96 protein-coding genes and 2 pseudogenes (1 of these 98 running past the window's edge) are annotated in these 115,343 nt (G+C 65.1%); 32 read left to right on the forward strand and 66 right to left on the reverse strand.

All coding sequences use genetic code 11. From position 1 onward, the window contains the following. Nucleotides 1-522 (forward strand): IS66 family transposase (locus XcuCFBP2542_RS04240; protein ID WP_146090295.1); only part of this gene is annotated, 522 nt, incomplete at its 5' end. Between the two features lie 72 nt (nt 523-594). Here XcuCFBP2542_RS04240 and XcuCFBP2542_RS20215 read toward each other — a convergent pair. The 7 genes from XcuCFBP2542_RS20215 to XcuCFBP2542_RS04270 all read right to left on the reverse strand — a co-directional run bounded on the left by XcuCFBP2542_RS20215 (nt 595) and on the right by XcuCFBP2542_RS04270 (nt 13,666). Continuing rightward, complete coding sequence (locus tag XcuCFBP2542_RS20215; protein WP_104602378.1) at nt 595-7,368, reverse strand: calcium-binding protein; 6,774 nt, start codon at nt 7,366-7,368, stop codon at nt 595-597. 30 nt (nt 7,369-7,398) lie between these two features. Further along, nucleotides 7,399-8,136 carry a hypothetical protein gene (locus tag XcuCFBP2542_RS04250; protein WP_249027606.1) on the reverse strand — a complete coding sequence of 246 codons (738 nt, stop codon included), beginning with the start codon at nt 8,134-8,136 and terminating at the stop codon, nt 7,399-7,401. A 268-nt stretch (nt 8,137-8,404) separates the two neighbouring features. Continuing rightward, nucleotides 8,405-8,953, reverse strand: a complete 549-nt coding sequence (locus XcuCFBP2542_RS04255) for a hypothetical protein (protein WP_249027607.1) — start codon at nt 8,951-8,953, stop codon at nt 8,405-8,407. A 62-nt stretch (nt 8,954-9,015) separates the two neighbouring features. Further along, a complete protein-coding gene (locus XcuCFBP2542_RS19295) occupies nt 9,016-9,480 on the reverse strand; it encodes a Tle-like phospholipase domain-containing protein (protein WP_146090296.1) in 465 nt (154 codons plus the stop codon). Between the two features lie 22 nt (nt 9,481-9,502). Further along, a complete protein-coding gene (locus XcuCFBP2542_RS04260) occupies nt 9,503-10,078 on the reverse strand; it encodes a hypothetical protein (protein ID WP_249027608.1) in 576 nt (191 codons plus the stop codon). 4 nt (nt 10,079-10,082) lie between these two features. Continuing rightward, nucleotides 10,083-11,504: an HlyD family type I secretion periplasmic adaptor subunit gene (locus XcuCFBP2542_RS04265; RefSeq protein ID WP_104602381.1), complete on the reverse strand. Its 1,422-nt coding sequence runs from the start codon at nt 11,502-11,504 to the stop codon at nt 10,083-10,085. Beyond that, nucleotides 11,501-13,666 (reverse strand): type I secretion system permease/ATPase, encoded by a 2,166-nt coding sequence (locus tag XcuCFBP2542_RS04270; protein ID WP_104602382.1) that lies wholly within the window; start codon nt 13,664-13,666, stop codon nt 11,501-11,503. The genes XcuCFBP2542_RS04265 and XcuCFBP2542_RS04270 overlap by 4 nt, the downstream gene beginning before the upstream one ends. A gap of 288 nt (nt 13,667-13,954) precedes the next feature. On the opposite strand from XcuCFBP2542_RS04270, the gene XcuCFBP2542_RS04275 reads away from it, so the two are divergent. The 4 genes from XcuCFBP2542_RS04275 (at nt 13,955) to XcuCFBP2542_RS04290 (ending at nt 17,096) form a co-directional block, all read left to right on the forward strand. Further along, a complete protein-coding gene (locus tag XcuCFBP2542_RS04275) occupies nt 13,955-15,226 on the forward strand; it encodes a pyridoxal phosphate-dependent aminotransferase (RefSeq protein ID WP_104602383.1) in 1,272 nt (423 codons plus the stop codon). Further along, nucleotides 15,226-15,876, forward strand: coding sequence for an SGNH/GDSL hydrolase family protein (locus XcuCFBP2542_RS04280; RefSeq protein ID WP_104602384.1), 651 nt, complete (start codon nt 15,226-15,228; stop codon nt 15,874-15,876). Before XcuCFBP2542_RS04275 ends, XcuCFBP2542_RS04280 begins: the two co-directional genes overlap by 1 nt. Nucleotides 15,877-15,882: 6 nt before the next feature. Then, nucleotides 15,883-16,284 (forward strand): hypothetical protein, encoded by a 402-nt coding sequence (locus XcuCFBP2542_RS19300; RefSeq protein ID WP_146090297.1) that lies wholly within the window; start codon nt 15,883-15,885, stop codon nt 16,282-16,284. A 140-nt stretch (nt 16,285-16,424) separates the two neighbouring features. Further along, nucleotides 16,425-17,096 (forward strand): methyltransferase, encoded by a 672-nt coding sequence (locus XcuCFBP2542_RS04290; RefSeq protein WP_104602386.1) that lies wholly within the window; start codon nt 16,425-16,427, stop codon nt 17,094-17,096. A gap of 199 nt (nt 17,097-17,295) precedes the next feature. On the opposite strand, the gene XcuCFBP2542_RS04295 is transcribed toward XcuCFBP2542_RS04290, so the two are convergent. Then, complete coding sequence (locus tag XcuCFBP2542_RS04295; RefSeq protein ID WP_208800396.1) at nt 17,296-18,087, reverse strand: polysaccharide deacetylase family protein; 792 nt, start codon at nt 18,085-18,087, stop codon at nt 17,296-17,298. A 45-nt stretch (nt 18,088-18,132) separates the two neighbouring features. Here XcuCFBP2542_RS04295 and grxD point away from each other — a divergent pair, with 45 nt between their 5' ends. The 3 genes from grxD (at nt 18,133) to darG (ending at nt 21,029) form a co-directional block, all read left to right on the forward strand. Then, a complete protein-coding gene (gene grxD, locus XcuCFBP2542_RS04300) occupies nt 18,133-19,059 on the forward strand; it encodes a Grx4 family monothiol glutaredoxin (protein WP_104602388.1) in 927 nt (308 codons plus the stop codon). 249 nt (nt 19,060-19,308) lie between these two features. Beyond that, nucleotides 19,309-19,959, forward strand: coding sequence for a type II toxin-antitoxin system toxin DNA ADP-ribosyl transferase DarT (gene darT, locus XcuCFBP2542_RS04305; RefSeq protein ID WP_104602389.1), 651 nt, complete (start codon nt 19,309-19,311; stop codon nt 19,957-19,959). Next, nucleotides 19,959-21,029, forward strand: a complete 1,071-nt coding sequence (gene darG, locus XcuCFBP2542_RS04310) for a type II toxin-antitoxin system antitoxin DNA ADP-ribosyl glycohydrolase DarG (RefSeq protein WP_104602390.1) — start codon at nt 19,959-19,961, stop codon at nt 21,027-21,029. The genes darT and darG overlap by 1 nt, the downstream gene beginning before the upstream one ends. Nucleotides 21,030-21,130: 101 nt before the next feature. On the opposite strand, the gene XcuCFBP2542_RS04315 is transcribed toward darG, so the two are convergent. After that, nucleotides 21,131-21,691 carry a DUF924 family protein gene (locus XcuCFBP2542_RS04315; protein WP_104602391.1) on the reverse strand — a complete coding sequence of 187 codons (561 nt, stop codon included), beginning with the start codon at nt 21,689-21,691 and terminating at the stop codon, nt 21,131-21,133. A 139-nt stretch (nt 21,692-21,830) separates the two neighbouring features. On the opposite strand from XcuCFBP2542_RS04315, the gene XcuCFBP2542_RS04320 reads away from it, so the two are divergent. Then, entirely contained in the window at nt 21,831-23,231 is a 1,401-nt protein-coding gene (locus tag XcuCFBP2542_RS04320) for an amidohydrolase (protein ID WP_104602392.1), read from the forward strand. Further along, on the forward strand, nt 23,228-24,508 hold the full coding sequence (locus XcuCFBP2542_RS04325; RefSeq protein WP_104602393.1) for an amidohydrolase family protein: 1,281 nt from the start codon (nt 23,228-23,230) through the stop codon (nt 24,506-24,508). The genes XcuCFBP2542_RS04320 and XcuCFBP2542_RS04325 overlap by 4 nt, the downstream gene beginning before the upstream one ends. Nucleotides 24,509-24,653: 145 nt before the next feature. Here the strand turns inward: XcuCFBP2542_RS04325 and XcuCFBP2542_RS04330 are convergent. Continuing rightward, nucleotides 24,654-25,470 (reverse strand): annotated as a pseudogene (locus XcuCFBP2542_RS04330) (GH12 family glycosyl hydrolase domain-containing protein). A 273-nt stretch (nt 25,471-25,743) separates the two neighbouring features. On the opposite strand from XcuCFBP2542_RS04330, the pseudogene XcuCFBP2542_RS04335 reads away from it, so the two are divergent. Then, nucleotides 25,744-26,079: pseudogene (locus XcuCFBP2542_RS04335) on the forward strand (DegV family protein); the annotation flags it as partial. Between the two features lie 85 nt (nt 26,080-26,164). After that, nucleotides 26,165-26,503, forward strand: coding sequence for a hypothetical protein (locus tag XcuCFBP2542_RS04340; RefSeq protein WP_170066946.1), 339 nt, complete (start codon nt 26,165-26,167; stop codon nt 26,501-26,503). Between the two features lie 50 nt (nt 26,504-26,553). On the opposite strand, the gene fghA is transcribed toward XcuCFBP2542_RS04340, so the two are convergent. The 4 genes from fghA to XcuCFBP2542_RS04360 form a co-directional block, all read right to left on the reverse strand. After that, a complete protein-coding gene (fghA, locus tag XcuCFBP2542_RS04345) occupies nt 26,554-27,384 on the reverse strand; it encodes an S-formylglutathione hydrolase (RefSeq protein WP_104602395.1) in 831 nt (276 codons plus the stop codon). Between the two features lie 85 nt (nt 27,385-27,469). Beyond that, entirely contained in the window at nt 27,470-28,579 is a 1,110-nt protein-coding gene (locus XcuCFBP2542_RS04350) for an S-(hydroxymethyl)glutathione dehydrogenase/class III alcohol dehydrogenase (RefSeq protein ID WP_104602396.1), read from the reverse strand. A 62-nt stretch (nt 28,580-28,641) separates the two neighbouring features. Further along, nucleotides 28,642-28,917 carry a metal/formaldehyde-sensitive transcriptional repressor gene (locus XcuCFBP2542_RS04355; protein ID WP_104602397.1) on the reverse strand — a complete coding sequence of 92 codons (276 nt, stop codon included), beginning with the start codon at nt 28,915-28,917 and terminating at the stop codon, nt 28,642-28,644. 87 nt (nt 28,918-29,004) lie between these two features. Then, nucleotides 29,005-30,018 carry a glycosyltransferase gene (locus XcuCFBP2542_RS04360; protein WP_104602491.1) on the reverse strand — a complete coding sequence of 338 codons (1,014 nt, stop codon included), beginning with the start codon at nt 30,016-30,018 and terminating at the stop codon, nt 29,005-29,007. A 215-nt stretch (nt 30,019-30,233) separates the two neighbouring features. On the opposite strand from XcuCFBP2542_RS04360, the gene XcuCFBP2542_RS04365 reads away from it, so the two are divergent. After that, nucleotides 30,234-30,947 carry a response regulator gene (locus tag XcuCFBP2542_RS04365; protein WP_104602398.1) on the forward strand — a complete coding sequence of 238 codons (714 nt, stop codon included), beginning with the start codon at nt 30,234-30,236 and terminating at the stop codon, nt 30,945-30,947. Continuing rightward, nucleotides 30,944-32,335 (forward strand): ATP-binding protein, encoded by a 1,392-nt coding sequence (locus XcuCFBP2542_RS04370; RefSeq protein ID WP_104602399.1) that lies wholly within the window; start codon nt 30,944-30,946, stop codon nt 32,333-32,335. Before XcuCFBP2542_RS04365 ends, XcuCFBP2542_RS04370 begins: the two co-directional genes overlap by 4 nt. A gap of 45 nt (nt 32,336-32,380) precedes the next feature. Here the strand turns inward: XcuCFBP2542_RS04370 and XcuCFBP2542_RS04375 are convergent, their stop codons facing one another. Together XcuCFBP2542_RS04375 and yihA are read right to left on the reverse strand one after the other, a co-directional pair. After that, on the reverse strand, nt 32,381-33,745 hold the full coding sequence (locus XcuCFBP2542_RS04375) for a glutamate--cysteine ligase (protein ID WP_104602400.1): 1,365 nt from the start codon (nt 33,743-33,745) through the stop codon (nt 32,381-32,383). A 195-nt stretch (nt 33,746-33,940) separates the two neighbouring features. After that, nucleotides 33,941-34,564, reverse strand: coding sequence for a ribosome biogenesis GTP-binding protein YihA/YsxC (gene yihA / locus XcuCFBP2542_RS04380; protein ID WP_104602401.1), 624 nt, complete (start codon nt 34,562-34,564; stop codon nt 33,941-33,943). Between the two features lie 143 nt (nt 34,565-34,707). On the opposite strand from yihA, the gene XcuCFBP2542_RS04385 reads away from it, so the two are divergent. The 9 genes from XcuCFBP2542_RS04385 to XcuCFBP2542_RS04425 all read left to right on the forward strand — a co-directional run bounded on the left by XcuCFBP2542_RS04385 (nt 34,708) and on the right by XcuCFBP2542_RS04425 (nt 45,294). After that, entirely contained in the window at nt 34,708-35,505 is a 798-nt protein-coding gene (locus XcuCFBP2542_RS04385; RefSeq protein ID WP_167526942.1) for a c-type cytochrome, read from the forward strand. Nucleotides 35,506-35,608: 103 nt separating this feature from the next. Beyond that, the gene (locus XcuCFBP2542_RS04390; RefSeq protein ID WP_104602402.1) at nt 35,609-36,259 is read left to right on the forward strand and encodes a thiol:disulfide interchange protein DsbA/DsbL; all 651 of its coding nucleotides are present in this window, start codon (nt 35,609-35,611) and stop codon (nt 36,257-36,259) included. A 91-nt stretch (nt 36,260-36,350) separates the two neighbouring features. After that, nucleotides 36,351-37,160 carry a thiol:disulfide interchange protein DsbA/DsbL gene (locus XcuCFBP2542_RS04395; protein WP_104602403.1) on the forward strand — a complete coding sequence of 270 codons (810 nt, stop codon included), beginning with the start codon at nt 36,351-36,353 and terminating at the stop codon, nt 37,158-37,160. A 49-nt stretch (nt 37,161-37,209) separates the two neighbouring features. Beyond that, nucleotides 37,210-37,947, forward strand: a complete 738-nt coding sequence (locus XcuCFBP2542_RS04400) for an endonuclease/exonuclease/phosphatase family protein (RefSeq protein WP_104602493.1) — start codon at nt 37,210-37,212, stop codon at nt 37,945-37,947. A gap of 134 nt (nt 37,948-38,081) precedes the next feature. Continuing rightward, a complete protein-coding gene (betT, locus tag XcuCFBP2542_RS04405; protein WP_104602404.1) occupies nt 38,082-40,061 on the forward strand; it encodes a choline BCCT transporter BetT in 1,980 nt (659 codons plus the stop codon). Between the two features lie 40 nt (nt 40,062-40,101). Next, nucleotides 40,102-41,574, forward strand: coding sequence for a betaine-aldehyde dehydrogenase (betB, locus tag XcuCFBP2542_RS04410; protein ID WP_104602405.1), 1,473 nt, complete (start codon nt 40,102-40,104; stop codon nt 41,572-41,574). 143 nt (nt 41,575-41,717) lie between these two features. Continuing rightward, complete coding sequence (gene betA / locus XcuCFBP2542_RS04415) at nt 41,718-43,388, forward strand: choline dehydrogenase (protein WP_104602494.1); 1,671 nt, start codon at nt 41,718-41,720, stop codon at nt 43,386-43,388. A 192-nt stretch (nt 43,389-43,580) separates the two neighbouring features. Continuing rightward, on the forward strand, nt 43,581-44,033 hold the full coding sequence (locus XcuCFBP2542_RS04420; protein WP_104602495.1) for a MarR family winged helix-turn-helix transcriptional regulator: 453 nt from the start codon (nt 43,581-43,583) through the stop codon (nt 44,031-44,033). 58 nt (nt 44,034-44,091) lie between these two features. Further along, entirely contained in the window at nt 44,092-45,294 is a 1,203-nt protein-coding gene (locus XcuCFBP2542_RS04425) for an FAD-dependent monooxygenase (protein ID WP_104602496.1), read from the forward strand. Nucleotides 45,295-45,471: 177 nt separating this feature from the next. Here XcuCFBP2542_RS04425 and XcuCFBP2542_RS04430 read toward each other — a convergent pair whose 3' ends face one another. Beyond that, nucleotides 45,472-48,351 (reverse strand): TonB-dependent receptor, encoded by a 2,880-nt coding sequence (locus tag XcuCFBP2542_RS04430; RefSeq protein WP_104602406.1) that lies wholly within the window; start codon nt 48,349-48,351, stop codon nt 45,472-45,474. A 273-nt stretch (nt 48,352-48,624) separates the two neighbouring features. On the opposite strand from XcuCFBP2542_RS04430, the gene XcuCFBP2542_RS04435 reads away from it, so the two are divergent. After that, nucleotides 48,625-50,598: a transglycosylase SLT domain-containing protein gene (locus XcuCFBP2542_RS04435; protein ID WP_104602407.1), complete on the forward strand. Its 1,974-nt coding sequence runs from the start codon at nt 48,625-48,627 to the stop codon at nt 50,596-50,598. A 414-nt stretch (nt 50,599-51,012) separates the two neighbouring features. Then, a complete protein-coding gene (locus XcuCFBP2542_RS04440; RefSeq protein ID WP_104602408.1) occupies nt 51,013-52,278 on the forward strand; it encodes a multifunctional CCA addition/repair protein in 1,266 nt (421 codons plus the stop codon). 44 nt (nt 52,279-52,322) lie between these two features. Here the strand turns inward: XcuCFBP2542_RS04440 and XcuCFBP2542_RS04445 are convergent, their stop codons facing one another. From XcuCFBP2542_RS04445 to XcuCFBP2542_RS04540, 20 genes are all read right to left on the reverse strand, one after another. Beyond that, nucleotides 52,323-55,004 (reverse strand): TonB-dependent receptor, encoded by a 2,682-nt coding sequence (locus XcuCFBP2542_RS04445; RefSeq protein WP_211292977.1) that lies wholly within the window; start codon nt 55,002-55,004, stop codon nt 52,323-52,325. Between the two features lie 593 nt (nt 55,005-55,597). Next, on the reverse strand, nt 55,598-56,752 hold the full coding sequence (gene nagA, locus XcuCFBP2542_RS04450) for an N-acetylglucosamine-6-phosphate deacetylase (RefSeq protein ID WP_104602409.1): 1,155 nt from the start codon (nt 56,750-56,752) through the stop codon (nt 55,598-55,600). Between the two features lie 2 nt (nt 56,753-56,754). Continuing rightward, nucleotides 56,755-57,783: an SIS domain-containing protein gene (locus tag XcuCFBP2542_RS04455; RefSeq protein ID WP_104602410.1), complete on the reverse strand. Its 1,029-nt coding sequence runs from the start codon at nt 57,781-57,783 to the stop codon at nt 56,755-56,757. Nucleotides 57,784-57,789: 6 nt separating this feature from the next. Then, nucleotides 57,790-58,857: a LacI family DNA-binding transcriptional regulator gene (locus tag XcuCFBP2542_RS04460; RefSeq protein ID WP_104602498.1), complete on the reverse strand. Its 1,068-nt coding sequence runs from the start codon at nt 58,855-58,857 to the stop codon at nt 57,790-57,792. Nucleotides 58,858-58,897: 40 nt separating this feature from the next. Then, a complete protein-coding gene (locus XcuCFBP2542_RS04465; RefSeq protein ID WP_104602411.1) occupies nt 58,898-60,175 on the reverse strand; it encodes a sugar MFS transporter in 1,278 nt (425 codons plus the stop codon). Nucleotides 60,176-60,219: 44 nt separating this feature from the next. Further along, nucleotides 60,220-60,942 carry a GntR family transcriptional regulator gene (locus XcuCFBP2542_RS04470; RefSeq protein ID WP_208800708.1) on the reverse strand — a complete coding sequence of 241 codons (723 nt, stop codon included), beginning with the start codon at nt 60,940-60,942 and terminating at the stop codon, nt 60,220-60,222. Between the two features lie 333 nt (nt 60,943-61,275). Further along, on the reverse strand, nt 61,276-61,992 hold the full coding sequence (gene gspN / locus XcuCFBP2542_RS04475; protein WP_104602413.1) for a type II secretion system protein N: 717 nt from the start codon (nt 61,990-61,992) through the stop codon (nt 61,276-61,278). Continuing rightward, the gene (gspM, locus tag XcuCFBP2542_RS04480) at nt 61,989-62,441 is read right to left on the reverse strand and encodes a type II secretion system protein GspM (RefSeq protein WP_104602414.1); all 453 of its coding nucleotides are present in this window, start codon (nt 62,439-62,441) and stop codon (nt 61,989-61,991) included. The genes gspN and gspM overlap by 4 nt, the downstream gene beginning before the upstream one ends. After that, nucleotides 62,438-63,532 (reverse strand): type II secretion system protein GspL, encoded by a 1,095-nt coding sequence (gene gspL, locus XcuCFBP2542_RS04485; protein WP_104602415.1) that lies wholly within the window; start codon nt 63,530-63,532, stop codon nt 62,438-62,440. Before gspL ends, gspM begins: the two co-directional genes overlap by 4 nt. After that, on the reverse strand, nt 63,529-64,521 hold the full coding sequence (gene gspK / locus XcuCFBP2542_RS04490) for a type II secretion system minor pseudopilin GspK (protein ID WP_104602416.1): 993 nt from the start codon (nt 64,519-64,521) through the stop codon (nt 63,529-63,531). The genes gspL and gspK overlap by 4 nt, the downstream gene beginning before the upstream one ends. Next, a complete protein-coding gene (gspJ, locus tag XcuCFBP2542_RS04495; protein WP_104602417.1) occupies nt 64,518-65,120 on the reverse strand; it encodes a type II secretion system minor pseudopilin GspJ in 603 nt (200 codons plus the stop codon). The genes gspK and gspJ overlap by 4 nt, the downstream gene beginning before the upstream one ends. After that, nucleotides 65,117-65,494 carry a type II secretion system minor pseudopilin GspI gene (gene gspI / locus XcuCFBP2542_RS04500; RefSeq protein WP_104602418.1) on the reverse strand — a complete coding sequence of 126 codons (378 nt, stop codon included), beginning with the start codon at nt 65,492-65,494 and terminating at the stop codon, nt 65,117-65,119. Before gspI ends, gspJ begins: the two co-directional genes overlap by 4 nt. Next, entirely contained in the window at nt 65,478-65,978 is a 501-nt protein-coding gene (locus tag XcuCFBP2542_RS04505) for a GspH/FimT family pseudopilin (RefSeq protein ID WP_104602419.1), read from the reverse strand. The genes gspI and XcuCFBP2542_RS04505 overlap by 17 nt, the downstream gene beginning before the upstream one ends. Before the next feature lie 8 nt (nt 65,979-65,986). Then, nucleotides 65,987-66,451 (reverse strand): type II secretion system major pseudopilin GspG, encoded by a 465-nt coding sequence (gene gspG / locus XcuCFBP2542_RS04510; RefSeq protein ID WP_104602420.1) that lies wholly within the window; start codon nt 66,449-66,451, stop codon nt 65,987-65,989. Nucleotides 66,452-66,477: 26 nt separating this feature from the next. Next, nucleotides 66,478-67,677, reverse strand: coding sequence for a type II secretion system inner membrane protein GspF (gene gspF / locus XcuCFBP2542_RS04515; protein WP_104602499.1), 1,200 nt, complete (start codon nt 67,675-67,677; stop codon nt 66,478-66,480). After that, nucleotides 67,664-69,157, reverse strand: a complete 1,494-nt coding sequence (gspE, locus tag XcuCFBP2542_RS04520) for a type II secretion system ATPase GspE (RefSeq protein ID WP_104602421.1) — start codon at nt 69,155-69,157, stop codon at nt 67,664-67,666. The genes gspF and gspE overlap by 14 nt, the downstream gene beginning before the upstream one ends. 4 nt (nt 69,158-69,161) lie before the next feature. Beyond that, complete coding sequence (gene gspD / locus XcuCFBP2542_RS04525; protein WP_104602422.1) at nt 69,162-71,240, reverse strand: type II secretion system secretin GspD; 2,079 nt, start codon at nt 71,238-71,240, stop codon at nt 69,162-69,164. Then, nucleotides 71,237-72,049, reverse strand: coding sequence for a type II secretion system protein N (locus XcuCFBP2542_RS04530; protein ID WP_167527018.1), 813 nt, complete (start codon nt 72,047-72,049; stop codon nt 71,237-71,239). The genes gspD and XcuCFBP2542_RS04530 overlap by 4 nt, the downstream gene beginning before the upstream one ends. Nucleotides 72,050-72,208: 159 nt before the next feature. Continuing rightward, nucleotides 72,209-74,857, reverse strand: a complete 2,649-nt coding sequence (locus XcuCFBP2542_RS04535) for a TonB-dependent receptor domain-containing protein (RefSeq protein ID WP_104602424.1) — start codon at nt 74,855-74,857, stop codon at nt 72,209-72,211. A 77-nt stretch (nt 74,858-74,934) separates the two neighbouring features. Further along, entirely contained in the window at nt 74,935-76,413 is a 1,479-nt protein-coding gene (locus XcuCFBP2542_RS04540) for a hypothetical protein (RefSeq protein WP_170066947.1), read from the reverse strand. A gap of 187 nt (nt 76,414-76,600) precedes the next feature. Between XcuCFBP2542_RS04540 and XcuCFBP2542_RS04545 the strand changes: the two genes are divergently transcribed. Continuing rightward, nucleotides 76,601-77,461: a 2OG-Fe(II) oxygenase gene (locus tag XcuCFBP2542_RS04545; RefSeq protein ID WP_104602426.1), complete on the forward strand. Its 861-nt coding sequence runs from the start codon at nt 76,601-76,603 to the stop codon at nt 77,459-77,461. Between the two features lie 487 nt (nt 77,462-77,948). On the opposite strand, the gene XcuCFBP2542_RS04550 is transcribed toward XcuCFBP2542_RS04545, so the two are convergent. Next, a complete protein-coding gene (locus XcuCFBP2542_RS04550) occupies nt 77,949-78,362 on the reverse strand; it encodes a VanZ family protein (RefSeq protein ID WP_104602427.1) in 414 nt (137 codons plus the stop codon). Further along, complete coding sequence (locus XcuCFBP2542_RS04555) at nt 78,350-79,603, reverse strand: class I SAM-dependent methyltransferase (RefSeq protein ID WP_208800398.1); 1,254 nt, start codon at nt 79,601-79,603, stop codon at nt 78,350-78,352. Before XcuCFBP2542_RS04555 ends, XcuCFBP2542_RS04550 begins: the two co-directional genes overlap by 13 nt. Here XcuCFBP2542_RS04555 and XcuCFBP2542_RS04560 point away from each other — a divergent pair. Further along, a complete protein-coding gene (locus XcuCFBP2542_RS04560; RefSeq protein WP_104602428.1) occupies nt 79,602-80,339 on the forward strand; it encodes a pteridine reductase in 738 nt (245 codons plus the stop codon). The two genes, XcuCFBP2542_RS04555 and XcuCFBP2542_RS04560, sit on opposite strands and share 2 nt — an antisense overlap. A gap of 54 nt (nt 80,340-80,393) precedes the next feature. On the opposite strand, the gene folK is transcribed toward XcuCFBP2542_RS04560, so the two are convergent. The 5 genes from folK to XcuCFBP2542_RS04585 form a co-directional block, all read right to left on the reverse strand. Then, complete coding sequence (gene folK, locus XcuCFBP2542_RS04565) at nt 80,394-80,909, reverse strand: 2-amino-4-hydroxy-6-hydroxymethyldihydropteridine diphosphokinase (protein ID WP_104602429.1); 516 nt, start codon at nt 80,907-80,909, stop codon at nt 80,394-80,396. An 80-nt stretch (nt 80,910-80,989) separates the two neighbouring features. Further along, a complete protein-coding gene (locus XcuCFBP2542_RS04570) occupies nt 80,990-82,492 on the reverse strand; it encodes an ATP-binding response regulator (RefSeq protein ID WP_104602430.1) in 1,503 nt (500 codons plus the stop codon). A gap of 3 nt (nt 82,493-82,495) precedes the next feature. After that, on the reverse strand, nt 82,496-82,936 hold the full coding sequence (locus XcuCFBP2542_RS04575; RefSeq protein WP_104602431.1) for a response regulator: 441 nt from the start codon (nt 82,934-82,936) through the stop codon (nt 82,496-82,498). Continuing rightward, the gene (locus XcuCFBP2542_RS04580; protein ID WP_104602501.1) at nt 82,933-84,744 is read right to left on the reverse strand and encodes a sensor histidine kinase; all 1,812 of its coding nucleotides are present in this window, start codon (nt 84,742-84,744) and stop codon (nt 82,933-82,935) included. The genes XcuCFBP2542_RS04575 and XcuCFBP2542_RS04580 overlap by 4 nt, the downstream gene beginning before the upstream one ends. 295 nt (nt 84,745-85,039) lie before the next feature. After that, nucleotides 85,040-85,408, reverse strand: coding sequence for a BON domain-containing protein (locus XcuCFBP2542_RS04585; RefSeq protein WP_170066948.1), 369 nt, complete (start codon nt 85,406-85,408; stop codon nt 85,040-85,042). Between the two features lie 150 nt (nt 85,409-85,558). Between XcuCFBP2542_RS04585 and XcuCFBP2542_RS04590 the strand changes: the two genes are divergently transcribed. Further along, a complete protein-coding gene (locus XcuCFBP2542_RS04590) occupies nt 85,559-86,623 on the forward strand; it encodes an oxidoreductase (RefSeq protein WP_104602432.1) in 1,065 nt (354 codons plus the stop codon). Between the two features lie 70 nt (nt 86,624-86,693). Here XcuCFBP2542_RS04590 and gnd read toward each other — a convergent pair whose 3' ends face one another. From gnd to XcuCFBP2542_RS19535, 5 genes are all read right to left on the reverse strand, one after another. Continuing rightward, nucleotides 86,694-87,632: a phosphogluconate dehydrogenase (NAD(+)-dependent, decarboxylating) gene (gene gnd, locus XcuCFBP2542_RS04595; protein WP_104602433.1), complete on the reverse strand. Its 939-nt coding sequence runs from the start codon at nt 87,630-87,632 to the stop codon at nt 86,694-86,696. Between the two features lie 20 nt (nt 87,633-87,652). Continuing rightward, nucleotides 87,653-88,975, reverse strand: coding sequence for a hypothetical protein (locus XcuCFBP2542_RS04600; RefSeq protein ID WP_104602503.1), 1,323 nt, complete (start codon nt 88,973-88,975; stop codon nt 87,653-87,655). 144 nt (nt 88,976-89,119) lie between these two features. Continuing rightward, nucleotides 89,120-89,500: a glycine zipper 2TM domain-containing protein gene (locus tag XcuCFBP2542_RS04605; protein WP_104602434.1), complete on the reverse strand. Its 381-nt coding sequence runs from the start codon at nt 89,498-89,500 to the stop codon at nt 89,120-89,122. Between the two features lie 125 nt (nt 89,501-89,625). Beyond that, a complete protein-coding gene (locus tag XcuCFBP2542_RS04610; RefSeq protein WP_104602435.1) occupies nt 89,626-90,408 on the reverse strand; it encodes a DUF2242 domain-containing protein in 783 nt (260 codons plus the stop codon). 199 nt (nt 90,409-90,607) lie between these two features. Beyond that, nucleotides 90,608-90,754, reverse strand: coding sequence for a hypothetical protein (locus XcuCFBP2542_RS19535; protein ID WP_158251431.1), 147 nt, complete (start codon nt 90,752-90,754; stop codon nt 90,608-90,610). Between the two features lie 235 nt (nt 90,755-90,989). Here XcuCFBP2542_RS19535 and XcuCFBP2542_RS04615 point away from each other — a divergent pair, with 235 nt between their 5' ends. Next, a complete protein-coding gene (locus tag XcuCFBP2542_RS04615) occupies nt 90,990-91,856 on the forward strand; it encodes an endonuclease/exonuclease/phosphatase family protein (protein WP_104602504.1) in 867 nt (288 codons plus the stop codon). Nucleotides 91,857-91,919: 63 nt separating this feature from the next. On the opposite strand, the gene XcuCFBP2542_RS04620 is transcribed toward XcuCFBP2542_RS04615, so the two are convergent. After that, the gene (locus XcuCFBP2542_RS04620) at nt 91,920-92,828 is read right to left on the reverse strand and encodes a LysR substrate-binding domain-containing protein (protein WP_104602436.1); all 909 of its coding nucleotides are present in this window, start codon (nt 92,826-92,828) and stop codon (nt 91,920-91,922) included. Between the two features lie 88 nt (nt 92,829-92,916). Between XcuCFBP2542_RS04620 and XcuCFBP2542_RS04625 the strand changes: the two genes are divergently transcribed. After that, complete coding sequence (locus tag XcuCFBP2542_RS04625) at nt 92,917-93,660, forward strand: sulfite exporter TauE/SafE family protein (protein WP_104602505.1); 744 nt, start codon at nt 92,917-92,919, stop codon at nt 93,658-93,660. A 108-nt stretch (nt 93,661-93,768) separates the two neighbouring features. Here XcuCFBP2542_RS04625 and XcuCFBP2542_RS04630 read toward each other — a convergent pair whose 3' ends face one another. The 4 genes from XcuCFBP2542_RS04630 to XcuCFBP2542_RS04645 all read right to left on the reverse strand — a co-directional run bounded on the left by XcuCFBP2542_RS04630 (nt 93,769) and on the right by XcuCFBP2542_RS04645 (nt 98,240). Beyond that, entirely contained in the window at nt 93,769-95,928 is a 2,160-nt protein-coding gene (locus XcuCFBP2542_RS04630; RefSeq protein WP_208800710.1) for a carboxy terminal-processing peptidase, read from the reverse strand. Nucleotides 95,929-96,268: 340 nt separating this feature from the next. Further along, on the reverse strand, nt 96,269-97,282 hold the full coding sequence (gene lipA, locus XcuCFBP2542_RS04635; RefSeq protein WP_104602438.1) for a lipoyl synthase: 1,014 nt from the start codon (nt 97,280-97,282) through the stop codon (nt 96,269-96,271). A 14-nt stretch (nt 97,283-97,296) separates the two neighbouring features. Continuing rightward, a complete protein-coding gene (gene lipB / locus XcuCFBP2542_RS04640; RefSeq protein WP_372372309.1) occupies nt 97,297-97,974 on the reverse strand; it encodes a lipoyl(octanoyl) transferase LipB in 678 nt (225 codons plus the stop codon). Next, nucleotides 97,962-98,240: a YbeD family protein gene (locus tag XcuCFBP2542_RS04645; protein ID WP_104602439.1), complete on the reverse strand. Its 279-nt coding sequence runs from the start codon at nt 98,238-98,240 to the stop codon at nt 97,962-97,964. Before XcuCFBP2542_RS04645 ends, lipB begins: the two co-directional genes overlap by 13 nt. 222 nt (nt 98,241-98,462) lie before the next feature. Between XcuCFBP2542_RS04645 and XcuCFBP2542_RS04650 the strand changes: the two genes are divergently transcribed. Further along, nucleotides 98,463-99,524, forward strand: coding sequence for a lipid A deacylase LpxR family protein (locus tag XcuCFBP2542_RS04650; RefSeq protein ID WP_104602440.1), 1,062 nt, complete (start codon nt 98,463-98,465; stop codon nt 99,522-99,524). Nucleotides 99,525-99,642: 118 nt separating this feature from the next. On the opposite strand, the gene XcuCFBP2542_RS04655 is transcribed toward XcuCFBP2542_RS04650, so the two are convergent. The 9 genes from XcuCFBP2542_RS04655 to XcuCFBP2542_RS04695 all read right to left on the reverse strand — a co-directional run bounded on the left by XcuCFBP2542_RS04655 (nt 99,643) and on the right by XcuCFBP2542_RS04695 (nt 111,679). After that, nucleotides 99,643-100,857 (reverse strand): D-alanyl-D-alanine carboxypeptidase family protein, encoded by a 1,215-nt coding sequence (locus XcuCFBP2542_RS04655; RefSeq protein ID WP_104602441.1) that lies wholly within the window; start codon nt 100,855-100,857, stop codon nt 99,643-99,645. Between the two features lie 288 nt (nt 100,858-101,145). Further along, nucleotides 101,146-102,477 (reverse strand): septal ring lytic transglycosylase RlpA family protein, encoded by a 1,332-nt coding sequence (locus XcuCFBP2542_RS04660; RefSeq protein WP_104602442.1) that lies wholly within the window; start codon nt 102,475-102,477, stop codon nt 101,146-101,148. After that, the gene (mltB, locus tag XcuCFBP2542_RS04665; RefSeq protein WP_104602443.1) at nt 102,474-103,622 is read right to left on the reverse strand and encodes a lytic murein transglycosylase B; all 1,149 of its coding nucleotides are present in this window, start codon (nt 103,620-103,622) and stop codon (nt 102,474-102,476) included. The genes XcuCFBP2542_RS04660 and mltB overlap by 4 nt, the downstream gene beginning before the upstream one ends. 261 nt (nt 103,623-103,883) lie before the next feature. Further along, on the reverse strand, nt 103,884-105,275 hold the full coding sequence (locus tag XcuCFBP2542_RS04670) for a glycoside hydrolase family 28 protein (RefSeq protein ID WP_104602444.1): 1,392 nt from the start codon (nt 105,273-105,275) through the stop codon (nt 103,884-103,886). Between the two features lie 312 nt (nt 105,276-105,587). Beyond that, complete coding sequence (gene rodA / locus XcuCFBP2542_RS04675) at nt 105,588-106,706, reverse strand: rod shape-determining protein RodA (protein ID WP_104602445.1); 1,119 nt, start codon at nt 106,704-106,706, stop codon at nt 105,588-105,590. Then, nucleotides 106,703-108,763 (reverse strand): penicillin-binding protein 2, encoded by a 2,061-nt coding sequence (mrdA, locus tag XcuCFBP2542_RS04680; RefSeq protein WP_104602446.1) that lies wholly within the window; start codon nt 108,761-108,763, stop codon nt 106,703-106,705. The genes rodA and mrdA overlap by 4 nt, the downstream gene beginning before the upstream one ends. A gap of 3 nt (nt 108,764-108,766) precedes the next feature. Beyond that, complete coding sequence (gene mreD / locus XcuCFBP2542_RS04685; RefSeq protein ID WP_104602447.1) at nt 108,767-109,252, reverse strand: rod shape-determining protein MreD; 486 nt, start codon at nt 109,250-109,252, stop codon at nt 108,767-108,769. Continuing rightward, a complete protein-coding gene (gene mreC / locus XcuCFBP2542_RS04690; protein WP_104602448.1) occupies nt 109,249-110,460 on the reverse strand; it encodes a rod shape-determining protein MreC in 1,212 nt (403 codons plus the stop codon). Before mreC ends, mreD begins: the two co-directional genes overlap by 4 nt. A gap of 172 nt (nt 110,461-110,632) precedes the next feature. Next, nucleotides 110,633-111,679, reverse strand: a complete 1,047-nt coding sequence (locus XcuCFBP2542_RS04695; RefSeq protein ID WP_010368259.1) for a rod shape-determining protein — start codon at nt 111,677-111,679, stop codon at nt 110,633-110,635. 277 nt (nt 111,680-111,956) lie between these two features. On the opposite strand from XcuCFBP2542_RS04695, the gene XcuCFBP2542_RS04700 reads away from it, so the two are divergent. Continuing rightward, the gene (locus tag XcuCFBP2542_RS04700) at nt 111,957-112,889 is read left to right on the forward strand and encodes a carbohydrate kinase family protein (RefSeq protein WP_104602449.1); all 933 of its coding nucleotides are present in this window, start codon (nt 111,957-111,959) and stop codon (nt 112,887-112,889) included. A 118-nt stretch (nt 112,890-113,007) separates the two neighbouring features. Here XcuCFBP2542_RS04700 and XcuCFBP2542_RS04705 read toward each other — a convergent pair whose 3' ends face one another. From XcuCFBP2542_RS04705 to XcuCFBP2542_RS04715, 3 genes are all read right to left on the reverse strand, one after another. After that, nucleotides 113,008-113,643 carry an HAD family hydrolase gene (locus XcuCFBP2542_RS04705; RefSeq protein WP_104602450.1) on the reverse strand — a complete coding sequence of 212 codons (636 nt, stop codon included), beginning with the start codon at nt 113,641-113,643 and terminating at the stop codon, nt 113,008-113,010. 143 nt (nt 113,644-113,786) lie between these two features. Beyond that, complete coding sequence (locus XcuCFBP2542_RS04710; RefSeq protein ID WP_104602451.1) at nt 113,787-114,506, reverse strand: hypothetical protein; 720 nt, start codon at nt 114,504-114,506, stop codon at nt 113,787-113,789. 596 nt (nt 114,507-115,102) lie between these two features. Continuing rightward, nucleotides 115,103-115,343, reverse strand: the end of a protein-coding gene (locus XcuCFBP2542_RS04715; protein WP_104602452.1) for a M1 family metallopeptidase. The gene runs 1,709 nt beyond the window's last position; the window shows 241 of its 1,950 coding nt (coding positions 1,710-1,950); its start codon lies beyond the right edge, outside the window — the gene reads right to left on this strand; the stop codon is at nt 115,103-115,105.

Here is a 115,343-nt window from a genome sequence, read left to right on the forward strand (position 1 = left end):
CGCAAGTGGCATGAGCAGCATGCGGCCAGCGGCAGCGCGATTGCGGCTGAAGCGATCGCGCGCATCGGCGTGCTTTACACCATCGAAGCGGCGGCCAGCGCGCTGACGCCCGATGAGCGTCTGGCTTACCGACAAGAACACGCCGTGCCGGTGCTGTCGCGGCTGAACTGCTGGTTGTTGGAGTTGCAGCAGACGGTGATGGGCAACAGCGGCACCGCGCGTGCACTGGCCTATACGCTCAAGCGATGGGACGCGCTGACGCGTTATGTCCAGGACGGACGTTACCCGATCGACAACAACCTGATCGAAAACGCGATTCGTCCGGTGGCGCTGGGACGCAAGAATTGGCTGTTTGCCGGCTCAGCGCAGGCGGGCAGGCGCGCGGCGGCGATCATGAGTCTGCTGGCCACCGCCAAGGCCAACGGTATCCAACCGCATGCCTGGCTACATGACACCCTGGCACGGCTGCCGACGACCCTGGATCGGGACATCGATCAATTGCTGCCGTTGCGCACGGAGTGAGGCTTCGGGGTAGGTGAGGTTGGCGGACGCTTACAAACTATTTGCGGAAGGGGTGCATCCACCCAGGGGAAATTAAAGTGCAGCGATCAATACATGCGGCTGATTTTCACGTTCGTTCCAAGACTGCGCAAAGACCTCCTGGCCTGCTTCGGCCTGGGACATTGCACCGACCAACTGACTCAGTTCCGCCCCACCAACCAAACTGTCTACCTGGTCTGCGGTAAGCTCCATCCAGTTCTGGTCGTACAGACGGTCGACACGATTGGCCGCTTCCGTATACCAGCCCTTGAACATCAAGCTTCCAGATTGGTCATTCAACGTTATGACCATGTCGTCGCCGCTTCGTGCAAAGCTGAATTGATCGAACCCGGCGCCGTTGACGCGCAACATATCTTCGCCATAGGCATCGACATTCACGATGGTGTCATCGCCTTGGCCAGCGGTGTAGACATAGAGGTCATCGCCATCGCCGCCAACCAGAGTGTCGTTTCCATCGTTGCCATCCAGCTCATCCCCACCATCCCCGCCGTACAAGAGATCACGCCCGCCCCCTCCATAGAGGGTGTCGTACTCACCCAATCCGCTTAGCACGTTGTCTTGCGCATTGCCGGTTAACTCATTGCGGAATTCATTCCCGGTGCCACTGACGGCGGTACCGATCAGAATCAGCGACTCCAGGCTACCTACCAACGTAAAATCGATACTGGCGGCTACCGTATCGCCGTTGCGATAAGGATGTTCGCCCATCGCGGGAATACCGGACCCTCCTGAGTCCGTCACAGATGATGTCACCGCATTGTTGGACGACTGCATCGCCATTGCCATGGGAAATGAGGGGGCATGTCCCTCGGTTTCTACAATTACATCACCGACACTGTCAACATAATAAAGATCGTCGCCACCACCACCCTCCATGCGATCATCACCCGCACCACCGATAAGCGTGTCGTCGCCCCATGCACCGATCAATGTGTCATTCCCTGCCCCACCGTCCATCCAGTCGGCCTCATAGGAATAATCCTCTGCAGCCGCCCCAGTCAGGACGTTGGCCCCGGCATTTCCCTTCAAACTATTCGAATTCCTGTTACCCGTCCCGTTGAGATCGGAAACTCCGTCGAGAATCAACTGCTGCACGTTCATTCCAAGTGCGTAATCAATACTGCTACGTACGGTGTTGATACTCTTGATTCTAGAATCGTCTGAATATCCATCATCATAAATCGAGTCGCCGCTATCGTCCACCACGTAAGTGTCGCTGCCTGCACCACCGCGCATCACATCTGCGCCCGTGCCGCCGTCGAGCAAATCGTCACCGCTATTTCCTTGCAGCTGGTCGTTGCCCGCCATTCCGAATAACTGATCATTCCCGATACCTCCGCTCAGGACATCGTTGTCTTCTGTCCCAGTCAAGTTCATATCCGGATTGATAGCAGTGGCGTGCAGCGTTGCTGAATCCCAGATGGTTCCATCCGCGAACACCATCGATTCGATCATTCCCTTTTCATCTATAGCAAAAAATCCGTCGATGGTGAGCATCACTTGACCATCGACTTGTACTTCCATGTTCTCGCCTAGCTTGTAGAGCGTAATGTCGCCTTGGGAAATGTCAGCATTGAACAGGATCCTGTCCATTCCACCACCATCACGGATGAACAGGCTTCCGTAACCCTTCCCAAACACGTAGGTGTCCCCGGCCAAGCCGCCAAGTAGGCGCGCCCCTCCTGGCCCGATGTCAAACCACGTGGCTCCTGCAGTTTCCCGATTGACCTCGCCCATCCCATTCTGGATACCGATGACGTAGCCGCCGGCGTCCGGGATCTCTGGATAGGATGAATCCACGGAGACCTCGATGGGGTCGAGCGGTGCGGTTAGTTGCGCCAGGATATCCTCTTGGTTCCAAATGGTTCCGTCGGCGAAATGCAGCGCATCAATCGGACCACCACTACCCCATTCTTCAGCAGCGCGAAAGTGACCCAGCACGATTAGCCGGTCGGTGTAGCCTTCGATGTCGATCACCAGCGCATTAGCGGAACGCGCAAGACGAATATTGTCGACAGTAATTCCTTCCCCCAGCTCGATCAGATCATGCCCAGGCTCCTCGGTCGGGAAATTATCTACAAAATCCAACTCAGAACCCAGGCCGAAACGGTAAATATCGTCTCCACTACCACCGATGAGAATGTCCGAACCACGTCCACCGACCAGGATGTCATTACCCCCACCTCCCTCCAGGCTGTCGTTTCCAGACCCGCCCAGAATTGTGTCGTCATTCTCTCGCGTGGACACCATGTCGTTACCCGCACCGGCATCGATGAAATCATTCCTTGCATAGAATCCAACCAGATTGTCATTCCGATACGAACCTTGCATGGACTGGTATAAAATCTCCTGCAAATCCCAGGTGGTGCCGCCGGAAAAAACTACCTGCTCAATCGAGTCCAGCACCCTGAAATCTGGATACTGGTAATCGTAGAATTCCCGCACAGAGATCGAATCGTCAGTCCCATCTATGATGAACGTCAAATCGCCTCCAAGGCTATCGCCTCGATACACGACAACATCTTTCTCCAACACACTGGCATCGAATCTGAGCGTATCGATATCTCCAAACCTGGGCCTACTATCGTCCCGCCAGTAGTATTCCAAGATGCCATCGCGACCTCCACCGCGGCCGAACTCATAGATGTCTGAATCCGCATTTCCACGAAGTGAATCGTTACCGGCGCCTCCATTCAGAATGTCAGCGCCATCCTGACCGACGAGTTCGTCGTTGCCCGCTCCACCCAACAGGGTGTCATTGCCAGCATTGCCATAAATATCGTCGTCACCGTCGCCACCATCCAGATAATCGTCTTGGCCGGCCTTAATCCACCAATACCGATAGTCGCCCTGCAGCATATCGTTGCCACTACCACCGTAGATCGTATCCTTCCCCCAGTCACCAAAAATATCATCGTCGCCGTCGTACCCATAAAGCGTGTCGTCTGCCGAACTCCCTTCAATCTCGTCGTCGCCGCGCCACAGCAACTCGGGCAAAAGCTCGGTACCGTCGGCTAGAAAGACCCGTGCCGTCGGCCCATCGACACCGACATACCCCTCTATGGTGAGATTCTGACCAGTCTCCGTAACGGTCACTATCAATGCACCACTCTTGAGCGCGTAGTGCAGATTGGAGGAATGACTGATATCAACCAGCTGTACGCGCCGGATGGCAGCAGTGGGATCAAAGGCAATACTGTCATTGCCGTAACCATTTCCATAGCGAAACACGTCGGAACCCGATCCGCCAGACAAGCGATCGTCGCCAGCCCCGCCATCGAGAAGATCGTCGCCATCACCACCTGCCAGCAAATCGTTACCACCCCCACCAAAGACGAGGTCGTTGCCGACGCCACCGTCAAGGGAATCATCGCCCTCCAGTCCCTGCAACTTGTCGTTACCGGCCTCGCCGTACAGCTCATCGTCCCCACTGCTCCCTTGGAGATCGTCATTACCTGCAGTGCCGCCACCCAGCAGGCTCAGGGCTTCGGCCTTGCCTAGAACAGTACCGTCGCCAAAGACGATCCGGTGCCCGCCACTCTCGGGCGTCAGGAAGCCATCAAGGCGAATCGTTTGGTCCGCGCCGAACGCCATCACCAACGCGCCCCCGCTGCGTCGGAACGTGGCCTGATCTCTCAGCAAGCCACTCAGCATGACGGTGTCGCTTCCAGACGATGCATTGCCCAACTCACTCACCACATCATGCCCATCTCCGGCCTTGATGACGTAGGTATCGTTTCCTTCTGCGCCAATCAGGATGTCGTTTCCGATACCACCATTAAGTTGATCGTCTCCCCTCCCGCCATCGAGAACGTCGTCACCTGCATTGCCGGAGAGCTTGTCATTACCGGTGAAATTTCCAGCCTGATCGTCACCATGCAGACTGTCATTGCCTTCGCCGCCGGCGATCTGGTCGTTGCCGCCCATGCCGAGAATCGTGTCATCTCCCAGGCCGCCTTCGATCGTATCGTTGCCTTGCTCGCTTTCCGGCGCGTCGACGTCGTCGCCGACAATCACGTCATACCCTGCGCCACCACTGATGGTGTCCGATCCCGCGCCACCCAGCAGGGTGTCTGCGTCCTCGCCGCCGTCGATGACATCATCGCCCCCCTGCCCATTGATCCAGTCCATGCCTGTCCCGCCGGTGATGCGGTCTGCGCCATGGAGTTCCAGACCCAGCTGGCCGACCACGAAGTCACCGAAGATGGTGTCGTTGCCCGCATCGCCGGAAATGGTGTCGTTGCCGCCGCCTCCCCAGATCTGATCCTGACCCTCGCCGCCATACAAACTGTCGTTACCCTGGCGCGACGCGTCCATGCCCACGGTATCGCCAAGAATGACATCGTCGTCCTGGCCGCCCCAGATCTGATCGCTACCCCCGTCGCCCCGCAATTCGTCGTTGCCAGCACCGCCGTCGATGATGTCGTTGCCGTCCACCCGTGCTGCAGACGACAGATTGGCAAGCTCTTCACCCGCAAGCACGCCGTTGATCTGGTCGCCGAAGATCAGGTCGTCACCGTCGTTGCCCAACAGGATGTCGTTGTCATGGCCGCCAGAGATCACGTCGTTGCCGATGCCGCCGTCGACAACATCGTTGCCCTCACCGCTCATGATAAGATCCGAGCCGCCGCCGCCATCGATGACGTCGCCGCCGTCGGCAAACAGTTCCGGATCTGGATAGAACGACGGCCCACCATTCCGGATGGTGCCGACCAACCCCAGGAAGACGTCTTCGTAATAGGTCCGCGCATCTTCCGCATCGCCGCTGCGCAGACCCACCATGAAACCCACGCCACTGGCCAACATCCTGTCGGTGGGCGGGGCACCGACCCAGCGGTCCAGATTACGCGCCGTTCTGGCGACCTCGACGATGAAGTCGTTGCCATCGCCGCCATGGATGATGTCGCTGCCAGACCCACCGTTGATGACATCGACACCGCCACTAGCGTCGATGGTGTCGGTGCCGAAGCCCGTATAGAACGCCTCGGCCGCTTCAGTTCCCTGGAAGACGCCGTTGATGTTTTCGACTTCCGGTGTCAGATCGCCGTCCCACTTGCTACCCGACGGCGGCAGCACACCAATCTCTCCGCCTAGCGATATGCCCAAATGGCCGTTCTGCCAGCGCTCGACATGGATTGTGTCGCCGCTTGAGGCATTAGTGATCATCAGGGTATTGACCGGAGTCCCAATCAAGGTCAATCGCAGCTTGCCGGTAGCATCGGCCCAGGTGGTCTCGGTCAGACGTTCACCCGCCGTCACCAACATGTTGTCAACGTAAAGAACCCCATCTCCACCGCTGTCATAGATACGATCTACGCTGGCGAGCAGCGATTCATTGGTACGAAAACGATAGGTATCAAATCCTGCGCCGCCGTACATGTAGTCGTCGCCCGAACCGCCACTGATGTCGTCATCCCCGTCGCCACCCAGGACCAGATCATCGCCGCCGCCGACAGCGATAGTGTTGTTGCCGTGCAGGGCCACCACCACGTCCGAGCGCACGTCGAAATCAGAACCGACATAGTGCATGGCAGCACCATCCTGGACACCCCAGCGTGCGCGCTCCAGAAGATTCGTATCGAGGGCAACATTTTGTGTTCTTGCAGAGACATATTGGCTAAGTGATTCGATGCCGACCTTCTGCTGATCACCGAGTGCTTCCGCATCGAAACTGATGTAGCCGTCACTACGGGTCAGAACTTCGGTGAGCCGACCAACGAACGCCTTCTTTGGTGATCTACCATCCGCTTGCTGATAAAGCCCGGCTAGCAAGACGTCTACCAACGCACCGGCCAGATTCAACTCTTTCCTATCTCCATTTTCATGAATGACGAACGAATTATCGGCTCCTCGCAGTTCCGCAGCAGCGATTTTCGCCAAGTCAGCTGCAATTACATCGAGAGAGCCTTCTCCCGCCAGTTGCCGCTGCACCAGCAATTCAAGCAAGGTGCTGGAGGTGATACTGGTTGGAAGCAGGTTCTTGTATGCACCCTCAAAGATTCTTGGAAGCAGCTCCTTATAATTCCTCGACGCCTGAAGAAAATCCTTAGAATTCATGAACCCTGCAAGCAATGTCATCGAATGCAGATTGACGGCTCTCGAGAAATCAGTGCCAACGCTGCCACCCCATCCAAAAAGATCTTCTGCCTGGGGGTCTAGCACGAGCGGATTGCCGTCATTTATCTTGAACGCATTGTCTGTCGCATAGCTAAGCACCTCCCCAGCTACTACGATCTGCTGCACATTGGCTTTCCGCGCCTTGTATTCAAGTTGATTGTAATCTTTGAACGCCTGTGGAATTGTATATTCAGCAAGCTCCAATATCGCTTCGTATGCATCGTAAGTAAATGAGGCCGCCGACAACTCGAACGGCGCCTGGTCGAAGACAATTGCCTTCTTATCGAAATAGACCGCCATCAATGACGCAAGGCCACCACCGAGGGAATGCCCGGTAAAACTGGTCTTGCCAGGGTCCACGTCTTGCAGCTTAAGGACATCCAGATAGAAAACGACCGCCTCCAATGACTGAGAGATTGTCCCCAAGCCTGCCGGAAGATTGCCCGACAGCCAGTCGTTCAACGTGGCGCCTTCTTCATTTGTCGTCCCAGCATACGAAACGACCACCTCGCCTGTAGCAGCGTTTTGGTAGGCTCTAGCCATGAACCCTGTCACCGATACGGATTCGGCTATCTGGATCCATCCATTTGGGGGCCCGAGCGTATTCAACTCCGTTCTAACACCAGATTTCGCTCCATATACATTAGCCGCAAGTAAAGCATAATCAAGCTGCACTTTATTGAAATCCATGGCAATCCATCCTTCTTATACAATTAAATATTAGTCACAAATCGCGTAGTCGCGTTTCTTGTAGAACTCAGAGATTAATTTTGGAGGGCCAGAACTTGGCTGCCTCGTTACATAAGCAATATCGTCCCAAGACAGGTAGGTCACGGGCCTATCCGCATGGCGAAACCCCCAATTCCCGGTTCCAGACAAATTAACTCCCATCTGCGCGATAGGCGCCTGCTGCTGATCGACCCTGTGCATCACGCCTTTGCGCCATCGATAGACCTCAATTAAATAGGTTCCCGAAGACTTGTCCACGCAGAACTTTTCTTTCTTATCAGTGATAGCGACCACTAGATAGGCGTCATTGTTAACTACATCAAAAGAAAGCATTTCCGGGACCACGTCCGCGGTCTTAGCAGACCAGTGCACCCCCAACGGCGAGTAATTAATTTCCTGATAGATAGGAGGACCATCGTTCGTATTGGGGAAACCACTTTTTAACGCCACAGAATAACGATCCACATCAATACGCTGCCCATCGCTAAGCCACACCTGCTCCTTCCAGCGCATGGTGTCCTTGTTGCTGCAACCACTGACCAAAGCGGCACCCGCCAGCCCTACAATCATTGCCCATCTAAGCATTCTCATCGCCTCGTCCTCTTTTGAAATCGCTTTCGTGCAACCACTCACACCTCGCACCCGGCTCAATCGGAATGCTTTCACGCAATACCGCCCATATTGCGTGAAGGCACTACTTTTTTCATTGTAATAACCCTCACCGTGCATTCCGCCACAGACACGAATTCGGCAAGCTGCGCCCACTCATCTGGAAGCTGAAGCGCATCAACTCGGTTCCAACACTTGATCTCGGTGAATACACATTAGCTGCCATTAACGCATAATCAATCTGCATTTTATTCAAATCCATGGAGATCCATCATTTTTATACAATTAATTATTAGTCACAAATCGCGTAGTAGCGCTTCTTGTAGAACTCAGAGGTCAATTTTGGAGGCCCAGAACTCGGCTGCCTCGTTACATAACCAATATCATCCTAAGACAGATAAGTTATGGGCCTATCCGCATGGCGGAAGCCCCAATTACCGGTCCCCGACAGATTTATTCTCATCCGTGAGATAGGCGCCTCTTGCTGGTCAATTTTTTGCATAACGCCCTTGTGCCAGCGATAAACGTTGATCAGGAGCGACCCGGACGGCTTACCGACGCAAAATTCCTTGGCATCTGTATCTGCATAGACAACTAGATATGCGTCTCCGTGGATGATATCGAAAGACCTCAAACTACTTGATCCTTCCATGTCGGCATCTTTGGTGGACCAGTGCACGCCTAATGGCAAGTAAGTGATTTCTTGATAGATAGGAGGACCATCGTTCGTATTGGGGAAACCACTTTTTAACGCCACTGAATAACGATCCACATCAATACGCCGCCCATCGCTAAGCCACACCTGCTCCTTCCAGCGCATGGTGTCCTTGTTGCTGCAACCAATCAACACGGCAGCCATCACCAGCCCCCCAACTATTACCCATCCGTGCATCGTCATCGCATCGCCCTCGTGAAATATTTCTGGTGAAAAACTCATGCACTACATCTAATTCAACCAAATACACTTGCGAAATACTTACCGCATTTCGCAAGTGCACTTCATGATTGCGACAGATCCTGGATATCAATACTGTTAAAAGAAACTGCCATCAGCGACGCAAGCCCCCCCCCCCAACCAAGCGAGTGACACATGAAAGTTACAGACGTGTCGGCAACACCCGGAATCCTAAGCAATTCCAGGTAAAAAGCCATGGCCTGCTCCACCTGGGTAGAATAAACACCAGCACCCGCAGGAATATTTCCGAAAATCCAATCCAGCAAATTTTCTTCGGTTGTTCCAGCATAGCTCACCACTACTTCACCGGTATAAACATTGCGGAACGCTTTGGCCATGAACCCAGAGATAGCAACATGCTCGTCTATCTGAACCCACTCGGGCCCGGGAAGCGGCAGCGCATTGAGTTGAGACCTCACACGCGGCTTACCTTCGGCATCATTATTAGTAGCAGCATATACGTTCGCTGCAAGCTGAGCATAAATTTTTTCTGACTGACTAAATTCCATATAAATAGAATCCCTATTGATGTTAACTGCAAATCAGATTTGGTACTTCACTATAAAATTCAGAAATTAATTTTGGCGGATTATAGTCAAACTGACCGGTAACCTCTGCCACATCTTTCCACGACAGGTAATGCGAATGCTTACCCCCGTTGCGGAATTTCCAATGGGAATCGCCTGAAAGATTAATCCGCATGCGCTCTATGGGCGCTTCATTCTGATCAACCCACTGCATTTTACCGTCACGCCAACGCATTACATCCAGCAGATAGTCTCCTTTGCGCCTTCCAATACAAAACTCGTTGCGACTTTTACCTGCCATTTTAATCAAGTAAGCGTCATTGCCAACGACGTAGAAAGACTGTACCTGTGCAGACCCCTCTGCCGCCCAAATCACTCCTAACGGCTTATATCTAAGTTCTTGATGAGTTGTCACGATGGATGAAGAATTGGGAAAATCAAACTTGCCTGACGCCTGACGCTCAACTTCGATAAAACGCCCCTGCTCCAGCCAAACCTGCTCCTTCCATTTCATCTTTTGCTTGCAACCACACATGCACGTTACAACTACGACCAAACCGAAAAGCATTAAAATTTTCATGATCTCATCTCTCTCTCAAGGATTCGGAGCCATGCATTCGCAAAGGACTCAACAAGTAATCAATCACCCGCCGCTTCCCCGTCTTCACTTCCGCACTCAAACTCATCCCGGCACTCATCCGCACCTTGACGCCATCGATCTCCAACGTGCTGCCATTCAATTTGATGCGCGCAGGGAATACCAAGCCGAGCTTTTCGTCCTGCGCGGCATCATGCGAGACGCTGGCGACCGTCCCGGTCAGATAGCCGTAGCGGGTGTAAGGGAAGCTGTCGACCTTGACCGTAACCGGCTGGCCGGGTCGCAAGAAGCCGATGTCCTTGTTCAAGACAGTGACTTCAACCTCCAGCGCTTCTTCGGCCGGTACTACGACCAGTAACGGCTGTGCGGGCGTCACCACACCACCTATTGTATGAACGGCCAGCTGCTGGATGGTGCCGTCCACGGGCGCGTGCAGGGCCATCAACTTGTCCCGCTGTCCGGTCTTAGCGACGTCCTGGGTCAGTTGGCCGGCCTGCTCGCTGGCTTGGCGCAGGGCATCCAGTGCCTGCTGGCGGGTGTCGGTAACCAGCACGCGCAACTCTTCCTGTGCCGCGCTGATCGCCGAGCGGATTTCCTGTAGGCGATTGCGCTGGGTGGCGAGCTGGCTTTCTGCGGCGATGCGTTCCTGTTCGCGCAGCAGATAGTCGTGGCGGCCGACGTACTTGCCTTCGACCAGGCGGCCGTAGTCCTCTGCGCGCACTTTGGAGATGCGTGCGGATTCGGCCAGCGGTTGGATCGCGTCCTGTGTGGTCTGCAGTTCGGCCTGACGTTGAGCAATGCTGGCTTGCAGGTTGTGTCGGCGCGCCTGGAAAGCATCGAATTGGCTGCTGACCAATTGCTGCTCGTTAGCCACGCGTTCTGCGGGAAGATCCGGAGCGGGACCGAGCTGCGGCGGCTGCCCGGTCGCAATGGCGGTCGCCAACGCTGCCTGACGTAGCGCGGCCAGCCGTGCGTTGACCAGAGCATCGCCAGCCTGGGCAAATTCGGCCCCGGTGGCGGTGGCATCGAGTTCGACCAGCAACTGGCCTTTCTTCACTGCCTGTCCGTTGCGCACCAGGATCCTGCGCACCACCGCAGTTTCTGCGGTCTGCACCACCTTGGTCCGCGAATCGACCACGGTCTTGCCCGGCGCCACGGCGACGATATCGAGCTTGCCCAGGCACGCCCACAGCAGCGCGACACAGAAGAAGCCAATGATGATGCGCATCGTCCAGCGCGCGGTGGGCGAGACGGGCGTTTCGGTCAGTTCAAGATGGGCGGGCAGGAACGCGCGCTCGTCGGCGCTGCGCGCGGGCGGGTCGAGCTGGCGGCGCACCGCCCAGGCCGATTTGAAGATCTTGAAATAGCGGAGAAAGAAATCGCGCCATCCCTGGAGCAGGTGCTTCATGGTGTCCCCTGTTGCAGTCGATACAGATGCGCGTACTGGCCTTCCGGGCGGCCGACCAATTCGGCGTGCGAGCCGCTCTCGACGATGCGCCCCTTCTCCACCACCACAATGCGGTTGGCCTGCCGCACGGTAGACAGGCGATGTGCAATAATCAGCACGGTGCGACCCTTGCAGATCGCACGCATGTTCTGCATCACCGCATGCTCCGATTCGTAGTCCAGCGCACTGGTCGCTTCGTCCAGGATCAGGATGCGCGGGTCGCCGATCAGCGCGCGGGCAATGGCGATGCGCTGCCGCTGCCCACCCGACAGACCTGTGCCGTGCTCGCCCACCTTGGTGTCGTAGCCCTCTGGCAATTCCAGAATGAAGTCGTGGGCACCGGCCAGCTTGGCCGCATGGATCACCCGCTCCAGCGGCATGCCGGGATCGGTCAACGCGATGTTCTCGCGCACGCTGCGGTTGAACAGGAAGTTCTCTTGCAGCACCACACCCAGCTGACGACGCAACCAGGCCGGATCGGCCAGCGCCAGATCCTGGCCATCGATCAGGACACGCCCACGTTCGGGCGTGTAGAGCCGCTGCACCAACTTTGTCAGCGTGCTTTTGCCGGAGCCGGAACGGCCGACGATGCCGATGATTTCGCCTGGGCGAATGTCCAGCTCGATCCCGTTGAGCACCTCGGGCGCATCCGGCCGGTAGCGGAAGGTGACCCGCTCGAACGTCACCTGCCCGCGAATCGGCGGCAAGGCCAGCCGGCTGCCCGGCACCTCGGTACGGGTATTGAGGATGTCGCCCAGCCGCTCGACCGAAATGCCCACTTGCTGGAAATCCTGCCACAGCTGGGCCAGCCGGATGATGGGCGCGGTAACTTGGCCGGACAACATGTTGAAGGCGATCAACTGGCCAATCGACAGCTTGCCCTCCATCACCAGCTTGGCGCCCCAGAACAGCACCGCCACGGCAGTGAGCTTCTGCACCAGTTGCACGCCTTGCTGGCCCAGCGTGGCAATGCGGGTGACGTTGAAACCGGCGCTGACATAGCCGGCCAGCTGGTTGTCCCAGGTGCGTGTCACGCGCGGATCCACCGCCATCGCCTTGACCGTGCCGATGCCGCTGACCGTCTCCACCAGGAAGGATTGGTTGTCGGCGCCGCGCGCAAACTTGTCGTTCAAACGCTGGCGCAGCACCGGGGTGATCAATCCGGAGATTGTGGCGTACAGCGGCAACGACAGCACCACGATCAGGGTCAGCCAGCCGCTGTACCAGAACATCACCGACAGAAAGACCACGGTAAAGAACAGGTCCAATACCGACGTCAGCGCTTGGCCCGTGAGGAAGTTGCGGATGTTCTCCAGCTCGCGGACACGCGCGATGGTGTCGCCGACCCGGCGCGATTCGAAGTACGCCAGCGGCAAGGACAGCACATGCCGGAACAGCCGCGCACCCAGCTCCACATCGATCTTGCTGGTGGTGTGGGCGAACACATAGGTGCGCAGTCCGGAGAGCAGCACGTCGAACACCGCCATCGAGACCAGTCCGATCGCGATCACGTCCAATGTGGTCAGGCCGTTATGCACCAGCACCTTGTCCATCACCACCTGATAGAACAGCGGCGTAATCAGCGCGAACAGCTGGATGAAGAACGAGACGACGAAGACCTCAATCATCAACTTGCGATACTTGACCACGGCCGGGATGAACCAGCTGAAGTCGAACTTGGCCAGGTCGCCCAGCACCGAAGCACGCGAGGCCACCTGCAGCAACCGCCCCTGGTAACGCGCCTCGAACTCGGCTGGCGTGATAGAACGCGGCCGCTTCTCGACCAGATCATGGATCAGGATCTGGTCCGTGCCGACCTTGGCCACGATGAACGCGTCACCGCCCGGCACCAGTGCCAGAGCAGGCAGTGCGGCCATGCCGATCCGCGCAGCCGGCTGGGCAACGACCTTGGCTTTCAGCCCAAGCTGCTTGGCCGCCAGTAGCAAGGTCGTCTCGTCGAACGGCTCGCCGCCACGGCCAAAGCCATGCGCCAATTGCGTCGCATCGGCAGCAACACCATGGAATTGGGCGAGCAGGACCAGCCCCTGCAAGCCCAGATCCGGTCGTTCATGCACCGACGAGCCGCCCTCGAGCAACGAGAGCGACGCACTTCCCCCTGACATAACGCGATCCTTGCTGAGAGCCGGCAGGCTCAAGTGATCGAGTAGGCTCTTTGAATGTTAAGTAACTGTCAATCAGCGAACATCCTGTTGGCGATCAATTTTCTCAATCGAGCGGTGGCCAACTGTGATATTCAGCCATTGGCGACGCCTACGTCATTTACTCTTGGTAATACGTCCTAATACCGGAGCGACTTAACTGGCCCCTTGACATCGTTACCGATGCAAGCATGTCCGCCTGACACATTTCCGTTACCATGCCAAGCCTCACGCCTACAACCGGCCCGCCGTATGTCCACTGCCCCGCAAACGCCGCTCGCCATCCGCGAGCGTCTGTCCGAAGTCCGCTACGAAATCCGGGGCGAACTGGCGCGGCGAGCGCGGGAGCTGGAGGCGCAGGGCCGCAAACTCATCAAGCTCAATATCGGTAATCCGGGAGCGTTCGGGTTCCGCGCGCCGGAGCATCTGCAGCGCGCGATCGCCGACGACATGGGCCGCACCGATCCCTACACCCATCAGCAGGGCCTGCCGGAAGCGCGCGAAGCCATCGCCACCGCGTACTCGCGCCGCCAGCACCCGGATGCGCACCCGGACCGGATCTTCCTGGGCAACGGCGTCAGCGAGCTGATCGACCTGTCGCTACGCGCCCTGCTCAACCCTGGCGACGAGGTGCTGGTGCCCTCGCCCGACTACCCGCTGTGGTCGGCGGCCACCATCCTCAACGACGGCCGCCCGGTGTACTACCGCTGCGCGCCGGAGAACGGCTTCCAGCCGGACCCGGTGGAGATCGAAACGCTGGTGTCCTCGCGTACCCGCGCCATCGTGCTGATCAACCCGAACAACCCCAGCGGTGCCAGTTACTCGCGGGAATTGCTCGAACGCATCGTGACGATTGCCGTCAAGCACAACTTGCTGCTGATGGTCGATGAGATCTACGACCAGGTGCTGTATGACGGCGCGGAATTCGTGCCGGTGGCGCCGCTGGCCGGCGCGCATCCGTGCATCACCTTCAGCGGCCTGAGCAAGGTGCACCGCGCCTGCGGCTGGCGCGTCGGCTGGGCGCTGCTGTCCGGCGAACAAACACGCATCAACGATCTGCGCAACGCGCTGGACCTGCTCGGCGCCTTGCGCCTGTGCGCCAACGTGCCCGGCCAGTACGCCATAGATGCGGCGGTCAACGGGCCGGACACCATTTCCGCGTTATGCGCGCCGGGTGGCCGCCTGTACGAGACCCGCCGCGCGGTGATCGAGGCCTGCGCGGCCAGCACGCATCTGCAACTGGTGGCACCGGCCGGTGCGCTGTACGCGTTCCCGGCGGTGGTGGGCGCGGCGGCACGCAACTTCGATGACCACGCATTCGCGTTGGACTTGATGAACGAGGAAGGCGTGCTGGTGGTGCCCGGCTCCAGCTTCAACGTGCCGTATCGCCACCACTTCCGCGTGACCCTGATGCCCGAAGCCAGCGTGATGCGCGACGTGTTCGCACGTATCGACCGCGCCCTGGCACGCCGCGCCGAGGCGGTGACCAAGGTGGTGCCGCTGAAACCGCGCAGCGTGGCCTGATGGCCGCGCTGGGCGTGCCGCAGCGCTATCTGGCGCTGGGCGATTCGTACACGATTGGCGAAGGCGTCGCCGCTGCGCAGGGGTGGCCGGCGCAGCTGGCCGATGTCTTGCGTGCGCAGGGGTGGACGGTGCAGGCACCGCAGCTCATCGCCACCACCGGCTGGACCACCGATCAATTGCAAACCGGGATCGACGCGGCCGCGCCGCAGGGTCCGTTCGATCTGGTAAGCCTGCTGATCGGTGTCAACAACCAGTACCGCGAGCGCTCGCTGGAAGAGTACCGCAGCCAGTTCGATGCGCTGTTACAGCGCGCGATCGCGCTTGCCGGCGGCCATGCCAAACGCGTGCTGGTGCTGTCCATTCCCGACTGGGGTATGACGCCGTTCGCACGCGCACAAGGCCGCGATGCGGGCCTGATTGCGGCGCAGATCGACGCGTTCAACGACGTGGCGGCAGCGCGCTGTACCGAGCGCGCGGTTCGCTTCATCGATATCACAACTACCAGCCGCGACGGTGGCGATGCGGTGGAGATGCTGGTCGAAGATGGCCTGCACCCTTCCGGCGCGATGTATGCGCGATGGGCCGCCGTGGCCTTGCCTGCGGCGCGCGATGCGTTGGGCGCGGCCGGCTTGGTGCGCAGCATGGAATAGATCGTAATGAAAATCGGGATTTCCGAAGCTTTTCGCAGATACGGGGCAGTACTCAAGAACGTCAACTGGTCCGTCAGCTCCTGGGCCGCAGAAAACATATTGGTGGTAAGCCTTTGGGATCACCACGCCACCCGTCCTGGCTCGGGAGTTCTAGCATTCGAGGATCGATTCGATCGTTGGTCCGGGCCAGGCAACCGTGAATTCCGCGCTAACGTGACGCGAGCGTACGATACGGATGCGGCGGTGCATCTTGTTCTCGCTAGAGCCCTGCAGCCAGAGCGCATCCAGCATGGCGAGGATGGCAGCAAGGTTCCCAAGACATTCGCTGTACGAGATGATTTGATCGGGCGGGTAGCCAACATCGATGGCGAAAACTACGTCATCGAGTTCCGGCAAGTGATTGCCTGACACAAGGCTCATGCAAATAGCTCACGGTGCAGATTGCCGAGGGCGGACCACAGTGGCGCTTACGCGCCTGATTCATAAGCTACCCGCGCAACACGCCTGATTGCCAAGGAACGACATTGCACAGCCCCGCTACCCAACCGATGAGCCGCGCACAGGCGCTGGCGATTGCACGTGCCTTCCTGCCCCGGCATCCGCTGGGCAACCGCTACGATTACTACTACACCCAGGCCAAGCTGCGCACCGACCCACTGTATCCGGGCGTGCTGGCGCAGCTGCGCAGCACTACCGCGCCGGTGCTGGACCTGGGCTGCGGGCTGGGCCTGCTGGCCCATGCCCTGCGCGCCGATGGCCAAGCGCTGGCGTACTACGGCGTGGATGTGGACGCCTCCAAGATTCGCCGCGCGCAACACATCGCACAGCGTTCGGCGCTGGGCAATACCCGTTTCGAAGTGGTCGACCTGAGCCTGGCATGGCCGCAGCACCAGGGCAGCGTGACCATCCTGGATGTGCTGCAGTATCTGCAGTCGGACATGCAGGCCGGCCTGCTGCGCAGCGTGGCGCAGATGCTGACCCCAGGCGCCAAGCTGGTGATCCGCAGTGCGCTGGGCGACGACAGCCGGCGCGGCCGCACCAGCCGGGTCACCGACGTGCTGGCGCACCTGAGCGGCTGGATGCAACGCATGCCGCGCAGTTATCCCACCCGCGACAGCCTGCAGGCCCAGCTGGATGCTGCAGGCCTGCGCGCCACGTTTGCGCCGCTGTACGGCAATACGCCGTTCAACAACTGGCTGATCGTGGCCGAACCGCGCTGAGCGTTCGTATCGCCGAAGGCGCCATCGGAAGGCGCCGGCGATCGTCCGGGCGTCCAGGTCGATCGTGGCGCCCCCACGCGAACACAGACGGCGTGCATGCCTGCATGCGATGCCGATAGCTTGTACACGTCGCGCGCCGCGGCGGCCGCCACGCTATATCGCATTGCGGGCACCCACCGCGGACGTGTTGCCGTGTGGCTCAATCCGGACGCCGCCCTGCAAGCCCACGCGCCTGCATCGCTTGCAGCACGCCGCGCAGGATGGTGGGATTGTGGCCGTGCGCAGCGCCTTCGTGCAGCAAGACGATGGCACCCGGATGCAGGTCGCGCACGATGCGCGCCACGGTGGCCTCCGGCTCGCAGCGCACGCCATCAAACCCACGCGCACTCCAGGCCACCCGGGTCAGCCCATGCGCACGCAACGGCGAGGCGACGAAGGGGTTGGTCATGCCGACCACCGAGCGGTACAGCCGCGGCGCCTGCCCGGTGATGGCCGCCAGGGTGCGCTGCGCCAGGCCGATCTCCTGGGCCATGCGGCGCGGGCCCAAGGCCCAGAACCAGGCCTGCGGATGGGTCTGGCTGTGATTGCCGATGCCATGCCCGCGCCGCACCATCTCGCACACCAGCTCTGGTCGCTGCGCGGCGCGGGCGCCGACCACGAAAAACGTGGCCTTGGCATCATAGGCATCCAGCAACGCAAGGATGGCCGGCGTGTCGTCGGACGGGCCATCGTCGATGGTCAGCCACACCTGCGGCGCGTGGCCGGGCAGCTGCGCCAGCACCGGCGCGTACAGCCGCGCACGCGGCAGGAACACCGGCACCACGAACAGCGCATGCGACAGCAGCAGCGCAGGCAGCCCCCAGGTCCAGCCCAAGTGCCACCACAGCAGCGCCACCGCCACCTGCGAGCAGGCGAACAGGCCAACCCAGCGGTACGGCCGCGAGGGGGTGCGATACAGCGTTTCCGGCGTGGTCATGCCGCATGATGCCATGCGGCGTAGAATGGACGGCCTCCACGACCCGACCGAAGCGCTGCCATGTCCCTCGATCCCGCCCTGCGTTCCCGTATCGATACGCTGCTGCAATCCAGCCGCGTGGTGCTCTTCATGAAAGGCCAGCCCGGCATGCCGCAGTGTGGTTTTTCGGCCAAGGCGGTCGGCGTGCTGGACGGGCTGGGCATCGACTATGCCCACGTCAACGTGCTGGCCGACCAGGACATCCGCGAAGGCATCAAGGCCTATGGCGATTGGCCGACCATTCCGCAACTGTACGTGGACGGCGAGCTGGTCGGCGGCAGCGACATCATCGTGCAGATGGCCGACAGCGGCGAGCTGAGCAGCCTGCTCGGCCTGCAGGCGCCGGACCGCAGCCCGCCCAAGATCACCATCACCCCGGCGGCGGTGGACATGCTCAAGGGTGCGCTGGCCGATGCGCCGGATGCGTCGCTGACGCTGGCCATCGACGCCAACTTCCAGCCCAATTTCCAGCTGGCGCCGACCAACCCGAACGCCATCGCGGCCGAATCCAATGGCCTGCGCGTGCAGTTCGACCTGGCCAGCGCGCGCCGCGCCGATGGCATCACCATCGACTGGGTCGACGACATCCGCGGTCGCGGCCTGGCCATCGACAACCCGAATGCGCCCAAGCCGGTGCAGGAGCTGTCGGTGCGCGATGCCGACGACCGCCTCAAGGCCGGCAGCCTGACCCTGGTAGACGTGCGCCCGGCCGACGAACGCGCACTGGCCACGGTGGCCGCGCCGTTCCGTACCCTGGATGCGCACGAGCGCGCAGCCATCGAGCAACTGCCCAAGGACACCCCACTGGCGTTTCTGTGCCACCGTGGTGGCCGCAGCCTGCAGGCGGCCGAGCATTTCCGCGGCCTGGGCTTTACCAACGTCTACAACGTCACCGGCGGTATCGACGCGTGGTCGGACGCCGTGGACAACGGCGTGGCGAAATACTGAGCACACACGAGCCGCAGCCGTGCAGCCATCACCACACATTGGAACGGGCGCTCCAGTAAGCGTCCGTTTCTCGTTGCAAGCCAGCTCCGGCCGAGTACCCGGCAAAATTGTGCCCACTTAGAGACGCCGGTCACCTGGCACGTCAAGCCCGACCGGCAAGTTCCATCGCATCCGGAAAATTCCGTCTGTCGTCTGTACACACTGGCTTTTGCTTCAGCCACTCTAGGCCATAGGGATCAGGACTGACCGATGTCTAGGCGCTACCTCAACCTCAATCCAGACAAAGCCCTGATCTGGCGCATCGTCCACCGCGATAATCTGCCTTGGATTCTGGACAACGGCCTGCATTGCGGTAACGGCAGCGCGCGTAGTCCGGGCTGGGTAAGCATCGGCAATCCTGAATTGATCGACAAGCGCGCCTGTCATCCTGTGCCGCTTACACCCGGCGGCTTCCTGAACGATTACGTGCCCTTCTACTTCACTCCATTTTCGCCAATGCTTCGCAACATCCAGACCGGCTGGGGAGGCATCCAACAACGCGCTAACGATGAAATTGTGATCCTTGTGTCCAGCTTGCATCATGTCAAGGCACGTGGGTGGCCCTTCCTGTTCACCGATAGTCATGCCTACTATCAGTTGACAACGTTCCATTCCGATTTGACCAATCTGGACACGATCGACTGGTCGCTGATCCAGGCGCGCGATTTTCGCCGCGATCAGGAGGATCCGGCCAAGTTCGAACGATATCAGGCCGAAGCGCTGGTCCACCGACACCTGCCCGTCGACGGCTTGCTCGGCATCGTGTGTTATACGGACGACATGAAGCGTTCCATCGAACGTCAGCTTGAAGCCCGAAACCTTGCACTTTCCGTGCATGCCCGCACCGAGTGGTACTTCTGATGATTACGTTTACGCAAGGCAATCTACTGCAGGCGCGCGTCGAGGCGTTGGTCAACACTGTCAACACCGTTGGAGTGATGGGTAAGGGCATCGCGCTGATGTTCAAGGAGCGCTTCAACGAAAACTTCCTCCGATATGCAGCAGCCTGCAAGGCAAAAGAAGTGCAGATCGGCAAGATGTTCGTCACTGCGACCAGCGAACTGGACGGACCACGCTGGATTATCAATTTCCCGACCAAACAGCACTGGCGTGGCGATTCACGAATCGAATGGATTACCGACGGGTTGCAGGATCTGCGCCTGTTCCTGATCGAAAACAAGGTCGAGTCGATTGCCATCCCGCCGCTGGGCGCCGGCAATGGAGGCTTGGACTGGGCCGACGTGCGCCCACTGATCGAAGAGGCGCTTGCCGGGCTAGATACCAATATTCTCGTATTCGAACCCACTCCAAGATATCAAAATGTCGCAAAGCGTTCCGGCGTGGAGAAGCTGACTCCAGCGCGCGCATTGATTGCCGAACTGGTACGTCGCTACTGGGTGCTAGGCGTGGAATGCAGCCTGTTGGAGATCCAGAAGCTTGCCTGGTTCCTTGAACGCAATATCGAGCGCGCCGGCTTGCCTACGTTGGATTTGCGCTTTGCGCCACACCGGTACGGGCCATATACCGATCGTCTGCGCCACCTGCTGGATGGGCTGGACGGCAGTTATCTTCACTGTGACAAGCGAATCGGAGACGCAGACCCCCTGGATGTCATCTGGTTCGATGATTCTCGCAAAAGCTTTGTGCAGAGCTATCTCAAGAGCGAAGCCAAGCAGTATGCCCCTGCACTGGAAGCCACTGCAGCCTTGATCGATGGCTTTGAATCTCCTTTTGGCATGGAGTTGCTGGCAACCATTGACTGGTTGGTCGTACGGGAGGGCATCTCTCCGCAAGTGGCAGATATCCGCGAGGGGATTCGCCACTGGCCGGGCGGCCCAGATGCAGCCGCGCGCAAAGACAGATTGTTCAACGACCGCGCCTTGGGCATCGCCCTGGAACGACTCACATCACATGCGGCTGCAGCGAGCTGATCGCCGTTCCCGCGTTGTGTTGGCGTGTCCTTCTAATGGCACTTCCTGTGCATTGGTACCCGCTTTACCGGACCCTCAACCAGGGTAGTTGAGGCCATCACTCAACCGGCAAACCCACCCTCATCCAGGAATTGTTGTTCCTCGGCCGTGGTGGGGCGCCCCAGCACCGCATTGCGATGCGGAAAGCGGCCGAAGCGTTGGATGATCTGCTGGTGCTCCAGTGCCCAGCCGGTGGCCTGTGCATCGTCCAAGGCGGTCATCAGCTGCACCGCACGCGCCTGCTCCTGCAGATCCTCGGCATGCTCGAACGGCAGGTAGAAAAACAGTCGCAATGGCGCCGATACCTGCTGATCGAATCTGCGGGCCAGGGCGTGCTTGGCGCAGTGCAATGCCAGGCCGTCGGTGGCATAGGCATGCGCGCTGCCGCGAAAGGCATTGCGCGGAAACTGGTCGAGCAGGATCAGCAGCGCCAGCGCATCTTCGGCACGCTCCATCCAGTGCGCGTACTCGCCGCGTGCGGCGGCAAAGTGTTGCTCACTGAAGTGCTGGCGGAAATTTGCGTCGAATGCGTCGTTATGGGTGAACCAGCGGGCCGAGCCGGCCAGCTCCCAGAACGCCAGCACCACATCGGCCTGCTTGTTGCGCTCTGACTTGGCGACCATCGACGTTTCCCTTGGTGAAGATGGCCCAGCATGCACCGACGCAGGTGATGGAGCCGCCACGGTGTAGCGCCAGCACTTGGCAATCCGGTCGCAGGCGGCTAGGTTTGCGGCCTACGCTTTCGTGTCACCGGGGAAATCCATGCGTTCCATCCTGTTCGCCGCCCTTGGCGCGGCGTTGTTGTGCGGGCCTGCGTCGGCGGCATCGCGTTTCGTGCAAGACCCCTACCCCAGCACCTATCACGCGCTGGCGTCCGGCCCGGTGCTGATCCAGCACGCCACGGTCCTGACCGGCACCGGTGAGCGGCTGGACGATGCCGACGTGCTGCTGCGCGACGGCAAGGTGGCTGCGGTAGGCCGCGCGCTCGAAGCACCTGCCGATGCCCGTCGCATCGACGGCACCGGCAAATGGGTCACCCCCGGCATCATCGACGTGCACTCGCATCTGGGCGTGTATCCCAGCCCCGGCGTCAGCGCGCACAGCGATGGCAACGAGATGACCGCGCCCGTCACCCCCAACGTCTGGGCCGAACATTCGATCTGGCCGCAGGACCCTGGCTTCGGCACGGCGCTGGCTGGCGGCATCACCTCGCTGCAGATCCTGCCCGGCTCGGCCAACCTGATCGGCGGGCGCGGCGTCACGCTGAAGAACGTGGCCTCCACCACCTACCAGGGCATGAAATTCCCGGGCGGGCCATGGGGCCTGAAGATGGCCTGCGGCGAGAATCCCAAGCGCGTCTACGGCGAGAAGGGCGGCCCCGGCACCCGCATGGGCAATGTCGCCGGCTACCGCGCCGCCTTCATCGATGCGGCCGACTACCTGCAGAAGAACGCACCGAAGAAGAACATCGAAAAGAAGCGCCACTGGTGGAGCCGCGGCGGCGACAACGACAGCAGCGGCGATGCCGGCGGCAAGCGCGACCTCAAGCTCGACACGCTGGCCGGCGCCATCAATGGCGATATCCGCGTGCACATCCACTGCTACCGCGCCGACGAAATGGCCACCATGCTGGACCTGTCCAAGGAATTCGGCTTCCACATCGCCGCCTTCCATCATGGCGTGGAGGCCTACAAGCTGGCCGACCGCCTGGCGCAGGAAAACGTCTGCGGCGCGCTGTGGGCCGACTGGTGGGGCTTCAAGATGGAAGCCTTCGATGGCATCCAGGAAAACATCGCCATGGTCGACCGCCCGGCCAACAGCTGCGCCATCGTGCATTCGGATTCGGAAGAAGGCATCCAGCGGTTGAACCAGGAGGCCGCCAAGGTGATTGCCAACGCGCGCCGCAGCGGCATGGAGATTGCGCCCGAACGCGCCATCCGCTGGCTCACCAGCAACGCGGCCAAGGCGCTGGGCATCGAGCAGCAGACCGGCGCATTGGAGCCGGGCAAGATGGGCGATGTGGTGGTGTGGAACGGCAACCCCTTCAGCTCCTACGCGCTGGCCGAACAGGTGTACATCGACGGTGCGCAGGTCTACGACCGCCACAACCGCGCATTGCAGCCGGTCTCGGACTTCATGCTCGGCCAGGAGGTGGCACGATGAGCCGCATCCGCACGTATTGCCCCCGTTTGCGCGCGCTGTCGGCGCTGCTGCTCGCGGCGCTGGCCTTGCCCGCCGCCGCCCAGCAGGTGCTGATCCGCGGCGCCACCGTGCATACCGCCACCGCGCAGGGCACGCTGCGCAACACCGACGTGCTGGTACGCGGCGGCGTGATCCGCGCCATCGGCAGCAACCTGGCGGCACCGGCCGATGGCCGCGTGATCGACGCCAGGGGCCGGCCGCTGACCCCGGCATTGTTCGGCGGCATCACCGAGATCGGCATCGAGGAAGTGTCCGGCGAAGACAGCACCGTGGACAGCGGCGTCAAGCTGGCCGATCAACCGATGCGCCCGGAATTCGACGTCACCCTGGCCTACAACCCGGAGTCGGTGCTGGTGCCGGTGGCGCGCGTGGAAGGCATCGGATTCACGGCACTGGGGGCGACCACCAGTGGAGCCTTCATCGCCGGCCAGGGCGGCATCGTGCGGCTGGATGGCAGCCCGGATCCGGTCGGGCCACATGCCTTGTTTCTGCGCATCGGTGCGGCAGCCTCCGACCTGACCGGCAGCTCGCGGGCTGCGCAGTGGATGCTGCTCGATCAACTGGTGGCCGAAGCGCGCGGCCGCGTGCCGGCCGATTCGCCGCATGCCTTGCTGACCCCGATGGGCCGCAGCGTGCTGGCCAGGTATCTGGCCGGGCAAGGCCGCATCGTGGTGCAGGTGGAACGCGCCGCCGACATCCGCCAACTGCTGCGCTGGGCACAGCGCGAGAAGCTGCGCATCGCCATCGCCGGGGGCGCCGAAGCCTGGAAGCTGGCGCCGCAACTGGCCCAGGCCAGGGTGCCGGTGCTGGTCAATGCCCTGGCGGACCTGCCATCGACCTTCGACCAGGTCGGTGCCACGCTGGAAAACGCCGCGCGGCTGCGCGCTGCCGGGGTGGAGGTCAGCTTCAGCCAGAGCGGCGATGCCTCGCACAACGCACGCAAGCTGCGCCAGCTGGCCGGCAATGCGGTGGCCAACGGCCTGCCATGGGAATCCGGCCTGGCCGGGCTGACCCGCGTGCCGGCAGAGATCTTCGGCGTGGCCGATCGCATCGGCAGTATTGCGGTCGGCAAGCAGGCCGACCTGGTGTTGTGGGAAGGCGACCCGCTGGACGTTGCGCACTACGCCGAGCAAGTGTGGCTGGGCGGGCGTGAGATGCCGATGCGCTCACGCCAGACCGAGCTGCGCGACCGTTACCTGCAACCAGCCGGGGCGCTGCCGCGTGCCTACCTGAAGTGACGCGCCTGCCGTGACTCGGCGGCATGCGCGGCACGCCGTACATGCCGATCCGCGACGCCACCCAAGCCACGCAGGCGGGATAGTCCCCGGCAACCACCGGGGACCTCGGACGACCGCTGCGGCCGGTCGCCTCGCCTACTAGGGCCTACTTCGCGTCCATCGTGGCGCTGACCTTGGCCCAGCCGTTGCCGCGCACCACTTCAAAACCCGCTTCAGCCGCATGCAGGTACATGCTGTTGCTGTAACGACCATCCTTGGCACGATTGTTCTGCAGCCAGGTCAGGAATGGCTTGGCATCGATGTTGAGGCTGCCGCTGGTCTTGAGCGTGGGCTGGCCCGCGGTGCCGGTCGGGATGAAGGTGTAGACGTAATAGCCCGCGCCGGAGTTGAAGCCTTCCCACAGGTCGAAGGTGCGACCACCGGCGGTGATGACCTTGGTGGCGGTCACCGTGCCGATCGGCCAGGAGTTGTGCTCGCCCCCAGATCATCACTTCCAGCTGCGGGTTGCCCTTGGCGGTATCCCAGCGGAAGAAGATGTCGTAGGCGAAATCGCCCGCCAGATTGCTGCCGCCGGCGCTGTAGTTGAACTTGAACGGCAACGCGCTGATCGAGGAAATCTGCTTGGGAAACAGCGTGTCGCTGGTCGGATTCCAGTCGTAGTGCCAGCCACGCACGATCGCCGGGTAGCCGTAGAGGTTGTAGTCGGCGAAGTTGAAGGTGACGGTCAGCTCGGGCGTGCTGCCGGTGCCGAAGGTGCCCTGGATGATGTTGTTGGGATCGTTGAAGTTGTTGACCCACGCATAGTGGTTGCCAAAGATCTTGTACGGCCCGGCCAGTGCCGCCGGTGCCAGGGCCACCAGACCGATGACCAATGCCGCCTTCCACCAACGCCGGGCGCGCGGCCGCGTGGCCGGTGCCTCGACGCCATGGAGATTAGGAAGGCTGCTTGCGATGTCGTGCATGTCGATTCTCCGTGATATTCGACGCGCCGGCATCGCTGCGATGCCGACGTCCCAACCCTGCGGCGGGCGCGTCGGACCCTAGCAGCGGCACCGCCGCAGGAGCTATAGCGATTCCGGCAGGCGTCACCCGCCAAGCACCATAGCGGGCGCTACCTTCCACTCGGCGCGTGCGCCGATGCGCAGTTCGTGCCCGCTGCGCTCCCTTGCCATTGCGCGCAATGGCAGTTACCAGCCCGCCGAAGCACTGCAATGGTGCGTAGCCGCATGCGCTGCAGTGCACTGGACATCAAGCCGGTGCTGCGCGCCTACCGCGGCAGTACCGCACCGGTCGCCAAGCGGAAAGGCTTCGAACCATCGGCCGAGAAGCTGTTCGGCTTTACCGTGCGCAAGATCCGCGAGGGGTTGATGACACCCACCGTATGCGTGGGCTATGGCGGCGAGCTGGCCGAGCTGCGCCGCCTGCCCGGCTATGCCGCGCTGCAGGCGGCCTGCCAGTCGCATGATGTGGAGCTGCTGGAGAGCGTGATGAGCCTGACCGGCATGGTCAATGTCGGCAAGGGCGCGTTGGCAGTGGGATTCGCTGCCGCGCCGCACGGGTTTGCGGCCTGAGGCCACGCGCGGCGGCGTACCGCTCTCGACGGTGTGCTCACCCGGCCTTGGTTAGGGTGCCGCCGTCATTCCATGGAACCTGCGCATGCCTGTCAGCTATTCAATTAGCCTGCCCGACCCCAAGCTCGCCCGTGGCAGCGCGCCGTCGGTGAGCTTCGATGCCCACGGTGCGCAAGCGTTCGCCGAACAGTTGCAGGCGGCGCTGCGCGACCCGGCGTGGTTCGATCGCTGGCGTCGGTTGCAGGCCGACCCGGACGCGGTGGACCCCGCGCTAGGCGTCACCGACCCAGCCGCCAGCGTCACTGGCGAACAGCGCGATCTGCGCATCGATCTGGTGGCCACCACCAGCATTCCGGGCGATCTGTTCAAGCTGCGCATGCAGGCCCTGGCCGGCCACCACTGGGAAATGCGCGACGTACGTTGAGGGCCCGGCGTCGCGATCCGCACTGCGGCGCCCACGGCGCCGCGACACGCTCAACCACGCAGCGCTGCGGCATGGTGGGCGATGTGCTCGCCGATGAAGCTGGCGATGAAGTAATAGCTGTGGTCATACCCCGGCTGCAGACGCACGGTGACCGGATAACCCGCCGCCCTGGCGGCCGCTTCGAACAGCCCGGTCTTGAGCTGGCTGTCGAAAAACTCGTCGGCCTCGCCCTGGTCGATCAACAGTGGCAGGTGTTCCGATGCCTGCGCGATGAGCGCAGTCGCGTCATGCGCCGTCCATGCAGCACGGTCCTGGCCCAGGTACTGCCCGAACGCCTTCTCGCCCCACGGCACCTGGCTCGGCGCCACGATCGGCGAAAACGCCGACACGCTGCGATAACGCCCTGGATTTTTCAGCGCGATGGTGAGCGCGCCATGCCCCCCCATCGAGTGACCACTGATCGCGCGTGCAGCGGTGGTGGCGAAGTGCGCCTCGATCACGCCCGGTAATTCGTTCACCACATAGTCGTACATGCGGTAGTGCGCGGCCCACGGCTGCTGCGTGGCATCGACGTAGAATCCGGCGCCCTTGCCGATGTCGTAGCCCTCGGCGTCGGCAACATGCTCGCCGCGCGGGCTGGTGTCCGGCGCCACCAGGATCAGGCCATGCTCGGCGGCGTAGCGCTGCGCGCCGGCCTTGCTGATGAAGTTCTGCTCGGTGCAGGTCAATCCGCTCAGCCAGTACAGCACCGGCAGCGGGCCATCGGCGGCCTGCGGCGGCAGGTACACACCCACCTGCATGCTGCAGCCCAGGCTTTCCGACTGATGCCGGTACACGTCTTGCCAGCCGCCGAAACAGGCGCGGTGTTCGCTACGTTCCATGAGGAATCCTTACGATGGGGAGACCCAGCGACCGGAGTGACGGCCGCAGGGTGGCACGGGATTGCCGCGAGCACGCTGCGCGCGGTCAGAAATGGATCACGGTGCGGATCGACTTGCCCTCGTGCATCAGCTCGAAGGCGTGGTTGATCTCGTCCAGCGGCAGGGTGTGGGTGATGAACGGATCCAGGTCGATCTCGCCCTTCATCGACTGCTCCACCATGCCCGGCAATTGCGTGCGGCCCTTGACGCCACCGAAGGCGCTGCCGCGCCACACGCGCCCGGTCACCAGCTGGAACGGGCGGGTGCTGATTTCCTGGCCGGCACCGGCCACGCCGATGACCACGCTCTCGCCCCAGCCCTTGTGGCAACACTCCAGCGCCGAACGCATCACGTTGACGTTGCCGATGCATTCGAAGCTGAAATCCACCCCGCCATCGGTCAGCGCGACGATGACTTCCTGAATCGGCTTGTCGTAGTCCTTGGGATTGATGCAGTCGGTGGCACCCATGCTGCGCGCCAGCTCGAACTTGCCAGGGTTGGTGTCGATGGCCAGGATGCGCCCGGCCTTGGCCTGCACCGCGCCCTGGATCACCGCCAGCCCGATACCGCCCAGGCCGAACACCGCCACGCTGTCGCCCGGCTTGACCTTGGCGGTGTTGTGCACCGCGCCGATGCCGGTGGTGACACCGCACCCGAGCAGGCACACTTTTTCCAGCGGCGCCTCCGGGTTGACCACCGCCAGCGAGATCTCCGGCACCACGGTGTATTCGCTGAAGGTGCTGCAGCCCATGTAGTGGTAGATCGGCTCGCCGTTATAGGAAAAGCGCGTGGTGCCGTCCGGCATCAGGCCCTTGCCCTGGGTGGCGCGCACCGCCTGGCACAGGTTGGTCTTGCCGGACAGGCAGAACTTGCACTGGCGGCATTCGGCGGTGTACAGCGGGATGACGTGGTCGCCGACCTTGACGCTGGTGACACCTTCGCCCACCTGCTCGACAATGCCGCCGCCTTCGTGGCCGAGCACGGCCGGGAAGATGCCTTCCGGGTCGTCACCGGACAACGTGAAGGCATCGGTATGGCACACGCCGGTATGGGTGATGCGGACCAGTACTTCGCCGGCCTGCGGCGGCGCGACGTCGATTTCGACGATTTCCAGCGGCTTGCCGGGACCGAATGCAACTGCTGCACGGGATTTCATTGCGATAACTCCTGAGATGGATGATCGGGGACGGGCACGGCATGCGCCGGCCGGTCGGGAATTCATTTGAGATACGAGCGGACCAGGCCCAGCAGCTCCTGCACGCGCTCGGCACGTTGCGCATCGGACGCGGCGGCATGCCCGAAATCTTCACGGATATGCGCTTCCAGCACCTGCGACATCAGCCCATTGACCGCCCCGCGGATCGCGGCGATCTGCTGCAGCACCGGGGCGCAGTCCGCGCCCGACTGCAGCGCGCGCTCGAGCGCATCGCACTGCCCGCGCAAGCGCCGTACCCGCGCCAGCGCGCGGTTCTTTTCCAGCGGCGAATGCGGCATGCAGCCCCCACGTAGAATACTGGGGGGTAGTATACCCGCATGCATCTTCGGCTGCAGACGCCGCTGCAAGGCGCTGCCGTGAGACGGTCAGCGCTCGACGATCATCGGTGCTGCGCCAACCGCCGCTCCTGCCACGCACTCGGGCTGCGAGGCCAGCACCGCCGCGCGAAACCTGGCGGCGAACGCGCCATCGTTGGCCTGGTAGAACGCGCGGGCGTTGGCCGACAGGTGATCGAGCGTTGTCTGCGGCATGGCCAGCGCAGTTTCCACCGCATGCGTGATGCCGGCCCTGTCGACGTAGTAGTACGACGCCAAGCGCCGCTGACGTACCTCGGCCACCGGAATCAGCACACCGTGGTCGGGACGCACCAGCTCGTTCATCGGCTCGCCATCGGTGGCCAGGGTGATCGCCCCGACGCTCAGCGCCTCCATCAGGTAATGCCCGAAGCCCTCCGCCTCGGAGGGGCAGATGTGGAACAGGTGCGCGTTCTGCAGCCGGCGCAGTTCGGCATCGTCCAGGTAGCAGACCCGGTGATGGATATTGGGCGCGACCACCGGCTTGCCGGCGGTGCGCGGGTTCTGCACCACCGTCAGCAGCGGCCACTGCGGGTGCTGCTTCCAGGTGTCGAGCAAGATCCGGGTGCCCTTGGCGGTGCTGCGACCGGCCAGATGGAAGAACGCGCGCTGGCGTGGCACCTGCGGATCGTAGCGGTCTGGACTGGTGAAGCCGATATGCCGCGTGACGCAGCCAAGGCTCTGGAAGATCCGCTCGGCATGGCGGGTCTTGCACAGCACGGCGTCGAATTTCGGCAGCGACGGCAGCCACTTGGGCAGCAACCACTCCGGATTGGGGACCAACAGGTTGACCTGGCCCAGCGGCAGGCAGCGCGCATAGACCCGCTCGGAAAAGAGCTGCACCGGCACCCGCCCGAACACCATGCGGCTCGCCCAAAGACACGCTTCGCGCGCCGTATCGTGCAACCGCTGGCTGGTGAAGCCCACTTCCTGCACCGGCACGCCGCCCGCGCGCAGCGCCTGCGCCATTAGAACCATGTCGCGGGTCAGGCCCACGCCATTGTCGCGACTGATGACCCGCATCATCGGAAACGCCGCCACCGGCGCATGCTGGCCAGCAAGGTAGCCCACGGACGCGGGCACGCTGTCACTTCGTTGTGTCATGCTGCATCACACATGTGTCATAGGTTGACAAATTCAGCCATTATCATGTTGGTCTTGAGCCTGCGGCAGCAACCACCATGCATCCGGCACCCCTCACTTCTTGCGGGATTCCCGCCCCCCCGGCAACGATCACGCCCATGCACCACCCCCGCCTTCTTGTCGTCGACGACGACCCGGATCTACGTAAACTGATCGGCGAATTCCTCAGCGCCCATGGCTACCAGGTGGAAATGGCCGAGAGCGTTGCGCAGATGCGCCAGAGCATGGCCCTGCACCGCCCGGACCTCATCGTACTCGACGTGATGTTGCCCGGAGAAGATGGCCTGAGCGCGGCACGCGCGCTGACCAGCCAGCGCGGTGCCCCGGCGGTCATCATGCTCAGCGCGCTGGGTAACGATACCGACCGCATCATCGGCCTGGAAGTGGGTGCCGACGACTACCTCGCCAAGCCCTGCAATCCGCGGGAATTGCTGGCCCGCGTGCGCGCCCTGCTGCGGCGCAGCCAGGCCAGCCACGAGCAGGCCGACCAGCGTGGCAACGTCTACGAGTTCGCCGGCTGGCGGCTGGACGTGGTACGGCGTGACCTGCGCGACCCCACCGGCATCTTCATCAATCTGTCAGATGGTGAATTCGCGCTGCTGCGCACCTTCGTCGAACACCCGCAGCGGGTGCTCAGCCGCGACCAGCTGCTGGACTACGCACGCGGCCGCGACACCGACGTCTACGACCGCGCCATCGACAGCCAGATCAGCCGCCTGCGCCGCAAGATCAACGAGCGCGTGCATACCGAGCTGATCCGCACCGTGCGCAACGAAGGCTACATGCTGCTGCCGAGCGTCTCGCGCCTGTGAGCCACTCGCCACGTCGCGGGCTGTCGATCTTTGCCCGGACGTTTGTATTGCTGGCGGTCGCCCTGCTGACCGCCCAGGGCGTCGGCATTGCGCTGTTGGTCCTGCGCACGCCCGTGTACGAACCCCCGGTGCATCCACCGGAAGTGGTGGCACTGCTGTCCACGCGCATGCCTGCGGGCACGCGCTCGCTCACGGTCACCGACCACACGCAGGCACCGTCGCCACCGGTCGGCCAGGTCCGCGACCGCGTTGCGGAAATGCTGCTGGCGCACTGGCTGGGCGTGGACCGGCAGCGCATGCGCTTCTACCGCAGCGCCGACGCGCGCGGCGACGCCGGCAGCCTCCCGGCCAGTGCCGATGCGGCGCGCAGTGCAGTATCGGAGGGCAGCAGCGGCCTGCCGGCCGACTGGGAAAACGAACGCCTGACCCCCGCGGTCCCGTTGCTGGATGGCTTCACCGCAGCCCTGCAGCAGCCCGATGGCCGCTGGCGCACCGTGCAATCGCCGCCCCGCCGACTGTCGGCCGAGTTCAAGACCCATGTGGTGCTGCTGTTCCTGGCCGGATTGCTGGTCAATGTGCCGCTGGCGTGGTGGTTTTCGCGCGCGTTGTCGGCACCGATCCAGCGCTTCGCCGAAGCGGCCGACCGCCTGGGCCGCAATCCCGAGGCCCCCGCACTGCAACGCAGCGGTCCGCCGGAAATCGTGCGCGCGGCCGACTCGTTCAATGCCATGCAGGCGCGCCTGAACCGGCTCATCAACGAACGTACCCATATGGTTGCGGCGATCGCCCACGACCTGCGCACGCCGCTGGCACGGCTGTCCTTTCGCCTGGACGACCTGCAACCGCCGCTGCGCGAGAAAGCGCTGGCCGATCTGGAAGAGATGAAGGCGATGATCTCCGCCGCGCTGGATTTCATCCAGAACGACCGCCACCGCGGCGCGCGCGCGCCACTGGATCTGCGCTTGCTGGTGGAAAGCGTGGTCGACAATGCCACCGATATCGGCGCCGATGCCGCCTTGCTGCCCGGCCCGGCGATCACCCTGGAAGGCGACCCGCTGGCGTTGCGGCGCGCGGTGATGAACCTGCTGGAGAATGCGTTGAAATATGGCCAACGCCCACGCCTGCACTTGCAGCGCGATGGCGAGGACGGCGTGCTGTGGATCGACGACGACGGCCCCGGCATCGATCCCATGCAACGCGAACAGCTGCTGCTGCCGTTCGTGCGTGGCGAATCCTCGCGCAACCGTGGCACCGGCGGCATCGGCCTGGGGCTGTCGGTGGCGCACAGCATCGTGCTGGCCCACGGCGGCGACCTGCGCCTGGACAACCGTGCCGAAGGCGGATTACGGGTGACGGTGCGCCTGCCGTGCATGCCGGAGCGGCGCTGAGCAGGCTGGCAACACCCGCGCGGCAGCTGCCGCCCGCCCGATGGCTCAGTACGCGAACTCGCGGAACACGCGATCGATATCGCCCTTCCATGCGCCGTGATACAGCGCCAGCTTGCGCTCGGCGGCGGTGACGCCGCTATCGGCGATCTCGGCGATCACGTCGAGAAAACCGGTTTCGTCCTGGCCGTCGCGATTGAGCTGCGCGCGGCGGCGCAGCCCTTCGCGCGCGATGTTCACCGCCTCCACGGCCAGGTCGCGCAACGTGCCATTGCGGAACGGCAGGCCCAGCGCATGCCTGGGCACGCCGTCGCGCAGTGCGTGGCGCTCGGCGGGACTGAAATTCTTGACCAGGTCCCAGGCCGCGTCCAGCGCCGTGTCGTCGTAGAGCAGGCCCACCCAGAACGCCGATAGCGCACACAGGCGATCCCACGGACCGGCGTCGGCGCCGCGCATTTCCAGATACTTCTTCAGGCGCACTTCCGGGAATGCGGTGGTCATGTGGTCGGACCAGTCGCGCAGCGTCGGCAACGCGCCCGGCAGCGCCGGCAGCCTGCCTTGCATGAAATCGCGGAAGCTCTGCCCGCTGGCATCGTGATAGACGCCATCGCGGTAGGAAAAATACATCGGCACATCGAGCAGGTAGTCGACGTAACGCTCGTAGCTGAAGCCGTCTTCGAACACGAAATCCAGCATGCCGGTGCGGTCGGCGTCGGTATCGGTCCAGATATGCGAGCGGTAGCTCAGGTAGCCGTTGGGCTTGCCCTCGGTGAACGGCGAATCGGCGAACAAGGCAGTGGCGATCGGCTGCAGCGCCAGCGAGACGCGGAACTTCTTCACCATGTCCGCTTCGGTGGCGTAATCCAGATTGACCTGCACCGTGCAGGTGCGCGTCATCATGTCCAGGCCGAGCGAACCGACCTTGGGCATGTAGCGCTTCATGATCTGGTAGCGGCCCTTGGGCATCCACGGCATCTGGTCGCGGCGCCACTTGGGCTGGAAACCCATGCCCAGGAACCCCAGCTGCAACTCGCCGGCCACCTGCGCCACTTCGTCCAGGTGGGTGCCGGTTTCCACACAGGTGTGGTGCAGGGTCTCCACCGCCGCGCCAGAGAGTTCCAGCTGGCCGGCCGGCTCCAGCGTCACCGAGGCGCCGTCGCGCAACAGCGCGATGGTGCGGCCGTTTTCCTGCACCGGTTCCCAGCCGAAGCGGGTCAGCCCGGTGAGCAAGGCCTCGATGCCACGCGCGCCATCGAAGGCGGGCGCACGCAGATCGTCCAGCTGGAAACCGAACTTTTCATGCTCGGTGCCGATGCGCCAGTGCGTGCGGGGCTTCTCGCCGGAGGCCAGCACCTGGACCAGTTCCGCGCGTTCGGTAATCGGCGTTTCGGCAACGTGGCTGGGACTCGACAAAGGCGGGCTCGCAAACGTGAGGGGGTGGGACGATGTGGGGCTACTCCCCATCCACCGCAAGGCCCGCACTATACCCGCAGGGCATTGAAGAATTGCCGCCACCGGCCGGGTCTGAGATTTCCATCCATGCGCATGGCGCGCACTGGCCGGCGCTGGCGCGGCATTGCGCACAGCGGCGGTTGCGTCCGCCAGGCATCACTGCCCGGCAGGCGCTTCCACATCCAGTCCCAGCCAGCCGCCCACGATGCCGCGCAATTCGTCCACGCCCTGGCGCGATTCGCCCGAATAGGTCTGCACGGTCACGCTGTCGCCGAAGCGCGAGGTCACTTCCTTCTTGACCTTTTGCAGGGTCTGCATCTGCTGGCCACGGCCGAGCTTGTCGGCCTTGGTCAGCAAGCCGTGGGCGGGCAGGCCGCGTTCGGCCGCATAGCCCAGCATCTGCAGGTCGTAGTCCTTGAGCGGGTGGCGGATGTCCATGACCACCACCAACCCGCGCAAGGCCTCGCGCGTGCGGAAATAGCGGTCGATGAAGGCCTGCCAGTGCGCCTGCAGGTCCTGCGGCACCTTGGCGTAACCGTAGCCTGGCAGGTCCACCAGATAGCGCTCGGGCTGGATCTGGAAAAACACCAATTGCTGGGTGCGGCCGGGCGTCTTGGACACGCGCGCAAGCGCGTTCTGCCGGGTCAGCGCATTGAGCGCGCTGGATTTTCCGGCGTTGGAGCGGCCGGCGAAGGCCACCTCGAAGCCACCATCGTCGGGCAATTGCCGGGCGTTGTGGGCGGACAGGTGGTAGCGGGCTTGTTCGATAAGGAGCGACATCCCGCTAGGATCGCACGTTCGGGCCTGACGGTTTTGCTGCACTGTTCGTTGACCCTGGCACGAAGGCATGTCGATAATCCGGGCACGCCTGCCACAGCCAGCACCCAACGCGCGCGGGCCGGGTCCATACGGAGCTTCAGCTGATGCGCCATGCTCGTGTGTTAGTCCTCGCCGCCCTCGCCGTGCCGGTCATTGCGGCCGTGGCGTTTGCGCAGTCGGCGGTCACGCCGATCCCCGATCCGCCGCCGGTGCGCGTTGCGCCGCTGGAGGTGGACCTGGCCAAAACCACCTGGGGCGATGCCAAGGCCGGCCAGACCAAGGCCGCGGCCTGTACCGCCTGCCACGGCCCGGACGGCAATCCCGCCCTGGCCATGTACCCGCGCATCGCCGGCCAGACCGAGCGCTACGTGGCACACCAGGTGGCGCTGATCGCCAGCGGCGAGCGCAACAGTGGGATGTCGGCGGTGATGGTGCCCTTCGTCAAGGACCTCACCGCGCAGGACATGCGCGACCTGGGCGCCTACTTCGCCACCCAGAAGTCTGCCGCCGGGGTCGCCGACGATGCGGTGATTGCCGAGGGGCCGTACCAGGGAATGAAGTTCTACGAAGTTGGCGAGAAGCTCTACCGCAGCGGCGATGTCGCACGCGGCGTGCCGGCCTGCATGGCCTGTCATGGCCCATCCGGCGGCGGCAACCCGGGCCCCGCCTACCCACGCCTGGGCGGCCAGCATGCCGACTACGTGGCACGGCGCCTGAAGGACTACCAGGCCGGCACCACCCAGGAGCGCAATCCAGCGCTGTTCCATATCATGGCGCAGGTGGCCAAGCCGCTGACCGAGCAGGAGATCCAGGCGCTGTCCAGCTACCTGCAAGGCCTGCACGATCGCGCCGACGACGCGGCCGCCGCTCAAGTGGCCAACGCCCCCCCGGCACGCTCGTGAGCTGAGTCGCCCCACCACCCCACCACCCCACCGCGTCACGACGCCGGTCCCGCGACCGGCGTCGTCGTTTCCCGCCCTCTCGCGCATCCCCCACGGAGCCTGCATGAAGCTGTTTTCCCGTCTGTCCCTGCTGCTATTGATCCTGGTGCCGCTGGCGGCCTGTGCCGCCGACAAGAAGGCTGTGCCGGTCGAAGGCGAGGATTACACCCTGATCGACGGCGGCCAGCCGTACGCGCCGCTGGCTGGCAAGGTCGAAGTGGTGGAAGTGTTCGGCTATACCTGCCCGCACTGCGCGCACTTCGAACCGACGCTGGAAGCCTGGGCAGCCAAGCAGCCTTCCTACGTGCGCTTCACCCCGGTGCCGGCGGCGTTTGGTGGCTTCTGGGATACCTTCGCGCGCGCCTACTTCACCGCCGACATCCTGGGCGTGGCCAAGCGTAGCCATCGCGCCATGTTCGATGCCATCCACGAAAAGCAGAGCGTGCCGACCCAGAACGTCGCCCCGGACGAACTGGCCGTGTTCTATGCCGACTACGGCGTGCCGCAGCAGCGCTTCGTGGACACCTTCAAGAGCGCAGCGGTGGACGCCAGGCTCAAGGCCGCGCGCGAGTTCGCGCAGCGTAGCAAGCTGCCCGGCACGCCGGCCCTCATCGTCAACGGACGTTACCTGATCGGTGCACGCGATTACCCGCAGATGCTGAAGATTGCCGACTATCTGATCGCCCGAGAACACGCCGGGCCGGCCAAGCGCTGAACCACCTAACCGTGACCAACGCCCACCCGTGGCATCATGCGCCCCGCGGCCACCCGGCCCTTTCCTCGCCCCACGCTGGAGATCCAATCCGATGAAGATCCGCTTCGCCCTGACGCTGATGGCGCTGCTCCCGATCCTGGTCGCCTGCAAGGCCCAGGACGGCTCCTCCGACACCGCGCCGGCCACCACCACCACCGCGCCTGCTGCCGCGCCGGCCGCCACCACGCCAGTGGCCGACCCGGCGGCCCCGCCGGCTGTCGGCGAAAGCGCCACCACCCCGCCGCCAGCCGCACCCAGCGCCGCCCCGCGCGCGCCCAACGGCCCGGAGCCGGTCGCCGGCACCGACTATGTGGACATCCAGGGTGGCCAGCCGTACCAGCAGGCGGCGGGCAAGATCGAAGTGGCCGAGATCTTCGGCTACGTCTGCCCGGCCTGCAACGCGTTCCAGCCACTGATCGGGCCGTGGAAGGCCGGCCTGCCGTCGGACGTGCAGTTCGTCTACGTGCCGGCGCTGTTCGGCGGCCCCTGGGACGACTATGCCCGCGCGTTCTATGCCGCCGAGACCATGGGCGTGCAGGAAAAGACCCACGAGGCGCTGTATAAGGCCATCCATGTCGACCAGACCCTCAAGGGCGAGCGCGGCAGGGATTCGGTGCAGGACATCGCCGCGTTCTACGCCAAGTACGGCGTGGACCAGAAGACCTTCATCGACACCATGGGCAGCTTCGGCGTCTCGGCCAAGACCAACCGCGCCAAGCAGTTCGCCACCCGCAGCACCATCACCGGCACGCCGTCGCTGGTTGTCAACGGCAAGTATCTGGTCAAGGGCAAGAGCTTCCCGGACATGCTGCGCATCGCCGACCACCTGATCGCGCGCGAGCGCGCTACGTTGGCCAAGTGAGCCGAGCGTTCGCCGCGTCGTGAACGCTCCGGATTCGCGCACCCTGCGGGTGCTGACCGCCAATATCCAGGCCGGCTCCAGCACCCGCCGCTACAGCGACTACGTGACCCGCAGCTGGTCGCACGCCTTGCCGCTGGGCAGCAAGCGCACCAGCCTGGACAGCATCGCCAAGCTGGCGGGCGAGCGCGACATCGTCGGCTTGCAGGAAGCCGATCCGGGCAGCCTGCGCTCGGGCTTCACCAACCAGACCCATTACCTGGCAGAGCGCGCCGGCTTCCACTATTGGAGCCATCAGCCCAACCGCCGCATGGGCGGGGTGGCCTCCAGCGCGAACGGCCTGCTGAGCAAGCTGGAACCGCTGGACGTGCAGGACCATGCCCTGCCCGGCCGCATCGGCGGGCGCGGCATCCTGCTGGCCAAGTTCGGAAAGGGCCGCGATGGCCTGGCCGTGGCGGTGGCACACCTGTCGCTGGGCGCCAATTCGCGCATGGCGCAGCTGGCCTTCATCGCCGAACTGTTGTCCGAGCATCCCAACGTGATGTTGATGGGCGACTTCAACTGCGTGGCCGACCGGCCGGAAATGCAGGCCCTGTACCGCCACACCCGCTTGCAGCCACCGGGCTGCGTGGTGCACACCTTTCCCAGCTGGCGGCCGGATCGCGCCATCGACCACATCCTGGTCAGCGACAGCCTGGTGATCGAACATACCGAAGCCATCCCCGCCGCCTTTTCCGATCACCTGGCGGTCGGCATGGATGTGCGCGTTCCGCTGCAGCTGTTGCGCTAGCGCACGCAAATTGCCGACCCCATCGCATCGGCGAACTCGACCGATGACACCCCCTCGACACCGCCTGTGCGATAACGCAGGCGGTTTTTTGTTGGGAGCACATCCCGTGACACGCAGCGTATGAGTGCGTCGGCATGAGTGCAGTTGAACCGACGCGGTTGCCAGTGCGCACGCTGCGGCCGGTGTTCCTGCTGGCGGCAACGGTGGTCTGCACCTTCGCGTTGCTGGTGGCGTTGTTCCCGCTCGAAGCCGGCAGTGTGCTGCTGCATGCGCAGACCTGGGCCTCGCGCAACGTGGGCTGGTACTACCTGCTGGCGATGACGCTGTACCTGGTCTTCGTGCTCGGCACTGCCCTGTCCAGCTACGGCAACATCAAGCTGGGCGCCGATCACGACGAACCGGAATTCAGCTACCTCTCCTGGGCCGGCATGCTGTTCGCCGCCGGCATCAGCATCACGCTGTTCTTCTTCTGCGTCTCCGAACCGCTGACCCATTACCTGCAACCACCGCAGGGCGGCACCGGCAATGGCGAGGCGTCCGCGCGCCAGGCGATGCAACTGTTGTTCCTGCATTGGGGGCTGCATGGCTGGGGCGTATTCGCGCTGGCGGCGATGGCGCTGGCGTACTTCGCGTTCCGGCATAACCTGCCGCTGGCCCTGCGCTCAGCGCTGTATCCGTTGATCGGCAAGCGCATCAACGGCCCCATTGGCTACACCGTGGATGCGCTGGGCATCGTGGCGACCGTGTTCGGCCTGGGCGCGGACATGGGCTTTGGCGTGCTGCACCTCAACGCCGGGCTGAGCAGCTTGATCGAGATCCCGCATGCACACTGGGTGCAGGTGGCCTTGATCGTGGCGATGATGGGCGCGGCGATCGTGGTGGCGGTCTCGGGCGTTGAAAAAGGCGTGCGCTGGATGTCGGACATCAACATGCTGCTGGCGATCGCGCTGCTGTTGTTCATGCTGTTCGCCGGCCCCACCCAGTACCTGCTCAACGCCCTGATGCAGAACCTGGGCGACTATCTGGGTAGCGTGGTCGGCAAGAGCTTCGATGTCTACGCCTACGGCGGACGCGCCGATTGGCTCGGCAACTGGACAGTGTTCTATTGGGCCTGGTGGATCGGCTGGGCACCGTTCGTGGGCCTGTTCATCGCACGTATCTCACGCGGGCGCACCATCCGCGAATTCGTGCTGGGCGTGCTGCTGATCCCGCTGGGCTTCACCTTGGCGTGGCTGTCGATCTTCGGCAACAGCGCATTGGACCAGCTGCTGCATCATGGCCAGGCGGCCTGGGCGCAGCAGGCCATCGACGCACCACAGACGGTGCTGTATTCGCTGCTGCAGAGCTACCCGTGGAGCCGCGCCGTCATCACCGTGACGGTGGCGATCAGCTTCGTGTTTTTCGTCACCTCTGCCGACTCCGGCACGGTAGTGCTGTCCACGTTGTCGTCGCATGGCGGTGAACCGCACGACGACGGCCCGCGCTGGCTGCGCGTGTTCTGGGGCGTGCTCACCGCCGTGGTCACCGCCGGCCTGCTGCTGGCCGGCAGCATGGACGCACTCAAGTCGGCGGTGGTGCTGGCCTCGTTGCCGTTTTCTGCAGTGCTGCTGCTGATGGCCTGGGGATTGTCGCGCGCGCTCGGCGAAGAATCGCAGCGCAAGCGCGCCCAGCTGCATAGTCCCAGCCCGTTGATCGGGCAATCGCGTCATCACGGCGGCTGGCGGCAGCGGCTGGGCCAGGCGATGCACTTCCCGGCGCGCGATGAGGTCTATCGCTTCATGCACGACCAGGTGCGCCCGGCCATCGATGCGGTGACCGCCCAGCTGCAGGAAGAAGGCTGGAAGGTCAGCAGCCGGCTGGACGATGGCGACATGGAAATCAGTGTCGATCACGGCGAGCAGCAAGGCTTCCGCTACCAAGTGGTGATGCGCGGCTATCTCACCCCGTCCTTCGCCGCGCAGCGCTTCCGCAATCAGCGCTACTACCGCGCCGAGGTGTATCTGTACGAAGGCAGCCAGGACTACGACCTGGTTGGCTACAGCCGCGAACAGATCATCAACGACATCATCGATCAATACGAGCGTCACCTGCAGTTCCTGCACCTCACGCGCTGAAGGTGCATGGCTGCAGCGTGCGTCCCACAGGAGGTTTGTCATGCCACGTTTTCCCGACCAGCTGCTCTACATCGGCGGCCGCTACGTTCCCGCCCGCGGCGGCCATACCTTCGAGGTAGTCAATCCGGCGACCGGCGAGGTACTGGCCAACGTGCACAATGCTGGTGCCGAGGATCTGGATGCGGCGGTCGACAGCGCCAAGGCGGGCCAGCGGCAATGGGCCGCACTGACCACGGTGGAACGCTCGCGCATCCTGCTGCGTGCAGTGGCGCTATTGCGCGAACGCAACGATGCCCTGGCCGAACTGGAAACGCTCAACACCGGCAAGCCACTGAGCGAAACCCGCAGCGTGGACGTGGTGACCGGCGCCGATGTGCTGGAGTACTACGCCGGCGTCGCGCAGGCATTGCAGGGCGTGCAGGTGCCACTGCGCGAAGGCAGCTTCTTCTATACCCGGCATGAGCCGCTGGGCGTGGTCGGTGCGATCGGCGCGTGGAACTACCCGATCCAGATTGCGTTGTGGAAGGCGGCGCCGGCACTGGCTGCCGGCAATGCGATGATCTTCAAGCCCAGCGAGGTGACGCCGCTCACCGCGCTCAAACTGGCCGAACTGTTCACCGAAGCCGGCCTGCCCGATGGCGTGTTCAACGTACTGCCCGGCGACGGCGCCAGCGTGGGCACCGCGCTCACCGAACATCCGCAGATCGAGAAGATCAGCTTTACCGGCGGCACCGCCACCGGGCGCAAGGTGATGGCCAGTGCGTCCAGCTCGTCGCTGAAGGACGTCACCATGGAACTGGGCGGCAAGTCGCCGTTGATCGTCTGCACCGATGCGGATCTGGACCTGGCTGCCGACATCGCAATGATGGCCAACTTCTACAGCTCCGGGCAGGTGTGTACCAACGGCACCCGCGTCTTCGTGCCGCGCGCGCTGCGCTGCGCGTTCGAAGCGCGCCTGCTGGCGCGTGTGCAGCGCATCCATATCGGCGACCCGCTCGATGCGCGCACGACCTTCGGCCCCTTGGTCAGCGCCGCGCACATGCAGCGCGTGCTGGACTACATCGAACAGGGCAAGGCCGAAGGGGCACGCCTGCTATGCGGTGGGCAGCGACTACGCGACGGCGCACTGGCACAGGGCTATTACGTGGCGCCGACCATCTTCAGCGATTGCATGGATGCGATGGCCATCGTGCGCGAGGAGATCTTCGGACCGGTGTTGAGCCTGCTCACCTACGACGACGAGGACGAAGCGGTGACGCGTGCCAATGCCACCACCTATGGCCTGGCAGCTGGCGTGGTCACGCCGGATCTGGCGCGTGCGCACCGGCTGATCCATCGCCTGGAAGCGGGTATCTGCTGGATCAACACCTGGGGCGAATCGCCCGCGCAAATGCCGGTGGGCGGCTACAAGCAATCGGGCGTCGGCCGCGAAAACGGCCTGGCCACCTTGCAGGCCTACACGCGCACCAAATCGGTCCAGGTCGAACTGGAACGCTACGCATCGGTGTTTTGATCGCGGCTGACCCGTGTTGCAGTCGTTTCTCGACTGCCTCACGCAGACCACACGCAGCGCGTGGCCACGCCGTGTCCACGTCCATCCCGACACTGCGCCGCGCCCTGGCCGCCGCTGCACTGCACAAGCATCAGGAGATCACCATGCAACGCGAATACGACTACATCATCATCGGCGCCGGATCGGCCGGCAACGTGCTGGCGGCACGCTTGACCGAAGATCCGGGTGTCACCGTGCTGCTGCTCGAGGCGGGTGGACCGGACTACCGGCTGGATTTCCGGACCCAGATGCCAGCCGCGCTGGCGTTCCCGCTGCAGGGCCGCCGCTATAACTGGGCCTATGAAACCGAGCCGGAACCGCATATGGATCACCGCCGGATGGAGTGTGGGCGTGGCAAGGGCCTGGGCGGTTCGTCGCTCATCAACGGCATGTGCTACATCCGCGGCAACGCGCTGGATTTCGATCACTGGGCCAAACGGCCGGGCCTGGAGGACTGGAGCTACCGCGATGTCCTGCCCTATTTCCGCAAGGCCGAGACGCGCGACATCGGTGCCAACGACTATCACGGCGGCGACGGCCCGGTGAGCGTGGCCACGCCGCACAACGACAACAACGTGCTGTTCCATGCCATGGTCGAGGCAGGCGTACAGGCGGGCTACCCGCGCACCGACGATCTCAATGGCTACCAGCAGGAAGGCTTCGGGCCGATGGACCGCACGGTGACACCGCGCGGGCGACGCGCCAGCACTGCGCGCGGTTACCTGGACATCGCCCGCCCGCGCGATGGCCTGCACATCGTCACCCATGCCACCACCGACCGCATCCTGTTTGCCGGCAAGCGGGCGATTGGCGTGCATTATCTGGTGGGCAACAACAGCCAGGGGATCGATGCGCATGCGCGCCGCGAAGTGCTGGTGTGTGCGGGTGCCATCGCCTCGCCGCAGCTGTTGCAGCGCTCCGGTGTGGGCGCGCCGGAGTTGCTGCGCGCATTGGATGTGCAACTGGTGCACGACTTGCCCGGCGTTGGCCAGAACCTGCAGGATCACCTGGAGGTGTATATCCAGTACGCCTGTACCAAGCCGGTGTCGCTGTATCCGGCACTGCAATGGTGGAACCAGCCGGCGATCGGCGCGCAGTGGCTGTTCGCCGGCACCGGCACCGGCGCCAGCAACCAGTTCGAAGCCGGTGGTTTCATCCGCACGCGCGATGAGTTCGACTGGCCCAACATCCAGTACCACTTCCTGCCGGTGGCGATCAACTACAACGGCAGCAACGCGGTGAAGGAGCATGGCTTCCAGGCACACGTCGGCTCGATGCGTACGCCCAGCCGCGGGCGCGTGCATGCCAAATCGCGCGATCCGCGCCAGCATCCATCCATCCTGTTCAACTATCAATCCACCGATCAGGACTGGCAGGAATTTCGCGATGCCATCCGCATCACGCGCGAGATCATCGCCCAGCCCGCGCTCGATGCATATCGCGGCCGCGAGATCAGTCCCAGCGCCGATTGCAAGACCGACGCCGAGCTGGACGCATTCGTGCGGTCGCGTGCAGAAACCGCGTATCACCCATCGTGCTCGTGTGCGATGGGCACCGACGACATGGCCGTGGTGGATGGACAAGGCCGCGTGCATGGCATGGAAGGCTTGCGTGTCATCGACGCCTCGATCATGCCGCGCATCATCACCGGCAACCTCAACGCCACCACCATCATGATCGCCGAGAAGATCGCCGACCGCATGCGCGGGCGCACGCCCTTGCCGCGTAGCACGGCTGATTACTACATCGCCGGCGATGCACCGGTGCGCCGATGACGATCGGCCACGCGTAAGGGCCGCGGATGCGCAACGCACCAAGGTGTCGCGCATCACGCCGTAGCCCATCAAAGGCGCTGCGCCAACGTTGCAAGATGCGCGTTGCCAGTGCGTGCCAACTCCGGTGTTGTGCCGCACGATGGCGCCAGTGGCGCGGCGCCACATCCCACACGCGTGGGCTATGCTGCGCGCATGAACTCGGACATACACCCGGAAGCCGCCATCGCGCCCGGCTATCTGGCAAACCACGCCGCGCGCGTCTTCAACCGCAGTGTCGACGCACGGCTGCGAGAACATGGGCTGACACTTGCGCTGATCGGGCCGTTGCTGTTGCTGTCGTGGAAAGGCCCCATGCTGCAGCGGGACCTGGTGCGCGACTCCGCCGTGAAGCAGCCTGCAATGGCCGCACTGCTGGACAAGCTCGAAGCGATGGGCCTGATTGCGCGCCAGGCGATGTCCAGCGATAAACGTGCCGCCACGGTTCGGCTGACCGATGCAGGCAAAGAGGCTGCCGCCACCGGGCGCACCGCGCTGCTTCACTTCAATGCCGTTGGCGTCTCGGGATTTTCCAGCGAAGAAGCCGGGCTGCTGACCGTGTTGCTTGGCCGCCTGATCGCCAACCTGGAATCCGCTGCAGAGCAATAGAATCACGCATGATATTTATGTATCATGCGTGATGTACATTTACTGCAGGAGCGGCAGCATGTCCCGTCGGATTCTCATCAGCGGCGCCAGCGTCGCCGGGACCACTGCGGCCTGGTGGCTTGACGCCCACGGGGTGGAGGTCGAGGTGGTCGAACGCGCGCCGGAATTTCGCGATGGCGGCCAGAACGTCGACGTCCGCGGCAATGCCCGCGAGGTGCTGCGCCGCATGGGCCTGGAAGCGCGTGCATTCGAACGCAGCACCAAGGAGCTCGGTACCGATTGGGTCAGCGAAGACAATCGGGTCATTGCGCGCTTCAAGGCTGCCGAGTCCGAGACCGACAGCGGGCCCACTGCCGACCTGGAGATCCGTCGTGGCGACCTTGCGCGCATCCTGTACGACGCCACCCGCAAGCGCGTGCCCTATCGCTTCGGCGACAGCATTTGCAACGTCGCCCAGGACCAGGACGGCGTCGACATCAACTTCCACAGCGGCCGCTGCGCACGCTACGACGCTGTCGTGGTTGCCGAAGGCGTGGGTGCGCACACGCGTGAGCTAGTGTTTCCCGGCGCGAACGTGCCGTACTGGATGGACATGACCATCGCGTATTTCAGCATCCCCCGACGCGCGCACGACAGTGCCTATGCCAGGCAATACAACACGGTGGGCGGGCGCGGCGCGACGTTGAAACCCGCGCTGGACGGCAAGCTGGGCGCCTATCTGGGCCTGCAGAAGCGGCCCGAAGGCGAGAACACATGGAGCCTGGAGCGGCAACGGCGCTATATGCAAGCGCAATTTGCCAACGACGGCTGGGAATTCCCGCGCATTCTCGACGCGATGAAGGATGTCGACGATTTTTACTTCGAGGTGCTGCGGCAGGTCCGCATGCCGCGATGGTCGGCAGGCCGGGTGGTGGTGACCGGCGACGCCGCGTGGTGCCCCACATCGCTGTCGGGTATCGGCACGACGCTGGCGATGGTCGGCAGCTATGTACTGGCAGGCGAACTTGCGCAGGCCAGCACACCGACGCAAGCGTTTGCGCACTACGAACGGATCATGCGCCCGTTCGTCAAAGAGGGGCAGAACGTTCCCAAGATCGTCCCTCGCCTGCTCTGGCCGCATACCACGGTCGGGCTGGCGCTGTTGCGCAGTGCGATGCGCCTGGCAGGTACACCGTTTGTCCGACGCCTCATCAACAACCGTTTTGCGCGCGATTCCAACAGCATCGCCTTGCCAGACTATCGGCCGGGAGAGCTGCGCTGAAACCGTCGTCGTCACTGGCTCGCGTGCAGGCACCGCGCCGGTGATGCGCAGGCAACCGGCACCTGCGCATTGCCCGTCATGACCAGGTGCAATGCGACCAAAACACCTCCAGCGCACCGCGATTACCCAATCAGCCTGCGTGGTTCTCACTGAAGAACCACGCAGCGTCCGGCTGCCCTAGAACTTCAGGTCCGCCCGCACATACCAGAAGCGTCCACCCGGAATATCGTAGGTGGAGGCGTCATAGCCATTGAGTGAGCATGACAGGCAGATCGGCGGGTCCTTGTCGAACACGTTGTTCAAGCCGGCGGTGAGTTGCAGGCCCTTGAGCCAATCGACGCGATAGCCCACCTGTGCGTCGTGATACGTGATCGCATCCAGTTGGTTGGTGCCTTCGGTCGGGTTGCCACAGACCGCAAATTCGACCGCATCGCCGCACTGCTCGGTGAGTTTGGAGATGTGGCGCGCCGTCCACGAGGCCGTCCAGTTGCCCAGCGACCAGTCCAGCACCGCATTGCTGGTCCACTCGGGGATGGCACTGTCGACCACCTCGATGCCCGGCCCTTGCGGTTGCCGCTGCCCGGCCGCGCCCAGCGCCTCGTAACGGCCCACGAAGGTGTTCTGCCACGACAGCTTGAAGCGGCCGAGCGCACTTTCCGGCAGCGTCCAGAACAGGTCCACGTCCCACCCGTCGGTCTTGATCGAACCCAGGTTGGTCAGGCGGTTGTTGAAGGCATTGATGCCGCCGGTGGAGGCGCGCCCGATGCCATTGCAGTACAACGCATCCAATGTATCCACGCACAGATCCAGCTGCGTCTGCGCATTGATCGCCTGGATCGCGCCATCCACATGGTGGCGATAGAAGGTCACTTCCATGTCGAGCCGATCCGACCAGCTGGCATTGCTGGCAAAGCCCGGGCTGAAGACCATGCCGGCACTGAAGCTGCGCGAACGCTCCGGGTCCAGTTGCTCGTTGCCACCGGTGGTGACGGAGATCTGCTGGTTCGCCTGCTGGTAGCCGCCCGGTACGCCCAGTGCGGCGCAATTGGCGGCACTGCCGCGCGGCGCGGTACCACCCAGGCCGATCGAGCAGGGATCGGACAATTGCAGGTCGGCGCGCGCGGCCGAACCGAACAGCTCGCCGATGGTCGGTGCGCGGAAGCCCTCGGCATAGCTGGTGCGTAACACCAGTTCGTCGGTCACCTGCCAACGCAGGCCGTATTTGGGCGTGAACTCGCCGCCGAAGGTGGAGTAATCCGAATAGCGGCCAGCGATATTCAGATCGAGTTTGTCGCCCAGCGAGGAGTTGGCGAAGATCGGGATATTGAGTTCGAGATAGGCCTCGTTGACGTCATAGCTGCCGGCGGTCGGCAACGACGGGACGCCGTTGTAGCGGCCGGCCACGGTGAGCGGATCGGGCTGATACGAGCCTTCATACTTGCGATATTCATAGCCGGTGGCGAACGACACCGCGCCACCAGGCAGTTGGAACAGCTCGCTGCTGAGGTTGGCGGTGAACAGGCTCAACTCGTTCTGGCTGCGGTCGCGCACCACCGGCTGGATCCAGCGCAGCATGTCCGGAGTGATGCTGCCCGCGCCGCTGAAGATATCCAGCGGCACGCAACCGGCCACCGCCGCGCAGGCGGCCGGGTCGCCCAGCGCCAGATTGATATTGAACAGGTTGTAGCTGCCATAGTTGGTCTGTTCGGCCTTGTTCTTGCTGTACATGCCGTTGACGTCCCAATACCAGGTCCGCGCATCGCCTTCGAAAATGCCCACCAGCCCGGTACCGACATACTGCGTATCCACTTGCTGCTCGTACCGGCGCGGCCCACCTTCCACCGGGCGCCGGCCGATCTGGATCAGGTTGGTGGCCGAGTCCAGGTCGAAGCCGAATGGATTGAACGGGTTACGCCCCGAAATCACGATAGTGTCGGCCAGCGGATTGCCGGTGCCGGCATCCGGGCCGAGGAAGATCGGCTCCGGCGCGGCCTGGTTGGTCGATTCGCGCCGGTTGCCCAAGGCCTTGACGTACCACTGCACGTCGTCGCTGACGTCATACCGGAATTGTGCGAACACGCCCTTGCGCTCGGACGGGGTGAGCAGCAGATTCTGTTCGGCAAAGTTGTAGCGGTCTGCGGTACCAAAGCAGTGGTAATCGTCGCTGCGCGTGCAGCCGGCGCTGCCATCGTAACGCGGCGTGCCCACGCCCGCGTTCGGGGTGAGATTCTGGCGTGCGCCGGTATTGGGGTCGAAAAACTGGAAGCGTCCATCCGGGGTGGCCGAGCTACCGAAGGTCAGCCCGGTGCCGGGAATCGGGAAGCGCGACTGCGCGCGATCGCGGGCGTAGATCGGCTCCTGTTTCACGTAGCTGGCGCCCAGGAACAGGCTGAAATTCTCGCCACTGGTGCCCCAGGCCAGATCCATGCCCTGGTTGGTGCCGTCGCCCTTGCCGTACTGGCCGTAGTTCAGCGTGACCTGCGCGCCGTCGAATTTGCGCCGGGTGATGATATTGACCACACCGGCAATCGCATCGGACCCGTACAACGACGAGGCGCCGTCTTCGAGCACCTCGATGCGTTCGACGATGGCCAGTGGAATGGTGTTGAGGTCGGTCGAGGAACCCACGCCAGAGGCGGAGGATTCATTGACCCAGCGGATGCCATCGACCAGCACCAGCACCCGCTTGGCGCCGAGATGGCGCAGATCCACCTGCGCCGAGCCCGCGCCCACGCCGCTACCGTCGGGCGGGAAGCCGAAGTTGCCGGACGAGTTGAACTTGGCGTTGAGTGCAGAACCGGAGGCGGTGAGTTCCTGCAGCACCTCGCCGATCGAGGTGAGGCCGGTACGTTCGATGTCGGCGCGATTGAGCGTCTGGATCGGCACCTGGCCTTGCAGCTCTGCAGTCTTGATTCGGGTACCGGTGACCTGCACGCTGTCGAGCGTGCGCGTGGCGGGAGCGGCGTCGGGCTGTTGCGCCCAGGCGAGTGTGGGAATCAGGCACAACGAAAACTGCACGGCCAGGCATGACCGTGATGGACGGATCAGACGCTTCATCCTTTCTCTCTCCAGAAGGATTCTTCAAAGTGCCCGCACGCCCCCGTGCCCTGCGGTCCGTCCCGAGTTTTAAACGAAAGCTTAACGCGCTGCAATCTGGCAGTGCAGCACTGCGATCGGCGTCGCACTGAGGGCTCCCGCCTGGCAACGCCTGAGGCGCGCGCATCACCGGTTGGCCACCGCGCGGGCGTTGCGCATCGTTGCAACACGCCCGCGCCATGGCGCAGCGCATGTTCACCCAAGCGCTCAGCCCTGCTTCGGTATCATCACGCGATGACTTCTTTCCCGCGTTTCGCCACTCTCCTCGCTGGCCTGCTGTGGCTTGGCAGCACTGCGCTGCACGCGCAAAGCCTCGATCCACAGTTGACTGCCATGCGCGATGCGATCGCCGCTGCCGAGCGCGGCCAGTCCGACCCCGCCCAGCTCACCGCGTTGAGCCGCCATCCGCTATACGGCTGGCTGGAATTGGCCACGCTCAAGCGCAGTATCGACACGGTGTCCAACGCGCAGGCGCAAGGATTTCTGCAGCGCTATGCCGGCCAGGCGGTGGCCGAAAGCTTCCGTAGCAGCTGGCTGCCGGCAGTGGCGCGTCGGCAGGACTGGACTACCCTGCTGGCCAATTGGAAGCCCACCGAGAACCTTGGCCTGCGGTGCGCGCAGCTCAGCGCACGCCAGGCCACCGGCAAGCTGGATGCGCAGTGGAGCCGCGATGCACTCGCGCTGTGGCGCAACGGCAAGGCACTGCCTGATGCGTGCGACCCAGTGGTTGCCACACTGGAAGCGCGCGGCGATCTGACACCAGCACTGCGCTGGGAACGGGTGGAAGCGGCCGCCGATGCGCAGCTGCCTGCGGTGATGCGTGCTGCGGCGCGCGGCTTGCCGGCGGCTGATCTGGCACTGGCAACCGATTACGCGGCCTTTCTCGACAAGGTCCACCCGCGTGCACTGGATTGGCCCAAGACCGAGCGCAGCCGCCGCATTGCGGCCGATGGCCTGGCCAAGCTCGCCAAGAGCGACCCGGATGCGGCCGAACAACAGCTGCCGCAACTGGCCAGCGCACTCGGCTTCAACGATACGCAGCGTGGACAGGTGCTATACCAGATCGCGCTATGGACGGTGGCCTCGTACCTGCCGGATTCGGCACGCCGGCTCGACGCAGTGCCCGACGCCGACTACGACGAACGCCTGCACGAATGGCGCGCGCGCGAAGCGATGGCGCGCGGCGATTGGCCGGCGGCGCTGGCGGCAATCCGCAAGATGCCGGCAAGCCAACGGGCCGATTCGCGCTGGCAGTATTTCGAAGCGCGCCTGGCCGAAAAGACCGGCTCGGCAGAAGCCGCGCAAGCGCTGTATCGCGCCGCCGCACAATCGCCTACCTTCCACGGTTTTCTGGCTGCCGACCGCCTGCAACAGCCCTACCGGATCTGCCCGTGGGAACCCAAGGACAGTCCACAGGCCAAGGCGGCGGTAGCGCGCGACCCGGCATTGGGCCGCGCGATTGCCCTGTTCCAGATCGATCGCCCCGGCTGGGCGGTGGCCGAATGGAACGATGCCGCCAGCCGCTTCGACGATACCCAGCGCCGGCTTGCCGTGGAGGTCGCCAGTGACAATGGCTGGTTCGACCGCGCGGTGTTTGCGCTCGGCAAGCAGCCGGACGAACAGCGCCTGTATACGCTGCGCTTTCCGCTGCACCACGACGACAGCATTCGCCGTGAGGCCGCCAAGAATGCGATCGACCCGGCCTGGGTGGCTGCGGAGATCCGCGCCGAAAGCATCTTCAACCCACGCGCGCGTTCGCCGGCCAATGCCATGGGCCTGATGCAGGTATTGCCCGGCACCGGCGCGGCCGTGGCCAAGGGCATCGCCCTGCCCGGCTATGCGGGTGCCACCAGCCTGTACGAGCCGGACACCAACATCGCCATCGGCACGGCCTACCTGCGTCAGTTGCTCAACACCTATGGGCTGCCCTATCTCACCATCGCCGCCTACAACGCCGGCCCTGGCCCGACCGGCCGCTGGCAATCGCAGCGGCCGAACTTCGAGCCGGATTTCTGGATCGAAACCATCAGCTACAAGGAAACCCGCGACTATGTCGCGCGTGTGCTGGCCTTCAGCGTGATCTACGACTGGCGGCTCAATGGCGACGTGCTGCCGCTAAGCGACCGGCTGATGGGCAAGCTGGTGGACAAGCGCAACCGTCCGGTGTGCGCGCCAGGCCAGGCTGCCAACAACGCTGCGCAGGACTGAGCCTCGGTCAGACGCAACGAGCATGGCCGCCTGATACACCGGTCGTGCTTGTGCGCTTGCGCGATGCCTCTGTGATACGCGTCTGTCGGTACTCTGAAAGACCCGGGGCGTTGAGGCCAGGAACCAGGCGTGTTGCGTCGCTTCGTGCACTCGAAGGCTTGGGCGTGGAGGGCGCGGTGCCCTCACCGCTTGCGGAACACGCCGTGAATCCGTCCCTGGAGGCTCCGTGGCAGCATCCATGCCGCCAAGGGTCCCGCAACCGGCGAGGACACCGCACCAGACTGTTGGTCGGTAGTCGTGTGAAACGCGGCGGGTGGTGCACACACAGCGGCTGCTGGCGCGTTGGGCCGGCACATTCGCCAACAAGCGCATGTGGCGTCTCGCCTGGCGCACCGCATCGGGCATCATGTGTCCATGAAGATCTATCTGGTGGGCGGCGCTGTCCGCGATTCCCTGCTCGGCCAGCCGGCCGGCGACCGCGATTGGGTGGTGGTCGGTGCCGATCAGGCGCAGATGCAGGCCCAGGGATTCAAGCCGGTTGGCAAGGATTTCCCGGTCTTCCTGCACCCACGCAGCGGCGAGGAGTACGCGCTGGCACGCACCGAGCGCAAATCGGGCCGGGGCTACCGCGGCTTCGTGGTGGATGCCGACCCGTCGGTGACGCTGGAAGAAGATCTGCTGCGGCGTGACTTCACCATCAATGCGATTGCCCGCGACGACGACAGTGGCGAACTGGTAGACCCGTATGGCGGTGCGCGCGATCTGCAGGCGCGCGTGCTGCGGCACGTTGGCCCGGCCTTCGTCGAAGACCCCGTGCGCGTGCTACGTGCGGCGCGTTTCATGGCGCGATTGGCGCCGTTGGGGTTCACGCTCGCACCGGAAACGGCAACGCTGATGCGCCAGATGGCGGCCAGCGGCGAGCTGGACAGCCTGGTGCCCGAACGCGTCTGGCAGGAGCTGCGCCGTGCGCTGGGCTGTGCCCGGCCATCGGCCTTCTTGCGCACCCTGCACGACACCGATGCGCTGCGCAGCATCCTGCCCGAAATCGATGCGCTGTACGGCGTACCGCAACGCGCCGATTTTCATCCGGAAGTGGACACCGGCATCCACCAGGAAATGGTCAGCGACATGGCCGCGCGGCTGGCGCCGGGTGATGCGCTGATCGGCTTTGCCGCGCTCACCCATGATCTGGGCAAGGCGTTGACGCCACCGGAGCAATGGCCCCGCCACCTGATGCATGAACAGCGCGGCGTGGCGCCGCTGCAGGCGCTGTGCGAACGGCTCAAGATTCCGCAGGACTATCGCCAGTTGGCCGTCACCGCCTGTCGCGAACATCTCAACGTGCATCGCCTGCCCGAACTGCGCAACAGCACCGTGCACGCGCTGCTGGTGCGTTGCGACGGCTTCCGTCGGCCGGAGCGCATCGCGCAGCTGGCGCTGGTGTGCGAAGCCGACAAACGTGGGCGGCTGGGCAGCGCAGACGCCGCGTACCCGCAAGGCGAACAGCTCAAGCGCCTGCACGCCGCTGCGCTGGCCATCCATGCACGCGACCTGGCCGCCGAAGGTCTGCAAGGCCCGCAGATCGGCGAGGCCTTGGCGAAAGCCCGCATTGCCGCGATTGCGGCCGTGCGTGCTGGCGACGATCCAGGCACTCACGAGGGCACTACGCAACGGGCTTGAGCAGTCCGCCGTAGCGGCTGCATCACGCAGCCGCTCACTCGCAGTTATAGCTTGAAATTCAGGCTCAGCATGAACGACCGGCCATTCTTGTAGAGGTAGTACGGCTGGTTCTTGTTGCCGATGTAGCTGAAGTAGGTTTCGTCCAGCAGGTTGGTGGCTTCCAGCGCCACGCGCAGCCGCTCGGTGGCCTGGTAGCCGAACGAGGCATCGACCTGGGTGAAGGCATCGGTCATCTGCTGGCCGTTGAGCCGGCCGATCTGGGTGAAGTATTCCGAACGCCAGCCCAGGTTCACCCGCGCACTCCACTTGCCCTGCTCGTAGTACGGGCTGATGTTGTAGGCGTTGCGCGAGTTGTACGGCAGGCTGTAGTCGCCGTCGGTATTGGCGTCGGAATAGGTGTAGTTGGCCACCACACCGAAGCCATTCCCGAAATTGTGCTGCAGGTTGAGCGCCACCCCCTGCACCTTGGCATCGCCGGCATTGGTGGGGACCGAGGTCTGGTAGGTGCTCGACCCACCCGTGGCGTTGTTGAAGAACACCCGGTCCTGCACGGTGGTGAGGATGTAGTTGGAGATATCGCGCGAGAAGAACTCGGCGCTGAGCAGGCTGCTGTCGTCGAAGTACCATTCCAGCGACGCACCCAGGTTGGTGGACTCGTACGGGCGCAGGCCGGGGTTGCCGGTGGAGGCGGTCAAGGTGGTGTCGTCGGTAGCCACATACGGGGTCATGTTGGTATAGCGCGGCCGTGCGATGACCTTGGAGGCGGCGAAACGCAGCATCAGATCGTCGCGCAGGTCGTAGGCGATGTTGAAGGCCGGCAACCATTTGCCGTAGCTGCTGAGAAAGTTGACCGGCGTGTAGCTGCCGCCTGGCGCATAGCTGAAGCCATCGGTGGAATCGCGGGTGTGCACATAGCGCACGCCGATGTTGCCGCGATAGCGCTCGCCGGAGAAGTTGCCCTGCAGGAACCAGGCGCGGTTCTGCTCCTCGATGCTGTAGTTGCCTGCATAGCTGATCGGCAGCCCGGCATCGCCTTCCAGGCCACCGATGTAGCGGCTGATCGCAGCGCGCCCGATGGTGGACCAGCGCTGCATGTCGGCGCTGGTGGACAGGCCGTCCAGGTAGCCGGATGGCGTGGTACCTGGCGAAAAATCCACCAGCGTGCTGCCATCCTTCGGCGCCCAGGTGCGGCTGTAGGACGACTGCCCGGTGGCATGATTGGTCAGCTTGATGCCGGTGAGCAGTTGCGTGAACGGGCCCCACTCCACGGCATGGTCGAAATCCAGCTGCAGGTAACGCTCCTTGTCGTACTGCGGGCTATGGCTGGCCGAGGCATTGTTGAGCTGCATCGCCGCGGCGTTGGTAGGCTCGGTGGTGTAGTCCATCGCAGTGCGGCGCCCGTCGATGGTGTAGCTGTAGCCGGCCAGGTTGCGGAACTGGATGCCGTAGATACGCTCGGCGCCGCCCTGCGAGCTGGTGTAGCCGACCTGGCTGGAAGCGTTCCAGCCGTCGCCATGCCAGTCGGCGCGCAGGTGGATGCTGCCGGTGCTGACATCGCTGTTGCGCAGGTAGCCATCCAGGAACGTGGTGGACTGATCGCCGAAGGTGCCGGAGGTGGCCACGCCGTTTTCGAAACCCAGCGCCTGTGCATCGCCGGGGTTGGATCCCCAGTAGCCGTAGCGGCTTTGGTTGTAGTTGTCGAAATTCTCGGTGACGTACAGACCGGTCAGATTGAGTTCGAAGTCGGCATCGGGCTTCCACTGCAGCGCAGCGCTGATGCCATCGCGTTTGCGCGTCTGCTGGAACAGCGCGGTGTTGATCGAGGTGGGAAACACACCGGTGTTGTTGCCGACCACCGCAGGCGGAAACGCGGCGCCGGCGACATCGTCGTAACCGAAGATCTCCACGCCTTCGCGGCGCAGCACGCGCTGGGACCGCATCACCGAGGTCAACACGCCGAAGGTCTCGTCCTGGTTCTTCCAGCTGTAGAGTGCGGAGGCGTTCGGCTTGCCCTCCTCGGAGCGATCGTTGTAACCGTAGCTCACGGTACCAGTGAGCGTGTTGCGATCGAGTTCCAGTGGCTTGCGCGTGTGCACGATCACGGTACCGCCGATGGAGCCTTCGTCGATGCGCGCCTCGGGGGTCTTGTAGACCTCCATCAGACCGACCACTTCCGGTGCCAGCGTGCTGTAGTTGAACGAACGGCTATCCGGGTCGTTGGGATCGCCGCCCCAGCTGGTGGAGGCAATGGTCTGGCCGTTGAGCAGCACGCGATTGAGTGCCGGGTCGGTCCCGAGGATGCTGACTTTCTCGCCTTCGCCAAATTGGCGATCCACGGTAATGCCGGAGAGCCGCGACAAGGATTCGGCCACGTTGGTGTCGGGAAACTTGCCGATATCCTCGGCGCTGATCGCATCCACGATCGCATCGGCATTGCGCTTGACGTTGAGCGCCTTGCCCAGGCTGGCCTGGTAGCCCACCACCTTGACCTCGTCCAGCGTGGCGACCGAAGGATTGGCTGGCGGCTGTTGTTGTGCAGCGGCCGGTGCAGGCGGTGCTGGTGCGGGCGCTGGTGCCGACTGCTGCTGCGCAGACGCGGGAAGCACCAGCGCGCCGCTCATCGCGGTGCCACCGATCAGCAGGGCGCGGACCGCCGCGCCCAGTGGCGTGCGTTGCGGCGGTTGCCTGCGCACACCCGTGTGCGATGGCGCGCCAACCCCCTGCATCGGGCCGGCGATCGCAGCGATTGGCTGCGCAACAGTCATGCGGATTGCATCGACAGATAACGAAAACAGGCGGGGAAACAGCATTGCATTGACCTCGTGGCGAGTACGTCAGGCCGCAACCGATGGGCTGCACTGGAGCGCGGCGCGCGTGGTGCTGCAATCCGTCCCCTGCGCCGGATTGCGAGCGGTGACCCGCACGCACGTTCTGCGCGCAGATCGAGCTGCCAGACCGACGCATGGTCGGCTGGCAATGATGTGATCGACAGGAACAAGCTCCTGTTCGCTGACAACGTTATCAGCGAAGGTGCCTTCCGCCAGTGGCACTGTCAACCAATGGTCATCAACTGCCTGGTTTTATGCGGGATAGGGTACGGTTGCTGTCGATAATGGGATGACAACGTGATCCGTGTCGCATTCGCAGCGGCCACGCATGCAGACCATTGCGCCACGCCGCGTGACGCGAGCAGGCTGCGCAGCGAAATGTTGCACTGCGCGGCGTAGAGTCAGCAGGGTGTGAGATGCCTGCGCGAGTCCGCCGCTCGCCTTCGCCGATTCGCCGCGCCCGCCGGCGATGCCGGCGGACTGTCTCGCTCTCACTCGCGCTGGCCGGCGACCCAGGTGTTCAACACCTGCACATCGGCATCCACCAGCACCAGGTCGGCCTGGTAGCCGGGTGCGATGCGGCCCAGGCGTTCGCCCAGGCCGATGCATTGCGCCGGATAGGTGGACGCCATGCGTGCGGCTTCAGCCAGGTCCACGCCCAGCCAGCGCACGCTGTTGCGCACGGCGGTAGCCATGTCCAGCGCCGAGCCAGCAAGAGCGCCGTCGGCATTGCGCACCACGCCATCCACGGCAGTGATGGTTTCGCCGTACAGATCGAAGCTGGCACTCTCGCTGCCCACCATCGGCATGGCGTCGGTCACCAGCAGCAACTTGCCGCGCGGCTTGGCCGCCAACGCCACACGCAGGCTGGCCGGATGCACGTGCACGCCATCGACGATAACGCCGCACCACACGTCGGGATCTTCCAGGGCGGCGCCCACGGCATTGGGCTCGCGCCCGGCCAGTTGCGACATCGCGTTATAGACATGGGTGAAACCCCGCACGCCGGCAGCAATGCCGTCGCGCGCCTGCTCGTAGGTTGCAGCCGTATGCCCGGCAAATACGATCGCACCGCCGGCCACGAAGGCGCGAATGTCGTCCAGCGGCACGCGCTCCGGCGCCAGCGTAATCAGGGTCACGCCGTTATCCAGCGAGGTATCCACCGCAATTTCATGCGCGTCCGGCACGCGGAACTTGCGCGCGTCGTGCGTGCCCTTGCGTGCAGGGCTGAGATAAGGGCCTTCCAGATGGATGCCGAGTACGCCCGGCACACCGTGCGCGATGGCAGCGCGGGTGGCCTCGATCGCTTCGGCCATCACCTGCGCGGTGTCGCTGATGAGCGTCGGCAGCAGGCCGGTGGTACCGAAGCGGCGGTGGGCCGCGGCAATGGTGGCCAGCGCCTGCGGATCGCGGGCGTTGTTGAACAACACCCCGCCGCCGCCGTTGACCTGGATGTCGATGAAGCCCGGCAGCAAGGTGGCGCCGCCCAGGTCCACGCGCGCGTGCGCCTGCGCCACGCGTGCATCGTCGGCTGGCACGACTGCCTCAATCTGCGCACCGTCCAGCAGCACGGCCAGGCCGTCCTGCAAGCCGTCATCGGTCAACACGCGCGCATTGCACAGCGCTTGAATCGGGGAAGCATCCATGTTCAAACGGTTTCCGTGACCTTGTTCAAATGCGGCGGCAGATCGGGGTTATGGCCGCGCTGCAGTGCCAATGCGTTGATCGCGCGATAGAAGCTCTGCACGGTGAGCAGCGGTGCGCAGGCCGGGTGCGCGGCATCGGCCAGCGGCAGGTCGCCATCGGGCGCGGCTAGCCATACCTGGGCGCCGCGGGCGCGGAATTCTTCTGCCAGTGCGCGTGTACCTGCGCCGGTTTCATCGGGCTGGGCGAACACCAGCACCGGGAAGCCGGGGCCAACCAACGCCATCGGGCCGTGCTTGACCTCGGCCGAGCTGTACGCCTCGGCGTGCAGGCCGCAGGTTTCCTTGAATTTTAGCGCCGCCTCCTGCGCCGCGCCCAAGCCCAGGCCGCGGCCGAGCACGAACAGGTTGTGCGCGGGAGTCAAACCGGTGGTCAGTGCCGACCAATCCGCCTGCCAGGCGCTACGCAGTTGTTGCGGCAACGCATCCACAGCGGCGAGCAGTGCGGGATCGTTCTTCCATACGGCACCCAGGTGCAGCACCGCCGCGAGCGAGGCGAGGTAGCTCTTGGTGGCCGCCACGCTCTTTTCCGGGCCGGCGCCGAGCGGAATCACCACCTCGGCCAGTTGCGCCAACGGCGAATCCTCCACGTTGACCAGCGCCACCACGCGCGCACCGGCGGCCTTTGCGGCCTCGGCATTGCGCAACAGGTCCGGGCTCTTGCCCGATTGCGAGATCACGATGTACAGCGCGCCACGCAGTTGCAGCGGCGCCACATACACCGAGCCCACCGACGGCGATGCAGAGGCAGTGACGATGCCCAGCTGCGTTTCGAACAGGTACTTGGCATATGTTGCCGCGTGATCGGAACTGCCGCGTGCGCAGGTCACCACGAACGGCGGCGGGTTCTCGCGCAGCGACTGCGCCAGCGCGGCAATGGTGCCGGCGTTGCGCACGAACTGTGCGGCCACCACGTCGGCGGTCTGCGCCGCCTCGCGGAACATCAGGGTCTCGGTTTCTGGGGGGAGGCTCATCTGGACTCAGGCGGATTCGGGAGGAAGGGACTTGCTGGCCGGCGTCTGCGCCGGTGCGGTGGAACCGCGCACCACCAGTTGCGGCACGAAGCCGCGGTTCTGCAGTTGCGCGGGCTGGTCGTCGTAGGCATCGCTGCGCAGCTGGCTGATGAGCAGGCGTGCGGCATGCCGCGCGATGTCGTCGGTAGCCTGCTTGGCGGTGGTCAGCGTCGGCCACGACTGCCGCGAGAACGGGCTGTCTTCGAAGCCGGCGATCGACAACTGGTACGGCACGTTCATGCCGGTGGACTTGGCCGCGGCCAGCACGCCGGCAGCGATTTCATCATTGCTGCCGAAGATGGCGGTGGGCGGTTCGCGCAGCGACAGCAGCCGGCGCGCACCACGGAACCCATCGTCGAACGTGTAGTCACCGGGAATCACCAGATGCTTGTCCAGCGGGATGCCATAGTCCTTCAACGCAGCCTCGTAGCCGGCATAGCGCTCGCCGCTGGAACGATGCTGCGGCCCGCCCCAGAGAAAACCGATGCGCTGATGACCGAGCTGGATCAGGTGCTCGGTGATCTCATAGGCCGCATCGCGGTCGTCGATATACACGCAGTGACCATCGCCCGGGTCGTCGGTGGCCGCGATGATGCGCACGCTCTTGATGCCGCGTGCAGCCAGGCCGGCCAGCAGTTCGGGGCGCTCGGACATCGGCGCGGTCAGCACCACGCCGGCCAGGCGCGAACGCTGCACCCATTCGGCCAGTTCCTCGGCCAGCAGCGGCGAGGTGGAATCGCAGGGATGGATCTGCAGGCCGAAGCCGGTCTCACGGCAGGCGGCAAGCACGCCGTTCTGGATGCCGATGATGTGGTACGGGTTGGGGTTGTCGTAGACCAGACCGATCACGAACGGCGTGCCGCTGCGCAGGTTGCGCGCGGACGGGTCGGGCTCGTAGTCCAGATCGGCGATGGCGCGCAATACGCGCGCGCGCGTGGCCTGCATCACCGAAGGCTCGTTGTTGATGACGCGCGACACTGTCTTCAGCGAGACCTTGGCGCGCTCGGCGACGTCTTTGATGGTGGGCCTGCGCATGGATGTACCTTGGTCGTCGGAACGCATCATGCCGCTTCGCTCACTTGGCCTGGGCCGGCAGGCCCACACGGTGACCGCGCAGCGAATAGAACAGGATGTACAGATAGCACGGCACCATCAGCGCAGCGAACACGACCTGGAAGTCGTAATGCTGTTTGAGGATGGCGAACAGCTGCGGAATGATCGCGCCGCCGGCAATGCCCATGACCAGCAACGCCGAGCCGATTTCGGTGAAGCGGCCGAGCCCGCGAATGGCCAACGGAAAGATCGCCGGCCACATCATCGCGTTGGCGAACCCGAGCGCGGCAACGAAGCCCACCGACACGTAGCCATGGGTCAACAACGCACCCAGCGAGAACAGCACGCCCAGTACCGCCGACACGCTCAGGTAGCGCGCCTGCGAAATGACGTTGGGGATCAGCACCAGCCCGGCGATATAGCCCAGCAGCATCGCGCCCAGGGTGTAGGAGGTGAACAGCTTGGTGCTGTCCAGCGGCAGGTTGAACCCATGGCCATAGGTGCCGATGGCATCGCCGGCCATCACCTCCACGCCCACGTAGACGAACAGGCACAGCACGCCCAGCCACAGGTGTGGAAACTGGAAGATGCTGTGCTTCTGCCTGCCGGTCTTGGCGCCGGGCGTGGCGTTGGCCTCGGCAGCCCGGAGTTCGGGCAGCGGCGAGAACAGCACGCCGGTGGACAACAGCAGCAGCACGCCGGACATCACCAGGTAAGGCGCATGGATCTTGGCGGCGAATGCAGTGAGCAAGGTTTCCTTGGTCGCGGCATCGGCGCTGGCCACCTGCGCAGACAGATCGCCGATACCGTGCAGCACCAGCGTACCGATCAGGATCGGGGCCAGGATGCCGGCGATCTTGTTGCAGATACCCATCAGCGCGATGCGCCGCGCCGCGCTTTCGATCGGCCCGAGGATGCTGATGTAGGGGTTGATCGCGGTCTGCAGCAACGCCAGCCCGCTACCGATCACGAACAAGCCGCCCAGCGCGCCCGGATACCAGCGCTGGGTGGCGAACTGGCCGAAGCCCGCCGCGCCCACCGCCATCACCACCAGGCTCAGCGCCAGGCCCTTCTTCATGCCGGTGCGCTTGAGAATCCACGACGACGGCAACGCCAGGAAGAAGTACGACAGGTAGAACACCATCAGCACCAGGAAGGCGTTGACCTCGTTGAGATCGAACGCCAGCCGCACGAAGGTAATCAGCGGCCCGTTGATCCAGGTGAAAAAGCCGATGATGAAGAACAGCGCGCCGACGATGGCGATCGAGACAACGGGGTTTGCGGGCCTGGCAGTAGTCATGGATCGGCTGGCTCTGGAAGTGTCGTGCAGGAATGCCGTCGGCGTCAGCGGCGCAGTTCGGCGACGAAGTCGTAGAAGTCGTTATGGCAATACGTGTCGGTCAATTCGATCGCGCTACCGTCGCGGGCGTAGCCCACGCGTACCACGTGCAGGATTGCCTCGCCGGTTTTCATGCGCAGATGTTCGGCCAGCCGCGCCGGCAGGTTGATCGCGCGGAAGTACTGCAGTGCGCGCACCACCGGGGTGCCTTGCGCATCCAGATAGCTATAGAGCGAATCGCCTATCTGTTGCGGGTCGGCGACGATGCGCTGCGGCAGCACCGCATGTTCGTAGGCCATCACGCGGTCGTCGGCGCTGCGCAGGCGCGTCAGGGAGGCCACCGACGCATCCGGCGACAGGCTCAGCCGCAGGATCTCTTCGCCATGCGCCGGACGCAGGCGCCGCTCCAGCCAACGCGTGCCCGGCTCGTAGCCCTTGATGCGCAGCGTCTCGCTGAAACTGGTGAGGCCGCTGAGCTGGTGCTGGATCTGGGTGGTGACGAAGGTACCGGCGCCCTGCCGGCGCGAGACCAGACCTTGTTCGACCAGCACGTCCACCGCCTGGCGCAGGGTCACCCGCGAGATCTGCAGGCGCTCGCACAGCTGGCGCTCGGCCGGCAGCGCTTCGCCGGCCTTCCACTGGCCGCCACGGATGGCATCGGTGAGCTTGCCGGCCAACTGCAGGTACAACGGGGTTGGCGCCGACGCGTCCAGGTGCAGCTCGTCCAGTCGCTTGTCGGCGTCCGCCCTGGCCTTGGCCATCGTTGTTCCCGCCCGCCTAAATTCGATAGGTCCAATATAGTACCAATCGGCGGCAGCGCACCAGCCCCGGCGCGCACGGGACTGACAAAGCGCCGATTCGGCAGAGAGTTTACTCTCCGGCTGGCCGGCGCACTGGTATGGAATCCCGGGACAGCCACGCATTGGTCTGCCTGATGCCACGGCGGCAAGGCCTGGCAAGACGCCCTGACAGGACAGCGGCAATGGCGTGCCGAACTGGGATTCAGACCCATTGCAGTGCAGTGCAGGCAGCAGAGTGACCGATCAACCCTGCCGGCAGATCTACAGCTGCCCTTCGTCGCGCCGTACCAGCCAGCGCTCCGGCGTCTGCGTGAAGCCGAGCAGCTGCAGGCCCAGCTGCAGGGCGGTATCGGAGCCTGGCGCGACCTGGGTGCGCCACTGCCAGCGGCCGTCGCGTTGCAGGCGTAGTTCAGCATTCAACTGCACGCCATCCGGCAGGCCGCCATCGGGGGTGAGTGCCAGCATCACTGCATCGTCCACGCAACGCGGGCTGCCGCGCAGGCGCAGCGGCAGCAATCCGGCGGCCTCGCCGCCCTCGCTGGGAATGATCTGCATGGCGACATCGCCGCCGGCCTGGATGCAGCGGGTGGTATCGAAAACCGCGCGGACATCGCGCAGATCGATCGACAGATCCATCAAGGTCACCCCGCCAGGCTTGCGTAGCAACAACCGGCCATTGGCCTGCTCCACGCCCTGCCGTGCGCCCTGCAGGGCAACCGCTTGCACGGTGGCCGAGCGCAGCTGCACCTGGCGTTGCCCACGCAGCAACGGCACCACATGCAGGCGCACGCCGACATCGCCCAGCAGCAGGCTGTTCCAATGGACCTCGCGCAGGGTGCCGTTCCAGATCGAGCCCTGCGCTTCCAGCGCGGAGAACGGCAGGCGCTGCGCCGGCAACAGCAGGCGCAGCGGCAAGGTGGCGATCACGCCCGTGGCCAGCAGCAGCATGCCCAGCAGCGCCCAGCGCAATGCCCTCATGGCGTAATGCCCTGCAAGATGATGTGCGCTTGCAGCTGGTCGTCGCGGCGGGTGATGTCGAGTTGCGCCGGTGCCAGATGGTCGCGCTGGCGCAACTGTTCCAGCCAGGCAAACAGGCTGGCACTGCTCACGCGATCGATCTGCAGGTCCAGCGTCCCGGTGGGGCCGACGCGGTGATGGGTGATGGCGATAGTGGCCTCGCGGGCGCTGCGCAAAATGCGCTCAAGGGGGACTGCCGTCACTGTAGCGGCGCGTTGTGAAGCGCGCGCAGCGAGCAGCGTTTCGGCAGCATGGTCATAGCGGGATTGAGCACTGTCCTTCCAGTGCCGCAGTGGTAGCAACAGCGCGTACCACCCCACGAAGGCGGCCACGGCCAGCAGCATGATCGCCAGCATGCCGCGCTCACGCGGCGCACGCGCCTGCCACCAGGTCTGCAAGCGGTGTTTCATCGTGGCGGCTCCAGTTGCAAGGTGGTGCTTGAGCGCGCATCCCGAGGTCCACTTGGCGATGGTTGTAGCTGCCAGCTTGCAGCATGCAAGTGGGTGGTGACAGTCTGCAGCTGCGCCGCATCGGCATGCAGCAGGGTGATGCGTATCGCGCCGGTGTGCTGATACGCCAGTGCATCCAGCTCTACGCCCGGCGCCGACTCCACTGCGGAAAAAACAGTGGCCAGGCGTGAGGCGAATGCCTCCGGCGTTGCTGCGCTGGCCTGCGCTGCGGCCGCATCGGATGGCCGCTGGGTGTCGCTACTGCCAAGCAGCGCGACGGTGCGCCGCTGCAGCAGCTGCGCACCGATTTCGTAGCGCAAGGTCTGCGCAAGCAACAGCAGCAGCGGCGACAGCACCACCAGCGCAACCAGAAGCGGCAGCGTGGGCATGCGCCTGACAGCGCGCTGGCGGGCGACCACCGCAAAGCCTTGCTGGCGCAGATCGATCGGCGCGGTGGCGGCATGTCGGGCGAACTGCGCGATGGTCTGCTGCAGATCCGGATCCGGCGGCAGTACTGGCGCGGCGGCAAGCCAGGCAATCAGCACCTGCGCAAGCGGCGGCTCCAGGCTGCAAGCCAGGCGCGGTGCGCGCAACAGCCAGCGCCCGTCCCATTGCAGCAGCACCGGCGGCTGCTCGGCGGCCGGCACGGGCAGCAGCAGGCAGTCCGGCACCACCGCATCGGGAACGATTCCCACGCCTGCAGCGCGTTCCAGCCAATGCTGCATCACCGCCGCATCCACCGCTGCGACCAGGCGCATGCCATCGGCGTCCGGTTGGGAGGCAATCGCCACATGCAGGGTCTGCGCGTCCACTGCCAGGTGTTCGGCCAATTGCAGGCGTGCGGCGGCCACCGATTGCGCCATGCTGTGCCCGGGCAAGGCCATCCAGCGCAGCTGCACATCGGCGCCGGGCACCACCAGCACGCTGCGTCCGTCCGGCGCAGGCCGTACGCTGCACTCGCCTTGCCAGACCACCTGCCCGTGCGCATCCACATGCACGGCGGTTGGCAGCGTTGCGGCCTCGGCCGGCAGCAGAACCAGCGTGGTCATCATGCGTCCGGGCTCCATTGCCGTGCCACCAGCCGCACGCGGCCGGCCGGGTCTTGCTGCAACAAGGCTTCCAGCATGACCTGCGCACCGGCATGCTCGACCTCGCTGAAGAGAGAAAAATACGTGGTGCGCAACTGCACCTGCTGCAGCACTGCATTCGACGGGGCAACCTGCAGCAGGGCCGGCGTGTTGAAGAACACCGCTGGATCGCGCCATCCGCCGGCCGGGCGCGCGGCGATCACCCGGCGTGCGGCGGGCAGCTCCAGCCGGCCCTCGGTCAGCGCCACCAGTACCGGCGCATCCTGCAGGCGCAGCGTGTTGATGTTGACCGGCGACAGCCGCCCTTCCGGCAGCGCGCACAGATACGGCTGCAGCAGCGCGATGCGCTCGGGGGTGTAGCCGGCGATGGCGCGCAGCTCGCTGACACCGGCCAGCAGGGTCGCTCCGGTCCGCAGCGGCACGGCCGATTGCAGATACTGATCGTCTTCCGCGCCCTGTGCGCCGGGTTGGCCGTCGCTGTCGATCCAGTCCACCAGCGCATCGGTCAGCGCCTGCGCCTGTGGCGGCGCGATGCCCAGCGCCTCCAGCAGTGCCTGGTACTGGCGCGCACCGTCGTCGCTACGCTGCCATTGCTCGGGCGCGCCGGCGACCACGCTATTGAGGTTGAAACAGCTGCCACGGTCGCGCAGCCGAACGCTCACCATGCCATCGTCCAGCGGGAAGCTGACCGGCTGGTCGTTCCAGCCGCCCTCCAGCGTGGTGCGCAGCGGGTCGCGCCTGGCCAGCGCCTGCAGGCGTTGTCGTGCAACCGTCTCGCTGCCCAGCGCATACCACTGCGCCTGCGTCATCGCCTCGCCATTGCCACTACGACGCAGGCCAAAGCGCAGATCGTCCAGCACGGCCACCATCAGCAGCGTCATCACCGCCACCAGCAACAACACCGTCAACAGCGCGACGCCGCGTTGCCGCGCAGGTGCATGCAACGCGCTCATGCGCGGCCCTCCGGCAGCAGGAACACCTGGCGCACGCGTCCCCACTGCTCCAGGTCTAGCTCCAGCGAGATCGCGTCCGGCAGCGCTTCCAGTCCGCCGCTCCAGCCATCGCTCCATTGCGCACGGTAATGAAACGCCACCACCACCGATCGCACGCCGCGCAACAGCACCTGCGGCGTTGCGGCCGCTGCACCATCCAGTGCCGGGCGCGCACTGCGCTCCAGGCGCCCTTCGACCACGCGATACTCCACGTACTGCAGCGACGCACGCGGCGTTTGATCCGGATTGCTCCAGCCGCGCCGCACGAAGCCGAACAACGGCCCCCGGATTCCCGGTGCACTGGCGATGAAGGCCGTGCGCGCGGTGCTGCCATCGCCATTGCGCGTGCGCCGCACCGCCGCCTGTTGCAGATCGCTGCGCAGCAGGCCATGGGCCAGCTGGACATCGCGCACCTGCTGCAAGCGTTGGCGGACCGCATCGCGTTGCTCGATGCTCTGGCGCATCACCACCACCGCCGCAGCTGCCACCAGCGCAAACACCGCCAGCGCCACCAGCAGTTCGATCAAGGTGAAGCCGGCCACGCGACGTGGACCGCTCATTGCACGCTCCGCAACGCGCTCAGGCTGGCAATTTCCTGCGTCTGGCCTGCGGCACGCACCTGTACCTCGATACGCACCATGCCGGCGCCGGCCGGCATGGCCTGGCGCTGCCAATCCCAGCTGCGGCCACCCAGCAGTTCCTGCCCGCGCGCAGGCGCCAGCGCAGCGGCGGTGGGCGCAAGCATCGCCTCGATCGCCTGGTTTTCTGCCACCAAGGCCGCCAGTGCGCGTTCTTCCAGCACCACCGCCGTGCGCGTGCTTTCGCCGGAAAGATTCAATAGCCCGACCACCGCCATGCCGAAGATGGCCAGTGCGACCATCAATTCCAGCAGCGAAAAGCCGGACGCGGCCTGGCGATTACCGATGCGGCGCATCGACCCGTACCCCGCCGGCGGCGTCCACCAGCACCTGGAGCTGTTGCTGCCCGTCGGCCAGGGCGATGCGTTGCGGCGTGGCCGCCCCGGTGGGGTCGAAGCGCACGCTCAGCTGCGTGGCACCGGCGGGAAGCTCGGCCTGCACACCGGCTGGCCAGCGCGTGGCAGCGAACGGTTTTTCGTCGAGCGCTACCCACTGCTGCCGCGCCTGACGACGGAAGGTATAGCCGCCGGTATCGACGATCACCTCGACCATGCGCAGGCTCAGGATGGCCTCGTCGCGCGCGTTGACCAGTGCGCTGGCCAGCGCATCGGCCTGGTCGTGCAGATCGCGCCGGGTGTCGGGCAGTGTCATCACCACCAGCGTGCTGGCCAGCGCGGTGATGACCAGCACGGCCAACACTTCCAGCAAGGTGAAACCATGCACGCCCGCACGCGCGTGGCGCGATGCACAGCCTTGCAGGCGGAGGTGTGCGGTGAGCATGCCTTGGCTCAGCGCCAGTTGCCGATGTCGGCGTTGTCGGCATCGCCGCCTTCGGCGCCGTCGGCACCGAAGGAATAGACGTCGAAGCCACCGTTACGGCCCGGACGGCGATACTGATACGCATGCCCCCATGGGTCTTCCGGCAAACGACGGATATAGCCGCCTTGCCGGTAGCGCTCCGGCCGGGCCAGGCCGCTCGGCGCGGCGAGCAAGGCCTGCAGGCCCTGTTCGGTGGTGGGATAGCTGAGGTTGTCCAGGCGATAGGTTTCCAGCGCCTGTTCGAGCACCGCGACATCGGCGCGCGCCTTTTCGACCATGGCACGGTCCTGGCTGGGCATCACGTTGATCATCACCACGGTGGCGAGCAGGCCGATGATGACGATGACCACCATCAACTCGACCAGGGTGAAGCCGCGCGCGCGGCCACGCAGCGGGCGCGCGCCGGCAGATGCAAGAGACTGGATGGGTTGCATGTGAATCTCCGAAAGGACGGCGGCGCTCAACCAAGCGCCAGGGTGTTGAATTGCAGGATCGGCAACAGGATCGACAGCACGATCACCGCCACCACGCCGCCGAGCAGCACGATAATGGCCGGCTCCAGCAGGCTCATTGCCGCGGTAGTGAAGGATTCGAACTCGCGTTCCAGGTAATCGGCGGCGCGTTCCAGCATCGGCGCCAGCCGTCCGCTGTTCTCGCCGCTGGAGGCCATGTACAGCAGCGTGGGCGGGAACACGCCCGCGCGCTTCATCGCCGCGGCCAGGCTGCCGCCTTCGCGGATGGCACTGACCATGCTGTCGGTGGCCAGCCGCAAGGCGCGGTTGTCCACGGTGCGTGCGGCAATCATCAGCCCTTCCATCAACGGCAGGCCGCTGTTGACCATGATCGCCAGCGTGCGTGCCATCCGCGCGGCATGCAGGTCGCGCATCAGCCGGCCCAGCAAGGGCGCGCGCAGGATGGCGCGATCTGCCGCCAGCCGCGGCGCCGGCCGCTTGAGCAGCTGTGCCGCAGCGAACGCAGCGACCACCATGGCGATCAGCAATGGAATACCTGCGTGCAGCAAAAAATTGGACACACCGATCACCGCCCGCGTCAGCCAGGGCAAGGCGCGGCCCATCGAATCGAACTGGTCCACCACCTTGGGCACTACGAAGGTCATCAGTACGATCACCACCGCGCCGGCGGTCAGTGCCAGCGCCGCCGGGTAGACCAACGCAGACTGCAACTTGCTGCGCACCTGCGCCTGGCGTTCCAGCAGATCGGCCAGCCGCTCCAGCACCTGCGGCAAGGCGCCTGCACTTTCGCCGGCGGCCACCATGGCGCGATACAGCGGCGGGAACGCGTTGCCCTGGCGCGCCATTGCATCGGACAGGCGAAATCCTTCCACCACCAGCGCATGGGTCTGGATGGTGACCCGGCGCACGCCGCGGCGTTCGGACTGGCTGCCGATGGTGCGCAAGGCTTCTTCCAGCGGTGCGGTTTCCACCAGCGTGGCGAGCTGGCGGGTGAACAGCACCAGGTCCTTGCCGCTGAAGCGCGCTGCGCGCATGGCGGTCGCCGTCGTGGCGGCAGCATCCACGCGCACCGGCACCCATTGCCGCTGTTCCAGCTGCGCCCGTGCGCCCTGCACGCTGTCGGCGCTGATGACGCCCTGGCGGCTGCGCCCCTGCAGGTCGAGCACGGTGTACTCAAACCGCGGCATGCGCATCGTCCTGCTGGCGGGCGACGCGCAAGGCTTCTTCCAGCGTGGTGAGGCCTTGCAGCACCGCGGCACGCGCGGCATCGCCCAGCCGTGGCGTGCGGTCGAAAGCCACCGCCGCCAAGGCGTCTTCGTCGGCGTTGTCGCCGATCAGCCGGCGCAGCGCATCGTCCACCGCAATGGCTTCGTAGATGCCCACGCGCCCGGCGTAGCCGCTTTGGTGGCAGGCGCTGCAGCCCACGGCCGCATACACAGTGGCGGCGTCGTCTGCGTGGGAATCCAGCAACTCGCGCGTGGCGGCGTCCAGCGGGCGCGGCGTGCGGCACTGCGTGCATAGCCGCCGTACCAGCCGCTGCGCCAGGATCAATCGCAGGCTGGACGCGAGCAAGAATGGCTCGATGCCCATGTCGCGCAGGCGCGTGACCGCGCCGACCGCATCGTTGGTGTGCACGGTGGAAAGCACCAGATGGCCGGTGAGGCTGGCCTGCACCGCGATCTGCGCAGTCTCGGTGTCGCGGATCTCGCCGATCATCACCACATCCGGGTCCTGGCGCAGGATGGCGCGCAGGCCGGCCGCAAACGTCATGCCGACGCGTGCATTGACCTGGGTCTGGCCAACGCCGTCGATGGCGTATTCCACCGGGTCCTCGACGGTGAGGATATTGCGCGATCCATCGTTGAGCAGGCTCAGCGCTGCATACAGCGTGGTGGTCTTGCCCGAGCCGGTGGGGCCAGTCACCAGCACGATGCCGTTGGGTACCTGCAGGGCACGCTGCACGGTGTGCATCACCGCCGGCGGCATGCCCAACTGCGCCAGCGACAAGGTGCCCTGCTCCTTGTCCAGGATACGCAACACCACCCGCTCGCTGCTACGCGTGGGCAAGGTGGACACGCGCACGTCCAGCGCCTTGGCCCCCATCACCAGTGACACGCGGCCGTCCTGCGGAATGCGTTTTTCGGCGATATCCAGCCGCGCCATCACCTTGACCCGCGACACCAGCAAGGGGGCGATCCGGCCGGGTAAGGTGGCCGCCTCGCGCATCACGCCATCCACGCGCAGCCGGACGCGCAGACGCGATTCATAGGATTCCAGATGCACGTCGGAAGCACCCAGCCGCGCGGCCTCGGCGATGATGCCGTTAATCAGGCGGATGATCGGCGCATCGTCCTGGCTGTCGAGCAGATCGGCGGTGGGGATGTCGTCGATCAACGAATCCAGGCTGCCATGCAGGTCCAATGCCTCGACCTGCACGCCCTGCTCCAGCCCGGCGTCGGCGTAGATTTCCGAGACGTGCCGGTCGAACACCACCGGCGCCAGCGTACGCACCTGCAATGGCATGCCGAGCGCACGACGCAGTTCGATCAAGGCCTGCACGTCGCCCCCTTCGCGCAGGCCGATCTGTGCAGTGTCCTGCGCGCCGAGCAGCACCACACCATGGCGCTTGGCGAAGGCATAGGAAATGGCGGTGCGTGCGCTGGTCATGGCTTCAACGTTGCACAGGACGGCTGGCGGATGCGGGGGTGACGGCTGGCGCCGGGCGCACCGATGGGGGCGCGGGTAACTGCTGCTGCGGCGGCTGCGCGTGCAGATAGTCGCGCACCAGCGCATCGAGCGCGGCCTCCGGGTCGCCATCGGCCAGCTGGCGATCGCGCAGGTAGTTGTAGCGCGGCGCAGTCACGCGCTGTGCATCGGCCGCGTCGCGGATGATGGTGGGGCGAATGAACACCATCAGGTTGGTCTTGTCGCGATTGCGCGACGTGTGCCGGAACAACGCACCCAGGCCGGGCACATCGCCCAGCAACGGCACCTTCTCCACGGTCTGGCGATCGTTCTGGTCGAGCAGGCCGCCGAGCGCGACGATGGCACCGTTCTCCACCACCACGCGCGTTTCGATCTGGCGCTTGTTGAACACCAGCTCGGAGGACTGCGTGCTCACCGGCCCGGCAATGGCCGAGACTTCCTGTTTGATCGCCAACGTGATGCCACCGGCGGTGTTGATCTGCGGGCGCACTTCCAGCTCTACGCCCACGTCCTGGCGTTGGATGGTACGGAAGGGATTGTCATTGGCCGCACCCAGCACCTCACCGGTGGTGATCGGCACCTCCTGGCCGACCAGGATGCGCGCCTGTTCGTTGTCCAGGGTCATGATCGAGGGCGTGGACAACAGGTTGGAGCCGGTGTCGCTCTTGACCGCGTCGATAATCATGCCGAACACCGCATCGTTGCTTTGCCCGGCCAGCCCGATCAGGCCGCCGCTCAAGCCCAGCAAGGATTGCGCGGCCACATTGCGCGCCTGCTCCAGCACCGAATCGTCATCGCTATTGCCGTTGCGGGTGCCGGCCGCGGCCGCCGCCAGCGGCACGATGCCCGGCGAAGCGCCGCTGTACTGTGTGGCGAGCAAGGGCACGGTACCGTTGCGGCCGGCCAGCAGCAGCTGCACGCCCAGGCGTTTGGCCGCAGTGTCGGAGATCTCTACCACGATCGCCTCCACCAATACCTGTTCGCGGTGCACGTCCAGCTGGCGGATCACACCCATCAAGGCGCGCTGCGTTTCCGGGTCGGCGTTGATAATCAAGGCATTGGAGCCGGGATAGCGCACGATCACCGGCCGCTTGCCGGCCGCCGGTGCAATCACCTGCGTCTGCGCAGCACCGGCGGCGGCCACGTCCACCGCAGTGGAGCGCGTGTCCTGCCCGGGCTGCGCCTCGTTGCCCGGTGTCTGCCCGACCAGTTGCTGCAGCACCGGCAACAGCTGTTCGGCACTGGCGTGCTGCAGGCGCACCACGCTGACATCGCCGCGGCGCTCGGCGCGCCCGTCCAGATCCACCGCCGTGCGCACCACGCGCTGCACCAGGGCCGGGTCGCCGCGCACGATCAGCGAATTGCTGCTCTCCACCGGCAGCACCGACAACACCGCGCTGCGCTCGCCAGCCTGCCCGAACAGCGAGGTCAATGTGCGCGCCAGTTCCTGCGCCGAGCTGTTGCGCAGGCTCACCGTATCGATGGCGGCGCGGTCGGTATCGATCTGCGCCACCAACCCGCGAATGCGCCGCAGGTTGTCGGCGTAGTCGGCGATCAGCAGGCTATTGCCTTGCGGCATCGCCATGATGACACCGCCGCGCCCGACCAGCGGCTTGAGGATTTCTGCCGCGCTGCGCGCATCCACCCGCTGCAGGGTGAATACCTGCGTCGCAAACCCCAGGTTGCCACTGGCCGCGCTGCCCGGCTGCTGCGCGGCGGTGTCGTCGGGAATGATGCGGTAGGTGGATGGGCCACTGGACACCGCGATCAGGCCGTTGGCACGCAGCACCGCCAGCAGCATGCCCAGCAGATCGGCTTCGGACATGACCTGCGCGCGCGCCACATTCACCGTGCCCTGCACGCGGATGTCCACGATGAAGGTGATGCCGGTGGCGCGCGAGACATCCTGGATGAAGGCGCGCAGATCCACATCCTGCAGGCGCACTGGCGGGGCATCGGCCGCGCACAGCGGCATCGCCGGCATGAAAGGGAGCGAGAACAACAACGTGGCCGCGATCAGCCAGGCAGGACGAACGGCGCTCATTGCGGACGCTTCAAGGTCATGGTGTGGGTCTGGCCGTTGCGGCGATAAGTCAGCGTGGCCGCCTGGCCATCGCGCAGTTCGTCCTGCAACTCGCGCAGGTGTTCGGCATCGAGGGTGCGGCCGTTGATCTGGGTCAGCACATCGCCGGCTACCAGGCCGGCCTGGCGCAGCAGCGCGCCATCGCCGCGCGGCATGATCGTGAAGCCACTGCCGTCTTCGCTTGCGCGCAACCCGGTGCTGCTCAACAGCTGTTGCGGGTCGACTGCCGCAGCGGCGGCGGTTGCAGTGGTTGCATCGGTCGCGTTGCCCACGTTCGACATCGCCGCAGCGGCCGTGCCCGCCATTGGCGGCGTGGTGGCGGGCACCTTCGGCGTGGCATCGATCAGTGCCAGGCGACGCACGCCGCTGCCGGTGCGCAGCAGCACATGGTCGGCAGCGATCGCCTGCACCACCACACCGGGAAGCACCGTATCGCCAACACGGTAGGCACCTTGCCCACCATTGCCATCACTGAGATAGGCCGCCGCGTGCGCACCGCCGGCACGCACGCCATGCAGCACGATGCCATCGCTGTTGACGTCGCTGACAGTGCGATGGAACACGTCGCGACGAAGCGCTGAGAGATCCGATGTCGTCTCGATGGCCTGCGTGCGCATGCCCAGCGGGCCGATCGGCGTGACCAGCAGCCACAACAGGCGCAGCGCCTGCACCGCCAGCAGCACAGCCAGCACGCAGGCCAGTGCCGTGCGCGCACCGCGTAGCGACATGACGACACTCAACGAGGGCGATACGCGCTGCAAAGCAGAGATCCATCTTAAGGATTGCGAACGGATGACAGAATGCGGCAGCAATGTGTCAGTTCGAAGAAATCTATGACATGTACCGACACATGCCTAGGTGAGGCAGAACGCAAACGCCCGCTGTGCCAGGCACAGCGGGCGTTTGCTGCCCCTTCCGCGCGTGGCGGATCAGAAGCGCGCTGTCACATTGATGTCATAGTTGATGCCGGGCTGGTAGCTGTAGAGGTCCACTCGGTTGCTGCCCACCTTCTGGTATTCCTGATACTTGGTCTTGAGCAGGTTGCGCGCTGCAAAATTCACCGACAACGTATCGCCCGACCACACCAGCCCCTTCCGGATCACCAGATCCAGCGAGGTGCCCGGCTTGTCGATGTAATCCGGCTGGCCGGGACGGCCGCGTGCGGAGATCCGCTCGCCTACGTAGTTGGCGATCAGGGTGGCCTGGCTGTTGGTGCTCTCGCTTTCCACACCGATCTGCAGGTTGGCGATGTCGTCCGACTGCCCCTGCAGCGCGGAGCCATCGCGAATGAACAAATTGGCCTGCACTGGCGCGCTGAAGCCGAATGGCTGCACGGTGTCGCCGGCGCTGGCACTTACCTCGGACGTGGTGCGCGTGTAGTTGCCGGACACGAACAAGCGCTTGTCGCCCCACCAGTCGGCAGCGATCGGCAGGTCCAGATACGTCTTGGCTTCCAGCTCGATGCCGTAGAGGTTGGCCTTGGGCGCATTGATGAAACTCTGCACGATGCCGCCGCCGGGTGCATCGTTGACGATGGCTTCGATCGGCTTGTCGATGTCCTTGTAGAACACACCGACGGTGACGTACTGGCCCGGTTCGAAGAACCATTCGTAACGCGCATCCAGATTGACCAGCTCGCTATCCACCAGGAACGGGTTACCGAAGAACTGGCGATCGATATCCGGGTCCAGATACTGCTGCGGCGCCATTTCGCGGAACTGTGGCCGCGCGATGGTCTTGGACGCACCGAAGCGCAGCTGCTGGTTGTCGGCGAAGTTCCAGGTCAGCGTGGCCGACGGCAGCGCGTAGCTGTTCTCCAATGGGGCCACACTGTCCTGGCGTGTGCCGCTGAAAATGTCGTACGGGTGCACCGCCTGGGTGGCATCTTCATAGCGCACGCCAACCGTGCCACGCAGGGTCGGCACGAGTTCGCCTTCGGCCTGCAGGTACGCCGCCTTGACCTTCAAGGTGGCGTCGTAGGCCGCCGCACCGAAACTGCCGGTGGTCTCGCGCAGTCGCAGCAGATCGTTGCTGATGTTGTAATCGGAGAGCAGATAATCCACGCGCTGATACTGGTTCAGGAACGGCAGCGGGCCGTCCAACGCCAGGAACCGGAACTCGCGGTTCCATGCGCTGCGGTCGTTGTCCAGGTACGCCAGACCGCCCTTGACGGTGAGGTCGTGCTCCATCGGCAGGCGCCAGGTGACATCTACGCCACCGCTTGCCACTTGATCGTCGACCTTGCTGAAGCGGGTGTAGTTCTGCACGCGCGAGGCATCGTGGGCCCAATAGCCATCCAGCAGCTCGTAGCGGATGCCGGTCTCGTACGGCACGTCGCGGCTGGCATTGGCCACTGCCGCGCGCCATTCGATCTTGAGATCGTCATAGTCGCCGAACGCATGCGAGCCCAGCAGCTGGTTGTTGATGAGCTGGCGCTCATACCACTCGGTATTGTCGTCGCGCACATCGAAACCGGCCAGCTCGTCGCGGCCGGCGCGGCTGCGCGCCACCTTCAATGCATCGTGCACGTACAAGGTGGTCCAGCCGATCTTGTGGCGTCCGTATTCCCATCCTAGGCCCAGCATGCCGTTGGTGCGCACATTGTTGCGGGTGGTGGCGAAATCGTAATTGGAATTGAACTCCACGCTGTCGCCGACAAAGATGCCGTCCTGCTGTTTGCCGGTGCGCGTGCGCCACTCGTTGTCGTAGCTGGCCACCGCCAGGATGCCCAGCCGGGCTTCGCCGATGTCCATGCTGTAGCCAGCGCTGCCGCCGACATTGACGTCCGGGGCGATGCTGTCCTTTTCCTGCAGCACGTACAGGTTCGCATTGTTCATGCTGCGGCCGATGCGGCGGATGTCCTCGCGCGGGAAATTGCCCAGGTCCACGCGGCGTCCGCTGCGAATCGCATCGCGCAACGGACCCGGCTGCTTGCGTGTGCCATCGTCATAGCCCCACTCGTCATCGCCGGAGCCGTAGTAGGTCAGGCCCTTCTCGCCGGTGCTGACGCTGTTGGCGCCGCCGCCCACGGTAAGCGAAAGAAACGGCTTTTCCGGCACCGTCATCGATTGCAGATCGATCACACCGCCACCGAATTCGCCTGGATAATCGGCCGAGTAGGTTTTTTGCACGGTGACGCTGGCCAGCACCTCGCTGGGAAACAGATCCAGCGGCACCACGCGTTGCATCGGCTCGGGGCTGGGCAGCGGCGAGCCGTTGAACAGCGCCGACGAATAGCGCTCGCCCAGGCCGCGCACATACACATACTTGCCACGCGACAGGCTCAAGCCGGTCACCCGCGTCAATGCCACGGCGGCACTGCTGTCGCCGGTGCGCTCCATGTCCTCGCGGGTAACGAACGAGGCCACTTCGGAGGTCTGCAGCATTGGTTCGGGAATGTATTCGCCGCGCACCACGACCTGGTCGAGTTGCTTGGGCGCAATAGCGGCACTGGAACTGCTGCCGCCGGCAGCATCGCTGGTGGTCGACTGCGCCAACGCGGCGCCGGACATCAGCAAGGTGGAAATGGAAAGAGACAGGCCCGTCCGCGAGAGACGGGCAACAGTGGAGGTTCGCATCGTGGGAGCCCTGGCAACAGAAAGATGAAGCGGGACGCATCGCGCGGCAGCATCGGGCCGCCGCGCGATGCCGTGCCTCAGCAGGGACGATCGGCGGTCAGGCCGCAGGTCCAGCCCTGCCACCAGGTGTCGTTGGCATCACGCACGCCACCGATGTAGTTCACCTGCTGGAAGAAACTGCTCACCCCGTTCAAGCCCTGGAAGGCCGGCACGGCGCTTTCGTTGGCGCCGTTGACGAAGGTGTTCTGCAACGTGGACACACCGTTGGCGACGTTGTTGGTGTCGGCGGCGAACTGGGTGGCCGCACGCGCGTCGCTACCGAAGGCCGTCGGGCAGGCGAAGAACACCGAGTCGAAGGTGCCGAGCGTGTCGGTATCGGCCAGGTTGAAGCACACCAGACCATCACCGGTGCCACCGGCCGGACGCGTGACCACCGAGTTGTAGAACGCGGCCTGCGTGCCCTGGTTGAGCATGATTGCCGCACCGGCGCGCGCATTGCCCACGTAGGTGAAGTTGGCCACCTTCGGGCGCGAATAGGGCTGGCGACGCAGGCTGCTCCACTCGTTCATGCGGTCGCCGCCACCGGCGCGCTGCACCACGATGCCGAACTGCAATGCACCGCTCCAGCCAGCATCGGTATCCAGCGAATCGTCATCGGCACCGGTGATGACCACATGGCTGCCGTTGACCGTGCCACCGAACCATTCGATGCCGTCGTCGGAGCTGTTGTGGATCTGCACGTAGTCCAGGCGTGTGCCACTGCCCACGCCGGCCAGGGTGATGCCCTGCAACTCGTTGTTGGGCGAAATTTCAAAGCCCGAGTACATCACGCGCAGGTAGCGCATCGAACCACTGTTGTCGGTGGCACTGTTGCCGCCATAGAACGCGTTAGTGCCTTCCACCTGCGCCTGGCACTCGGGCGTGCCGGAGACGGTGGTGCCCGGGCAGTTATTGATCGCCGCGCGGCCCAATACCACGATGCCGCCCCACAGGCCGATGGTGTTCGCATTGACCTGGCCTTCCAACGCCTGCCTTGCGGTGAACACGATCGGCGCGGTGGCGCTGCCTTCGGCAAAGATCTGCGAACCGCGGTTGACCACGATGTAGTCGCTGCCCGAGGAGCCATACAAGGTGACGCCCGGCTCGACAGTCAGGATGCCCTGCGTGCTGCCGGCCGTTGGTGCGGTGGCATTGCCACCGCGATCGGTACCCACATTGACGCGGCCGCTGATCGAATAGGCGGTACCGGCACGCGCGGGGACGACCAGGTTGCCGTTGATGGTTTCCGGCAACTGGCACGCACGCAGCGTGTTGTTGGCGATGGTGCCGACGTTGGAGAAACCGGTCGGGCAATCGGCGGCCGGGCCAGTCGGCGTGGGTGCCGGTGCCGGTGCGGGGGTAGGCGCTGGCGTCGGCGCTGGTGCTGGTGCTGGTGCCGGCGGAAACGCGCCCTCGCCCGGCGAAGCGACACGGTCGGCTCCGCCACCACAGGCCGACAGCGCCAGCGCGGTACCAAAGGTCATGAGAAGTGTTTTGCTGCTGTTGCGAACGGACATGCGGCTGATCTCCAGGTCAAAAGGTCCGGTATGAAGAGGAGTCGTCAAGAATTGGTTGCGTTCCGCTCACTGCAGTGGCGAGCACGTTCAAGATCCCCGTCACCTTTATAGGGACCGTCTGTTGCATTTGTCTTACCGCGACATATTTGACATATTTCTGACACACGAAAACATGCACTGTAGCGGGATGACATTGCTCGATATCCCATCCCCACTGGCCGACTGGATCGTGGCGCAGGCCGTGGCCGGACAACCGCCCGAACAGGCGCTGCAACCGTTGCTCGATCAGGGCTGGAACGCGCAGGACGCCATCGACGCGGTCGAAGCGCTGGTGCGCGACCACATCCAACGGCATGCACAGGCGAACGGCCTGCCGCTGCCGGTGCGCGTGCCCGCGCTGCTGCAACACGACGACGCCTCGCTGCTGGACCTGGGCGACCGCCACGTCCGCGTGCTGGTCAGCCTGCTGCTGCCACGCGTGGTAGTGCTGGAGGATTTCCTGTGCGATGACGAATGCGATGCCTTGATCGCGCTGGCACAGCCGCGCCTGGCGCGCTCGCGCACCGTGGACAACGGCAGTGGCACGCAAATCGTGCACGCCGCACGCACCAGCGACAGCATGTGCCTGCAGCTGGGCCAGGATGCGCTATGCCAACGGATCGAAGCGCGCATTGCGCGCCTGCTCGACTGGCCGCTAGAGCACGGCGAAGGATTGCAGGTGCTGCGCTACGCCACCGGCGCGGAGTATCGGCCGCACTACGATTACTTCGACCCCGATGCGGCCGGCACGCCCGTGCTGCTGCAGGCTGGCGGCCAGCGCGTCGCCTCGTTGGTGATGTACCTCAACACGCCCGAACGCGGTGGCGCCACGCGCTTTCCCGATGCGCATCTGGAGGTGGCGGCGGTCAAGGGCAACGCGGTGTTCTTCAGCTACGACCGCCCGCACCCGATGACACGCAGCCTGCATGCCGGCGTACCGGTGTTGGCAGGCGAAAAGTGGGTGGCCACCAAATGGCTACGTGAACGCGCAGTGCGTATGCCTGCCTGAGGGCGCGGATCAATGCTGACGCAGTAGCCAGGTGGACGACTACTGCACTGAAATGACCCACCCAAATGACTGGATCGGCTCCTAGCGACCGGGGGTATCGAGTCGCAGCGGCGCGTAGATAGAGTGAAAAACCGAGTGAGTCGGGCGCGCGGTGCCCTCGCCGCTCGCGGGACACGCCGTGAACCCATCCATGGGGGCTCGTTGGCGGCATCCATGCCGCAAGCGGCGAGGACACCGCACCAGACAGTAGGCCGGTGGTCTATTGAAGAGCGAGACACTGCTTCGCCAGCTTGCTGATTGCTTGTTGAAAACCTTGCACACCGACCAACTCGACTGGTCCTTGCCCGCCTACCGTCGCGGGACCTTACGCGGCATGGATGCCGCGTAAGAGCCTACAGGGACGTACTTGCGGCGTGTCCCGCGATGTTGGGCGGGCAAGGGCCCTGCAGCGAATCCACAGCCCCACACGCACCTTCTTGCCAAACAATCAGCGTGCACCAAACAAGCGCTGATCCAGTCGCAACATCACCCACCGCAACGGCGTCCATGCCAGACAGAGCCCGGCAAGAATGCCCAGCGTATCGGCCAGGGCATCGTACGGATCTGCACTGCGATTGGTGGTCAACGCGCCCTGCGCAATCTCGATACCGATCCCCAGCAGCACCAGCCCGAATGCGGCCAGCAACAGCGCGCGACGGGTTGCGAACAACTGCACCGCTCCCCAACTCAGCAGCGCGAAGCTCAGGAAGTGCTCGGCCTTGTCACTGTTGGAGGGCAGCTCGGGAAATTCCGGCGGTGGTCCCAGGCACACCGCGATCAGCACCACGATCGCCGCGATCCACAGCCCCACCCACAGCGCCGGCCGGTGGAACGGCCGCAGCGCCGCCGTCACAGCCGCCACGTGAGATCGCCGGCCAGGAAGGCAGGGGCGAAATCCACCTCGCGCGCAAAACCCATCACCTGGAAACGCTCGCCCATTTCGCTGGGCAAGGTGAGCTGCTTGACCTGCTGCCGCAGGCGCATGCGTCCGACCTCATCGGTGCGCGCATCGGCCTGGGCCAGCAACGCATCCAGGCCATTGCCCAGCAGAAAACTGGCCTGCGTGCAGTAACCGGCCAGCTCGAAACCGGCGCCGGTGCCGGCCTCGGCCAAGGCGGTGAAATCCACCGAGGCGGTCAGGTCCTGCAGACCCGGCCAGCGGTACAGATCCTCGTGCATGCGGTGACGATAGAACGCGCGCAAGGTACCGTCCTCGCGCTGCGCACGATAGAACTCGCCACGCGGGTAACCGTAGTCGACGAACAACATCGCACCGCGTTTCAGGCCACCGGCCACCGCCTGGATCCAGTACGGCAGTTGCGGCAGCAACTCGGAGCGATAGCCATCGGGCAATGGCTGTTCCAGATAGCGCTCCAGATGCCGTACCGCTGCGCTCAACAAGGCATCGGCCGGCTGCTCACCGCGCATGAACTGCTGCTGCGCATCCAGCACCACGGTTTCCTCATACACCTGCCCATCGCGCATCGCAAAGCGTGGCGTGGGCAAGGCATCGATCACCTCGTTGGCGAACAGTACGCCGTCCCAATCGTCGGGGAACGGTGCATCCAGCCACTCGACCAGATCGAACACCGGCGGAATCAGGCTGCGCCCCAGCCGCTCGCGCTGGCGTTCACGCAGGTCGGCGCTGGGTTCGAGAATGGCATAGCGCTCCGGCAGCGCGTCCAGCTCCAGCAGCCGCTTGAGCGTGACCTCGGCAAACGCACCGCTACCGCCCCCCACTTCCAGCACCCGCGCCTGCGGCCCCAGTTGCTGCAGCACCGGCGCCAGCGCGCCGGAGACGGTGGCAGCGAACAGCGGCCCCAGCTCGGGCGCGGTGACGAAATCGCCGGCCTCACCGAACTTGCTCGACCCGGCGCTGTAATAGCCCAAGCCCGGCGCATACAGCGCCAGTTCCATGAAGCGCGAGAACGCAATCGCCCCGCCGGCGGCCTGGATTTCGGCGCGCAGGTGCGCGGCCAAGCGCTCGCTGTGGGCCAGGGCGTCCGGATCGGGAGTGGGAAGGTCGGCGTGCATGCGGGCACCGGTTGCGAAGACAATGCACAGGATAGCCGAGCCCTCCGCAACGCCGAGCGAGTACGCCATGACAGACAGTTCCAAGGTGGTGTTGGTCACCGGCGCAGGCCGCCGCATCGGTGCGCAGATCGCCACCACGCTGCACGCCGCCGGCTATCGCGTGGCCCTGCATGCACACCGCTCCGGCCAGGCGCTGAGCGCGCGCGTGGCTGAGTTGTGCACGCAGCGTGCGGGAAGCGCGTGCGCACTGCAGGCCGACCTGCGCCTGCCGCAGTCGCCCGCCCAGTTGGTGAACGACTGCATCACCGCCTTCGGCCGCCTGGATGCGGTGGTCAACAATGCCTCGGCCTTCTACCCCACCGCACTGGGCCAGGCCACCCCGGCACAATGGGACGAACTGTTCGCGGTCAATGCGCGTGCGCCGTTCTTCATCGCCCAGGCCGCCGCCGCGCAGCTGCGCCAGCACCGCGGTGCCATCGTCAATCTCACCGACCTGCACGCCCAGCAGCCGATGCGCAACCACCCGCTGTATGGCGCCTCCAAGAGCGCGCTGGAAATGCTCACCCGGTCGCTCGCGCTGGAGCTGGCCCCGGAGGTGCGCGTCAATGCGGTGGCGCCCGGCGCGATCCTGTGGCCGGAGGAAGGCAAGGCCAACGAGGCCAAGCAGGCCCTGCTGGCGCGTACGCCGCTGGCGCGGATCGGCACGCCGGAAGAAATCGCCGAAGCAGTGCGCTGGTTGCTGGACGACGCTCGCTTCGTCACTGGCCACACCTTGCATGTGGATGGCGGCCGCCAGCTCAGTTAGCGCGGCTGCTTGCGCCGAGCAAGCAAGCATGGTGCTGCAGCACTACACGTCCAGCTACCGCGCCAGCTCCACCGCCGTGGGCGCAGCATCCAGCTCCACCGTGGTGAACGGAGTGCCGTGCTGCGGATGCGCCTGCCAGAGCGCGGCCAGTGTGTGCCCGCTCAACGGATCCACGAACTCCGGCGCGATATCGGCCAACGGCTTGAGCACGAACGCATGCCTGAGCTCGGGGCGCGGGATGCGCAAATGCCCGGGGCCCTCGACGATGCAATCGCCGAAGAACACCACGTCCACGTCCAGCGTACGGTTGCTGAAGCGCGGCCCGCTGCGGTCGCGGCCATGCGCATCTTCCAGCGCGTGCAACCACCGATCCAGCGCCTGCAGGTCCAGCTCGGTGTGCAGTGCCACCGCGTTGTTGACGAAGTCCGGCCCGTCGAAGCCGACTGCCGGCGTGCGGTACGCCGGAGACACCGTGAGCGGTCCGAAACGCGCGCGCAAGGCCGCCACGGCCAGGCGCAGATAATGGGTCGGCTGGACATTGCTGCCGAGGCTGAGAAGCACGGTGGTCATGCACTATTCGCGCATGCAGCCGGCATCAGCGTCAACTGTTGCAGGTGCACGGATCGGCCTGCGCGCACTCCATGCGTGCGTCAGGCCACTTCCAACGCATGCGCGACCGCGCGGAAGACCCTGCGCATCTCCAGCGGCTTGCGCAACACGTGCACCGGGATGTCGGTGGGAAAATGCACGCGCTGCAGCGGCGTCCCGACGTCTTCAAGCACGATCGCCGGCCCCTGGTAGCCCAGCTCCTGCATGCTCAACAACACGCTCACCGCCGACAGCATCAGGATGTCGCTGTCGATGATGACCAGGTCCGGCATGACGTGCTGCTGCACCAGGTGCAGTGCCGCAGCGCCATCGTTGGCCAGCAGTGGCTGGTAGCCCTGACTGGACAGTGCATTGCCCAGCAGCGACAGGCGCGTGGCCTCGCCATCCACCAGCAGGATGCGCTGGCCTTGGCCCAGCGCAAGCGGCAGCTCGGTATCGACCACCGGCGTGGCGACCGCGCGCATCGGCACCAGCATGTCGAAGCGGGTTCCCTCGCCCAGGCGGCTGTCCACCTGAATGCTGCCGCCATAGCTTTCCACGATGCGCTTGCACGAGATCAGCCCCAGGCCGGTGCCATCGACCTTGGTGGTGAAGAACGGGCTGAACAAGCGTGCCTGGGTCTCATCGCTCATACCCATGCCGGTGTCGGCCACGCGCATGCGCACACGCGTGGCATCGAAGCGGTCGGCCCCAAGTACCAGGGTGCCGCCGCCGGGCATTGCCTGGATCGCGTTCAGGCCCAGGTTGAGCAGGCATTGCTGCAATTCGGTGTAGTTAGCCTCGATGGTCAGATCCGCCGCGATCGGGTCCATCTGCAGGCGCACGCCATCGGGCAGGCTGCTCCTGAGCAGCATCTGCACCCCCTGGAACAGGCTGGCGACGGACACCTGCTCGCGCGGCTTGTTGGAGCCACGCACGAACGACAGCATGGATTCGGCCATCTCGTGCCCGCGCCGGCCGCATTCGGCCACGACGTTGGCCAGCTGCCGCAGTTGCGGATCATCGGTCCGTCCGGCCAGCAGGTCGGGCACGATCAGCAACGGCTGCAGGATGTTGCGCAGATCATGGCTCAACCCGGCCGCCAGCATTGCCAGGCTCTCGAGCCGCTGTGCCCGCATCAGTTCGCTCTCCACGCGCTGGCGTTCCTGCTCGGCACGTGCGTCGCGGATGGCGCGCATCACCGCGCTCGGCAGGCGGGTGGGGTTGTGCTTGATGATGTAGTCGTTGGCGCCATCCTGCAGCGCCTTGACGGCGGTGTCCTCGCCCATAGTGCCGGAGACAAAGATGAAGGGAGTGGCGCCGCCCTGGCGTACCAGACGCAGCGCCTGATGACCGGAAAAACCGGGCATGCTCAGGTCCGACAACACGATGTCCGGCTGGAACGCCTCCAGCGCGCCACACAACGACGGCTCGCTGTCCACACGCTCGAACACCGCGTCGATGCCGGCATCCAGCAGTTGATCGGACAACAGCTCGGCGTCTTCTGGCGAATCTTCCACCAAAAGGATCTTCAGCTGCTCCAGCTTGCCACCCTCATAAGGCATGGTTCAGTCCAGCTCCGGCGCCTGGTTGATGACTGCCCAGAAAGTCCCCAGCGTCTTGACCGCGGTGAAGAACTGGTCCACATCCACCGGCTTGACGACATACGCATTGACGCCCAGATCCCAGCTGCGCGCAAGATCGCTCTCTTCGCGGGAAGAGGACAGGATCACCACTGGCAGCCGCTTGAGCGCTTCGTCGCTGCGCACCTGCTTGAGCACTTCCAGCCCATCCAGGCGCGGCATTTTGATGTCCAGCAGCAGCACCGCCGGCAGGCCTTCTTCGCGGCCGGCGAACGCGCCGCGGCGCAATAGATAATCCATCGCTTCCACGCCATCTTCGACATGCACGATAGGGTTGGCCAAACGGGCTTCACGCAGCGCATCGACCGCCATTTCTGCGTCGGCCGAGCTGTCTTCTGCCAGGAGAATGGTACGAATGGCGCTCATGCAATGAACTCTTGGTTGGGCGCTTCAAGCGCAGGGGGAAGCTCGAAATAAAACGTAGCACCTTCATCGACGGCGCCTTCGGCCCAGATGCGGCCTCCGTGGCGGGCCAACACGCGTCGCACGCTGGCCAGGCCAATCCCGGTGCCGGCGTATTCGCTGGCCTTGTGCAGCCGCTGGAACACGCCGAACAACTTGGGGCTGTATTCCATGTCGAAACCGGCCCCATTGTCGCGCACGCTGAACTGGTGGCCGCCTTCCTGGGTCAGCGCATAGGTGACCTCGATCCGGGCCACCTCGCGCTTGGCGCTGTACTTGACCGCGTTGCCCAGTAGGTTCATCCACAGCTGGCGCATCATGTTTTCGTCGGCCACCAGCACCGGCAACGGCGCGATGTGCCATTCCACGCGATGACCGGTGTTCTCGCTCTGCACGTTCGAATCCAGGATCGCGCGCGTTTCGGCCACCAGCGATTGCATGTCCACCGCCTGCAGCCGCAGCGCACTGCGGCCCAGGCGCGAATACACCAGCAGGTCGTCGATCAGCGAGGCCATGCGCCGCGCCGAGCTGCTGATGACCTCCATGTAATGCCGCGATTTCTCGTCCGCCGCATCGCCCAGGTGGCGTGCCAGCTTGTCCGAGAACCCGGCCACATGGCGCAGCGGCGCGCGCAGGTCGTGCGAGACCGAATAGCTGAAGGCTTCCAGCTCGCGGTTGACCTCCGAGACCTGCTCCACCTTGCCTTCCATCTGCCGGTTGAGTTCCTGGATGCGCAGCTGCGTGGCCTTCTGCACGCTGATGTCGCTGACCGTCATCAGCACCACGTCCTCGTCGGCGGCATCGGGCAGGGGCATGCGCCGCGCGTTGATCAGCATGGTGCGCAGCACGCCGTCGGCGGCACGCTGTTCGTGTTCGAAATCCCACAGCTCGCGGTCGCGCAGCAGCACGTCGGCCAGTCGTTGGTGGAACTGCTGGTCGCGCCAGACGCCATCGCCCACGTCTTCCAGCGCCATCAGCTCGTTGCCGCGTTCTTCCAGCCCGTAGAGTTCGGCGAATGCAGGGTTGTGCAGCACGATGCGCCGGCGCGAGTCCAGCAGCACGATCGGCTCGCGCACGGTCTGCAGCACCGAATTGGCGCGGCCGCTGGCGCGTAGATACTCCTGCTCGGCCGCCAGGCGACGCCGGATCTGCCGTTGCAGCAGCCAGATCACCGAAGTGAGCAGCAGCAGCTGCACCGCCAACGCCGCCCAGCTCAGTACCGCGAAATGCACCCGTTCGGTCTCCGCACGGGCGTTGCGCAACTCCAGCAACCGGCCTTCGGCACCCTGCAATTCGTCGATCAGCACCCGGATCGGGTTGTTGACCGTCATTTCTTCGATCAGCGCGCGGATCCGCACCGGGTCGGTGGTCGCCGCAATGCGTTCGGCCAGCAACAGGCGACGCTCGATCGTGCTCTGGATGCGCCCCATGCGCACCTGCTGCGCCGGGTTGTCGCTGGTCAAGGCGATCAGCCGCGCCACTGCCGCCAGCGCCTCGAACCGGCCGCGGCGCATGCGCTCGACCAGCGCCGGGCGCCCCACGCCATGCGAACGCATCAGCGCGGCAGATTCGGCGTCGCGCATCGCCGCCTCCAGGCGTTGCGCGGTTTCCTGCACGTCGTGGCTGTGGGTGACGCGTACGGCCGCCCGATTGGCATTGCCCGCCATCTGCTGCAGCAGCAGGGCAGGCACCACCACGATCAGGCACACGGCGAACACCAGCGAGGGCATTCGCCAGCGATCCCATTTGTCTGCTTGGACCGTTATCTGCATTGCCAGGTCTGTATCCGCTTGCGGCGTGTTGGCGCGACCCGGCATTGTCTCCGATCCTGGCCGGGTTGAGATGAATTATTCAGCAAAGTCACGTTCGACCACGACATAACTGAATAGGCATAGCATACGTGCAGTCCCCGTGAAAACGGCGAGAGTGCCATCCTTTCCATCGGCCTGTCTTGATGACCGTCGTAACAGCGCTGTGGTGCGGACGACAAAAAAGGCGCACTCCGTGGAGTGCGCCTGGTGTCGGTCCCGCCGCCTCGCCGCAGCGGGACCGGCATTTGCAGCGGTCTTACTTCTTCGCAGTGACCTTCAGGCCGGTCGACTTGACGCTCTTCACGCCTTCGATGCCCTTGGCAACGGCCACTGCCTTGTCGTGTTCGGCCTGGGTGGCAACCGTACCAGTCAGCGTCACGATGCCGTTCTTGGTCTCGACCTTGACGTCGGTGCCGGACACGTTGTCGGTCGCCAGCAGATCGGCCTTGACCTTGGTGGTGATCCAGGTATCGGTCACCGGCTTCTTGGACTCGTTCATGCCGGCGGCATGATCCTTGTGTGCCCCCATGTCCTGCGGAGCGGCGAATGCCTGCGTCGCACCGAGGGTCAGGCCCAGCGACAACGACAGCGCCAGCAGCTTGCGTGCATGCGTGATGTTCTTCATTTCCAGCCACTCCTGTTGAAGGTGGGCCAAGCTTGCAGCGCGTCTCGTCGAGCAGACGTGACTGCCGCATGCAAGGGTTGTGAACCTGGCACACACCGGTCGGTGCACTACCATGCAGGTCTCCTTGATTGTTGCGATGAACCGTTTTCAATGCCTAAACCGTTCAATCTGGCCCTCGTCGGCTACGGCTACGTCGGTCGCACCTTCCATGCACCGCTGATCGCGGCCACACCCGGCCTGCGGCTGCACAGCGTGGTGTCGTCCAGGCCGCAACAGGTGCAGGCCGACCTGCCCGAGGTTGCCGTTCTTGCCGATCTTCACGTCGCTCTGGCCGATCCAGCCCTGGATGCGGTGGTGCTGGCCACGCCCAACCAGACCCACGCCCCATTCGCCCTGCAGGCCTTGGCCGCCGGCAAGCATGTGCTGGTGGACAAACCGTTCGCTTTGGATGCCAGTCAGGCGCGTGCAGTGGTGGACACGGCGGCCGTGGCCGGGCGCATCGTCAGCGTGTTCCAGAACCGCCGCTGGGACGCGGATTTCCTCACCGTGCGTCGGCTGATCGACGAGGGTCATCTGGGCGAGGTGGTGGAATTCCACTCGCATTTCGACCGCTATCGCCCACAGGTGCGCAACCGTTGGCGCGAAAGCGAGATCCCGGGTGCCGGGCTGTGGTACGACCTGGGACCACATCTGCTCGACCAGGCGTTACAGCTGTTCGGCGCGCCACAGGCGATCGCGGCCGACCTGCAGCAGCAACGCAGCCAGGCGCGCAGCGACGACTACTTCCACGTCATCCTGCACTACCCGCGGCGGCGGGTGATCCTGCACGCCGGCTCGTTGGTGGCCGACAACCGGCTGCGCTTTGCGGTGCATGGCACTCGCGGCAGTTATCTCAAACACGGCCTGGATCCGCAGGAAGACCAGCTCCGCGCCGGCCGCCGCCCGGGCACCGCTGGCTGGGGCGTGGACCCTTCGCCCGGCACGCTGACGCGGGTGGATGAAGAAGGCCGCGTGCATACCCATCAACCGGACACCCTGCCTGGCGATTACCGGCAATGCTACGCCGCGTTCCGCGACGCACTGGCCGGCAACGGGCCGGCACCGGTCAGCGTTGCGGATGCGGTGCAGGTGATGCAATTGCTGGAGCTGGCCCAGCAAAGCGCGGCAACCGGCCAGGTGCAATGGTTGGATGGGGTGCGCACCGCCTCGCCGTAGGGGCCGGCTGCGCACCGGCACGCCTGCGGCCGCGCTCATCCAGGGCGGGCGCGGTCCACGCAAGGCGTCTTCATGCCTGCTCGCTGCCGGTCGGTGGCGGCGCGGTGGTGCGCATCACCGCGTGTCCGCCGAACTGGTTGCGCATGGCCGCCAGCAGCTTGTCGGTGAACGAATCCTTGTCGCGCGAGCGCAGCCGTTCCATCAACGACAGCGTGATGACCGGCGCCGAGACCTCCAGATCGATCGCCTCGGCCACCGTCCAGCGGCCCTCGCCCGAATCGGCCACGAACGGCGCAATGCCCCCCATGGTGGGATTGTGGCGCAGCGCATCGGCGGTCAGGTCCAGCAGCCATGAGCGCACGACGCTGCCATCGCGCCAGATTTCCGAAACCTGGTGCAGGTCCAGCGCGAAATCGGTCTTGTGCTGCATCAACGCAAAGCCTTCCGCGTAGGCCTGCATCATTCCGTACTCGATGCCGTTGTGAACCATCTTGGTGAAGTGACCGGCGCCACTGGGGCCCACCCGCCCCCAGCCCTTGTCAGGTGCCGGTGCCAGCGTGGCCAGGATGGGATGCAGGGTGGCCACTGCGGCCTCTTCGCCACCGACCATCAGGCTATAGCCCTCCTGCAGGCCCCACACGCCGCCGCTGGTGCCGCAATCGACAAAGGCAATGCCGCTGGCCTGCAACTGCGCGGCACGGCGCTGCGAATCCTTGTAGTACGAATTGCCGCCATCGATGACGATATCGCCGGCCTGCAACAACGGCAGCAATTGCGCCAGGGTTTCATCGACGATCTTGCCGGCCGGCACCATCAGCCACACCACGCGCGGGCTCGGCAACGCGGACACCAGCAATTCCAACGCGTCTGCAGTCACAATCCCCTTGGCCTGCGCACCGCTGCGCGCGTCGGCGCCCGGATCGTAGCCATGCACGCGGTGCCCGCCGTGTACTAGACGCTCGGCCATGTTGGCGCCCATGCGGCCCAAACCCACCATCCCCAGTTCCATACGTGCTCCTCGTTGTCTGTTCAATGCAGGGTGCCACGCCCGGCCTGCGTCGGCGTGGCGGAATTCTCAATGGATTGTTCCGTGGCGCTGCTGGTGGCGCACTGTTGCAGCTGCCAGTGGATCCAGCGCCAGTACAAGGTGGTGTGCAGATTGTGCAGGGTCAGGTCGATGGCGTAGGGCGTGCGCGGGTTACGGTCCAGCAACCGCGCCACGTGATAGCCGATCGGCTTGATGCCCTTGGGATGCACGTACACCAGAAAGCCCTGGTAGAACGGATCGTCCAGCAGCCGCTGCAACTCCTGCAGCTGCACCTGCTGCGGCGGATCCAGGCTCGCGCGCAACGAGGCGTCGCGCTCGTAGAGCAAGCGTTCGAATCGCCGTTTTCCCGGCCCGCGCAGCGGCTTGGACAATTCCCAGATCCGCCGGTTGAGTGCATCGTAATGCGCAAAGCCGCCATGCTGCGCCAGTGCCTGCGCGGCCGCATCGCTGACATCCACCACCACGAAGTTTTCGGCCTGGTTATGGATATCGTCCAGATAAGCCTTGTCCAATACATGCGCGATGAAACCCGGTGCGCCCACGAAGGCCTGCCGCCCCAGTCGTGAGGTCTTGACCGCCTTGCCATCGGCAAGGAATTCACCAGCGTGCGCGCCAAGCAGAATGCTGTCGGTATCGTGCAGGGTCAGGAAGGTGCCGATCGACAGCTCGCCGGGCGTGAACACCTGGTCGAATCCGGCATCGCCATACAACTGGCGCTGGGTGGCAAGCTGGGCCACCTGCCGCCCTACTCCGCATTCGGAGCGCACATGGCCGCGGTAGAACGCATCCAGTGCCTGCGCGTTGCTGCCGTGTGGTTGATAGCCACGGCCGAAGCTGCGAAACCCGCTCCAGCCCTGCGCCGCCGCGCCACGCCAGCCAAAGCCGATCCAGCCCAGCTGCACCGCCGAAAAACGGTAGTTCGGGTTGTTCTGCAGTTGGGTCACTGCACGCCGTGTTGCGGCCCCGACCTCGAACCCATAGGCGCAATGCGTGGCCGGATCCTCCAGCAACGCCTTGAGGGCGGCACCGCGTTGCGGCGCGCCCCAGCCCGCCGGCAAGGTTGCCTGCAGGTCGCCGGCGGCCTGCGCCTTTGCCAGCGATTCCCGTGTACAGGGTGCGCCGCGCGCAATGACCGGCGCGTCGACCGCTGCCTCGCGAATGGTCCAACCCAGCCGCTGCAACAGCGCCTGGACGCAGTCGGCGCTGGGCGCAGCAGTCGCCGCCTGCAGCGGCTGCGTAGCGACCAGCACGACTGCACAGCACAGCGTCACCAAGCGGGAACGCACGGCATGCCGCGTGGCCACGCAGGTGGAGGAAGAAGCACGCTGCCGGCACAGCTGCTGGAATTTGCTCATTCGCACAACGGCGGGGATTGAAGGCGTTGTTTTCTCGATTACAACGGCAAAGCCCCGGCATGACCGGGGCTTTGCGGATTCACTGCAGCGAACTCAGCGACGTTCGCAGACGCGCTCGACGCGGCGGTTGCCGTTGGCTTGCTGGCGGTTGCCCTGGATGGTGCGGCCTGCCGCGCCACCGGCTACTGCACCGGCGACGGTTGCCAGCTTCTTGCCGTTGCCGCCACCTACCTGGTTGCCCAACAGACCGCCAATGGCCGCCCCGGCCAAGGTGCCGCCGATGCGATTGGGGTCCGTCGAATTCTGCTGCACTTCCACGTTGCGGCAGCGCACGCGCGTACCGTCGGAAAACTTGCGGCCCTCATCGGCTTCCGTGTACGAACCCTGATGCGAGTAACGCTGCGCCTGCGCAAGACTGCTGGTCGCCATCAGGCCGATCATGGTCAGTCCCAGCAGGGATGTCTTGATGTTCATCGTCGGTCTCCATCGTTCTCGCCCGCTCGGCGAGTCATGGCGCGCACTCTGTTCGCCCGGTCGAGAACATCACGTGAAGCGCGCTTACGACTATTCAGGCTTTGGAGCGGAGCATGAACCGAACGTCACGGTTGCGTCGACGGTTCATGCGGCGGTGCCTTGGCCGGCGCCGACGGCGGGTCCTGTGCCTCTACCGGCAAGGGCGCGACCGGGGGCTGCGCCACCTCCGCCGGTGTTGCCGCGGCTGACCCCACCGACGCGTTGGCAGCGGATGGCTGCGCAGGCGGTACGGCGGGCGCGGTTGCTGCAGCGGGTGCTGCCGGCGGACGCGGCGCCATCGCTGCGGGTACTGGCGCCGCCGTGGCGGACACCGCCTGGGTGACTTTGGGCAAGTACGAGGTCAGGCGCTCGAAAAAGCGCTTGTAGAAGGCCGCGTCCTGCACGGTGGTGCTGGACACACGCACCAACGAGTCGCCGCTGCTGCCCACCGGCAACGACAACGACCCCAACATGCCGACCCCGACGCTGGCCGAGGTTGAACTCTTCTTCAAGGCATAGCGATCCTGCAGCGCACTGACGAACACCTGCGCCTTGCCGCCATCCTGGCTGGCGCAGGAAATGCGCAGGTTGAGCTGCTCGCTTTGCTCGGCGTCCTTGAGCTGGAAGTTCTTGCTGCCTTCCACGCCGGTCGCGTCTGCTCGTGTCACCGCATAGCCCTGGCTCAACAGCACGCGTCGTGCCGCCTCGCATGCCTGCGCCGAGGTCGCGGCGACGTTGCGCGAGTAGGTGTCGTCGGAATCGAACGACTCGCGCATCAGCATCGTGTCGCCCTTGCTGCCGCCGCAGCCGGCCAGGGTTGCCAGCGCGCCAAGCAGCGCGCCCTGCGCGATCAGGGAAGTACGAGACATGGGAAGATTCCATCATCCAAAACCGGCCAAAGCATAGCTGCAACCCCTGTGCGCGCGGCGTCGCGCCGTTTGCTCAGGGCATCGGCGGTTCATCCGCTGGCTGGGCACCGCCGCGCGTCATCACCTCCAATGGCGGCGAGGCGGGCGACAGCGGTGCCTCGTCGATGGGGGCAGCATACCCATGCCAGCGTGCTGCCGATCAGAGGCGCGCAGCGTTGGCGCGGGCACGCGCCTGCGCCGGCGCCCACTCCTGCCGCACCGCCCCGTTCTCCCACACCATCACCAGCGCGTCCTCGCTGTCGGCGCTGGCAGCCACCTCGTCCAGCGACGCGCTGCGTTCGCGCAAAATGGTGCCCCATACTTGCGAATGACGCGGTCAATGTCGTAGCGATCCGATACCACCGCCCCGCTGGAACCGGGCCGCGCGAACCGGGTGAGCCGGTTGCGAAAGGTCGTGGTGTGCTGCACATCTTGCAACGGCCACTGCGGGAACTCGCACAGGCCATCGCTGCGGTAAAGCAGCGGTCATCATGGCCGGTTAGTCTCGCGGGGTGTTGTTTCCCCCAATGGAGTTCGCCTGCATGCCACGCCCGATCGCGCAGATGCTACTGCACAGCCTTCTCGCCAGCGTCGCCGTCCTGTGCATCGCCCTGCCCGCGCTGGCGACAACGCCGAGCGCGCCGCTGCGGGTGATGTCGTTCAACGTGCGCGTGCCGGTGGATACCGACGGCGACAAACGTTGGCAGGCGCGTCGCGATGCCATGGTCGCGTTGATCCGTCAGGCGCATCCGGATGTCGTCGGCACCCAAGAGCTGGTGCAGGAGCAGGCACAGTATCTTGCCGCGCACTTGCCGGCCTACCGCTGGTTCGGCAAGGGACGTCGCGCCGATGGCGGCGATGAGCACATGGGCGTGTTCTATGACAACCGCGTGCTGACGGTGGTCGAATCGGGCGACTTCTGGCTGTCGGAAACACCCAACGTGCCCGGGAGCAGCAGCTGGGGCACGGACCTACCGCGCATGGTCACCTGGGCGCTGTTCGAGCGTCGTGGCGACAAGCGCCGGTTCTACCTGTTCAACACGCATCTGCCGCACCGCGATGCAGATGAGCCGGCCCGCGAACAAGGTGCCCGACTGATCCTGTCGCGCATCGCACAGCTGCCCGCGGACATCCCGGTGGTGGTGACCGGCGATTTCAACAGCGATCCGGACAAGCGCGCCTACCCCGCGCTCACCGCCGTGCTGGGCGATGCACGCGTGCGTGCGCCCAGCCGCAGCGGGCCGGAAAACACCTTCCAGGATTTCAGCACCCACCCCACCCGGCGGATCGACTGGATCCTGTTCCGCGGCTTGACGCCCACCCGCTTCGCCACCCTGGACGACCGCCCCGGCGGCATCCTGCCCTCGGATCACTCTCCGGTGCTGGCCGAATTCAACTGGCCGCGCTGATCGTCCACACGCATCCCGCGCACCGCACCGACACCGACCGAACGCACACGCGCCCAGCGCCGCTCAGCGCCGGCCTAGCCCTGCCCGGGTCGCGTTGTTGGCCTGCAGCCAGTCCAGCAGCGTCTGCAGGATCGCCGACGGGGTGTCCCGCCAGACGATGGACAGCGCGCGCTGCGCCCAGGCCTCGTCCAGCGGCACGGCCACCAACTGTTGCCCGGCCCTGGAACAGGCCAGTGCGGCATGCGGCACGATGGCCACGCCCACCCCGCGCGCCAGCATGCGGCACAGCGTGTCGATACCCGGCACGCGCGCACGGATGCGCAACTGCACGCCGGCCCTGGCCAGGTGGGTGCGCAGGTGACGCTGCAGGGCATTGTCGGCCGACAGCGCCAACAACTGCATGTCCGCGATGTCGGCCAGGCGCAGCACGCGGGTGCCGGCCAGCGGATGGCTGGCCGCCATTGCCACCACCAGGCGATCCTCGCGGAACGGACGACGTTGCAGGCCAGTGAAGTCCGCATGCCCCGCCACCACCGCCAGGTCGGCACGTTCATCGCGCACCGCATCGGCCGCCTCCTCGCTGCCGCACTCGGCCAGGATCAGATCGACCCGCGGATGCGCCAGCAGGAAATCGGCCACGCATTCGGGCAGCCATTCGGACAGTGCCGCCGTATTGGCGGCCAGCCGTAGCGTGACCTGCCCGCCCGGTCCGTAGTCGCCCAGCTCGCTGCGCATCGCCTGCTCCTGCCGTGCCAGCACCCGCGCGTGCCGCAGCAGCACCTGGCCGGCGGCGGTCAGCGTGACCCCGCGCCGGCCGCGTTCGAACACGGCCGCTCCCAGCCGCAGCTCGAGCGCGCGAATGCGTGCGCTGGCCGCCGCCAGCGAGAGCGCCACCCGATCGGCGCCGGCGGTGATGCTGCCGGCCTCGGCCACCGCCACGAAGATCCGCAGATCGACGAACTCTACCTGCATGCCACGCCCCAGCCTTCGGTTGGGACGAAGTCTGCCTCAAACAAACACAGCTTGTCGGGCAGCCACCGGCGGCCGGATGCTCGTCGGCATGCCTGCAGACTTATCTCACTGGTTCCTGATCGCCGCCGTATTCGTGCTTGCCGGCGCGGTGAAGGGCGTTGCCGGGATGGGGCTACCGACGGTCGCCATGGGACTGCTCGGCCTGTGGCTGCCGCCGGCACAGGCCGCCGCGCTGCTGGTGCTGCCTTCGCTGGTGACGAATCTACAACAGGCGTGGGGGGCGCACCCCGTGGCCCTGCTGCGGCGGCTCTGGCCCCTGCTCGCCATGGTGGTGGCGGGTACCTGGCTCAGCGTGGGGGTGATGATCGACGGCGATCCCCGGCGCCTGCGCGCCGGCCTGGGCGTGCTGCTGGTGCTCTACTCCCTGCTCGGCCTTGCCCGCTGGCAGTGGACGCTGCCCGCGCGCCACGAACGCTGGGCCGGGCCGCTGACGGGACTGGCCAGCGGCCTGCTCAGCGGCGCCACCGGCGTGCTGGTCCTACCGGTGGTGCCCTACCTCTCTGCGCTGGACCTGCCGCGCGAGCTGCTGATCCGCGCGCTGGCATGCTGCTTCGGAACAGCCACGTTGGCGCTGGCGATCGCGCTGGTGTGGCGCGGCGGCATCCCACTGACGGCCGGCCTGCCGTCGCTGCTGGCGCTGCTGCCGACCGCACTGGGGCTGTGGGCAGGCAGCCGGGTCCGCCGCCGCATCTCCGCCGACATGTTCCGGCGGGTCTTCTTCGGCACGCTGTTGGCGCTGGGCCTGCAAGCCTGCTGGCAGGCGCTGGGTTGATGTTGCCAAACGGCGTTGTCCGGCAGCGGCATCGTCGGCCAGCGCGTTGGCTCAAGAAAAACGCCACCGGCAAGCGGTGGCGTCGAGGTCATACACAGCGCCGGGGGCTCAGTCGGCCCAGCTTCCGGGCGCGGTGGACTGCGGCAGCACCTGCGCCGACAACGGCCGGTCCTGCGACAGCAGACCCAGCGCATCGGCCAGGATCGCCGCCGATTCGTGCAGCAGCGGATCCGGGCGCTTCTCGGCGGCCTTCTCGCGCGCGGTGTCCTTGACGATGTCGCGCTCGTTGCCGGTCAACCCGTCGTCGGTGTCATCGGCCAGCGGGTCCAGCGGCAGCCCCAGCTGCTTACGAATCTGCTGGCGGTCCTTGCGTTGCTGGTCCTGCTTCTTGCGCTCGGCCAGACGCTCGGCTTCGTTCAACGAGATGTACTTCTTGGCCTTCTCGTCGCGGAACTGCTTGACGTCTTCTTCCCACCACTGGAACTCCTTGTCGCTGGCGATGCGCGTGGAGTGCAGTGTCTGCAGCTTGGGCAGCAAGGGCGCAAAGTTGCCGTACTGGGTATGCGGCACGGCGGCGATGCGCGTCCACGGCAAGGCGTTGTCGTAGGTGCTTTCGCCAAACTCGGTCGCGTCCACGCTGGCCGGGAAAGCAATGTCCGGCACCACGCCCTTGTGCTGGGTGCTGGAGCCGCTGATGCGGAAGAACTGCGCAATCGTCAGCTTGACCTGCCCATAGCGCTGGCCTTCGGCAGCCGGCCAGCGGTCCAGGTCGACGATATTCTGCACCGTCCCCTTGCCGAAGCTGGTTTCGCCGATCACCAGGCCGCGGCCATAGTCCTGGATGGCACCGGCGAAGATCTCCGAGGCCGAGGCCGAGCCACGGTTGATGAGGACCCCCAGCGGACCATCCCAGGCCACCTTGGGATTGCTGTCGCCGTTGACGGTGACCCGGCCGCCGGATTCGCGCACCTGCACCACCGGGCCTTGTTCAATGAACAGGCCGGTCAGTTCGATGGCTTCGTCCAGCGAGCCGCCGCCGTTGTTGCGCAGGTCCAGCACCACTCCGTCGACCTTGTCGGTCTTGAAGCCGGCCAGCAGCTTGGCGACATCGCGCGTGGCCGAGGCGTAGTCGGTGGCATTGCGGCGGCGCCCCTCGAAATCCTGGTAGAAGCCCGGCAGCTTGATGATGCCGACACGCCGCTCCGGCTCGCTACCCTTGGCTGGCAGGGTGATGGTTTCGCCCTTGGCGGCCTGCTCGGCCAGGCGGACCTTCTGCCGGGTCAGGGTCAGGGTGCGGTGCGCACCGTCGATGCCCAACTCGGCCGGGATGTACTCCAGGCGCACCTGGGTGTCCTTGCTGCCCTTGATCTTTTCCACCACGTCATCGATGCGCCAGCCGATGACGTCCTCGATCACGCCACTCTTGCCCTGCCCCACGCCCACGATGCGATCGCCCGGCTTCAGCGTTCCGTTCACGGCCGCCGGGCCGCCCGGGATCACCTCGCGGATCACCACCATGTCTTCCTGCTTCTGCAGCTGCGCGCCGATGCCTTCCAGCGACAGCGACATCTGCTGGTTGAAGCGTTCGGCCGTGCGCGGGGTGAAGTAGTCGGTGTGCGGATCCACCGCGTTGGTATAAGCGTTGACGAAGAACTGGAACACGTCCTCGCCCTTGAGCTCGTTGACCGAATCGGCCAGCGTGGCGTACCGCTTGTCCAGGGTCTTGCGGATGTCGTCGGGCTTCTTGCCGGCCAGCTTCAGGCGCAGCCAGTCGTTCATCACCGACTGCCGCCACAGTGCATCCAGCTGCTTGTCATCGGCCGCCCACGGCACGTCCTTGCGGTCGTACTCGAACTTGTCATTGCCGGTGAAATCGAAATCCTGCTTGAGCAGATCGCGCGCGTACTTGACGCGCTGGTCGACCCGCTTCTTGTAGACCGAAAACACCTGGAACGCCGGCTCCAGCTTGCCGCCCTGCAAGGCGTCGCCCACGCCCGCCTTCAGCGACGCGAAGCTGTCGACATCGGCCTGGGTGAAGAACTGTTTGCCGCCATCCAGGGTTTCCAGGTAGCGCTTGAACACGTCCTGCGCCATCGCCTCGTCCAGGCTGCGTGGGCGGTAGGCATAGCGGCTGTCCGAGAGCAGCCCGTAGACAAGCTTGGTCGCGGTCGCCTGCTCAGGCGTGGCGGCTGCCGGCAGCGCAGTATCGGCACGTGCGAGCAAGGCCATCGGCGTGGTCAACACCAGCGCGAGCAGGCCGGCCTTCATGGACGCAGAAACGTTATAGGTCATCGAATGGCTCTCGGCGCAGGGCCGACAAAGAGGCGGTGAACGGGTCCGACAGCAAGACAGTGCCGAAAGTTGCCGCCATTGTCATCTGCCTGAACCAGCCTAGCGTCGGGCCCGTAGTGAATTGTGAACGCGACCGCACCCCGCACACGCGGCGCCGACGGCAGCAACGACACGGCCCCGCACTGGGGGCCGTTGACGGTGATGCAGATTGCGCGATACGGGCCTGGCACGCGTGGCCGCACGCAACCGGCGACAAGGCCGGGCAGGATGACCGCGGCGCAGGACACACGCAGCGGCGCGTGGACTGCGACTTGCCTCAGGCCGCGACGCCGGCGCCGGCTGCCTGCCGGTCGGCGTGATACGACGAGCGCACCATCGGGCCAGACGCGACATGGCTGAAGCCCAGCGCGTTGCCGTAGTCGTCCAGCGCCTTGTATTCCTCCGGCGTCCAGTAGCGCATCACCGGGTGATGGTGCGGAGTCGGCTGCAGGTACTGGCCGATGGTAATCATGTCCACATCGTGCGCGCGCAGATCGCGCAAGGTGGCCTGCACCTGTTCCATGGTTTCGCCCAGCCCGAGCATGATGCCGGACTTGGTGGCGATGGACGGATGCTGCGCCTTGAAGCGCTGCAGCAGGGTCAGCGACCACTGGTAATCCGCGCCGGGGCGCACGTTCGGATACAGGTCCGGCACGGTTTCGATGTTGTGGTTGAACACATCCGGCGGGCTGAGCGCCAGGATCTCCAGCGCGCGGTCCATGCGGCCCTTGCCGCGGAAATCCGGGGTCAGGATCTCGATGCGGGTGTTGGGCGAACTGGCGCGGATGGCGGCGATGCAATCCACGAAATGCTGCGCACCGCCGTCACGTAGATCGTCGCGGTCCACGCTGGTCACCACCACGTATTTCAGGCCCATGTCGGCCACGGTGGTGGCCAGGCTGGCCGGCTCGTTGGCATCGGGCGGCTTGGGCCGGCCGTGCGCCACATCGCAGAACGAGCAGCGCCGCGTGCATACCTCGCCCAGGATCATGAAGGTGGCCGTGCCGTGGCTGAAGCACTCGTGGATATTCGGGCAGCTGGCTTCTTCGCAGACGGTGACCAGGCGGTTTTCGCGCAGCTTGGCCTTGAGGTTCTGCACCGCGTTGCCGGAGGGAATCCGCACGCGGATCCACGACGGCTTGCGCAGCACCGGCGCATCGACGAACTGCACCGGCGAGCGGTTGATCTTGTCGCCACCGATCTGCTTGACGCCGGTCTGCAGCGGCGCAGGCGCGGCGGTGTCGCCGGAGACGACCTGCAAGGGAATGGAACGGGCGATAGGCTGGGTCATGACGGTACGGGCGCTCAGGCCGGAAGCGAAAGGTCGGGCAATGCGGAAACGGGCTGCAGCACGAGGCCGAACTGGCGCGCCAGTTGCTCGAGCAGCACCGCCTTGACGGCGTCCATCCCGGAGGGGCCGCCCAAGTCTAGCACCGAGGTCACCCGCAGGCCCTGGTAGCCACAGGGGTTGATGCGCTGGAACGGCTCCAAGTCCATCGCCACGTTGAACGACAAACCGTGGAAGGTGCAGCCACGGCGCACCCGGATGCCGAGCGCGGCGATCTTGGCCCCGCCCACGTAAACGCCGGGTGCGCCGTCGTGGCGCTCGGCCAGGATGTTCCACTCCTCCAGCGTGTCGATCAGTGCCTGCTCGATCTTGCAGACATAGTCGCGCACGCCGATCCTGAGCCGGCGCAGGTCCAGCAGCGGGTAGACCACCAACTGCCCGGGGCCGTGATAGGTCACCTGGCCGCCGCGATCGACCTGCAACACCGGGATCTGCCCCGGTGCCAGGACGTGTTCGGGTTTGCCTGCCTGGCCCAGGGTGAACACCGGCGCGTGTTCGACCACCCACACCTCATCGGCAGTGTGCTCGTCGCGCGCATCGGTGAAACGCTGCATTGCACGCCACACCGGGGCATAGTCCTGACGACCGAGCGCACGCAGCATCGCCGGCACGCCGGCGGCCGCTACAGCGTCCACTTCACTTCCGGATGCTCGCGCAGCGCCTGGTGTGCGGCGTCGAATTGCTCGCGGTTTTCGGCGCGGAAACCGATCTTGACCGAGACGTACTTGCCGCTGGAGGAATGTTTCCAGCTGATGCTTTCCTGCAGCAATTCCACGCCAGTGGCGGCGAGCAGGCGCGGCAGCTCCGCTTCCAGGCCACGGCCGGCCGCGCCCATGGCGCTGAGCTCGAAGGTGCCGGGAAACTGGAAGCCGTGATCGGGGTTGTCAGAGCGGATGTCCATCGCCCCACTATCGGGCCGGCGGCAGGCAAACCCAAGGGTGGTTGCGCCGCTGCGGCAGTGTGGTGATCGCGCAGGATCCACCCACGCCTGTCCATCCAGCGGCGTGGCGCGCGTCGGCGCTGCCTCGACGCATCGTGGGTGCGAGATCGCCATTTCACGCAATGCAGCGTCAGCGCGCGGCATCTTCGGGCACACATGCCTCCTTCCAATCGCAGGCCCTACATGCTTCCAGTGCGCGTGTTGTCCGCAGCCCTGCTGCTCTCCCTCACAGGTCTATCGGCCTCGGCTGTGGCGGCGGATCAGTGCGATTCCAGCCGGCTGGGTCGCACGCCGCCGGCGATCAACTTCCGGGTCGACAACGACCTGCTGGGCGGTGAAGACCAGGACCAGGGATATTCCAACGGTGCGGTGCTGACATTGGTGTCGCCCAACCTGGTCGACTACACCGACGACCCTTGCCTGCCGCGCACGGCGCGCTGGCTCAATCGCTATCTCGAACGGCTGCATCCGGGCGAGTTCGACCAGCAGAACATGGTGTTCTCGCTTGGACAGGCGATCTTCACCCCCACCGACTTCACCCGCCGCGACGTGGTGCCCGACGATCGCCCGTATGCGGGCATCCTGCTGGCGAGCTTCGGCTACAACGCGCGCAACGATGCGCACCTGCGCACGACCCAATTGCAGGTCGGCGTGGTTGGTCCGTGGGCCTTTGCGCAGGAGGCGCAGGATGCAATCCACGATCTGCTGGGCGACGAGAAGTTCCAGGGCTGGGACAACCAGTTGCACAACGAGCCACTGGTCAATCTGGTCCATGAACGCATGCGTCGATGGCCCTCCGACGCCAGCGGCAATGCCGATGGATTCGGATGGGATTTCATTTCGCACTGGGGCGGGGCGGTGGGCAACATGGCCACCTATCTGAATGCTGGCGGCGAGGCGCGTTTTGGCTGGAAGCTGCCCGATGATTTCGGCAGCACCCCGACCCGGCCGGCCGGCGAGAACACCGCACCCAGCCGCCTGGGCCGCGCCAGTGGCTGGTCGGGGCACCTGTTCGTGACCTCCGATGCGCGTTGGGTACTCCGCGACATCACCCTGGACGGCAACTCCTTCCGCAACAGCCACAGCGTGGACAAGCGACCGTTCGTGGCCGATGTCGGCTACGGGTTGGCGGTGATGCATGGCCGTTGGAAGTTCGCCCTGGCCCGTTACCACCGCACCCGCGAATTCGACACCCAGCGACAGACGCCGGTGTACGGAAGTTTCACCATCAGCCGGATGCTTTGACGGCTGGGAATGGGGAATCGGGAATGGGGAATCGCAAGAGCCAAGGCTGTGCTCTGGCTTCTACCGATTCCCGATTCCCGATTCCCGAAAAAAAAGCCGGCTTTCGCCGGCTTTCTTTTTATTCCGATTCCCACCACATCCAGAACGCATCCCAGAGGCGCTTGAAGAATCCGCCCTCCTCGACCGCGTTGATGGCTACCAGCGGGGCCTGGGCGATGATCTTGCCGTCCAGGCTGACCTTGACGGTACCGACCTGCTGGCCCTGCTTGATCGGCGCCTGCAGGTTCTTGGGCACTTCCATGCTGGGCTTGAGGTCGTTGTAGCGGCCGCGCTGCAGGCTGACCAGCAGCGGCTGGGCCACGCCCAGCTGCACTTCGTCCTGCGCACCCTTCCAGACCTTCTGCTTGGTCACCACCTTGCCCGGTGCATACAGGCTGTGGGCCTCGAAGAAGCGGAAGCCCCAGTTGAGCAGCGCCAGGCTATCGTCGGCGCGCTGGCGCTCGGAGCTGTCGCCCATGACCACCGCGACCAGGCGCTGGTCGCCGCGCTTGGCCGAGCTCAGCAGGCAGTAGCCGGCTTCGGAGGTGTGGCCGGTCTTGATGCCGTCCACGGCCGGGTCGCGCCACAGCAGCAGGTTGCGGTTGTTCTGCTTGATGCTGCCGACCTGGAATTCCTTGATCTTGTTGTAGGCGTAGGTTTCCGGGTAATCGCGCACCATCGCGCGGCCCAGCAGGGCCAGGTCGTAGGCAGTGGAATGGTGGCCTTCGGCGCTCAGGCCGTGCGCGTTGACGAAGTACGAGTTCTTCATGCCGATCTTGGCGGCGTAGCTGTTCATCAGCGAGGCGAAGGCTTCTTCGCTGCCGGCCACATGCTCGGCCAGTGCGATCGCCGCGTCGTTACCGGACTGGATCGCCATGCCCTTTTCCATGTCTTCCAGACGCGCGGTCTGGTTGACCGGGAAGCCGCTATAGCTGCCATCGGTGCCGGCGCCACCTTCGCGCCAGGCGCGCTCGCTCATCATGACCTGGTCGTCGCGGGTGACCTTTCCGTTCTTGATCTCGGCGGCCACCACGTAAGAGGTCATCACCTTGGTGATGGAGGCCGGCGCCAATTGCTGGTGTATGTTCTCACCGGCCAGCACCTGGCCGGTGGCGTAGTCCATCAGGATCCAGGACTTGGACACGGCCGGCGCGGGCGCGGGCGGAACCGGCAATGCAGCCGGGGCAGCAGGCGCGGCGGCCGCAGCGGGCATCGGCTGCGGCGCGGGCGTCTGGGCGCAGACCAGGCCGAAGGCGAACGTGGCCACGGCAGCGGCGGCGAAGCGGAATTTCATTGAAGAACGACTCCTGACGGGCCCGAAGGCTGGGTGATGCGAAATTGTAAAGCGCTGCAGCAATGAGGGCGACGCATCAGACCACGCAGCCGCCTGCTCAGTTCAGCGATGACGGCGGGTTGCGCGCCATGTCGGCTTGGGCGGCGATCTGATAGGGCGGCCGGCGCCAAACAACCGCAGGCGGTGGCAGAAGGGTGTGGTTGTGGGTGTGGGTGTGGGTGTGGGTGCAGTTGCGGCTGCTGGTTGCAGCCGTGCCCGCCATTGATCTGGCAGGCACGGCCGGCACACTCAGTTGGCGACGATTTGCGGGCGCCCGAAGCCCAGGCCGGCAATGCGCTGCGCGATTTCGGACGCGTTGGCGTGGTCGCGTGCATTGACGCGCAAGCGCCACAAAGTCCGCCCGCCGCTGACGATATCGCTGACGCTGGCTCCGGCGATGCCGGCCGATGCCAGCTGCGACAGCGCGCGATTGGCATTGTCGCGGCTGGCGAAACTGGCAACCTGCAGCAAGATGTCGCCCAGCGCGGATTCGGCGGCGCTGGGTGCCCTGGCCGGAACCGGATCGACCTTGACCGGGCGCGCAGGCGCGCTCTCCGGCGCCTTGACCACCGCGACGGCGACCGGCGTAGCAGCAGGCGGACGCGGTGCCGCAGCCGCCGGCTTGCCGGTGGCCACACGCACGCCCTGCGTCTTCATCCAGGCGTCGAAGTTGTCGGCATTGCCGGGCTGGCGCGAATCGGCCACGCGGTAGCGCCACCGCTCGCCGGCAGGAGTGATGGGTGCGGCGCCCGCGCCGCCCGGCACGGTACGGGCAGGCAGCCGCTGCACCAGACCATCGATCTGGCTGCTGCCCGCCGCAGGCCGTGCCGTGGCAACGGAGGTAGTGACCGGCTGGCCGCCGCGGCGCTTGGCCAGCAGATTGCCGTTGTCCGCTTCGGTCAGCCCACGCACTTCCACATTCCCGGTGCCCTTGCCGGTGATCCCCAGCTTGACCGCCGCCGCGTAGCTCAGATCGATCACCCGGCCATCGTGGAACGGGCCACGGTCGTTGACCCGCACCACCACCGAGTCACCGGTGTCAGTGTTGGTCACCAAGGCAAAACTCGGCAACGGCAAGGTCTTGTGCGCGGCGGTGAAGGCATACATGTCGTAGACCTCCCGGTTGGAGGTCAGCCGGCCATGAAACTTGTTGCCGTAGTAGGAAGCCGTGCCGCGTTCGACATAGTCGCCGGGTCTGTCCATCACCACGTAGCGCTTGCCCAGCACCTCGTAGGGCGAACGGTTGCCGATCGCAGAGCGCGGTTCGTTGGTGACCAGCGGTTCGGGGATGCAGGCCACGTTGGGCACATGGTCGGGCGTGCTGTCGCTGACGCCAGGCTTGTACAGGCCGCCAGCGGTGTAGTCGCCACGCGTGGAAGGGTCTTCCTGGGCAGCTGCGTAAGGCGACACCGAGGGGCAACCGGTGGCCAAATGCGCCGGCCCCTTGCCCTGGACCTTGATGCCCTTGATGGCACCGCTGCCATTGCTGGCAACACCTTTCTTCGGTGCGCTACTGCAGGCCGACAGGCCCAGCAGCAGCGCCATCGGGATCAGCCACCTGAAGCCTGTCATGCTGTTCATGCCGGGGGTAACTCCTTGCCGGCGATGGCCTCGGACAGCTGGAACACGGCCATCGCATACATCTTGGAAATGTTGTAACGGGTGATCGCGTAGTAGTTCTGGAAGCCCAGCCAGTACTGCTTGCCGTTGGCATCGTCCAGATTGATCGGAGTGGCGGTACTGCCGGCTGTCACCGGCGCAGCGGGGTGATAACCGCGCGCGGACAGGTCGGCCAGCGTGTGCACCGGCGACCAATCGGTGGGGTTGAACTCTTCGCGCCCGGCGGCCAGCGTGGCCGGCACCGCGACCTGCCCGCCGCGCACCCAGCCGCCCTTCTTGACGAAGTAGTTGGCGATCGAGGCGAACACGTCGTTGTAGTCGGTGAACAGATTGCGCTTGCCGTCTGCATCGCCATCGACACCGAACTGGCGGTAGCTCGATGGCATGAACTGGCCCATGCCCATCGCACCGGCATAGCTGCCGATCAGCGCGGTGACATCGAGTTGCTCCTCCTTGCCGAGCGCGAACAATTGACCAAGTTCATCGCGGAAGAACAGCTCGCGCCGCACCTCGCGTTCGAGCTTGGCCGGGTCGCCGCTGCGCGGGTAGCGGAACGCCAGCGTGTACAGCGCATCCAGCACGCGGTACTTGCCGGCATTGGTGCCGTAGCTGGTTTCCACCCCGATGATGGCCACGATCACCTGCGCGGGCACACCGGTGGCAGCCTCCACCTTGCTCAACTCGGCGCGGTGTTCGGCCAGGAATTTGCGCCCGCCATCAATGCGCGCCTGGGTGATGAACATGGGCCGGTAGTCGTTCCACGGCTTGACCCGTTCGGCCGGGCGCGACATCGCAGTGACGATGGCGTCCTTGAACTGCGCCTGCGCCAGGGTCGCCTCGATCTGCGCAGCGTCGATGCCGTACCTGGCAGCGGTGTCGCGCACAAAGTTGGCGCGGGAGACCTCGAACGGCACCGGAGTCAGATCCACCGGCGGCAAGGCCGGCGCTTCGGCAGCGGCACTGGCCGGGGTGGCGGACGCTGCCGGCACGCCGGGTGGCTTGGCCGGGGGCGCGCTGGCGGCCGGCGGCGGAGACGGAGGGCTGGGCTGGGTCGCGCAGGCGACAAGGCCGAGGGTGAGCAGGCAGGTCAGAGTGCGTCGAATCATCGGCCGAGGGTAACAGACATCAGATGAACTTCTGGCAATAAGACCATGAAACTCAAAGGCTTTAGCCAAAGTCAAGCCTGCCGCGCCTGTGGCGGGGATTCGGGAGGCGGGAGTGGGGATTCGGTGGCGCCTGCGGGTGGGACGATCCGGCACACGCCGGGGCGGTGTGCGGCCGCAGCCCCATCTGCCATGGGGAGACGTCCGTTGGCGAACGAGGCCAGCGGCGGACTGGCGCGGCCGGTAGCGGCCGCGCCATAGAGATCACAGCGCGGGGAAGCGCGGGGCGCCCGAGCAGGTGGGCAGCGCACCGCCGACCTGCACGGCACCGGTGGTGACGCCGGTACCCGACGGCGTGACCGCGCTATTGCTCAGGCCGATCTGCGCGTTGCTGGCGGTGATCGAGGCATCGCTGTGGGCCACGTTAGCCAGCACCAGGTCCAGCGGTGTCTGTGCGTCGTAGCCCTTCAGGATCCAGCCCTTGCCACCGGCGTCGTTGCTGGTCTTGAGCCCGTCGACCACGATCTGGCTGAAGGTCGGCTTGGTGCCGCTGGTTGCGGCCGCATAGAACGGGTTGATCACCAACGGGCTACTGACGCCGTACAGGCAGGTATTGCGATAGGTGACCAGACTGACCGGGCCACCCTTGGCGAGGCTGGTCTTGATGCGCAGGCCACTGTTGTCGGTGCTGCGATTGCCGTCATCGTCGGTGGACACCAGCGCGTTGTTGTCCACCAGCACGTTGTTGACCCCGGACATCACTTCGCTGCCGATGGAAATGCCGTGCGTGCCGTAGCAGCGGCTATTGCGCACGGTGATGTTGGCCGACTTCGAGGCGATGGTCTTGATCGCCACGCAGTCGTCGCCGCCCATCACGTCGCTGTCGTGGATGGTGGCGTTGACCACGCTGTCCAGATCCAGGCCATCGGTGTTGGGACTGGTGGCGGGCGATTTCACCCGCACACCCCAGATGGTCAGGCCGTTGACGATATGCGAGAAGAAATGGAAGTAAGCGGCGTTGACCAGATTCACGTTGTAGAGCGTGAACGCATTGGAGTTCTGCACTTTAATGAGGTCCGGGCTGTTCTGGACCTGATTGGCGTCTTTGGCGTTTTCGCCAAACTCCCACCAGGTGGTGGTCTTGCCCAGCATGGTCTGATCGCCGCGCCCGTCGATGGTGCCCTGACGCCCACCGGTGCGAATGCCCATGACGCCGGCATTGTTGCCCTTGACGCCGATCAACGGCAGACAGCCGCCGCTCTTGGAACCGGCGGTGCCGCAACCGCTGCCGTAGTCGGCCGGGTTGCGCGAACCGTACAGCGTGACGCCTTGGTCGATGACCAGGGTGACACCGGTAGGCACCGTCAGCGGCCCACTGAGAAAGGCGTTGCCGCTGCCACTGGTCAGCAGCACGCTGCCGTTCTTGCAGGCATTGAGCGCGGCCTGGATGGTCTTGGTATCTGGTGGAGCCTGCTCCACTGCCGGATCGAATTGACGCCCGGTCGGTGTCAGGTGGGCGGTCAAGGAGGGGGAACACACGGCAGGAATGGTCGGTTGCGCAACTGCGCGGGTATCGCCGGTGGCAAAGGTGACGGCGCCCGCCTGTGCGCAAAGCGACAGACAGACACCGCCGACGGCGGCGTTCAGTAATTTCATGGAAGAGTTCACTCGAATGAGAAATGGCGCGCCTGTGCAGGCCACGCGACGCGACCGCATGCTGCGGCAGCGCGGAGGACTCTACGGAGAACCCCGCATGCATGCGCAGGACGCACGAATCCAGTGCCGCGCGAACGAAGCAGGTCGGCACCGGCATGACGGCGTTGCAATGCACTGCGCAAAAGCGCGGCAAGATCAAAAATTTGCCAGCGTCTGACATAGGCGTATCGCATGGATCACTACCGCAGCACGACGTGTACAAAAATGCGCGCGCTGGCTTGACGCAGCGACGCGACGCGACGCGTCATGGCGTCAGTAGCCGTGCACCGGGCGATGCGACTTCACCGCCATCACCAGCCCCAGGCCTGCGAGCAGCGAGACCGCCGAGGTGCCGCCGTAGCTCATCAACGGCATCGGCACGCCCACCACCGGCAACAAGCCGGAAATCATGCCGCCGTTGACCAGCACGTAGACGAAGAACGCCAGACCCGTGGCACCGGCGACCAGGCGCGAATAGGTGTCGCGTGCCTGCGCGGCGATCCACAGGCAGCGGCCGATGACGATCAGGTACAGGGTGAGCACGGTGGCTACACCGATCCAGCCGAATTCCTCGCTGAGCACCGAAAACGCAAAGTCGGTGGTCTGCTCGGGAATGAAGTTCAGATGCGATTGCGAGCCCAGCCCCCAGCCCTTGCCATCCAGCCCGCCGGAACCAATGGCAATCTTGGACTGGATGATGTTCCAGCCGGCACCTAGCGCGTCGTTTTCCGGGTTGAGGAACATCATGATGCGGTCCTTCTGGTAGGGGCGCAGCAGCCAGAACCAGGCCACCGGCGCCACGGCTGTCACTCCGCCCACGCCCACCGCCACCCACCACCACGGCAACCCCGCCAGCAGCAGCACGAACACGCCGCTGGCAGCGATCAGCACGCCGGTGCCGAAGTCTGGCTGCAGCATGATTAACGCGGTCGGCACGCCGATGATGATTGCGGTCACCAACACGGTGGAGATGCGCGGCGGCAAGGGCATGCGATGCAGATACCAGGCCGCCATCATCGGCAGGCTGATCTTGAGCAGCTCGGCCGGCTGCAGGTAGAACACTTTCAGGTCCAGCCATTGCCGGCCGTACTTGCCGGTGCCCAGCGCGAACACCGCCAGCAGCGGCAGCATCGACAAGCCGTAGACCCACGGCGTCCAGGCACGCAGGCGCAGGACCGACATGCGCGAGATGCCCCACATCGCCGCCACGCCGATGATGAAACGCACGCCCTGCGCCATCATCAGATGATCGCCGTTGACGCTGCCGCCAGCGCTCTTGAGCACCGACAGGCCGATCACCATCAACGCGCCCAGCGCCAGGCACAGCACCCAGTCCAGGCTGCGCGTGAAGCGCGCGGCCATGTCCACCAGCCAGCGCAAAATGTCACTCAATGGTCGGTCTCCTGCACCGCATCCGGCACGTCCGGCACCACCGGTTGCGCCGGCGTGCTGGGGTCCAGCGCCACGGCGGTCTGGCCGATCACCACCGGCAGCTCGTCCAGCGTGGCGGCGGCGGTATCGCCGGCCTGGCGCGCATCGGTGGCGCCGGCTTCGAACTGGTTGATGCCCACTGCGGTCATGCCCAGCTCGCTGTCCAGCGGCAGCAGGCCCGCAGGCATCTTGCCGAGCAGCCAGGCGTCGAAAATCTTGCGTGCGATCGGCGCCGCCGAGCTGGTGCCGAAGCCGCCGCCTTCCACCGCCACCGCCACCGCGATGACCGGGTTGTCGGCCGGCGCAAAGCCGACGAACAGGCCACGGTGGCGCAGATGCATCGGCAGGCTGCGCGGGTCCACCGCCGCCACGCCCTTGCGGCTGACCACCTGCGCGGTACCGGTCTTGCCGGCCATCTGGTACGGCGCGCCGGGGGTGATCGCATACGCGGTGCCGCCCGGTCGCATGGTGTCCATCATGCCCTCGCGCACCACCTGCAGGTGTGCCGCGCTCGGGCTGACCGGCTTGCCCGGCGGCTGGATCATCGGCTGCCAGGGATGGTCGAAGCCGGTGCGCTGCTCCAGCACCAGGTGCGGGCGCAGCAGCAGACCGCCGGCAATGGCCGATACCCCGCGTACCAGCTGCAGCGGGGTCACCTTCCAGTCGCCCTGGCCGATGGCGATATTGACCGTGTCGCCGGGATACCAGCGCTCCTTGCGGGTCTTGTACTTGTAGGCCGGCGACGGCAGGATGCCGCCGATTTCGCCAAGCAGGTCCACCCCGGTGGGCTGGCCGAAGCCGTATTCGGCCATGTAGTGGTCGAAGCGCTCGACCCCCATGTCCACCGCCAGGCGGTAGTAATAGGTATTGACCGACTGGGCGATGGACTTGCGCAGGTCGGTCCAGCCGTGGCCGCCGCGGTGCGAGTCGCCCCAGCCGCGGCTGACCCCAGGCAGATAGAACATGCCGGTGGACAACACCCGGTCTTCCGGCCGGCGCAGCCCGCTATCCAGGCCGGCCAGCGCAATCAGCGGCTTGAGCGTGGAGCCCGGCGCCACGCCACCGAGCACCAGCCGGTTGAACTGCGGCCGCGACGGGTTGTCGTTGAGCCTCTTGAAGTCGGTATGCGAGATGCCGTTGACGAACAGGTTCGGGTCATAGCTGGGCAGGCTGACCATGCCCAGGATCTCGCCGGTGCGCGGGTCCATCGCGATCGCCGCGCCTTCGTGCTCGCCGAACGCGGCCACCATCGCGCGTTGCAGGTCGGCATCCACCGACAACCGCAGGTCCGCACCGGATTGCGGCGCCACCCGCCCCACGGTGCGGATCGCCCGCCCCTGCACGTTGGTCTCGACCTGTTCGTAGCCGACCTGGCCGCGCAGGTCCTGCTCGTAGTAGCGTTCCAGCCCGGACTTGCCCATGTGGGTGAGCGCGGCATTGCCCTCGCCCAGCACCGCCAGGTCTTTTTCGTCGATGCGGCCGACATAGCCGATGATGTGCGCGAACAACGGCCCGAACGGATAGCGCCGGGTCAGGTACGGCTCCAGCTCCACGCCGGGAAAGCGCCAGCGCTCCACTGCAAAGCGCGCCATTTCCTCATCGCTCATGCGCAGCTTGAGCGTCACCGGCAGGAAGCTGCGGCGCGCGCGGCGCTCGCGATTGAAGCGCTCCAGGTCTTCCGGCGCGATCGGGATCACCTTGCCCAGCGCGGCCAGCATGGCGTCCATGTCGGCAACCTTGTCCGGGGTCACGTCCAGGCGGAAGGCCGGTACGTTCTCGGCCAGCAGGCGACCGGTGCGGTCGTAGATCATGCCGCGCCCGGGCACCACCGGCTTGGGCTTGATGCGGTTGGCTTCCGAGCGGGTGGCGTAGACCTCGTGGTCGAGCACCTGCAGCTTGAAATACCAGCCGCCCAGGCCGACCAGGCAGATCACCACCATGGCGAAACCCAGCACCGCGCGGCGGCGGAACTGCTCGGCCTCGGCGTGTGGATTCTTGGGGTGGCGACGCCCGTGCATGGCTTACTTCTTGCTCCGCTTGCCCAGCCGTACCGCGTCCAGCAGCACGAACAAAGGCGGCCACAGCGCCATGCCCAGCAGTGGCGCCCACCAGTAGCTCCACGGCAGGGTCGGCTCGCCCACCGCCAGATGCACCGCCGAGGACACGATACGGTCGTTGAGCAACAGCCCGCCGATCGCCAGCGCCTGCTGCGACACCGGGAAAAAGCGCATTCGCGCGCGGAAGCGCTGCAGGATGAAGGTCATGATGACCAGCCGCAGCGCCTGCTCGCCGAGCAGCCCGCCATACAGCAGATCGGCCAGCACCCCGGCCGCGAAGGCGATGCCCAGCCCCACCCGGTCCGGTTCCTCGATCACCCAATAGGCCAGCACCAGCGCCAGCCAGTACGGCCGCAGCGGCTGGATCAGATCCGGCAACGGCAGCAGGCCAAGCACCAACCCAATGACAATGCTGACCGGCAGGATCCAGCTGTTGCGCATGCGGCTCATTGGTCCGTCTCCTGCGGAGCCGGACGGGAATCGGGAATCGGGAGTTGGGAATCGGCAGGAGCAGCGCCGCGCGTCGGCACGCGGCTGCGGCTACCGCGATCCATTCCCGATTCCCCATTCCCCATTCCCGCCGGCGTGCGCGGGGTCGCGGTCACCCGTCCGTCCGTAGGCGCCACCCCACCAGGCACCGCCGCGCTGTTGCCGTTGCCATTCCTCATTCCCGATTCCCCATTCCCCATTCCCGCCGGCGTGCGCGGGGTCGCGGTCACCCGTCCGTCCGTAGGCGCCACCCCACCAGGCACCACCGCGCTGTTGCCGTTGCCATTCCTCATTCCCGATTCCCCATTCCCCAATCCCGGCACGACGCGCAACGGCTTGCCGGCGCGCAGCAACAACACGTCGCGGCCCCGATCCAGCTTGGCGGCGGGGGTCAGTTCGCCGACCAGGAAGGCGTGGGTATCGTCCGGATGCAGCTCGGACACCTTGCCGACCGGGAAGCCGGCCGGGAAGCGGCCGCCCAGGCCGGAGGTGACGATTTCATCGCCCACCTGCACGCCGGCGCTGAGCGGGATATCGCGCAGCTCCAGGCGGTCGCCACGGCCGTAGACGATCAGCCGCACGCCGTTGCGTGCCACGCTGACCGGCACCGCATGGTCGGGGTCGGTGAGCAGCAGCACGGTCGAATGCAGCGGGGTCACTTCGATCACCTGGCCCATCAGCCCGCCGGCATCGATCACCGCCTGGCCCAGCTGCACGCCGTCGCGGCTGCCAGCATCCAGCAGCAGGCGCTGGCGGGTGGGATCCAGGTCGATATCCAGGATCGGCGCCAGCTGCACGTCCAGGCCACGCCGCTCGGCCACATTGAGCAATTCACGCAACTGGGCGTTGTCCAGTGCGGCGGTCTGCAACCGGGTCAACCGCGCATTGGCCACCAGCAGCTGGTTGCGCAGCTCACGGGTCTCTTCCACCAGTTGCGCATGGGTAGCGGCATTGTCGCGCACCTGCGAGCCGATCCGTCCCGGCAACCCGGCCACTGCCCAGATCGGCTGGATCAGCAGATTGGCCTGCAGCCGCAGTTGGCTCAGCCAGCCGCCCCGGCTATCGAGTGCGATCAACACCACCGCCAGCACCAGATAGACCAGCAGCCGCAGCGTGGAGGTGACTTCGCCCGGACGGGAAGCGACGGGAGGACCGGCGTAGGAGGGCACGTTCAGGGCCGGGAATGGGGAGTCGGGAATGGGGAATCGGGGAGCAGTCGGCTGTCCCCGAGACGGTTGAGGCGAAAACTCACATGGGCGGGATCGCGTCGCAACCGCTCAGGGCCGCAGGCAGGGAATGCTTTCACGATTCCCCATTCCCGATTCCCCATTCCCAGCTCCATCACTCCGGGGCAAAGAACTCATTGCCGTGCATGTCCACCAGCTCCAGCGCACGGCCACCGCCGCGAGCCACGCAGGTGAGCGGGTCGTCGGCCACCTGCACGTGCAGGCCGGTTTCCTCGGAGATCAGGCGGTCCAGGTCGCGCAGCAGCGCGCCGCCACCGGTGAGCACGATGCCGCGCTCGGCCACATCGGCACACAGCTCCGGCGGGGTCTGCTCCAGCGCCAGCTTGACTGCCGAGACGATGCCCGACAGCGGCTCGTGCAGCGCTTCGAGCACTTCGTTGGAGTTGATCTTGATCATCTTCGGCACGCCCTCGGCGAGGTTGCGGCCGGAGATTTCCATCTCCTGCACCTCGTCCTGCGGGTAGGCACAGCCGATCTGCAGCTTGATGCGCTCGGCGGTGGCTTCACCGATCAGCATGCCGTGGTTGCGCCGCACGTAGTTGGTGATCGACTCGTCGAAGCGGTCGCCGCCCACGCGCACCGACTGCGAGTAGACGATGCCGTTGAGCGAGATCACCGCCACTTCGGTGGTGCCGCCACCGATGTCGATGACCATCGAACCGCGCGCCTCGGTGACCGGCATGCCGGCACCGATCGCCGCCGCCATTGGCTCCTCGATCAGGTACACATCGCGGGCACCGGCCTCTTCCGCAGACTCCTTGATCGCGCGGCGCTCCACCTGAGTGGAACCGGCCGGCACGCACACCAGCACGCGCGGGCTGGGGCGCAGGACGCGCGACTTGTGCACCTTCTTGATGAAGTGCTTCAGCATCGCCTCGGTGTAGGTGAAGTCGGCGATCACGCCGTCCTTCATCGGGCGGATGGTAGTGATGTGACCGGGGGTACGGCCGAGCATCTGCTTGGCCTCGGCGCCGACCGCGGCCACCGAGCGCGTACCGCCGATGGCGCGGTCTTGGCGTACCGCCACCACCGACGGCTCGTTCAGCACGATGCCCTGTCCGCGCACGTAGATCAGCGTATTGGCCGTGCCCAGATCGATGGACAGGTCGTTGGAGAACATGCCGCGCAGTTTCTTGAACATCGAGGGAATTGTTCCTGGGTAAGTCGCGTGCCCCGCCACCCGTGTGGCGAAATTTTGGGCAGAAAACGAAGTCAGCTAGCCTAGCAATCCCCCCCGGTGTGAGCAAGGAAAAATCGGTGAATACGCCCCCGTTTTCATGTGCCGGTCACGCCGGCCATGGCATGCGGTTGTGGCCCTGATGGGTCGCAGCCGTTACCCTTTGCGCCGCGGCGCACGCGCCGTCCCGCTGCCATGCCCGGCAACTGGCGGGTATTTCCCTACGCAAAGGCCTGATTCGATGTCCGCACTGATCTGTGGTTCCCTCGCCTACGACACCATCATGGTGTTTCCGGACCAGTTCAAGAACCACATCCTGCCGGACAAGGTGCACATCCTGAATGTGTCGTTCCTGGTGCCGCGCATGCGCCGCGAGTTCGGCGGCTGCGCCGGCAACATCGCCTACAACCTGCACCTGCTTGGCGGCGCGCCGATCCCGATGGGCACCGTAGGCCAGGATTTCGGCCCCTACCGCGAACATTTCGAAGCGCTGGGCATCGACCTGTCGCGGGTGAAGATCATCGACGACCTGTTCACCCCACAGGCCTTCATCACCACCGACCACGACAACAACCAGATCACCGCCTTCCATCCGGGCGCGATGATGCGCAGCTACGAGAACCATGTGAAGGACGTACCGGGCGTGACCCTGGGCCTGGTCGGCCCGGACGGGCGCGAGGGCATGATCCAGAACGCGGAAGAGTTCGCTGCCGGCGGCATCCCCTTCATCTTCGACCCTGGCCAGGCGATGCCGCTGTTCAACGGCCCGGAGCTGCGCCAGTTCATCGAGCAGGCCGAGTACGTGTTGGTCAACGACTACGAGTCCAACCTGCTGCAGGAGCGCACCGGCTGGGACGAGAAGGACATCGTCTCGCGCGTGCAGGCCTACATCACCACCCAGGGGCCCAAGGGCGCGCTGGTGCATACGCCCGAGAAGACCTACGACATCCCGCCGGCGCACGAGCGCCGCGTGGTCGACCCCACCGGTTGCGGCGACGCGTTCCGCGCCGGGCTGATCTACGGCATCCAGCACAACTACGACTGGCTCACCATCGGCCGCATGGGCAACCTGATGGGCGCGCTGAAGGTCGAACACCCGGGCACGCAGAACCAGCGCTTCGACTTCGCCGAGTTCAACGACCAGTTCAAGCAGCAGTTCGGCTACGCGCTGTAAGGGCTCTGTCGGGCGGCTGCGAGCCGTCCCGTGGCGACAGGTGGCGGGAGTTTGGATGCGACCGGGATTGGCCGGTCTGACTCAGGCGCCACAGGGAAAACCGCTGGCGATCGGCAACTCAATCGCCGTCGCGTCGCTGCCATTGCTGCAACAGTTGCGTGCAATCGTGAAGGCGCCAGTCGGCAAGGCCGGGCCATGGGTCGCCAGGCGTGTTGACCAACACCGTGCAGGCGCCCACGGCCCGGCCGCACGCCAGGTCATTGAGGTGGTCGCCGACCATCACCAGCGCGGGGCCGCCGATTGCCCAGCGCTGCTGGAAGTAGTGCAGGCCGTCGGGCGCTGGCTTGGGCGCCGCTTCGTCGCGGCCGACAATATCGTCCCAGCCGAACGCATCCTCCAGGCCGATCGCCCGTAGCGTCACATGCGCCAGTTCGCGTGCGTTGCGCGTGAGCATGCCAAGCCGGCATCCGGCTGCCTGCAGCGCCCGCACCAGTTCCACCGCGCCAGGTGCAGCACGTGCAGCCTGCGCCAGTTCCCGCTCGTGTTCGAGCAACCAGGCGTGCCGGGCCGCAGCCTGGTCGGCGGGCAGTGTCGCCAGGTGGTGCAGGATGTCGGCCTCTGGCGGAATTTCCAGGGTGCGTCGGATCGCTGCGAAATCGTGCACTGCCTCGGTCAGCGTACCGTCCATGTCGAAGACCCAGTGCCGGTAATGGGGCAGCGCTGGCAATGCCTGTGTGCGTGTCATGCCGTCCATCCGTTCAAAGCGACCGGGGTGGTCAACCACCGCGCGGCCGGATGCACCGTCGCTGCCGGCTGTGCGCCTGCCGATCCCAAGGGTTCCCGCCGCCAGGCAACGACCGCTTGCGCAGCGCTGCAGTGGCGCGGGGACATGGCGTGCTACTTCCAGCCGGGCATCTGCGCAGGGTCCAGCCCGCCCACGTCGAACGCTGCCGTGCGCGTGCCGCCGGCTTTGACCGGGAACGCAATGCTGATGCGCTTGGCATTGCGCACCACCTTCCATAGCGCCTTGTCGTCGTCGATGAACATCGCGATGGCTTCGTCGGTATCCGGGCGATGTGCCGCCATCGCGCGCGGCGCGCCGCCGTCGGCCGACACCTGCACGTTGCAGCCGCTGTAGCAGTTGAAGTCGCCGGCCTTGAGCACGAGGTAACTATGCCGTTTCCATTGCGGGTGGTCGCGGAACACCAGGCTCACCGGTTTCGCCCCGCTGCCGTCCACATCCACGCGCGCGGCGGCCTCGACCATCGCCGAACGCTGGGTGCCGCCCTTGGCCGGCACTTGCGAATACGCCCAGAGTGCCTGCATGCGGCGCAGCTCGCGCGCCTGCTCGCCCTTGGCCTTGATCTCGGCGTAGCCGGGCGCGATGCGCGTGGCCGCAGCGCTACCGGCATAGCCTTCCAGCAAGGCAGCGCCATGCGCGCGCGCCATGTCCCAGTTCTGCGCTGCGACCGCTTCGTCGTACTGCTTGGCCAGCGCATCGGCCTGCGCTTGCCTGGCCTGCGCCTGCGCAGCTTCCTGCTCCTGGCGTTGCGCCTGGCGGTCGGTGCAGGCACTCAGGGCCGCCACGCACAAGGCCGCGCTCAGCAGATACTTCATCGTCGACTCCGGAAGACATGAAAGGCTACAGCAACGATAACAGCCTGCCCGCATGACCCGCGATCAGACACCCGCAACCCGTAGGAGCGCACCTGGGCGCGATAGGGCTCTACCGGGAAAGCTTCATCGCGCCCGGGTGCGCTCCTACGGTGTTGATTGCAGGGCACGATGCCGCGCTGCAGGCAGCGGGAGGGCGTGCACCTGGGCGCGACTTCATCGTCGACTCCGGAAGACATGAAAGGCTACAGCAACGATAACAGCCTGCCCGCATGACCCGCGATCAGACATCGGCAACCCGTAGGAGCGCACCTGGGCGCGATAGGGCTCTACCGGGAAAGCTCCATCGCGCCCGGGTGCGCTCCTACGGTGTTGATTGCAGGGCACGATGCCGCGCTGCAGGCAGCGGGAGGGCGTGCACCTGGGCGCGACTTCATCGTCGACTCCGGAAGACATGAAAGGCTACGGCAACGATAACAGCCCGCCCCCATGACCCGCGATCAGACATCGGCAACCCGTAGGAGCGCACCCGGGCGCGACGGGGTTCTACCGGGAACGCCCCATCGCGCCCGGGTGCGCTCCTACGGTGCTGATTGCGGTTACGGCTGCGCCGGGGGCGCTGCCTTGGCCTTGGCGATCATCTCGGCCACCGAGGCGGTGGTGATCGGGTGATAGCTGGGCTTGGCCTTCTCGAAGGCCTGTTCGGCGAAGGCGATCCCGTCGGCAGTCTTCAACAGTTCGGCATAGATCGGCAGCACCAGTTTGCGCCGGCCCACGCGTTCGATGAACTCACCCGCGGCCGGGCGGGCGTGGGTATAGCCGCTGCGGATTGCCAGCGGA

Source organism: Xanthomonas cucurbitae (assembly GCF_002939885.1).
Taxonomy (GTDB): Bacteria; Pseudomonadota; Gammaproteobacteria; order Xanthomonadales; family Xanthomonadaceae; genus Xanthomonas; species Xanthomonas cucurbitae.

Excerpts from the sequence above, each read along its gene's own strand:
- XcuCFBP2542_RS20215 (WP_104602378.1), bottom strand. The coding sequence starts at position 7,368 with ATGGATTTCAATAAAGTGCAGCTTGATTATGCTTTACTTGCGGCTAAT.
- XcuCFBP2542_RS04250 (WP_249027606.1), bottom strand. The coding sequence starts at position 8,136 with ATGCACGGTGAGGGTTATTACAATGAAAAAAGTAGTGCCTTCACGCAA.
- XcuCFBP2542_RS04255 (WP_249027607.1), bottom strand. The coding sequence starts at position 8,953 with ATGAGTTTTTCACCAGAAATATTTCACGAGGGCGATGCGATGACGATG.
- XcuCFBP2542_RS19295 (WP_146090296.1), bottom strand. The coding sequence starts at position 9,480 with ATGGAATTTAGTCAGTCAGAAAAAATTTATGCTCAGCTTGCAGCGAAC.
- XcuCFBP2542_RS04260 (WP_249027608.1), bottom strand. The coding sequence starts at position 10,078 with ATGAAAATTTTAATGCTTTTCGGTTTGGTCGTAGTTGTAACGTGCATG.
- XcuCFBP2542_RS04265 (WP_104602381.1), bottom strand. The coding sequence starts at position 11,504 with ATGAAGCACCTGCTCCAGGGATGGCGCGATTTCTTTCTCCGCTATTTC.
- XcuCFBP2542_RS04270 (WP_104602382.1), bottom strand. The coding sequence starts at position 13,666 with ATGTCAGGGGGAAGTGCGTCGCTCTCGTTGCTCGAGGGCGGCTCGTCG.
- XcuCFBP2542_RS04275 (WP_104602383.1), top strand. The coding sequence starts at position 13,955 with ATGTCCACTGCCCCGCAAACGCCGCTCGCCATCCGCGAGCGTCTGTCC.
- XcuCFBP2542_RS04280 (WP_104602384.1), top strand. The coding sequence starts at position 15,226 with ATGGCCGCGCTGGGCGTGCCGCAGCGCTATCTGGCGCTGGGCGATTCG.
- XcuCFBP2542_RS19300 (WP_146090297.1), top strand. The coding sequence starts at position 15,883 with ATGAAAATCGGGATTTCCGAAGCTTTTCGCAGATACGGGGCAGTACTC.
- XcuCFBP2542_RS04290 (WP_104602386.1), top strand. The coding sequence starts at position 16,425 with ATGAGCCGCGCACAGGCGCTGGCGATTGCACGTGCCTTCCTGCCCCGG.
- XcuCFBP2542_RS04295 (WP_208800396.1), bottom strand. The coding sequence starts at position 18,087 with ATGGCATCATGCGGCATGACCACGCCGGAAACGCTGTATCGCACCCCC.
- grxD (WP_104602388.1), top strand. The coding sequence starts at position 18,133 with ATGTCCCTCGATCCCGCCCTGCGTTCCCGTATCGATACGCTGCTGCAA.
- darT (WP_104602389.1), top strand. The coding sequence starts at position 19,309 with ATGTCTAGGCGCTACCTCAACCTCAATCCAGACAAAGCCCTGATCTGG.
- darG (WP_104602390.1), top strand. The coding sequence starts at position 19,959 with ATGATTACGTTTACGCAAGGCAATCTACTGCAGGCGCGCGTCGAGGCG.
- XcuCFBP2542_RS04315 (WP_104602391.1), bottom strand. The coding sequence starts at position 21,691 with ATGGTCGCCAAGTCAGAGCGCAACAAGCAGGCCGATGTGGTGCTGGCG.
- XcuCFBP2542_RS04320 (WP_104602392.1), top strand. The coding sequence starts at position 21,831 with ATGCGTTCCATCCTGTTCGCCGCCCTTGGCGCGGCGTTGTTGTGCGGG.
- XcuCFBP2542_RS04325 (WP_104602393.1), top strand. The coding sequence starts at position 23,228 with ATGAGCCGCATCCGCACGTATTGCCCCCGTTTGCGCGCGCTGTCGGCG.
- XcuCFBP2542_RS04340 (WP_170066946.1), top strand. The coding sequence starts at position 26,165 with ATGCCTGTCAGCTATTCAATTAGCCTGCCCGACCCCAAGCTCGCCCGT.
- fghA (WP_104602395.1), bottom strand. The coding sequence starts at position 27,384 with ATGGAACGTAGCGAACACCGCGCCTGTTTCGGCGGCTGGCAAGACGTG.
- XcuCFBP2542_RS04350 (WP_104602396.1), bottom strand. The coding sequence starts at position 28,579 with ATGAAATCCCGTGCAGCAGTTGCATTCGGTCCCGGCAAGCCGCTGGAA.
- XcuCFBP2542_RS04355 (WP_104602397.1), bottom strand. The coding sequence starts at position 28,917 with ATGCCGCATTCGCCGCTGGAAAAGAACCGCGCGCTGGCGCGGGTACGG.
- XcuCFBP2542_RS04360 (WP_104602491.1), bottom strand. The coding sequence starts at position 30,018 with ATGATGCGGGTCATCAGTCGCGACAATGGCGTGGGCCTGACCCGCGAC.
- XcuCFBP2542_RS04365 (WP_104602398.1), top strand. The coding sequence starts at position 30,234 with ATGCACCACCCCCGCCTTCTTGTCGTCGACGACGACCCGGATCTACGT.
- yihA (WP_104602401.1), bottom strand. The coding sequence starts at position 34,564 with ATGTCGCTCCTTATCGAACAAGCCCGCTACCACCTGTCCGCCCACAAC.
- XcuCFBP2542_RS04385 (WP_167526942.1), top strand. The coding sequence starts at position 34,708 with ATGCGCCATGCTCGTGTGTTAGTCCTCGCCGCCCTCGCCGTGCCGGTC.
- XcuCFBP2542_RS04390 (WP_104602402.1), top strand. The coding sequence starts at position 35,609 with ATGAAGCTGTTTTCCCGTCTGTCCCTGCTGCTATTGATCCTGGTGCCG.
- XcuCFBP2542_RS04395 (WP_104602403.1), top strand. The coding sequence starts at position 36,351 with ATGAAGATCCGCTTCGCCCTGACGCTGATGGCGCTGCTCCCGATCCTG.
- betT (WP_104602404.1), top strand. The coding sequence starts at position 38,082 with ATGAGTGCAGTTGAACCGACGCGGTTGCCAGTGCGCACGCTGCGGCCG.
- betB (WP_104602405.1), top strand. The coding sequence starts at position 40,102 with ATGCCACGTTTTCCCGACCAGCTGCTCTACATCGGCGGCCGCTACGTT.
- betA (WP_104602494.1), top strand. The coding sequence starts at position 41,718 with ATGCAACGCGAATACGACTACATCATCATCGGCGCCGGATCGGCCGGC.
- XcuCFBP2542_RS04420 (WP_104602495.1), top strand. The coding sequence starts at position 43,581 with ATGAACTCGGACATACACCCGGAAGCCGCCATCGCGCCCGGCTATCTG.
- XcuCFBP2542_RS04425 (WP_104602496.1), top strand. The coding sequence starts at position 44,092 with ATGTCCCGTCGGATTCTCATCAGCGGCGCCAGCGTCGCCGGGACCACT.
- XcuCFBP2542_RS04430 (WP_104602406.1), bottom strand. The coding sequence starts at position 48,351 with ATGAAGCGTCTGATCCGTCCATCACGGTCATGCCTGGCCGTGCAGTTT.
- XcuCFBP2542_RS04435 (WP_104602407.1), top strand. The coding sequence starts at position 48,625 with ATGACTTCTTTCCCGCGTTTCGCCACTCTCCTCGCTGGCCTGCTGTGG.
- XcuCFBP2542_RS04440 (WP_104602408.1), top strand. The coding sequence starts at position 51,013 with ATGAAGATCTATCTGGTGGGCGGCGCTGTCCGCGATTCCCTGCTCGGC.
- XcuCFBP2542_RS04445 (WP_211292977.1), bottom strand. The coding sequence starts at position 55,004 with ATGCAGGGGGTTGGCGCGCCATCGCACACGGGTGTGCGCAGGCAACCG.
- nagA (WP_104602409.1), bottom strand. The coding sequence starts at position 56,752 with ATGGATGCTTCCCCGATTCAAGCGCTGTGCAATGCGCGCGTGTTGACC.
- XcuCFBP2542_RS04455 (WP_104602410.1), bottom strand. The coding sequence starts at position 57,783 with ATGAGCCTCCCCCCAGAAACCGAGACCCTGATGTTCCGCGAGGCGGCG.
- XcuCFBP2542_RS04460 (WP_104602498.1), bottom strand. The coding sequence starts at position 58,857 with ATGCGCAGGCCCACCATCAAAGACGTCGCCGAGCGCGCCAAGGTCTCG.
- XcuCFBP2542_RS04465 (WP_104602411.1), bottom strand. The coding sequence starts at position 60,175 with ATGACTACTGCCAGGCCCGCAAACCCCGTTGTCTCGATCGCCATCGTC.
- gspN (WP_104602413.1), bottom strand. The coding sequence starts at position 61,992 with ATGAGGGCATTGCGCTGGGCGCTGCTGGGCATGCTGCTGCTGGCCACG.
- gspM (WP_104602414.1), bottom strand. The coding sequence starts at position 62,441 with ATGAAACACCGCTTGCAGACCTGGTGGCAGGCGCGTGCGCCGCGTGAG.
- gspL (WP_104602415.1), bottom strand. The coding sequence starts at position 63,532 with ATGATGACCACGCTGGTTCTGCTGCCGGCCGAGGCCGCAACGCTGCCA.
- gspK (WP_104602416.1), bottom strand. The coding sequence starts at position 64,521 with ATGAGCGCGTTGCATGCACCTGCGCGGCAACGCGGCGTCGCGCTGTTG.
- gspJ (WP_104602417.1), bottom strand. The coding sequence starts at position 65,120 with ATGAGCGGTCCACGTCGCGTGGCCGGCTTCACCTTGATCGAACTGCTG.
- gspI (WP_104602418.1), bottom strand. The coding sequence starts at position 65,494 with ATGCGCCGCATCGGTAATCGCCAGGCCGCGTCCGGCTTTTCGCTGCTG.
- XcuCFBP2542_RS04505 (WP_104602419.1), bottom strand. The coding sequence starts at position 65,978 with ATGCTCACCGCACACCTCCGCCTGCAAGGCTGTGCATCGCGCCACGCG.
- gspG (WP_104602420.1), bottom strand. The coding sequence starts at position 66,451 with ATGCAACCCATCCAGTCTCTTGCATCTGCCGGCGCGCGCCCGCTGCGT.
- gspF (WP_104602499.1), bottom strand. The coding sequence starts at position 67,677 with ATGCCGCGGTTTGAGTACACCGTGCTCGACCTGCAGGGGCGCAGCCGC.
- gspE (WP_104602421.1), bottom strand. The coding sequence starts at position 69,157 with ATGACCAGCGCACGCACCGCCATTTCCTATGCCTTCGCCAAGCGCCAT.
- gspD (WP_104602422.1), bottom strand. The coding sequence starts at position 71,240 with ATGAGCGCCGTTCGTCCTGCCTGGCTGATCGCGGCCACGTTGTTGTTC.
- XcuCFBP2542_RS04535 (WP_104602424.1), bottom strand. The coding sequence starts at position 74,857 with ATGCGAACCTCCACTGTTGCCCGTCTCTCGCGGACGGGCCTGTCTCTT.
- XcuCFBP2542_RS04540 (WP_170066947.1), bottom strand. The coding sequence starts at position 76,413 with ATGTCCGTTCGCAACAGCAGCAAAACACTTCTCATGACCTTTGGTACC.
- XcuCFBP2542_RS04545 (WP_104602426.1), top strand. The coding sequence starts at position 76,601 with ATGACATTGCTCGATATCCCATCCCCACTGGCCGACTGGATCGTGGCG.
- XcuCFBP2542_RS04560 (WP_104602428.1), top strand. The coding sequence starts at position 79,602 with ATGACAGACAGTTCCAAGGTGGTGTTGGTCACCGGCGCAGGCCGCCGC.
- XcuCFBP2542_RS04555 (WP_208800398.1), bottom strand. The coding sequence starts at position 79,603 with ATGGCGTACTCGCTCGGCGTTGCGGAGGGCTCGGCTATCCTGTGCATT.
- folK (WP_104602429.1), bottom strand. The coding sequence starts at position 80,909 with ATGACCACCGTGCTTCTCAGCCTCGGCAGCAATGTCCAGCCGACCCAT.
- XcuCFBP2542_RS04570 (WP_104602430.1), bottom strand. The coding sequence starts at position 82,492 with ATGCCTTATGAGGGTGGCAAGCTGGAGCAGCTGAAGATCCTTTTGGTG.
- XcuCFBP2542_RS04575 (WP_104602431.1), bottom strand. The coding sequence starts at position 82,936 with ATGAGCGCCATTCGTACCATTCTCCTGGCAGAAGACAGCTCGGCCGAC.
- XcuCFBP2542_RS04580 (WP_104602501.1), bottom strand. The coding sequence starts at position 84,744 with ATGCAGATAACGGTCCAAGCAGACAAATGGGATCGCTGGCGAATGCCC.
- XcuCFBP2542_RS04585 (WP_170066948.1), bottom strand. The coding sequence starts at position 85,408 with ATGAAGAACATCACGCATGCACGCAAGCTGCTGGCGCTGTCGTTGTCG.
- XcuCFBP2542_RS04590 (WP_104602432.1), top strand. The coding sequence starts at position 85,559 with ATGCCTAAACCGTTCAATCTGGCCCTCGTCGGCTACGGCTACGTCGGT.
- gnd (WP_104602433.1), bottom strand. The coding sequence starts at position 87,632 with ATGGAACTGGGGATGGTGGGTTTGGGCCGCATGGGCGCCAACATGGCC.
- XcuCFBP2542_RS04605 (WP_104602434.1), bottom strand. The coding sequence starts at position 89,500 with ATGAACATCAAGACATCCCTGCTGGGACTGACCATGATCGGCCTGATG.
- XcuCFBP2542_RS04610 (WP_104602435.1), bottom strand. The coding sequence starts at position 90,408 with ATGTCTCGTACTTCCCTGATCGCGCAGGGCGCGCTGCTTGGCGCGCTG.
- XcuCFBP2542_RS04615 (WP_104602504.1), top strand. The coding sequence starts at position 90,990 with ATGCCACGCCCGATCGCGCAGATGCTACTGCACAGCCTTCTCGCCAGC.
- XcuCFBP2542_RS04620 (WP_104602436.1), bottom strand. The coding sequence starts at position 92,828 with ATGCAGGTAGAGTTCGTCGATCTGCGGATCTTCGTGGCGGTGGCCGAG.
- XcuCFBP2542_RS04625 (WP_104602505.1), top strand. The coding sequence starts at position 92,917 with ATGCCTGCAGACTTATCTCACTGGTTCCTGATCGCCGCCGTATTCGTG.
- XcuCFBP2542_RS04630 (WP_208800710.1), bottom strand. The coding sequence starts at position 95,928 with ATGAAGGCCGGCCTGCTCGCGCTGGTGTTGACCACGCCGATGGCCTTG.
- lipA (WP_104602438.1), bottom strand. The coding sequence starts at position 97,282 with ATGACCCAGCCTATCGCCCGTTCCATTCCCTTGCAGGTCGTCTCCGGC.
- XcuCFBP2542_RS04645 (WP_104602439.1), bottom strand. The coding sequence starts at position 98,240 with ATGGACATCCGCTCTGACAACCCCGATCACGGCTTCCAGTTTCCCGGC.
- XcuCFBP2542_RS04650 (WP_104602440.1), top strand. The coding sequence starts at position 98,463 with ATGCTTCCAGTGCGCGTGTTGTCCGCAGCCCTGCTGCTCTCCCTCACA.
- XcuCFBP2542_RS04655 (WP_104602441.1), bottom strand. The coding sequence starts at position 100,857 with ATGAAATTCCGCTTCGCCGCCGCTGCCGTGGCCACGTTCGCCTTCGGC.
- XcuCFBP2542_RS04660 (WP_104602442.1), bottom strand. The coding sequence starts at position 102,477 with ATGAACAGCATGACAGGCTTCAGGTGGCTGATCCCGATGGCGCTGCTG.
- mltB (WP_104602443.1), bottom strand. The coding sequence starts at position 103,622 with ATGATTCGACGCACTCTGACCTGCCTGCTCACCCTCGGCCTTGTCGCC.
- XcuCFBP2542_RS04670 (WP_104602444.1), bottom strand. The coding sequence starts at position 105,275 with ATGAAATTACTGAACGCCGCCGTCGGCGGTGTCTGTCTGTCGCTTTGC.
- mrdA (WP_104602446.1), bottom strand. The coding sequence starts at position 108,763 with ATGCACGGGCGTCGCCACCCCAAGAATCCACACGCCGAGGCCGAGCAG.
- mreD (WP_104602447.1), bottom strand. The coding sequence starts at position 109,252 with ATGAGCCGCATGCGCAACAGCTGGATCCTGCCGGTCAGCATTGTCATT.
- XcuCFBP2542_RS04695 (WP_010368259.1), bottom strand. The coding sequence starts at position 111,679 with ATGTTCAAGAAACTGCGCGGCATGTTCTCCAACGACCTGTCCATCGAT.
- XcuCFBP2542_RS04700 (WP_104602449.1), top strand. The coding sequence starts at position 111,957 with ATGTCCGCACTGATCTGTGGTTCCCTCGCCTACGACACCATCATGGTG.
- XcuCFBP2542_RS04705 (WP_104602450.1), bottom strand. The coding sequence starts at position 113,643 with ATGGACGGCATGACACGCACACAGGCATTGCCAGCGCTGCCCCATTAC.
- XcuCFBP2542_RS04710 (WP_104602451.1), bottom strand. The coding sequence starts at position 114,506 with ATGAAGTATCTGCTGAGCGCGGCCTTGTGCGTGGCGGCCCTGAGTGCC.